The organism is Bradyrhizobium sp. Ses1 (assembly GCF_059512365.1).
This window is the reverse complement of sequence record NZ_JCAMOQ010000005.1, coordinates 170,793-282,087: the sequence shown is the minus strand read 5'-3', so window position 1 is coordinate 282,087 and position 111,295 is coordinate 170,793. Positions and strand designations below refer to the sequence as shown.

At 63.7% G+C, this 111,295-nt stretch carries 108 protein-coding genes (2 of these 108 only partly in view); 39 read left to right on the top strand and 69 right to left on the bottom strand.

What is annotated here, in order from left to right; translation table 11 throughout:
* Positions 1–685, bottom strand: the 5' portion of a protein-coding gene (gene cysK / locus AC5ZG5_RS09640; RefSeq protein ID WP_130226918.1) for a cysteine synthase A. It extends 293 nt beyond the left edge of the window; the window shows 685 of its 978 coding nt (coding positions 1–685); its start codon is at positions 683–685; its stop codon lies beyond the left edge, outside the window.
* 231 nt (positions 686–916) lie between these two features.
* Between cysK and AC5ZG5_RS09635 the strand changes: the two genes are divergently transcribed.
* Positions 917–1,132, top strand: coding sequence for a hypothetical protein (locus AC5ZG5_RS09635; RefSeq protein WP_028165546.1), 216 nt, complete (start codon positions 917–919; stop codon positions 1,130–1,132).
* A 3-nt stretch (positions 1,133–1,135) separates the two neighbouring features.
* Here AC5ZG5_RS09635 and tgt read toward each other — a convergent pair whose 3' ends face one another.
* Positions 1,136–2,269 (bottom strand): tRNA guanosine(34) transglycosylase Tgt, encoded by a 1,134-nt coding sequence (gene tgt, locus AC5ZG5_RS09630; protein WP_130226919.1) that lies wholly within the window; start codon positions 2,267–2,269, stop codon positions 1,136–1,138.
* A 307-nt stretch (positions 2,270–2,576) separates the two neighbouring features.
* On the opposite strand from tgt, the gene AC5ZG5_RS09625 reads away from it, so the two are divergent.
* The 4 genes from AC5ZG5_RS09625 to AC5ZG5_RS09610 all read left to right on the top strand — a co-directional run bounded on the left by AC5ZG5_RS09625 (position 2,577) and on the right by AC5ZG5_RS09610 (position 5,690).
* The gene (locus tag AC5ZG5_RS09625; protein WP_456644328.1) at positions 2,577–3,614 is read left to right on the top strand and encodes an aspartate-semialdehyde dehydrogenase; all 1,038 of its coding nucleotides are present in this window, start codon (positions 2,577–2,579) and stop codon (positions 3,612–3,614) included.
* A gap of 100 nt (positions 3,615–3,714) precedes the next feature.
* The gene (locus tag AC5ZG5_RS09620; RefSeq protein ID WP_456644397.1) at positions 3,715–4,428 is read left to right on the top strand and encodes a TetR/AcrR family transcriptional regulator; all 714 of its coding nucleotides are present in this window, start codon (positions 3,715–3,717) and stop codon (positions 4,426–4,428) included.
* A gap of 308 nt (positions 4,429–4,736) precedes the next feature.
* Positions 4,737–5,015: a hypothetical protein gene (locus AC5ZG5_RS09615; RefSeq protein ID WP_456644329.1), complete on the top strand. Its 279-nt coding sequence runs from the start codon at positions 4,737–4,739 to the stop codon at positions 5,013–5,015.
* A gap of 51 nt (positions 5,016–5,066) precedes the next feature.
* The gene (locus tag AC5ZG5_RS09610; RefSeq protein WP_456644330.1) at positions 5,067–5,690 is read left to right on the top strand and encodes a PepSY domain-containing protein; all 624 of its coding nucleotides are present in this window, start codon (positions 5,067–5,069) and stop codon (positions 5,688–5,690) included.
* Between the two features lie 186 nt (positions 5,691–5,876).
* On the opposite strand, the gene queA is transcribed toward AC5ZG5_RS09610, so the two are convergent.
* From queA to coaD, 5 genes are all read right to left on the bottom strand, one after another.
* Positions 5,877–6,968 (bottom strand): tRNA preQ1(34) S-adenosylmethionine ribosyltransferase-isomerase QueA, encoded by a 1,092-nt coding sequence (gene queA, locus AC5ZG5_RS09605; RefSeq protein WP_456644331.1) that lies wholly within the window; start codon positions 6,966–6,968, stop codon positions 5,877–5,879.
* 106 nt (positions 6,969–7,074) lie between these two features.
* Entirely contained in the window at positions 7,075–7,542 is a 468-nt protein-coding gene (locus tag AC5ZG5_RS09600) for a peptidylprolyl isomerase (protein WP_130226924.1), read from the bottom strand.
* Complete coding sequence (locus AC5ZG5_RS09595; RefSeq protein ID WP_130226925.1) at positions 7,518–7,952, bottom strand: UCP034077 family protein; 435 nt, start codon at positions 7,950–7,952, stop codon at positions 7,518–7,520. Before AC5ZG5_RS09595 ends, AC5ZG5_RS09600 begins: the two co-directional genes overlap by 25 nt.
* Positions 7,953–7,961: 9 nt before the next feature.
* Positions 7,962–8,525, bottom strand: a complete 564-nt coding sequence (locus tag AC5ZG5_RS09590; protein WP_456644332.1) for a peptidylprolyl isomerase — start codon at positions 8,523–8,525, stop codon at positions 7,962–7,964.
* Between the two features lie 38 nt (positions 8,526–8,563).
* Entirely contained in the window at positions 8,564–9,061 is a 498-nt protein-coding gene (gene coaD, locus AC5ZG5_RS09585; RefSeq protein ID WP_130226926.1) for a pantetheine-phosphate adenylyltransferase, read from the bottom strand.
* 215 nt (positions 9,062–9,276) lie between these two features.
* Between coaD and AC5ZG5_RS09580 the strand changes: the two genes are divergently transcribed.
* Together AC5ZG5_RS09580 and AC5ZG5_RS09575 are read left to right on the top strand one after the other, a co-directional pair.
* On the top strand, positions 9,277–9,537 hold the full coding sequence (locus tag AC5ZG5_RS09580; RefSeq protein ID WP_456644333.1) for a hypothetical protein: 261 nt from the start codon (positions 9,277–9,279) through the stop codon (positions 9,535–9,537).
* A 119-nt stretch (positions 9,538–9,656) separates the two neighbouring features.
* Positions 9,657–11,567, top strand: a complete 1,911-nt coding sequence (locus AC5ZG5_RS09575) for a potassium transporter Kup (RefSeq protein ID WP_456644334.1) — start codon at positions 9,657–9,659, stop codon at positions 11,565–11,567.
* 164 nt (positions 11,568–11,731) lie between these two features.
* On the opposite strand, the gene gyrA is transcribed toward AC5ZG5_RS09575, so the two are convergent.
* Positions 11,732–14,470: a DNA gyrase subunit A gene (gyrA, locus tag AC5ZG5_RS09570; protein ID WP_456644335.1), complete on the bottom strand. Its 2,739-nt coding sequence runs from the start codon at positions 14,468–14,470 to the stop codon at positions 11,732–11,734.
* Positions 14,471–14,884: 414 nt separating this feature from the next.
* Positions 14,885–15,382, bottom strand: coding sequence for a single-stranded DNA-binding protein (locus AC5ZG5_RS09565; protein ID WP_028165563.1), 498 nt, complete (start codon positions 15,380–15,382; stop codon positions 14,885–14,887).
* 451 nt (positions 15,383–15,833) lie between these two features.
* On the opposite strand from AC5ZG5_RS09565, the gene AC5ZG5_RS09560 reads away from it, so the two are divergent.
* The 4 genes from AC5ZG5_RS09560 (at position 15,834) to AC5ZG5_RS09545 (ending at position 21,322) form a co-directional block, all read left to right on the top strand.
* Positions 15,834–16,589: an outer membrane protein gene (locus AC5ZG5_RS09560; RefSeq protein WP_028165564.1), complete on the top strand. Its 756-nt coding sequence runs from the start codon at positions 15,834–15,836 to the stop codon at positions 16,587–16,589.
* A gap of 306 nt (positions 16,590–16,895) precedes the next feature.
* Positions 16,896–19,871, top strand: coding sequence for an excinuclease ABC subunit UvrA (gene uvrA / locus AC5ZG5_RS09555; RefSeq protein WP_130226931.1), 2,976 nt, complete (start codon positions 16,896–16,898; stop codon positions 19,869–19,871).
* 123 nt (positions 19,872–19,994) lie between these two features.
* On the top strand, positions 19,995–20,399 hold the full coding sequence (locus tag AC5ZG5_RS09550; protein ID WP_456644336.1) for a hemerythrin domain-containing protein: 405 nt from the start codon (positions 19,995–19,997) through the stop codon (positions 20,397–20,399).
* Positions 20,400–20,668: 269 nt separating this feature from the next.
* Positions 20,669–21,322, top strand: coding sequence for an HAD-IA family hydrolase (locus tag AC5ZG5_RS09545; protein ID WP_456644337.1), 654 nt, complete (start codon positions 20,669–20,671; stop codon positions 21,320–21,322).
* Positions 21,323–21,625: 303 nt separating this feature from the next.
* Here AC5ZG5_RS09545 and AC5ZG5_RS09540 read toward each other — a convergent pair whose 3' ends face one another.
* From AC5ZG5_RS09540 to AC5ZG5_RS09525, 4 genes are all read right to left on the bottom strand, one after another.
* A complete protein-coding gene (locus tag AC5ZG5_RS09540; protein ID WP_456644338.1) occupies positions 21,626–22,558 on the bottom strand; it encodes a YVTN family beta-propeller repeat protein in 933 nt (310 codons plus the stop codon).
* A 2-nt stretch (positions 22,559–22,560) separates the two neighbouring features.
* On the bottom strand, positions 22,561–23,103 hold the full coding sequence (locus AC5ZG5_RS09535) for an SRPBCC family protein (protein ID WP_456644339.1): 543 nt from the start codon (positions 23,101–23,103) through the stop codon (positions 22,561–22,563).
* Positions 23,104–23,258: 155 nt separating this feature from the next.
* Positions 23,259–24,050: an AAA family ATPase gene (locus AC5ZG5_RS09530; protein WP_456644340.1), complete on the bottom strand. Its 792-nt coding sequence runs from the start codon at positions 24,048–24,050 to the stop codon at positions 23,259–23,261.
* Between the two features lie 14 nt (positions 24,051–24,064).
* Positions 24,065–24,847, bottom strand: coding sequence for an AAA family ATPase (locus AC5ZG5_RS09525; RefSeq protein WP_456644341.1), 783 nt, complete (start codon positions 24,845–24,847; stop codon positions 24,065–24,067).
* Positions 24,848–24,939: 92 nt separating this feature from the next.
* Between AC5ZG5_RS09525 and AC5ZG5_RS09520 the strand changes: the two genes are divergently transcribed.
* On the top strand, positions 24,940–25,278 hold the full coding sequence (locus AC5ZG5_RS09520) for a hypothetical protein (RefSeq protein WP_456644342.1): 339 nt from the start codon (positions 24,940–24,942) through the stop codon (positions 25,276–25,278).
* Between the two features lie 945 nt (positions 25,279–26,223).
* On the opposite strand, the gene AC5ZG5_RS09515 is transcribed toward AC5ZG5_RS09520, so the two are convergent.
* From AC5ZG5_RS09515 to AC5ZG5_RS09505, 3 genes are all read right to left on the bottom strand, one after another.
* On the bottom strand, positions 26,224–27,090 hold the full coding sequence (locus tag AC5ZG5_RS09515) for a PCC domain-containing protein (protein ID WP_456644343.1): 867 nt from the start codon (positions 27,088–27,090) through the stop codon (positions 26,224–26,226).
* 2 nt (positions 27,091–27,092) lie between these two features.
* Positions 27,093–28,733, bottom strand: a complete 1,641-nt coding sequence (locus AC5ZG5_RS09510) for an acyl-CoA synthetase (RefSeq protein WP_456644344.1) — start codon at positions 28,731–28,733, stop codon at positions 27,093–27,095.
* 133 nt (positions 28,734–28,866) lie between these two features.
* Entirely contained in the window at positions 28,867–29,271 is a 405-nt protein-coding gene (locus AC5ZG5_RS09505; protein ID WP_028165573.1) for an SPW repeat protein, read from the bottom strand.
* A gap of 200 nt (positions 29,272–29,471) precedes the next feature.
* Here AC5ZG5_RS09505 and AC5ZG5_RS09500 point away from each other — a divergent pair, with 200 nt between their 5' ends.
* Both AC5ZG5_RS09500 and AC5ZG5_RS09495 read left to right on the top strand, forming a co-directional pair.
* The gene (locus AC5ZG5_RS09500) at positions 29,472–29,762 is read left to right on the top strand and encodes a GNAT family N-acetyltransferase (RefSeq protein WP_464348265.1); all 291 of its coding nucleotides are present in this window, start codon (positions 29,472–29,474) and stop codon (positions 29,760–29,762) included.
* A gap of 17 nt (positions 29,763–29,779) precedes the next feature.
* Positions 29,780–30,052: a GNAT family N-acetyltransferase gene (locus AC5ZG5_RS09495; RefSeq protein WP_028165575.1), complete on the top strand. Its 273-nt coding sequence runs from the start codon at positions 29,780–29,782 to the stop codon at positions 30,050–30,052.
* Positions 30,053–30,067: 15 nt separating this feature from the next.
* Here the strand turns inward: AC5ZG5_RS09495 and AC5ZG5_RS09490 are convergent, their stop codons facing one another.
* Both AC5ZG5_RS09490 and AC5ZG5_RS09485 read right to left on the bottom strand, forming a co-directional pair.
* Entirely contained in the window at positions 30,068–30,859 is a 792-nt protein-coding gene (locus tag AC5ZG5_RS09490) for a fumarylacetoacetate hydrolase family protein (protein ID WP_456644346.1), read from the bottom strand.
* Between the two features lie 88 nt (positions 30,860–30,947).
* Entirely contained in the window at positions 30,948–31,343 is a 396-nt protein-coding gene (locus AC5ZG5_RS09485; protein ID WP_456644347.1) for a DUF3597 domain-containing protein, read from the bottom strand.
* Positions 31,344–31,640: 297 nt separating this feature from the next.
* Here AC5ZG5_RS09485 and AC5ZG5_RS09480 point away from each other — a divergent pair, with 297 nt between their 5' ends.
* Both AC5ZG5_RS09480 and AC5ZG5_RS09475 read left to right on the top strand, forming a co-directional pair.
* Entirely contained in the window at positions 31,641–32,549 is a 909-nt protein-coding gene (locus tag AC5ZG5_RS09480; RefSeq protein ID WP_456644348.1) for a DUF2189 domain-containing protein, read from the top strand.
* Between the two features lie 215 nt (positions 32,550–32,764).
* Positions 32,765–33,577: a lytic murein transglycosylase gene (locus AC5ZG5_RS09475; RefSeq protein WP_028165579.1), complete on the top strand. Its 813-nt coding sequence runs from the start codon at positions 32,765–32,767 to the stop codon at positions 33,575–33,577.
* 152 nt (positions 33,578–33,729) lie between these two features.
* Here AC5ZG5_RS09475 and AC5ZG5_RS09470 read toward each other — a convergent pair whose 3' ends face one another.
* Entirely contained in the window at positions 33,730–33,993 is a 264-nt protein-coding gene (locus tag AC5ZG5_RS09470; protein WP_028165580.1) for a hypothetical protein, read from the bottom strand.
* An 833-nt stretch (positions 33,994–34,826) separates the two neighbouring features.
* Between AC5ZG5_RS09470 and AC5ZG5_RS09465 the strand changes: the two genes are divergently transcribed.
* The 4 genes from AC5ZG5_RS09465 (at position 34,827) to AC5ZG5_RS09450 (ending at position 37,997) form a co-directional block, all read left to right on the top strand.
* A complete protein-coding gene (locus AC5ZG5_RS09465; protein WP_080663824.1) occupies positions 34,827–34,979 on the top strand; it encodes a DUF1127 domain-containing protein in 153 nt (50 codons plus the stop codon).
* A gap of 126 nt (positions 34,980–35,105) precedes the next feature.
* A complete protein-coding gene (gene trmFO, locus AC5ZG5_RS09460) occupies positions 35,106–36,539 on the top strand; it encodes a methylenetetrahydrofolate--tRNA-(uracil(54)-C(5))-methyltransferase (FADH(2)-oxidizing) TrmFO (RefSeq protein ID WP_456644349.1) in 1,434 nt (477 codons plus the stop codon).
* A 3-nt stretch (positions 36,540–36,542) separates the two neighbouring features.
* Positions 36,543–37,646 carry a serine/threonine protein kinase gene (locus AC5ZG5_RS09455; protein WP_456644350.1) on the top strand — a complete coding sequence of 368 codons (1,104 nt, stop codon included), beginning with the start codon at positions 36,543–36,545 and terminating at the stop codon, positions 37,644–37,646.
* 75 nt (positions 37,647–37,721) lie between these two features.
* Positions 37,722–37,997, top strand: coding sequence for a DUF1488 family protein (locus AC5ZG5_RS09450; RefSeq protein WP_208822843.1), 276 nt, complete (start codon positions 37,722–37,724; stop codon positions 37,995–37,997).
* Positions 37,998–38,008: 11 nt separating this feature from the next.
* On the opposite strand, the gene AC5ZG5_RS09445 is transcribed toward AC5ZG5_RS09450, so the two are convergent.
* Genes AC5ZG5_RS09445 through yajC form a run of 5 tightly spaced genes read right to left on the bottom strand, consistent with a single transcriptional unit; the run spans position 38,009 to position 42,301 of the window.
* Entirely contained in the window at positions 38,009–38,875 is an 867-nt protein-coding gene (locus AC5ZG5_RS09445; RefSeq protein ID WP_456644351.1) for a phytoene/squalene synthase family protein, read from the bottom strand.
* Positions 38,872–39,255 carry an Mth938-like domain-containing protein gene (locus AC5ZG5_RS09440; protein ID WP_028165585.1) on the bottom strand — a complete coding sequence of 128 codons (384 nt, stop codon included), beginning with the start codon at positions 39,253–39,255 and terminating at the stop codon, positions 38,872–38,874. Before AC5ZG5_RS09440 ends, AC5ZG5_RS09445 begins: the two co-directional genes overlap by 4 nt.
* 4 nt (positions 39,256–39,259) lie before the next feature.
* The gene (gene secF / locus AC5ZG5_RS09435) at positions 39,260–40,285 is read right to left on the bottom strand and encodes a protein translocase subunit SecF (RefSeq protein ID WP_456644352.1); all 1,026 of its coding nucleotides are present in this window, start codon (positions 40,283–40,285) and stop codon (positions 39,260–39,262) included.
* A gap of 10 nt (positions 40,286–40,295) precedes the next feature.
* Positions 40,296–41,900 carry a protein translocase subunit SecD gene (gene secD / locus AC5ZG5_RS09430; protein ID WP_456644353.1) on the bottom strand — a complete coding sequence of 535 codons (1,605 nt, stop codon included), beginning with the start codon at positions 41,898–41,900 and terminating at the stop codon, positions 40,296–40,298.
* Positions 41,901–41,938: 38 nt separating this feature from the next.
* Positions 41,939–42,301 (bottom strand): preprotein translocase subunit YajC, encoded by a 363-nt coding sequence (gene yajC, locus AC5ZG5_RS09425; RefSeq protein WP_028165588.1) that lies wholly within the window; start codon positions 42,299–42,301, stop codon positions 41,939–41,941.
* 183 nt (positions 42,302–42,484) lie between these two features.
* Between yajC and AC5ZG5_RS09420 the strand changes: the two genes are divergently transcribed.
* Positions 42,485–43,456, top strand: a complete 972-nt coding sequence (locus AC5ZG5_RS09420) for an ATP-binding protein (RefSeq protein ID WP_456644354.1) — start codon at positions 42,485–42,487, stop codon at positions 43,454–43,456.
* 141 nt (positions 43,457–43,597) lie between these two features.
* Here AC5ZG5_RS09420 and AC5ZG5_RS09415 read toward each other — a convergent pair whose 3' ends face one another.
* Positions 43,598–44,992 carry a peptidoglycan DD-metalloendopeptidase family protein gene (locus AC5ZG5_RS09415; protein ID WP_456644355.1) on the bottom strand — a complete coding sequence of 465 codons (1,395 nt, stop codon included), beginning with the start codon at positions 44,990–44,992 and terminating at the stop codon, positions 43,598–43,600.
* Between the two features lie 110 nt (positions 44,993–45,102).
* Complete coding sequence (locus AC5ZG5_RS09410; RefSeq protein ID WP_456644356.1) at positions 45,103–45,753, bottom strand: protein-L-isoaspartate(D-aspartate) O-methyltransferase; 651 nt, start codon at positions 45,751–45,753, stop codon at positions 45,103–45,105.
* Positions 45,754–46,043: 290 nt separating this feature from the next.
* Between AC5ZG5_RS09410 and AC5ZG5_RS09405 the strand changes: the two genes are divergently transcribed.
* The gene (locus AC5ZG5_RS09405) at positions 46,044–46,421 is read left to right on the top strand and encodes a response regulator (RefSeq protein WP_028165592.1); all 378 of its coding nucleotides are present in this window, start codon (positions 46,044–46,046) and stop codon (positions 46,419–46,421) included.
* Between the two features lie 111 nt (positions 46,422–46,532).
* On the opposite strand, the gene surE is transcribed toward AC5ZG5_RS09405, so the two are convergent.
* The 12 genes from surE to AC5ZG5_RS09345 form a co-directional block, all read right to left on the bottom strand.
* Positions 46,533–47,300 (bottom strand): 5'/3'-nucleotidase SurE, encoded by a 768-nt coding sequence (gene surE, locus AC5ZG5_RS09400; RefSeq protein WP_028165593.1) that lies wholly within the window; start codon positions 47,298–47,300, stop codon positions 46,533–46,535.
* Between the two features lie 88 nt (positions 47,301–47,388).
* The gene (locus AC5ZG5_RS09395; RefSeq protein ID WP_130226375.1) at positions 47,389–47,778 is read right to left on the bottom strand and encodes a hypothetical protein; all 390 of its coding nucleotides are present in this window, start codon (positions 47,776–47,778) and stop codon (positions 47,389–47,391) included.
* A gap of 14 nt (positions 47,779–47,792) precedes the next feature.
* Positions 47,793–49,136 (bottom strand): serine--tRNA ligase, encoded by a 1,344-nt coding sequence (gene serS / locus AC5ZG5_RS09390; RefSeq protein ID WP_456644357.1) that lies wholly within the window; start codon positions 49,134–49,136, stop codon positions 47,793–47,795.
* A gap of 111 nt (positions 49,137–49,247) precedes the next feature.
* Positions 49,248–50,057: a twin-arginine translocase subunit TatC gene (gene tatC / locus AC5ZG5_RS09385; RefSeq protein ID WP_456644358.1), complete on the bottom strand. Its 810-nt coding sequence runs from the start codon at positions 50,055–50,057 to the stop codon at positions 49,248–49,250.
* Positions 50,054–50,584 (bottom strand): Sec-independent protein translocase protein TatB, encoded by a 531-nt coding sequence (gene tatB, locus AC5ZG5_RS09380; protein WP_456644359.1) that lies wholly within the window; start codon positions 50,582–50,584, stop codon positions 50,054–50,056. Before tatB ends, tatC begins: the two co-directional genes overlap by 4 nt.
* Positions 50,585–50,671: 87 nt before the next feature.
* Positions 50,672–50,908: a twin-arginine translocase TatA/TatE family subunit gene (locus AC5ZG5_RS09375; protein WP_028165598.1), complete on the bottom strand. Its 237-nt coding sequence runs from the start codon at positions 50,906–50,908 to the stop codon at positions 50,672–50,674.
* 157 nt (positions 50,909–51,065) lie between these two features.
* Complete coding sequence (gene scpB / locus AC5ZG5_RS09370) at positions 51,066–51,893, bottom strand: SMC-Scp complex subunit ScpB (RefSeq protein WP_456644360.1); 828 nt, start codon at positions 51,891–51,893, stop codon at positions 51,066–51,068.
* 21 nt (positions 51,894–51,914) lie between these two features.
* Positions 51,915–52,745 (bottom strand): segregation and condensation protein A, encoded by an 831-nt coding sequence (locus AC5ZG5_RS09365; protein WP_455997429.1) that lies wholly within the window; start codon positions 52,743–52,745, stop codon positions 51,915–51,917.
* Positions 52,742–53,764 carry a beta-N-acetylhexosaminidase gene (gene nagZ / locus AC5ZG5_RS09360; RefSeq protein ID WP_456644361.1) on the bottom strand — a complete coding sequence of 341 codons (1,023 nt, stop codon included), beginning with the start codon at positions 53,762–53,764 and terminating at the stop codon, positions 52,742–52,744. Before nagZ ends, AC5ZG5_RS09365 begins: the two co-directional genes overlap by 4 nt.
* A 46-nt stretch (positions 53,765–53,810) precedes the next feature.
* Positions 53,811–55,343 (bottom strand): SPOR domain-containing protein, encoded by a 1,533-nt coding sequence (locus AC5ZG5_RS09355; protein WP_456644362.1) that lies wholly within the window; start codon positions 55,341–55,343, stop codon positions 53,811–53,813.
* Positions 55,344–55,460: 117 nt separating this feature from the next.
* Positions 55,461–57,257, bottom strand: coding sequence for an arginine--tRNA ligase (gene argS / locus AC5ZG5_RS09350; protein WP_456644363.1), 1,797 nt, complete (start codon positions 57,255–57,257; stop codon positions 55,461–55,463).
* A 9-nt stretch (positions 57,258–57,266) separates the two neighbouring features.
* Positions 57,267–58,478 (bottom strand): deoxyguanosinetriphosphate triphosphohydrolase, encoded by a 1,212-nt coding sequence (locus AC5ZG5_RS09345; protein WP_456644364.1) that lies wholly within the window; start codon positions 58,476–58,478, stop codon positions 57,267–57,269.
* Positions 58,479–58,617: 139 nt separating this feature from the next.
* Between AC5ZG5_RS09345 and erpA the strand changes: the two genes are divergently transcribed.
* Positions 58,618–58,947, top strand: a complete 330-nt coding sequence (gene erpA, locus AC5ZG5_RS09340) for an iron-sulfur cluster insertion protein ErpA (protein ID WP_130226383.1) — start codon at positions 58,618–58,620, stop codon at positions 58,945–58,947.
* Positions 58,948–58,990: 43 nt separating this feature from the next.
* Here the strand turns inward: erpA and AC5ZG5_RS09335 are convergent, their stop codons facing one another.
* The gene (locus AC5ZG5_RS09335) at positions 58,991–62,113 is read right to left on the bottom strand and encodes an efflux RND transporter permease subunit (protein ID WP_456644365.1); all 3,123 of its coding nucleotides are present in this window, start codon (positions 62,111–62,113) and stop codon (positions 58,991–58,993) included.
* Positions 62,114–62,116: 3 nt separating this feature from the next.
* The gene (locus tag AC5ZG5_RS09330; protein WP_456644366.1) at positions 62,117–63,250 is read right to left on the bottom strand and encodes an efflux RND transporter periplasmic adaptor subunit; all 1,134 of its coding nucleotides are present in this window, start codon (positions 63,248–63,250) and stop codon (positions 62,117–62,119) included.
* A 203-nt stretch (positions 63,251–63,453) separates the two neighbouring features.
* Here AC5ZG5_RS09330 and AC5ZG5_RS09325 point away from each other — a divergent pair, with 203 nt between their 5' ends.
* Positions 63,454–63,960, top strand: a complete 507-nt coding sequence (locus AC5ZG5_RS09325; protein WP_456644367.1) for a GNAT family N-acetyltransferase — start codon at positions 63,454–63,456, stop codon at positions 63,958–63,960.
* 16 nt (positions 63,961–63,976) lie between these two features.
* Positions 63,977–64,774: an exodeoxyribonuclease III gene (gene xth, locus AC5ZG5_RS09320; RefSeq protein ID WP_130226386.1), complete on the top strand. Its 798-nt coding sequence runs from the start codon at positions 63,977–63,979 to the stop codon at positions 64,772–64,774.
* Positions 64,775–64,852: 78 nt separating this feature from the next.
* On the opposite strand, the gene AC5ZG5_RS09315 is transcribed toward xth, so the two are convergent.
* Together AC5ZG5_RS09315 and ilvD are read right to left on the bottom strand one after the other, a co-directional pair.
* The gene (locus tag AC5ZG5_RS09315) at positions 64,853–65,692 is read right to left on the bottom strand and encodes a tetratricopeptide repeat protein (protein ID WP_028165610.1); all 840 of its coding nucleotides are present in this window, start codon (positions 65,690–65,692) and stop codon (positions 64,853–64,855) included.
* On the bottom strand, positions 65,679–67,403 hold the full coding sequence (gene ilvD, locus AC5ZG5_RS09310; protein ID WP_456644398.1) for a dihydroxy-acid dehydratase: 1,725 nt from the start codon (positions 67,401–67,403) through the stop codon (positions 65,679–65,681). The genes AC5ZG5_RS09315 and ilvD overlap by 14 nt, the downstream gene beginning before the upstream one ends.
* Positions 67,404–68,225: 822 nt before the next feature.
* Between ilvD and AC5ZG5_RS09305 the strand changes: the two genes are divergently transcribed.
* Entirely contained in the window at positions 68,226–70,427 is a 2,202-nt protein-coding gene (locus AC5ZG5_RS09305) for a lytic transglycosylase domain-containing protein (RefSeq protein WP_456644368.1), read from the top strand.
* A gap of 261 nt (positions 70,428–70,688) precedes the next feature.
* Here the strand turns inward: AC5ZG5_RS09305 and AC5ZG5_RS09300 are convergent, their stop codons facing one another.
* The 10 genes from AC5ZG5_RS09300 to adh all read right to left on the bottom strand — a co-directional run bounded on the left by AC5ZG5_RS09300 (position 70,689) and on the right by adh (position 80,964).
* Positions 70,689–71,657, bottom strand: a complete 969-nt coding sequence (locus AC5ZG5_RS09300; protein ID WP_456644369.1) for a tripartite tricarboxylate transporter substrate binding protein BugD — start codon at positions 71,655–71,657, stop codon at positions 70,689–70,691.
* Between the two features lie 27 nt (positions 71,658–71,684).
* A complete protein-coding gene (locus tag AC5ZG5_RS09295) occupies positions 71,685–72,926 on the bottom strand; it encodes a threonine synthase (RefSeq protein ID WP_456644370.1) in 1,242 nt (413 codons plus the stop codon).
* 18 nt (positions 72,927–72,944) lie between these two features.
* A complete protein-coding gene (lpdA, locus tag AC5ZG5_RS09290; RefSeq protein WP_456644371.1) occupies positions 72,945–74,366 on the bottom strand; it encodes a dihydrolipoyl dehydrogenase in 1,422 nt (473 codons plus the stop codon).
* Positions 74,366–74,551: a hypothetical protein gene (locus AC5ZG5_RS09285; RefSeq protein WP_028167551.1), complete on the bottom strand. Its 186-nt coding sequence runs from the start codon at positions 74,549–74,551 to the stop codon at positions 74,366–74,368. The genes lpdA and AC5ZG5_RS09285 overlap by 1 nt, the downstream gene beginning before the upstream one ends.
* Positions 74,552–74,554: 3 nt before the next feature.
* Positions 74,555–75,925: a pyruvate dehydrogenase complex dihydrolipoamide acetyltransferase gene (locus AC5ZG5_RS09280; protein WP_456644372.1), complete on the bottom strand. Its 1,371-nt coding sequence runs from the start codon at positions 75,923–75,925 to the stop codon at positions 74,555–74,557.
* 96 nt (positions 75,926–76,021) lie between these two features.
* Positions 76,022–76,474 carry a nucleoside deaminase gene (locus AC5ZG5_RS09275; protein ID WP_028167549.1) on the bottom strand — a complete coding sequence of 151 codons (453 nt, stop codon included), beginning with the start codon at positions 76,472–76,474 and terminating at the stop codon, positions 76,022–76,024.
* A gap of 2 nt (positions 76,475–76,476) precedes the next feature.
* Positions 76,477–76,782, bottom strand: a complete 306-nt coding sequence (locus AC5ZG5_RS09270) for a DUF5076 domain-containing protein (protein ID WP_028167548.1) — start codon at positions 76,780–76,782, stop codon at positions 76,477–76,479.
* A gap of 3 nt (positions 76,783–76,785) precedes the next feature.
* Entirely contained in the window at positions 76,786–78,186 is a 1,401-nt protein-coding gene (locus AC5ZG5_RS09265) for a pyruvate dehydrogenase complex E1 component subunit beta (protein WP_456644373.1), read from the bottom strand.
* 38 nt (positions 78,187–78,224) lie between these two features.
* The gene (gene pdhA / locus AC5ZG5_RS09260) at positions 78,225–79,247 is read right to left on the bottom strand and encodes a pyruvate dehydrogenase (acetyl-transferring) E1 component subunit alpha (RefSeq protein ID WP_028167546.1); all 1,023 of its coding nucleotides are present in this window, start codon (positions 79,245–79,247) and stop codon (positions 78,225–78,227) included.
* Between the two features lie 199 nt (positions 79,248–79,446).
* Positions 79,447–80,964, bottom strand: coding sequence for an aldehyde dehydrogenase (gene adh, locus AC5ZG5_RS09255; RefSeq protein ID WP_130229882.1), 1,518 nt, complete (start codon positions 80,962–80,964; stop codon positions 79,447–79,449).
* Positions 80,965–81,283: 319 nt separating this feature from the next.
* Between adh and AC5ZG5_RS09250 the strand changes: the two genes are divergently transcribed.
* From AC5ZG5_RS09250 to AC5ZG5_RS09225, 6 genes are all read left to right on the top strand, one after another.
* Positions 81,284–81,874, top strand: a complete 591-nt coding sequence (locus tag AC5ZG5_RS09250) for a helix-turn-helix domain-containing protein (RefSeq protein WP_245475073.1) — start codon at positions 81,284–81,286, stop codon at positions 81,872–81,874.
* Between the two features lie 323 nt (positions 81,875–82,197).
* Positions 82,198–83,502 (top strand): MFS transporter, encoded by a 1,305-nt coding sequence (locus AC5ZG5_RS09245; protein ID WP_130229884.1) that lies wholly within the window; start codon positions 82,198–82,200, stop codon positions 83,500–83,502.
* 14 nt (positions 83,503–83,516) lie between these two features.
* Positions 83,517–84,137 carry a DJ-1/PfpI family protein gene (locus tag AC5ZG5_RS09240; protein ID WP_456644374.1) on the top strand — a complete coding sequence of 207 codons (621 nt, stop codon included), beginning with the start codon at positions 83,517–83,519 and terminating at the stop codon, positions 84,135–84,137.
* A 39-nt stretch (positions 84,138–84,176) separates the two neighbouring features.
* The gene (locus AC5ZG5_RS09235; RefSeq protein WP_456644375.1) at positions 84,177–84,566 is read left to right on the top strand and encodes a RidA family protein; all 390 of its coding nucleotides are present in this window, start codon (positions 84,177–84,179) and stop codon (positions 84,564–84,566) included.
* A 39-nt stretch (positions 84,567–84,605) separates the two neighbouring features.
* Positions 84,606–85,154, top strand: coding sequence for an MOSC domain-containing protein (locus AC5ZG5_RS09230; RefSeq protein WP_456644376.1), 549 nt, complete (start codon positions 84,606–84,608; stop codon positions 85,152–85,154).
* Positions 85,151–86,092, top strand: coding sequence for a PDR/VanB family oxidoreductase (locus AC5ZG5_RS09225; RefSeq protein ID WP_456644377.1), 942 nt, complete (start codon positions 85,151–85,153; stop codon positions 86,090–86,092). Before AC5ZG5_RS09230 ends, AC5ZG5_RS09225 begins: the two co-directional genes overlap by 4 nt.
* Before the next feature lie 159 nt (positions 86,093–86,251).
* On the opposite strand, the gene AC5ZG5_RS09220 is transcribed toward AC5ZG5_RS09225, so the two are convergent.
* The 10 genes from AC5ZG5_RS09220 to eno form a co-directional block, all read right to left on the bottom strand.
* Complete coding sequence (locus tag AC5ZG5_RS09220; RefSeq protein ID WP_456644378.1) at positions 86,252–86,650, bottom strand: VOC family protein; 399 nt, start codon at positions 86,648–86,650, stop codon at positions 86,252–86,254.
* On the bottom strand, positions 86,647–86,967 hold the full coding sequence (locus AC5ZG5_RS09215; protein WP_456644379.1) for an ArsR/SmtB family transcription factor: 321 nt from the start codon (positions 86,965–86,967) through the stop codon (positions 86,647–86,649). Before AC5ZG5_RS09215 ends, AC5ZG5_RS09220 begins: the two co-directional genes overlap by 4 nt.
* Before the next feature lie 124 nt (positions 86,968–87,091).
* Positions 87,092–87,586: a DUF2721 domain-containing protein gene (locus tag AC5ZG5_RS09210; protein ID WP_130229890.1), complete on the bottom strand. Its 495-nt coding sequence runs from the start codon at positions 87,584–87,586 to the stop codon at positions 87,092–87,094.
* Between the two features lie 291 nt (positions 87,587–87,877).
* Positions 87,878–89,389, bottom strand: a complete 1,512-nt coding sequence (locus tag AC5ZG5_RS09205; protein WP_456644380.1) for a helicase HerA domain-containing protein — start codon at positions 89,387–89,389, stop codon at positions 87,878–87,880.
* 129 nt (positions 89,390–89,518) lie between these two features.
* A complete protein-coding gene (locus tag AC5ZG5_RS09200) occupies positions 89,519–90,484 on the bottom strand; it encodes a GAF domain-containing protein (protein WP_028167536.1) in 966 nt (321 codons plus the stop codon).
* A 327-nt stretch (positions 90,485–90,811) separates the two neighbouring features.
* The gene (locus tag AC5ZG5_RS09195) at positions 90,812–91,129 is read right to left on the bottom strand and encodes an FtsB family cell division protein (protein WP_130230352.1); all 318 of its coding nucleotides are present in this window, start codon (positions 91,127–91,129) and stop codon (positions 90,812–90,814) included.
* A gap of 44 nt (positions 91,130–91,173) precedes the next feature.
* Positions 91,174–91,725: an NADPH-dependent FMN reductase gene (locus AC5ZG5_RS09190; protein ID WP_456644381.1), complete on the bottom strand. Its 552-nt coding sequence runs from the start codon at positions 91,723–91,725 to the stop codon at positions 91,174–91,176.
* Between the two features lie 228 nt (positions 91,726–91,953).
* Positions 91,954–93,090, bottom strand: coding sequence for a zinc-binding dehydrogenase (locus AC5ZG5_RS09185; protein WP_456644382.1), 1,137 nt, complete (start codon positions 93,088–93,090; stop codon positions 91,954–91,956).
* 83 nt (positions 93,091–93,173) lie between these two features.
* Positions 93,174–96,020: a glycoside hydrolase family 113 gene (locus AC5ZG5_RS09180; RefSeq protein ID WP_456644383.1), complete on the bottom strand. Its 2,847-nt coding sequence runs from the start codon at positions 96,018–96,020 to the stop codon at positions 93,174–93,176.
* 209 nt (positions 96,021–96,229) lie between these two features.
* On the bottom strand, positions 96,230–97,513 hold the full coding sequence (eno, locus tag AC5ZG5_RS09175) for a phosphopyruvate hydratase (protein WP_456644384.1): 1,284 nt from the start codon (positions 97,511–97,513) through the stop codon (positions 96,230–96,232).
* A gap of 167 nt (positions 97,514–97,680) precedes the next feature.
* On the opposite strand from eno, the gene AC5ZG5_RS09170 reads away from it, so the two are divergent.
* Positions 97,681–98,682 carry a Vgb family protein gene (locus AC5ZG5_RS09170; protein WP_456644385.1) on the top strand — a complete coding sequence of 334 codons (1,002 nt, stop codon included), beginning with the start codon at positions 97,681–97,683 and terminating at the stop codon, positions 98,680–98,682.
* Between the two features lie 113 nt (positions 98,683–98,795).
* Entirely contained in the window at positions 98,796–99,248 is a 453-nt protein-coding gene (gene queF / locus AC5ZG5_RS09165) for a preQ(1) synthase (RefSeq protein WP_027579121.1), read from the top strand.
* Between the two features lie 103 nt (positions 99,249–99,351).
* Here queF and AC5ZG5_RS09160 read toward each other — a convergent pair whose 3' ends face one another.
* From AC5ZG5_RS09160 to tpiA, 6 genes are all read right to left on the bottom strand, one after another.
* Positions 99,352–100,560 carry an MFS transporter gene (locus tag AC5ZG5_RS09160; protein WP_456644386.1) on the bottom strand — a complete coding sequence of 403 codons (1,209 nt, stop codon included), beginning with the start codon at positions 100,558–100,560 and terminating at the stop codon, positions 99,352–99,354.
* 19 nt (positions 100,561–100,579) lie between these two features.
* Complete coding sequence (gene kdsA, locus AC5ZG5_RS09155) at positions 100,580–101,431, bottom strand: 3-deoxy-8-phosphooctulonate synthase (RefSeq protein ID WP_456644387.1); 852 nt, start codon at positions 101,429–101,431, stop codon at positions 100,580–100,582.
* Between the two features lie 95 nt (positions 101,432–101,526).
* Positions 101,527–101,853 carry an NIPSNAP family protein gene (locus tag AC5ZG5_RS09150; protein WP_456644388.1) on the bottom strand — a complete coding sequence of 109 codons (327 nt, stop codon included), beginning with the start codon at positions 101,851–101,853 and terminating at the stop codon, positions 101,527–101,529.
* 229 nt (positions 101,854–102,082) lie between these two features.
* Positions 102,083–103,714 (bottom strand): CTP synthase, encoded by a 1,632-nt coding sequence (gene pyrG / locus AC5ZG5_RS09145; protein ID WP_130230370.1) that lies wholly within the window; start codon positions 103,712–103,714, stop codon positions 102,083–102,085.
* 168 nt (positions 103,715–103,882) lie between these two features.
* Positions 103,883–104,278, bottom strand: a complete 396-nt coding sequence (gene secG, locus AC5ZG5_RS09140; protein WP_456644389.1) for a preprotein translocase subunit SecG — start codon at positions 104,276–104,278, stop codon at positions 103,883–103,885.
* A 132-nt stretch (positions 104,279–104,410) separates the two neighbouring features.
* Complete coding sequence (gene tpiA / locus AC5ZG5_RS09135; protein WP_456644390.1) at positions 104,411–105,166, bottom strand: triose-phosphate isomerase; 756 nt, start codon at positions 105,164–105,166, stop codon at positions 104,411–104,413.
* A gap of 311 nt (positions 105,167–105,477) precedes the next feature.
* Here tpiA and AC5ZG5_RS09130 point away from each other — a divergent pair, with 311 nt between their 5' ends.
* From AC5ZG5_RS09130 to AC5ZG5_RS09110, 5 genes are all read left to right on the top strand, one after another.
* On the top strand, positions 105,478–107,379 hold the full coding sequence (locus AC5ZG5_RS09130) for a peptidylprolyl isomerase (RefSeq protein ID WP_456644391.1): 1,902 nt from the start codon (positions 105,478–105,480) through the stop codon (positions 107,377–107,379).
* Between the two features lie 133 nt (positions 107,380–107,512).
* The gene (trpD, locus tag AC5ZG5_RS09125) at positions 107,513–108,526 is read left to right on the top strand and encodes an anthranilate phosphoribosyltransferase (protein ID WP_456644392.1); all 1,014 of its coding nucleotides are present in this window, start codon (positions 107,513–107,515) and stop codon (positions 108,524–108,526) included.
* 68 nt (positions 108,527–108,594) lie between these two features.
* The gene (gene trpC, locus AC5ZG5_RS09120) at positions 108,595–109,416 is read left to right on the top strand and encodes an indole-3-glycerol phosphate synthase TrpC (RefSeq protein ID WP_456644393.1); all 822 of its coding nucleotides are present in this window, start codon (positions 108,595–108,597) and stop codon (positions 109,414–109,416) included.
* Between the two features lie 4 nt (positions 109,417–109,420).
* The gene (gene moaC / locus AC5ZG5_RS09115; protein ID WP_028167519.1) at positions 109,421–109,924 is read left to right on the top strand and encodes a cyclic pyranopterin monophosphate synthase MoaC; all 504 of its coding nucleotides are present in this window, start codon (positions 109,421–109,423) and stop codon (positions 109,922–109,924) included.
* 106 nt (positions 109,925–110,030) lie between these two features.
* The gene (locus AC5ZG5_RS09110) at positions 110,031–110,306 is read left to right on the top strand and encodes a hypothetical protein (protein WP_456644394.1); all 276 of its coding nucleotides are present in this window, start codon (positions 110,031–110,033) and stop codon (positions 110,304–110,306) included.
* A 196-nt stretch (positions 110,307–110,502) separates the two neighbouring features.
* On the opposite strand, the gene AC5ZG5_RS09105 is transcribed toward AC5ZG5_RS09110, so the two are convergent.
* Positions 110,503–111,295, bottom strand: partial view of a S41 family peptidase gene (locus AC5ZG5_RS09105; RefSeq protein WP_456644395.1) — the 3' portion only. The gene runs 542 nt beyond the window's last position; 793 of the gene's 1,335 nt are visible here — the last part of the coding sequence; the start codon falls outside the window, past its right edge; it ends in the stop codon at positions 110,503–110,505.

Sequence of the window (111,295 nt, the reverse complement as noted above, 5' to 3'; positions counted from 1 at the left end):
CTGACAGCACCGGGCTTTCTTCGGGCTCGACAGCGACGATGCGCAGCGAGGGCTTGCGCGGCTTCAGGACCTGCCCGACGCCGGTGATGGTCCCGCCGGTGCCGACTCCCGCAACGAAGTAGTCGATGTTCCCGCCGGTATCGTTCCAGATCTCCTCGGCGGTGGTGCGGCGATGGATCTCCGGATTGGCGAGGTTCTTGAACTGCTGCGGCATCACCGCATTCGGCGTCGTGCGCACCAGCTCTTCGGCGGCCGCGATCGAGCCTTTCATGCCCTGCGCTGCCGGCGTCAGCACGAGCTCGGCGCCAAGAAACGCCAGCATCTTGCGGCGCTCGATCGACATCGATTCCGGCATCACCAATTTCAGCCGATAGCCGCGCGAGGCCGCGACGAACGCCAGCGCGATGCCTGTATTGCCCGAGGTCGGCTCGATCAGCACGGTGTCGGCATTGATGATGCCGGCCTTCTCCATCGCGATGATCATCGCCGCGCCGATGCGATCCTTCACGCTCGCCGCCGGATTGAAATATTCCAGCTTGGCGAGGATCGTCGCGTGCGCGCCATGCGCCTGCGGCAACCGGCGCAGGCGGACGATCGGCGTGTTGCCGATCGCGTCCACAATGGAGTCATAGACCAGCCCTCGTCCCGGCCGTTGCACTGCACGCGTAGTTGAAGGCGCATCCATCACGGGGCTCCTTTGCAAAATGTGCCGCGAAAATCGCGGTTCTCGTTAGTTAGGAACAGGGCCCACCGCAGCGCAAGAAGGGAAACGATCGATTAACAAATCGCTGCATCGCAACAGCGAAATGTTTCTAAATAGCGATAAACCAACGCATTTGTGTTGCGACAACGTCAAATAAATCGGTGTATAAGTTACCTCCAAGTTAAGCTCCCCACAGATCGCCAGGAGGTCACGATGACAGCAATCGCTGAAATCCCGTCGACCATTGCGGTGCGTCCGAATCCGCGCGGCTGCGATCTGCCGACCTGCCCGGTGTGCGCAGACACCATGATAGCTGCGGAAGCGTCTGCCTATCTGTACGACAGCATCATCAGCTATCTCTGGACCTGCGACACCTGCGGTTACGGTTTCGTGACCAAGCACGCGGTCAAGCGCTTCGTCTGCAACTAAGCCCTATCTGGCGGCGATGTCACCGCGCGCCCAATCGGCGCGCGTTTGGTTTTGGAAGTCCTCAAAACTTCCGCCCGCGATCGCGGCGCGTATGTCCTGCATGAGCTGCTGGTAATAGGCGATGTTGATTTCCGATAGCAGCATCGCACCGAGCGTCTCACCCGATTTCACGAGGTGATGCAGATAGGCGCGCGAATAGCTGCGCGCGGAAGGCCACGCGCTCTCTTCGTCCAGCGGACGCGGATCGTCGGCGTGTCGTGCGTTGCGCAGGTTCACCGGCCCGAACCGGGTGAACGCCACGCCATGACGTCCGTTCCGCGTCGGCATCACGCAGTCGAACATGTCGATGCCGCGCGCCACCGCTTCGAGGATGTCCTCGGGCGTGCCGACGCCCATCAGATAGCGCGGACGATCCGCTGACAGCGCCGGCGCAGTCTCCTCGATCATCGCCAGCATAACGGCCTGCGGCTCGCCGACCGCGAGGCCGCCGATCGCGTAACCGTGAAAACCGATCTCGACCAGCGCCTCGGCGCTTTGCCGGCGCAGCTCGGGGAGATCGCCGCCCTGCACGATGCCGAACAGCATGTAGCCGGCGGGTGCAGTCTCGAAGGCGCGCTTGCTGCGCTCGGCCCAGCGCAGCGACAGCCGCATCGCGCGCTCGATATCGTCGCGCTCCGCCGGCAACCGCACGCATTCATCCATCTGCATCGCGATGTCGGAGCCAAGCAATCGCTGCACCTCGATCGAGCGCTCCGGCGACAGCTCGACCTTGGCGCCATCGATATGCGAGCGGAAGGTCACCGCGTTCTCGCTGACCTTGCGCAGCTCCGACAGCGACATCACCTGGAAGCCGCCGGAGTCCGTCAGCATCGGCCCGTTCCAGCCGGTGAACGTCTGCAGCCCGCCGAGGGCTGCGATGCGCTCGGCGCCGGGCCGCAGCATCAGATGATAGGTGTTGCCGAGCACGATGTCGGCGCCGGCGTCGCGCACCTCGCGCCAGTGCATGCCCTTCATCGCGCCGGCCGTGCCGACCGGCATGAATGCCGGCGTGCGCACCACGCCATGCGGCGTGGTCAGCCGGCCAGTACGGGCATTGCCGTCAGTTGCGAGCAATTCGAAATGATTGGGAAGGCTCATGCGGCCGCTTATGGCGCGCCAGCGTGGCTCGTTCAACCGCGCCGACGTCGTTTTTCTGCCCCAAAGCCGTTGACGGCGCAAAAACTCTCCCGCATAAGTTCCAACACCATGATGACCGCGACCAAACGCACCACCACGACCAAAAAGCTCTCCGGGGCCTTGGGAGGCGTGCGCGTGTAGTCGGACCGACCGCATCATCTCAAACCGAAGCCCCGCCTGATGAAGGTCCGGGGCTTTTTTTATCGCCCTACAGCATGATCCGGAAAAGTGGGCACCGGTTTTTCCGAAAAGATCACGCTTAAACAAGATGGAGACTTCCGTGAAGAACGATCCCGTAGTTGCCATTGCCGGCGTGACCGGCGCCGTCGGTGCCGAGTTCATCGCCACCATGGACCGGCGCGGCTTCCCCGTGCGCAAGCTGAAGCCGCTGGCGAGCAGCCGTTCGGCGGGCAAGACCATCGACTTCCGCGGCCAAAAGGTCGTCATCGAGGAGCTCAACGAGCGCTCTTTCGAGGGCGTCGACATCGCCCTGTTCTCGGCCGGCAGCGGCGTCTCGAAGAAGTTCGCACCGCTTGCGGTGAAGGCCGGCGCCGTTGTCGTCGACAATTCCTCCGCCTTCCGCATGGACCCGAACGTGCCGCTGGTGATCCCGGAGATCAACGCGTCCCGCATCCGCGAGCACAATGGCATCATCGCCGTCCCGAACTGCGCCGCGATCACCGCGCTCGTGCCGCTGTGGCCGATCCATCAGAAGAACCGGATCAAGCGCGTGATCATCTCGACCTATCAAGCCGCGAGCGGCGCCGGCGCCGCAGCCATGGAGGAGCTGGTGGAATCGACCCGCGCCAATCTGAACGGACAGATCTATACGCCGAAGGTGATGCCGCATCCTTATGCCTTCAACCTGTTCAACCACAACACCGCCGTCGATCCCGAGACCGGCTACAACGACGAGGAAACCAAGGTCATCAAGGAGACCCGCAAGATCTTCGAGGACGACCGCATCGCAGTCGGCGTCACCTGCGTCCGCGTGCCGGTGCTGCGCGCGCATTGCGAGGCCATCACCTTCGAATGCGAGAAGCCGATCAGCGAGGACCAGGTGCGCGCGCTTCTTGCGGCCGCGCCAGGCGTGCGGATCGTGGACGATCGCGCCGGGAATTACTTCCCGATGCCGATCGATGCCTCCGGCCAGGACGACGTACTGGTCGGCCGCATCCGCAAGGATCTGAGCGACCCGAGCGGCCATTCGATCTCGATCTTCGTGGCGGCCGACCAGCTCCTGAAGGGCGCAGCGCTGAACGCGGTCCAGATCGCGGAGCTGTTGCCCGAGCGCGCGCTGGCGTGAGACCGGCGTCGCCGGCAGATTGGCGATGACGGCTGCACGGAGGCGCGATATAGAGCTGAGGTACAGTAGCGCAGACAGGACGGAACCACTGACGAGGTTAATGGCACGGGCGGCACGGCAGAGCGTTGCGAAATCTCGCGGCGGCCGCCCGACAAAAAGCGCCGCCATCCAGCGCGACCTGCGGCTGATCGAGGTTGCCACCCGGCTTTTTCTGGAGCGCGGCTTCGAGGCGACGTCGATCGACGCCGTCGCTGAAACGGCGCGGGTCAGCAAGCCCACCGTCTACGCCCGCTATCGCGACAAGCGCGGCCTGTTCGAGGCCGTGCTGCGGCGCGAGATTGCGCGCTGGCTCTCTCCGCTCTCGACAGCGGCGGAAATGCAGTGCAGCGATGTTTCCGGCGTTTCCGTCGAGCAAGTTCTCCTCGATCTCGCGCGGCAGATGCTCGATTTGATCAGCGGGCCTGAGCCGGGGGCTCTGGGCCGCATTGTGGCGGCGCAGGCAACCAATTTTCCCGAGCTCGCAAGGCTCGCCGAGGAAGAAGGCTACCTGAAAGCCGTTTCGACGATGACCCGTCTGTTTGATCGCCTGGTCGCCGAGCGAGCGGTCCAAATTGAGGACACGACGATCGCCGCCGAAGTCTACCTCAACATCACCGTCGGCCACACCTTCCGGCAAGCGACCAACGGCATTCCAATTGACCGGAAGGCTGAGGAAAAACGCTTGCGGGCTTCCTTGCGCCTCTTGATGACCGGCATCGGCGGACCTGGCGGTCGGCCGCAGAAATCCGGCGCACGCACCCGCCCGCCCCGCTGACATCTCGATAAGCCATGCCTGACGCCGCGGGCAGCCCCGCGATTTGCGTGGCTCCCCGGCACCCGAGAGCTGTTGACGATAACTAAACGATACCGTACGGTTTCGTTAAGTGAGCCGACGATGTCCGCCGCACCGGACTCGCCCAGTGCTCACGCCGTCGCAGACTTCGATCGGCGCAACCTGTGTCTTCCTGGCCCCCAAGCCGGCTTGCGCTGCTCGGACGGCCGACCCGGACACGGGTCGGCCGTGTCCTTTCGGCGCACGAACGCGACGCGCGATAGTCGTCCGGACCAGCAAGGATCCTCTCATTGGCCCCCGCCCTGTTGCAAAGAAGCGTCCAGCTCATGGCCGTCGGTCTTGCGATCACGGCGCTGTCATGCGCATCGCGAGCCGATGCAGAAGATCGGGGAACGCCGGAACAGCGCGAGGCCTGCACGCCCGATGTCTTTCGATTCTGCTCCGGTTCCATCCCGAACACCGAAGAGATTGTTTCGTGCCTTCACGCAAATAAGCGGCGGTTGAGCGAAAAATGCCGCGATGTGATCTCGGTTCGGAACTCAAAAATGCCGGATCGAAGTCCCAAATGATGGGAGACGCATGGCTGCGAAACAGATGCTTCGCGCCACGGAGGAGGATCGATGGTGAATCCGCGCACGCTCGCCACGAGCACAGAGTCCAGAACGACACGGCACCTGCTCGTGATCGGTCTGCTGACGCTGCTCGCATCCGCGCCCTCCTTCACTGTCGCCGCACCTTCTGCTCCTGAGGCTTCCTCCGGCCAGGAGCAGGCAACGGAGTCTGACGACAAGGCGGTCGCCCATCAAATTGAGCTGTTCCGGACCGCCCAGGTGTCGCTCAGCCGGGCCATCGAGATCGCCGAGCGGGCGCACGCCGGCGCGAGGACCTCCGATGTCAGCTTCGATGGGGGATCAGGTGCGCCGGTGTACCGGGTCAGGACGTTTCATGACGGCCAGCTCTGGGAACATGCCATCGATGCTGCCACCGGCGAGATCTCGACGGATCGGCTGGTGTCGTCCCTGAAAGAACTCAATGCCGAGGACCGCACCAACATCGCTTCGCTGTCGGGTGTTGACCAGCAGTTATCGGATGCGGTGCGCGTGGCGGAACGGGCCGCCTCGGGCAAGGCGATCAGCGGAGGTCTGACACGCGAACGCGGCAAGCTGAGCTTCGTGGTCATCATCGTCAGCGGACTGGATCTGAAACAGGTGATCCTCGAACCGCCCCGCCGCAAGAGCCGTTGACGCTCATTCCCTTCTCCCCTTTGTGGGAGAAGGTGGCGCGAAGCGCCGGATGAGGGGTTGTCTCCACGGGCGACCGTGCCCGCGGAGACAACCCCTCACCCGAATGAGTCTAATGGGAAGCAGCGGAGCAGCCCTCTCCCACAAGGGGCGAGGGCACATCAACTGGCAGCGCGAGCGCGCAGCACCCTACAGAAACTCGCGTCCCTCGTGCGCCCGAAACAGCAGGCAGGCGTCGCCGTACGAATAGAAGCGATAGCCCGCTGCGATCGCATGTGCATAGGCCCGCTTCATCGTCTCGAGGCCGGAGAAGGCCGACACCAGCATGAACAGGGTCGAGCGTGGCAGATGGAAATTGGTCAGCAGGATATCGACTGCGCGAAAGCGGTGGCCGGGCGTGATGAAGATCGCGGTGTCGCCGGTGAATGGCTGGATCGTGCCATCCTCCCTCGCAGCGCTTTCGAGCAGTCGCAATGAGGTCGTGCCGACCGCGATGATGCGCCCGCCTTTGGCGCGCGCCGCGTTCAGCGCTGCGGCGGTCTCTGCGGAGACGCAGCCCCATTCGGAATGCATCCTGTGCTCGGAGGTGTCGTCCACCTTCACCGGCAGGAATGTCCCTGCCCCGACATGCAGGGTCAGCCTGACAATATCGACGCCGTGGCCACGTAGTGCAGCTTCCAGCGCCGGCGTGAAATGCAGGCCCGCGGTCGGGGCTGCGACCGCGCCCTCATTGGCCGCGAACATGGTCTGGTAGTCGGCGGCGTCCTGATCGTCTGGCGTGCGCTTCGAGGCGATGTAAGGCGGCAGCGGCGGGCTACCGAGATCGGCGATGGCCTGGTCGAGCGCGGGCCCGTGGAAGGAGAATGACAGCGTCACCTCGCCTTCCTGCCCCTTGGCTTCGACCTGCGCATCGAGATGTCCAAGCAGGCAGACCCTGCCCTCATTGCCGAAGCGGACAGTGTCGCCTTCCGCCAATTTCTTCGCCGGCTTCACCAGCGCCTGCCAGCGCGAACCGTCGAGCCGCTTGATCAGCGTCGCCTCGATCTTCGGTTCGGTCTCGCGGCCGATGCGGCGGCCCTTCAATTGCGCCGCGATCACCTTGGTGTCGTTGACCACGAGCTGGTCGCCCGGCTCGAGCCATTGCGGCAGCTCGGCCACGGTGCGGTCGCGCAGCACGCCGTCCCCCTGCACCACCAGCATCCGCGCGGCGTCGCGCGGACTCGCGGGCCGCAGCGCGATCCGTTCAGGCGGGAGGTCGAAGTCAAAGAGGTCGGTGCGCATTTTCTAGCCGTCATTGCCGGGCTTGACCCGGCAATCCATCTCTTAGGAAAAACTCTTTTGAAGAGCGATGGATACCCGGGTCAAGCCCGGGTATGACGATTGAGTGTCAGGCTGTCGCGTCGGCAGCCATCCTTGCCTTGACGATCTTGTCCGGGTTCTGCACCGGCTCGCCGCGCTTGATCTTGTCGACGTTCTCCATGCCCTCGGTGACCTTGCCCCAGACCGTGTACTGGCCGTTGAGGAAGGCGGCGTCGTCGAAGCAGATGAAGAACTGGCTGTCGCCGGAATCCGGGTTGGCGGCGCGCGCCATCGAGGCGGTGCCGCGGACATGCGGCTCCTTGTTGAACTCGGCCTTCAGCTTCTTTCCGGAGCCGCCCGTGCCGGTGCCATGGGGGCAACCGGTCTGGGCCATGAAGCCCTCGATCACGCGGTGGAACACGATGCCGTCGTAAAAGCCCTCGCGCACCAATTCCTTGATGCGGGCGACGTGGTTCGGCGCGAGATCAGGGCGCATCTCGATGGTGACGGGACCCTGGGTGGTCTCGAGGATCAAAGTATTTTCGGTAACAGCCATGCTCGCCTCTCTTTGGCTTCGGGTTGACGTTTGCGGGTTCGGAAAGGGATCGCCATCGGCCGGCCGGCAACCGCGCCGCCCAGTGCATCGGTAAATGGCAACGGCGTGCAACGTTCCAAGGCCTGCATCACGGCGATGCGGTATTGCAACCGGTCATTCTCGCTGGCCTCCGCCGTCTCATAGGTGATCCTGGGACGGCCGAGGATCGCGCCCTGGCGGGTGAAGCTGACGATCACGGTGATGTCGATCGGGTTGGCCTGCGACAGCGGCGGCGGCTTGAAGCAACTGTGCAGCTTTATGAAAAGGTCCTTCAGCGTATCAAGCTTCTCGGGCGCCGGCTGCGCCCGCGCCGTGCAGGCAAGCAGCATCAGCGGCGCTGCAAACCAGAGAAATGGTTTGCCGCGCAGCATCGGCAAGCCTCACTTGACGTCGGATGCGACTTGCACCTTCACCATCTTGTCGGGATCGGTTACCGCACCGCTCGGGGAGCCTGCGGGGGCCTTCTTCAACTTGTCGACCACGTCCATGCCGGACACCACTTCGCCGATTACGGTGTATTGGTTGTTCAGGCTCGGGCCGTCCGCGAACATGATGAAGAACTGCGAGTTGGCGCTGTCGACGCTGTCACCCCGCCGAGCCATGCCGACGATGCCGCGCTTGAACGGCACGTTCGAGAATTCCTGCTTCAGGTTCGGGTATTTCGAGCCGCCGGTGCCGTCGAATTTCTGGCCGTCGCCGGTCTGCGCCATGAAGCCGTCGATCACGCGGTGGAACGGCACGTTGTTGTAATAGCCCTCGCGCGCGAGCTGCTTGATGCGCTCGGCATGCTGCGGCGCGATGTCCGTCCTGAGCTTGACGACAATGCGGCCCTTGTTGGTGTCGATCACGATCGCATTGGCCTTGTCCAGATTGGCCGGCAAGGGCTGCGCGACCGCGGGAGCCACACAGAGGAGCGCGGCGAGAACGGCGAGGATTCGGATCATGAAAACTCCGGAACGGATGTCTGAGAAGAGCGCGAGAACTAGCTGGCGAATTTGGCCTTGAGGCGGGCGGCAACGGCTTTGGGCACGAAATTGGAGACATCGCCGCCCATGCCGGCGATCTGGCGCACCAGGGTCGCCGTAATCGGCCGGACGGCCGGCGAGGCCGGCAGGAAAACGGTATGCACCTCGGGCGCCATGGCTTCGTTCATGCCGGCCATCTGCATCTCGTAGTCCAGGTCGGTGCCGTCCCGCAGGCCCCGGATCAGAATCGTAGCACCGGCGCGTTGCGCCGCGGTGACGACCAGGTCATCGAATGTGATGCAATCGAAGCCGCAGCCGGCTTTGGCGGCGACGGGGCCGAATACCTCCTGCAGCATCACCAGGCGCTCCTCGACCGAAAACAGCGGCTTCTTCCCCGGATGGACGCCGATGGCGACGATCAGGCGGTCGCAGAGGACGACGGCGTGCTTGACCACGTCGAGATGGCCGTTGGTGACCGGGTCAAAGGAGCCGGGATAAAGCGCGGTGCGAGGCATATCCCCCTCTAGCCTGCCCGGGGCTGGCCGGCAAGCCAGCCGGGTTCCCAGGCGGCCCTGAACCCCAATGTTTCATCCATCTGGCGCGGACGAAACAAAATCCCGAGGCAACGAAATCATTTTCGCCCCCGGCGAAGACAGCGGGAAACGGGCGGCCTCTATCACTCGCGCCAACGAAACGACGGGCCACCAAGGCCCACTGACAGGGAACCGTCATGATCAAGGCACTTTCCGCCGTCGCCGTTGCCGCCTTCATTGCCGCCGCTCTCACCGTTCTTCCAGGCTTTGCACCCCAGGTCGAAGCCAGCGTGCCCCGCGCCCTTGCCAAGGCTGACCGGCTGGACATCCGCCCCGCCGCCAAGGACACCTGCGCGCAGCAGAATTGGCCGAATTTTGATGCCTCCTGCCTCCGCAAGGCCGGCGGCAATGCCGCGGTCCGCGAAGCCCGCCTCGTCACCGCCGATCGCACCCCGTAACCCCGGCCTCCTCCTCCGTAGGAACATAGTGGTAATTTGCGACGTCTCGTCGCAGACTGCCGTTTGGTCGCGCCCTTGAGGATGATCCGGTCGGCGCGGTGCAATCGGGGGTCTCGCTGATGTCAAGCACGCCCGCCATCGCCTCAGGCCATCCGCCGAGCCCCCTTCCTCTTGCAACAACCATCGGCGCCCTTGGCGTCGTTTATGGCGATATCGGGACCAGTCCCCTTTATGCATTGAAGGAGGCTGCCAGGGCGGCCGCCCATGGCGGCACGATCGCGCCGAACGCCGTCCTGGGCGTGGTATCGCTGATCCTTTGGGCGCTGATCCTGATCATTTCGATCAAATACGCGCTCCTGATCCTGCGTGCAGACAACCGCGGCGAAGGCGGGATCGTGGCGATATTGGCGCTGTTGCACGCTCGCCATGCCCAGCCGGGCACCTGGCGTGCGCAGCTTCTGGTCGTCGGCCTCATCGGCGCCGCCCTGCTCTATGGCGACGGCGCAATCACCCCGGCGATCTCGGTCTTGAGCGCGATCGAGGGATTAAAGGTGGACGCGCCATCGCTGGCGCCGGCGGTGGTGCCGATCACCATCGTGATTCTGGTTGGCCTGTTTGCGATGCAGAAGCAGGGCACCGGCTTCATCGGCCGGATTTTCGGACCGGTCATGCTCGGCTGGTTCTTTGTTCTCGCGGCGCTCGGCATCCACGGCATCGTCCAGGCGCCGGCGGTGCTCGCCGCACTCAGCCCGTTCTATGCCTTCAATTTCCTCATCCACCAGAATTTCCACATCAGCTTCGCCATCCTCGGCGCAGCCTTTCTCGCGGTCACGGGCGGTGAGGCGATGTACGCCGACATGGGGCACTTTGGGCGGTTTCCGATCCGGCTCGCCTGGTTTGCCGTCTGCCTGCCCGCGCTGGTGCTCAATTATTTCGGGCAGGCCGCGCTGTTGATCACCGATCCGGGCGCGCTGGACCATCCGTTCTTCCAGCTCTCGCCCGACTGGCTGCACTACCCGCTGGTCGCCTTCTCCGCGATCGCCACCGTGATCGCCTCCCAGGCGATCATCTCGGGCGTGTTCTCGCTGACCCAGCAATCGATCCAGCTCGGCTTCCTGCCGCGGATGCACATCCTGCACACCACCAGCGACGCGATCGGCCAGATCTATGTGCCGCTGGTGAACTGGCTGCTCGCCGCCGCGACGCTTGGCGCGGTACTGGGCTTTGGCACTTCGGACGCCCTCGCCGGCGCCTATGGCATCGCGGTGTCCTTGTTGATGGCGATCACCACGCTGCTGGCGGCGCTGGTTGCGATCCAGTGGGGCTACTCGCCGCTGATCGTGCTCGCCGTCAACGGTTTCTTCCTTGTCATCGACCTCATCTTCTTCGCGGCCAACTCGACCAAGCTGCACGAAGGCGGCTGGTTTCCGCTGCTGCTTGCAGGCTTGATCGCGTTCCTGATGCTCACCTGGCGCGGCGGTGTAAAACTGGTCGAGCGCGCCCGCGCAAGACTGCGCCAGCCGGAAGAGGATTTGATCGAGACCGCGATCACCAAGTGCCGCGCCAGGCTGCCGGGCACTGCCGTGTTCCTCGCAGCCGCGCCGAGCGGCGTGCCGCTCGCACTGACGCAATTCGTCAAGCACAACCACGTCCTGCACGAACGCGTTCTTTTGGTCACCGTGCAGATCGAGGAATCCCCGCGCATTTCCGAGGACGACCGCGCCGAGATCATCGACATCATCCCGGGCATCACGCGGGTGATCCTGCACTACGGCTTCATGCAATACCCGACCATCTATGAGGGCCTGCAACTCGCCTGCCGGCAGGGCAAGCTGCCCGGCATCGATCTTTCCGACGTCACCTACTATATCGGCCGCGAGACCATCATCCCGCGCGAGGACGTTCCGGGCATGTGGGTTTGGCGGGAATCAATCTTCGCATTCCTGCAACGCAACGCCGAACGCACCGCGGCGTTCTTCGGCGTGCCGACCGGACAGGTGGTGGAATTCGGGACGGAAATCGAGATCTGACCACCTGACAACAGCCGCCCTGACGTCGCGCGTCGCGACATTGGCTTTCGCTGGAGTTGGTGAAGTCCGTAGCTGTAGCCCGGGTGGAGCGAAGCGCAACCCGGGGATTCCATCCTTACCCACGAAGGTCCCGGGCTACGCTTGCGCTTCACCCGGGCTACGGGTCATTGGCCGCCGTTTCCGTTGCCGTTCTCGCCATTCTCGCTGTCGTCGCCGATATGCTCGACCGAGACGACATGCTCGTCGTCCGCGGTGTCGAATACGATGACGCCCTGGGTCGAGCGGCCGGCGATGCGGATGTCGCCGACGGGGCAGCGGATGAGTTGCCCCTTGTCGGTCACCAGCATGATCTGGTCGGCCTCCTCGACCGGGAACGAGGCCACCAGCTTGCCGTTGCGGCTGTTGACACTCATGGCGACGATACCTTTGCCGCCGCGGCCGGTCGTGCGGTACTCGTAGGACGACGTCCGCTTGCCGTAGCCGTTTTCGGACACCGTCAGCACCACCTGCTCCTGCGCCGACATATCGACATAGCGCTCCTGCGAGAGCTGGATCGCGCCTGTGGCCTCCTCGGCCTCGGTCTCGACCGGCTCCTCGGTGGTCGCTTCGCCTGCGACCGCGCGGCGCATCTTCAAGTAGGCCGAGCGCTCGTCCGAGGTCGTCTCGACATGGCGCAGGATCGCGAGCGAGATCAGCTTGTCGCCTTCGGCCAGCGAAATGCCGCGCACGCCCATCGAGGTGCGGCCGGTGAAGACGCGCACATCGGTGACGGGGAAACGGATGCACTGGCCGCCGGCGGCGGTCAGCAGCACGTCGTCATGCTCGGTGCAGATCTGCACGTCGACGATCGCCTCGCCCTCCTCCAGCTTCATGGCGATGATGCCGGAACGGCGGACGTCGACGAAGTCGGACAGCTTGTTGCGACGGACGTTGCCGCCGGTGGTGGCGAACATCACGTCGAGATTCTTCCAGGAGGATTCATCCTCCGGCAGCGGCATGATGGTGGTGATCCGCTCGCCCTGCTCCAGCGGCAGGATGTTGATCAGCGCCTTGCCGCGCGCATTCGGCGCGGCCATCGGCAATCGCCACACCTTTTCCTTGTAGACCTGGCCGCGCGAGGAGAAGAACAGGACCGGCGTGTGGGTGGAGGCCACGAACACGCGGCTGACGAAATCCTCGTCGCGGGTCTGCATGCCGGCCCGGCCCTTGCCGCCGCGGCGCTGGGCGCGATAGGTCGACAGCGGCACGCGCTTGACGTAGCCGGCGTGCGACACGGTCACCACCATGTCTTCGCGCTGGATCAGATCCTCGTCCTCGACCTCGCCTTCCTGCTCGACGATAACAGTCCTGCGCGGGGTGGCGAACTCGGCCTTCACCTCGGCAAGCTCGGTCTTGACGATCGCCTGCACCCGGGCGCGCGAGCGCAGGATGTCGAGATAGTCGGAGATCTCGGCGGCGAGCTTGGTGAGTTCCTCGCCGATCTCGTCGCGGCCGAGCGCGGTGAGGCGCTGCAGCCGGAGGTCGAGGATTTCCCTCGCCTGCTCCAGCGAAAGGCGGATGGTGCCGTCCGGATTGATGCGGTGGCGCGGATCGTCGATCAGCGTGATCATGTCTTCGACGTCCCGCGCCGGCCAATCGCGCGACATCAGGGTTTCGCGCGCGGCCGCCGGATTCGGCGAAGAGCGGATGACGCGGATGACCTCGTCGATATTGGCAACCGCGATGGCCAGGCCCACCTGGAGGTGTGCGCGGTCGCGCGCCTTGCCGAGCAGGTATTTGGTTCGCCGGGTCACCACCTGTTCGCGGAAGTTGACGAAGATCGTCAGCAGATCTTTCAGGTTCATCGTCTGCGGACGGCCGGAATCGAGTGCCAGGATGTTGGCCGGGAAGTTGGTCTGCAGCGGCGTGAAGCGGTAGAGCTGATTCAGCACCACGTCCGGCATCGCCTCGCGCTTCAGTTCGATCACGACGCGGAAACCTTCGCGGTCGGATTCGTCGCGCAGGTCGGAAATACCCTCGATCTTCTTCTCGCGGATCAGCTCGCCGATCCGCTCGACCATGTTCGCCTTGTTAACCTGGTACGGGATCTCCGTGATGATGATCGCCTCGCGATCCTTTCGCAGGGTATCGATCGTGACCTTGCCGCGCATCACGATCGAGCCGCGGCCGAGATGATAGGATGCTCGGATGCCCGCTCGACCGAGGATGATGCCGCCGGTGGGGAAATCCGGCCCCGGAATGATGTTGATGAGGTCGTCGATGGTGAGCGCCGGGTTGTCGATCAGCGCCACACAGGCGTCGACGACCTCGCCGAGATTGTGCGGCGGGATGTTGGTGGCCATACCGACGGCGATGCCGCCCGCGCCATTGACCAGGAGGTTCGGAAACCGCGTCGGCAATACCGACGGCTCTTGCTCGCTGTTGTCGTAGTTGGGCTGGAAGTCGACCGTGTCCTTCTCGATGTCCGCCAGCACAGCCTCTGCCGCCCGCGTCAGGCGTGCTTCGGTGTATCGATAGGCCGCCGGCGGATCACCGTCGACCGAGCCGAAATTGCCTTGGCCGTCGATGAGCGGCACGCGCATCGAAAAATCCTGCGCCATGCGCACCATGGCGTCGTAAATCGACTGGTCGCCGTGCGGGTGATACTTACCGATGACGTCGCCGACCACGCGCGCGGACTTGACGTACTTCTTGTCCGGCGTATGCCCCTGGTCGTACATCGAATACAGGATGCGGCGGTGGACCGGCTTGAGCCCGTCACGCGCATCGGGGAGCGCCCGCGCCACGATCACGCTCATGGCGTAGTCGAGGTAGGACTTCTTCATCTCGTCGAGGATGGAAACGGGACGAATGTCGGAGGGCCCCGACGGCTCGCCGGGCTTGTCGTCTTCAGGTTCTGACAAAGGGGGAATCCGGGTCGGTTCTACTGCAGAATCATATAGCGTATCGGGGGCCCGACCACCACCCCGGAACGGCCTCGGCGACCGGTTTTTCCCTTCGTTTTTTCATAGACTTACGGGGTCGACCGGCGCGCCGCGGGAACACCCCAGCGGCGTGCGGCAAGGCGCCCTCCGAGGTCAGGAAACCGCCCGCGGGCCGTTGGCGGCGCCCGCATCGCCCCGCCCTGTCGGTTAGATCGATTTCCTCACAATTCACATTAACCGGAGCCACAAGCAACCCGGCCGCGGCATATCAAGCAATATCAATCGCTTGACGCTGATACCTGCAGTCATTGAAGAGGACAAGTTCGACGCGAGCTGTATCGCGCGAGGGAGATTTTCATCCTCACGCGATCTTTCCGGCAGCGTGCAGCTCGATCAGAACGGGATATCGTCGTCCATGTCGTTGTTGTTGCGGGCGCCGGCCGGCACGGCGCGGCGTGGCGCGGAACTCGAGGGGCCGCTGACGCCGAAATCGCCGCCACCGCCACCCATGTCGTCGGAGAAGCTGCCGCCACCGCCGCCCCTGCCGTCCAGCATCGTGAGGTTGGAGTTGAAGCCCTGCAGCACCACTTCGGTCGAATATTTCTCGACCCCGCTCTGATCGGTCCATTTCCGGGTCTGGAGCTGGCCCTCGACGTAAACCTTGGCGCCCTTCTTCAGATATTGCTCGGCGACCTTGGCGAGCCCTTCATTGAAGATGACGACACGGTGCCACTCGGTCTTTTCCTTGCGCTCGCCGGTGGCCCGGTCGCGCCAGGTCTCGGAGGTCGCGACGCTCAGATTGGCGATCGGACGGCCGTCCTGGGTCCGCCGGATTTCCGGGTCCTTGCCGAGATTGCCCACCAGAATGACCTTATTTACGCTTCCCGCCATCGCCGCTCTCCACTCAATCGCTGGGCCGGCCGGTTACACGGCGGCCACATTCAGTCTTCGCTAACCACATCTTACATTGCTGACGGACCTATACGCTCGCCGACACCGTCGGGCGCAGCCATTCCCCGTCCATTACGCGGTTATCCACATATAGCACCAGCCGCGCCATTGTTCCAGTTTTGTTCCATGCAACTTGACGTAATCGTGGTGACATTGTGGCCCAAATTTGGTGCAGACAGGATGGAACCCGAAATCGACTCTCGGGTTCCATAAAACATCAAGAGAATCATTAGCTTGTGTTCCCGGTACTTCGCCGTGAAGTGTTGCGTTTCGGCGACGGTATTTCCGGTTGAATCGGAGTATATGCCTAAAACGACGGCGCGGCGCTCGCGTCTTTAATACCGTAACGCTTCGGGACCAAATTGAAGCGAACAAAGGCTGGAGAGCTACGATGAAGAAGTTTTTGCTTGGAACGGTTGCCTTGGTTGCGCTGGCTGCGCCCGCCTCGGCTGCCGATCTTGCCGCGCGCCCTTATGTCAAGGCGCCGCCGGCGCCCGTCGCCGTCGTCTACGACTGGACCGGGTTCTATATCGGCGGCAACGGCGGCTGGGGAACGAGCCGCAACCGCTGGGACGTCCTTGGTTTCAGTGACGGCTCCCATAACGCCGACGGCGGCACTGCTGGTGGTCAGATCGGCTATCGCTGGCAGACCGGAACCTGGGTGTTCGGTGTCGAAGGCCAGGGCAACTGGGCTGACTTCAAGGGCAGCAACGTCAGCCTGCTGACGGGCATCGACACCAACGAGACCAGGGTCGACGCCTTCGGCCTGATCACCGGCCAGATCGGCTATGCTGCCAACAATGTGCTGTTCTACGTCAAGGGCGGCGCGGCCGTGGTCGCCGATCGCTACCGCGTGCGTGACGCCTTCACCGGTTTCCCGATCACCAACGACATCAACGACACCCGCTGGGGAGCCTCGGTTGGCGCTGGCATCGAGTACGGCTTTGCGCCGAACTGGTCGGTCGGCGCCGAGTACAATCACATCTTCCTGGGCAATCGCTCCTACGATTTCATCAACAATGGCTTCGCCGGCCCGGCCGGCAGCCTCTTCGCCACCGAGAATATCAAGCAGGACATCGACCTCGTCACCGTCCGCGTGAACTACAAGTTCGGCCTCGGCGGCGCTCCGATCATCGGGCGGTACTGATCTCGCGATCGGATATCAATCTTAAGAAAAGGCCGGCCTTGTGCCGGCCTTTTTGTTTGCGTGTCGTTAGTTCCGAGCCGCTCATCTGCGAAGCTCCGCTTGCGCGAGCCCCTCTTGCTGCCAGCTACTGCCAAAGCTGCACGCAGGAAATGCGATCAAACAAATCGTTGATGATTCGCGCTGAGCACTGGAAATCGTCGCCCGTTCTTCCTATGTTCCGGCATCACCCCATCGGCGCCGTGGTAGGGATTTCCGACGACGCGCGCCCATAACGTGGCGCGCTTACAAGCGCCTGGAAATGCCGATATGGATGAAGTGCTCAGGGCGAAGCGCCAACCGACCGCCGGCTCCTCAACGCGTGCCATCACGATCCGCGGCGCGCGGGAGCACAATCTCAAGAACATCGACGTCGAGATTCCCCGCGACAAGCTCGTCGTTTTCACCGGCCTGTCCGGCTCCGGCAAGTCCTCGCTTGCCTTCGACACCATCTATGCCGAGGGCCAGCGCCGCTATGTCGAATCGCTGTCGGCCTATGCCCGCCAGTTCCTGGAGATGATGCAGAAGCCTGATGTCGACCAGATCGACGGCCTCTCGCCCGCCATTTCGATCGAGCAGAAAACCACCTCGAAGAACCCGCGCTCCACCGTCGGCACTGTCACCGAGATCTACGACTACATGCGCCTGCTCTGGGCCCGCGTCGGCGTGCCCTATTCGCCGGCCACGGGATTGCCGATCGAGAGCCAGACCGTCTCGCAGATGGTCGATCGCGTGCTCGCCTTGCCTGAGGGCACTCGCCTCTATCTGCTTGCGCCGGTCGTGCGCGGCCGCAAGGGCGAGTACCGGAAGGAGCTCGCCGAATATCTCAAGAAGGGTTTTCAGCGCGTCAAGATCGACGGCACCTTCCATGAGCTCGCCGAAGCGCCGAGCCTCGACAAGAAGTTTCCGCACGACATCGACGTCGTCGTCGACCGCATCGTGGTGCGCCCCGACATCGGTCAGCGTCTCGCGGAGAGCTTTGAGACCGCGCTCAAGCTTGCCGAGGGCCTTGCGGTGATCGAATTCGCCGACGCCCCGGCGGCAGCTCCCGCGGAAGAAAAGAAGAAGACCGCAAAGATCCACGACAAGAGCGGACCGGAACGCATCCTGTTCTCGGAAAAGTTCGCCTGCCCGGTCTCCGGCTTCACCATCCCCGAGATCGAGCCGCGGCTGTTCTCGTTCAACAATCCCTATGGCGCCTGCCCCGCCTGCGGCGGCCTCGGCATCGAGCAGCATGTCGACGAGGACCTCGTCATTCCCGACAAGGATCTGTCCCTGCGCAAGGGCGCGATCGCGCCGTGGGCCAAGTCCTCCTCGCCCTATTACCTGCAGACGCTGACCGCGCTCGGCAAGCACTACAAGTTCACGCTCGACACCAAGTGGAAGGACCTGGCGAAGAAGACGCAGAACGCCATCCTGCACGGCTCCGGCGACGACGAGATCAAGTTCTCCTATGAGGACGGCGTCCGCTCCTACGACACCAAGAAGCCGTTCGAGGGCGTCATCACAAACATCAACCGTCGCTACCGCGAGACCGAGAGCGAGTGGGCGCGCGAGGAGCTGGCGAAATATTTCACCGACATTCCTTGCGCCGCCTGCAGTGGCTATCGCCTCAAGCCGGAAGCGCTGTGCGTCAAGATCGGCGGCAAGCACATCGGTGAGATCGCCGACCTCTCGGTGAAGCGCGCCGGCGAGTGGTTCGAGACCGTGCCGGAAGCGCTGAACACGCAGCAGAACGAGATCGCCGCGCGCGTGCTGAAGGAGATCCGCGAGCGGCTCACCTTCCTGCTCGACGTCGGCCTCAACTATCTCACGCTGTCCCGCTCCTCCGGCACATTGTCCGGCGGCGAAAGCCAGCGCATCCGACTCGCGTCCCAGATCGGCTCGGGGCTGACAGGCGTGCTCTATGTGCTGGACGAGCCCTCGATCGGCCTGCACCAGCGCGACAATGCGCGGCTCCTGGATACGCTGAAGCGGCTGCGCGACCTCGGCAACACCGTGGTCGTGGTCGAACATGACGAGGACGCGATTCGACTGGCCGACTACGTCCTCGACATCGGCCCGGGCGCCGGCATGCATGGCGGCCACATCGTCGCCCAGGGGACGCCCGCCGAGATCATGCGCAATCCGAAATCGCTGACCGGCAAATATCTCACCGGCGAGCTTTCGGTGCCGATCTCCGACCGGCGGCCGCCAAACCATCGCCGCACCATCAAGGTCGTCAACGCCCGCGGCAACAACCTGAAGAACGTCACGGCGGAGATTCCGCTAGGGCTGTTCACCTGCATCACCGGCGTCTCCGGCGGCGGCAAGTCGACGCTCCTGATCGACACGCTCTACAAGGCGATCGCGCGCAAGCTCAACAATGCCAGCGAAGCCGCCGCGCCGCACGACCGCATCGAGGGCCTGGAGCATATCGACAAGATCATCGACATCGACCAGTCGCCGATCGGCCGTACCCCGCGCTCGAACCCTGCGACCTATACCGGCGCCTTCACGCCGATCCGCGAATGGTTCGCCGGCCTGCCCGAGGCCAAGGCACGCGGCTACGAGCCCGGGCGCTTCTCCTTCAACGTCAAGGGCGGCCGCTGCGAGGCCTGCCAGGGCGACGGTGTCATCAAGATCGAGATGCACTTTTTGCCCGACGTCTACGTCACCTGCGACGTCTGCAAGGGCAAGCGCTACAACCGCGAGACGCTGGAGGTGCTGTTCAAGGGCAAGTCGATCGCCGACGTGCTCGACATGACCGTGGAAGAAGCCGCCGATTTCTTCAAGGCGGTGCCGCGCGTCCGCGAAACCTTCCAGACCCTGCACCGCGTCGGTCTCGACTACATCCATGTCGGCCAGCAGGCGACCACGCTATCGGGCGGTGAAGCCCAGCGCGTCAAACTGGCAAAGGAGCTGTCAAAGCGCGCCACCGGCCGCACGCTCTACATCCTGGACGAGCCGACCACCGGCCTGCACTTCCACGATGTGGCAAAACTGCTGGAGGTGCTGCACGAGCTGGTCGCCCAGGGCAACACGGTCGTCGTCATCGAGCACAACCTCGAAGTCATCAAGACCGCCGACTGGGTGATCGACCTCGGCCCCGAAGGTGGCGACGGCGGCGGCGAAATCGTCGCCTGGGGTCCGCCGGAGGACATCGCCAAAGCGCCGCGCAGCTACACCGGCAAATTCCTGGCGCCGGTGCTGAAGAAGGCGAACAGTAAGCCACGCAAGAGCAGCGCGAGCGAAGCAGCGGAGTGAGGGTTTTCCGACGCTTCGGACGCGTTCCGGTGCAAATCGGTTCCGACCTTGATCTAACGCAATACCACGATGATTTGAGCGTCTACTTTTCTGCGATGATTCACCCCCTTGTGGATCACCGCAATGATCATCGAGCTGCTAAGCCAAGAGCACCGCAACATTGAACGGCTGCTTGCCGTCCTCGAGCACGAGCTGGATATTTTCGATCGCTCGGGCCGACCGGACTACGAGGTCATCCGCGCCATCATCGCCTATTTCGAAGTCTATACTGAGATGTACCACCACGCTCAGGAAGACCGCGTCTTCGCCAAGCTGAAAATTCGCGATCCCGCTGCCGTGGAGAAGATCGGCGATCTCGCGCATGAGCACCGGGAAGGCGCCAAGCCCGCGTCGCCAAAGCCGTCGACGGCGTGCTTGCCGATCGCGAGTTCCTTCGTCAGGACGTGGACCGCATCGTTCGCGATTTCCTGGAGCATGAGCGGCGTCATATCAGGATGGAAGATCGTGATTTCTTTCCGGCCGCGCTGAAGGCATTGCAGTCCGAGGATTGGACCGAAATCGCGTCAGCCTTGTCCCCCCACAAGGATCCGCTATTCAGCGACGCCACGGAAGCCAGGTTCGATGCGCTGCGGGCCCATATCCTGCAACTCGAACAGGAGGCCGAAGCCGAGCGACGTTAGTGCAACTGCCATCTGGCGGCATGCGGCAACAGCCAATGCCGATCGCAGCTTTGCGACTGCTTTTCCATTTGTTAATTTCGCAATTGTCTCGGCGCGTGCTATCTCTTCTCCCGCCGAATGCCCTACTCCCTTGTCATCTTCGACCTCGACGGCACGCTTGCAGACAGCTTTCCCTGGTTCCTGCGCAACGTAAACGATGTTGCCGACCGCTTCGGTTTCCGCCGCGTCGCGGACGAGGACGTCGAAGAGCTGCGGCATGCCGGCTCGCGCGAGATCGTCGCGCGGCTTGAAGTGCCGATGTGGAAGATACCCATCATCGCCCGGCATATGCGCCGGCTGAAAGCGGAGCACCTGGCCGATATCGAACTGTTTCCGGGTACCGAAACCATGCTGCGCACACTCAAGGACGGCGGCCTGCAACTGGCGCTGGTCAGTTCGGACAACGAGGCGAACGCACGCCGGCTGCTCGGCGAGACTACGGCGCTGTTCTCCTCGTTCGATTGCGGCGCGTCGATCTTTGGCAAGGCCGCTAAATTCAGCCGCGTCCTCAAGCGCGCCGACCTAGCGCCGTCACAGGTGATTTCGATCGGCGACGAAACCCGCGACATCGAAGCCGCGCGCGCCGTCGGCATCGCCTGCGGCGCCGTGTCGTGGGGCTATGCGGCGCCCGCCAAGCTGCGGGCGCTCGGGCCCGACCTGATGTTCGAGCGAATGGAGGATATTGCTTCGTCCCTTTGCGGCGGCGCCGAAGGGCGGGTTACGCTTCGCTAATACGGGCCTAGGCACGAACCTCCATCCGCGCGTTAGAGCATGATGAGATCAGGTCGAGTTGGCGCCACGTCGGAGGTGCCTTACCTCTCCCCGTCGGGGAGAGGTCGGATCGCATCGTGAGATGCGATCCGGGTGAGGGGGATGAGCTCGATCGAGAACCATAACCCCTCACCCGGCGCTGCGCCGTAGCCGAAGCTATGCTTCGGCGTGTCTTATGACGGCCGCCGAAGGCGGCCTATGCCTCTCCCTATGGGAGAGGTGGACAACCGCGGTCACGCCGATTCGAAGACAAGTCATCCCGCTCTAGTGCCGCAGAAAAGCACCGAACGCGCGCGGACCGTCGCCGACCTTGGTCTCGCCGATCACCTTAAGCTCGGCCGCATCGATGACGCTGAGCGTGTTGCTCTCCCAGTTTGCCACGACGACGCGACGCGCATCCGCCGTCGCGGCGATCCCTTCCGGATAGTCACCGACGCTGATGCGCTTGATCGGCGCCAGCGTCGCGAGATCGAACACGCTGACGGTGCCGTCATATTGGTCGGTAACGAAGCCCCGGCCTTGCGCTAGCGCAACCGCATAGGGGCGCAGGCCGGCCTTCACACGAGCGATCTCACGGCCCTCTGCGAGATCGATGACCGACACGTCGTTCGATTCGACATTGGCGGTGTAGGCGCGCCGGCCTTCCGCATCGATGGTGACTCCGAACGGGTGCATCCCGACCTTGATGACCGCCCGCCGGTCGCGCGTTGCGGTATCGATGACGGACACAGTGTTGTCGTCGCGGTCCGCCGAGAGCAAGAGCCGGCCGTCGGGCGTCACCGCGAGGCCCGAGGGCGATGCGCCGACCGCGATATCAGCGACAACGCGCAGCGCCAGCGGATCGATCACCCGCACCGCTGCGGCATGCCAGTCAGCAACATAGACCGCCGCGCCATCCGGCGATACCGCGACACCGAGCGGACCGCCGCCGACTATGACCTGCCCGACGACCTGGCGCGCGGCGGCATCCACCACCGTGAGCGCCTTGGCCTCGGGGCTCGTCACATAGGCGAAGCGTCCATCCAGCGTGACGGCAACGCCGGCAGGCTTGCCGCCAATCGCGATGGTCGCGACCGGCTGCACCGTTGCGAGGTCCACGACCGTCAGGTTTTCGCTGAGCTGATTGGTGACGAACGCCTCCTCGGCGGAGGCCGAGCCGATGCTGGCGACCACAGCCGCCAGAACGATGGCCCGCACGATCAGCTTCCGCTCTCGACCTTCTTCTTCAGCGCCTCAAGCCCCGAACGATAAAGCCCGCTCACCGCCTTCACCGCGGCCTCATCGTTCAGCTCGGGCGGCGGGTCGTTGTTGGGATAGCCGCGATAAAAGGCGCCGGCCCATTCCAGGACGCTGCCCTTGCCGTCGGCGCCTGGCGATATCGTCAAGGTCGAGGAATAGTTGGTGACCGGCAGCACCTTCACGTCGACCGCCGTAATCCGGTACGAATAGCTCAACTTCTCGGCGTCGTATTTGTAGAGCTCCTCGTCCATCGTGCCGCCGCTCGCAAGCGTCAGCCGCCGGGTGGCGCCGATCTCGTTGCCCTTCTCACCTTCGGTCTTGCTGACCGGCTGCAACCAGCTCATGTCCTGAAAATTCCCGATCACCGCCCACACCTTTGCAGGCGGCGCGCTGATCTCGATCGATTCCCGCACCTTTTGCCGGGTCGGTCCATGGGCCCAAGCTACCCCTACCACAGCCAGCGCCGCCACCACGGCTCCCACCTTCGCGATCGTCACTCTCATGTCGTTTCCCCATTTATCTTATCTGGCGGCCCGCAGGCGCGCGGGCTGCCATATCGTAAGGCATTTTCAAACCAAACGCGGCTGGTTTGTGGCGCGGGCGGGAGCGGTGCTGGACCAGAAAGACGAGCGCCCCGCGGGTCAGCGCCCTGCTCGCCTCACTCCTCGATCGCCGCCTCGACGAACCCATGGGGATCATCGCAGAACTCGCGCATGACCCTGTAATAATCCGTGTCCTTCACGTTCACCGGCTCGAGTCCGTATTTCGACAATCGCAACAGCGTCGCATTTGGATAGGCCATCAGGATCGGCGAATGCGTGGCCATGATGATCTGGCATTGGCCGCTCTCGTCCATCCGGCGCATCAGCTTCAGGAATTCGATCTGGCGCGAAGGCGACAGCGCGGATTCCGGTTCATCGAAGATGAAGATGCCCTGCCGCTGGCAGCGTTCTTCGAAGAAATAGAGGAAGCCCTCCGCGTGGGAATAGGAGAGATAGTCGGGTGCCGATTGCCTGGCCTGCCCGCCAAGCAGTTGTTCAGCTTCCTGCGCGGCGCGATCCAGGTGTCTTGCGACCGAAAAGAACGTCTCTGCCCTGAAAAACCAGCCGTAGTTGACCTTGGGTAACCAGCCGGCATGCAGGGCAACCGAAAGATCTTCGCCGGTCACTTCGATGGCGTCGGAATGATCGACCAACCTGTGTCCCTTGCCGCCCCCACCGCTGTCGAATCCGGCAAGCGCTGCGATGCCTTCGAGGATGGTCGATTTGCCGGTCCCGTTCTCGCCGGCGATGATGGTGATGGCGGACTCGAAACTCAGATCGAACTCGTCCCTGAAAATGGGAAGGCAGAATGGATAGGCGTCCCAATCCGGAACGAGGGAGCGATCGAGCCAGACCCGCTTCAGATAAGGCGCAGGAAGATTGATCGTGCGGTTTCGCTTTCGGCCCATGTCGCCGCCCCCCTCTATTCCGCGATTGCCGCGTTCACGAAGCCCTTCGGATCCGCGTAGAACTCGCGCATCACCTTGTAGTGGTCGGTCTGCTCGACGGTAACAGGCTCGAGCCCGTATTTCGTCAGCCGGAGCAGCGTTGCGTTGGGATAGGCCATCAGCACCGGCGAATGCGTGGCCATCAGCACTTGGCAATGTCCTGTTACGTCCATGCGGCGCAGCAGTTTCAGGAATTCGATCTGGCGCGCAGGCGACAGCGCCGATTCCGGCTCGTCGAAGATGAAGATGCCCTGACGCTGGCACTGCTCGTTAAAGAAACGCAAAAAGCCTTCGCCGTGAGAATGGGAGAGGAAGTCTGGAGGGATGCCGCGACCCACTCCCGGAATAAATTCGTTGTTGACCTCGTCCAGATATCTCGCAACCGAAAAGAAGCTTTCCGCCCGGAAGAACCAGCCATTGGTGATTTTCGGCAACCAGCTTGCGCGAAGCGCGGTCGACAATTGCCCGCCCATCTTCTCGATCGCCTTCGAGTGATCGACCGGCATGTAGCCATTTCTGCCGCCGGCCTCGTCGAAGCCGGCCAGCACCGCTATACCTTCCAAGAGCGTCGACTTGCCGGTGCCGTTCTCGCCCACGATGATGGTGATCGCACGATCGAAGCTCAGCTCGAAGTCATCCCGCAGTAATGGCAGGCAGAACGGATAAGCCTCCCGGTCCGTGATGCGGGACGGATCGAGCCAGACGCGCCTGAGGTAGGGCGCCGGCAGATTGATCGTTCGGCTTCTTCGCGAGGCCATGGGCGCACCTAACAACCGACGCAGTTCAGAGCTTCAATCCCGGGATGATTATCTGGCACAGATCACGGAACACAACAAGAACGATCCTGCCGATGAGCGTCCGCCGCGCGCCGAGCGCCACCTACGCTCTTTTCCGCAAAGCCATTCTCGGCGAGCAGCAGGTCGTCTGCACTTACGAGGGCCGGCCGCGCGAGCTTTGCCCGCACATCATCGGCACCAACAAATCAGGCGAAGAAGTCGTGCTGGCCTGGCAGTTCGCCGGCGAGAGTTCAGGCATGCTCCCGCAATGGCGCTGCCTGCGGCTCGCCAATGTGCGCGATGCCCGCCTGCCCAAAGGCCGCTGGCACGAAGGCGGCTCGCACCGCACCGAGCAGAGGTGCGTCAGCAACATCGATCTCGACATCAACATCCACGTCCGCGGGCGGCGGTGACGATGCTTGCGTCCTAGCCGCCCGCGCAATGCCAGACCCTCATGGTGAGGAGCGCGTAGCGCGTCTCGAACCATGAGGCTCCGATCTCGCCCGCGGCCATCCTTTGAGACGCCGCGCGAGGTGCGGCTCCTCAGGATGAGGACTGAGCACGTGGTCTCGTATGTCGCCCGAGCGAAAATTCTCCTGCGATATCAATATGATTTTCCTCGTCCAGTCGCCCGACGAAAAACATTCCGCTTCGTTCTCACCGCAAATCACCTTAGAAACCGCACCGTCCCGCCTCCACTTGGAGGGGCGTATCGCGATCGTCACGGACGTTGGAAGCGGGATGCGATGGACGTGGCTGTGTCAGGCGCGCAAAGCGCCGGACGAATGGCGTAGCTGCGTACGGCGAAGTCGTGTGGTCCTGGCGCCCCGACGCTGGCGCTAAGCGCGCGAGCAGCAAGAGCTGCCGCGGGCGACGGTGGCAAGAAAGCCCGGTCACCGGGGAGAGTACGAAGTAAGCCGTAAAGCCGTCGCGCAGGGAAAGCCGGTGTGATCCCGGTTGAACCTGTGGTCCTACCCCCGTGCTTTTTGTTGCACGGGACCCATGGGTGCAATCGGCGCCCGGCTTTCCCTGCGCCCTCTGATCTCGAGGAGGGTGGAAAGTGAAGCAAACCTCGGACGCAATGCGCCGCGAGAACGCGGACGCACACCCTCTCTCAAACTCCAGCGTCATGCCCGCGAAGGCGGGCATCCAGTAACCCGCGGCCTCTCGGCTCAAGCACGATGGCCTCTGGAATACTGGATCGTCCAGTCAAGCCGGACGATGACAGCGGAGAGCTGTTTGAAATTTGAATCGGAATCGTAGGGTGGGTAGAGCGAAGCGAACCCGCCATGCGGCCGCTTGCTATGAAGTCGATGGATTTCGCTTCGCTCTACCCATCCTACAACGTCGGAGAGAGCCTACTCCTCGTCCAGCACTTCGAGCACGAGCTCCATCGTCATCAGCATTGGATTGTCGCCGCGCACCAATTTCCCTTCGGCGATGCCCCCGAGATAGTCGACCAGCGCGATCTCGAGCTCGGCTTCAAGTTGGCCATCGGCATCGGGAGCGATCGTGCCGGCTCGGACCGCGAGCTCGGTCGCGAACGGCACCACTGTGCGGCCATCGGTGAAGCAGGCACCGATGGTCGAACCGACGCCGCCATGCAGGCGCGCGTGCAGGATGCCATGCTGGCGGCAAAACTTCTCCAGCGCGCAGGCAAAATCCTGGTTCGGGCGCAGCCGCAGCGCAAAGGCGCGGCTGGCGGTCTCAGCACTGGTCGCCTGGCGCGGCACCGGGCCGAACAGTTTGAAATTGGTCTCGGCATCAGGCTCGGCGACAAACATCGCGCCATTGAGACCGAAGGCCTGCACCTCGAAAGGTTCGGCGACCACCGTCTCCTCCGGCAGCATATGGCCGCCGTTGAAGCGGCCGTCAGCCTCGGTCCACAATCCGTGGCAGTGGAAGAACGGCGCACCGTCGCGCTCGCCCAGCGTCATCGTGGCGAACTTGAGCCGGGTGATGCCATCAGGGCGAAATGTCTCGCTGTAGAATGCGGCGTTGGCGCCGGTCTTCGACAGTGCCGGCATCACGTAGGCGAACGGGCCGAGCGCGCCGCCGCTTGCGCTCAACACGCCGCCGGAAAACCCTTCCGCCGCGAAGCCGCGGCGCGCAGCTTCAAGCAGCGGAATGCCGGCCTGCAGCGTAAACGAAAACGCGCGCCCTCGCGCTTCGACCCATTGAATGCGCTCGCGCGCGATGGGACCCGGTTGGGCGATGCTGTGCATCGTCAGGTCTGCTTGGTGGAGATGTCGAGCAGCCCGCGCGCTTCCAGCTCATCGCGGATCAGGCGCTTGGGTATCTTGCCGTAGCCCGACTTCGGCAGCGCATCCCAGAAGAAGAAGCGCTTCGGCATCTTGTAGCGCGGCACCTTCGGCGCAAGATACGCGGCAAGCTCCGCCTCGCCGACCGCGCTGGCGCCCTCGCGCGCGACGCAGACGGCAACCCCGACCTCGCCCCAGAAGGGATCGGGCACGCCGAGCACCGCGACCTCGCCGACAGCCGGATGCGTCAGGATCTTCTCCTCGATCTCGCGCGGATAGATGTTGGAGCCGCCGGAGATGTACATGTCGGACGCGCGGCCGGTGATGTAGACAAACCCTTCCTCGTCCATGTGGCCGAGATCGCCGGTGCGAAACCAGCCGTCGCGAAACGCCTTCGCATTGGCTTCGGGGTTGTCGTAGTAGCCCGCGAACACTGCCGGGCCGATCACGCAGATCTCCCCGGTCTCGAACGGCTTCAATTCGTGTCCCTGGTCGTCCTGGATCGAGACCTGCATGCCGACGCGCTCAAAGCCGCAGGTGCCGATCCGCGCATGCGGGCCGTCCTCGGGATCGTGCAGCGCCGGCGGCAGCACGGTGATGTTGCCGGTGACCTCGCCAAGGCCGAAATACTGCACCAGCACAGCGCCGAGCTTCCGCATCGCCAGCTTCTGGTCCTCGCGATACATCGGCGCCCCCGCATAGATCACGTGACGCAGCGAGGAATGGTCGAACTGGTCGACGGCGGGATGCTCGACCATCATCTTCAGGATCGTCGGCACGGTGAAGAGATTGCTGACGCGATGCTGCTCGATCAGCCGGAATGTCTCGGCGATATCGAATTTCTCCGATGGCAGCAGGATGGTCGGCACGCCGCGCGCGGCCTGCATAAGCTGATGGATGCCGGCGCCATGCGACAGCGGCGCGACCACGATCGAGGCATCCTGCTCGCTCACGCCGGGCGTCAGGTCGGCGAGATGGTTTGTCACCACGAAGGCCATCTGACCATGGGTCAGCACGGCGGCCTTGGAGCGGCCGGTGGTGCCGGAGGTGAAGAAGAACCAGCAGGGATCGTCATGCTCGACCGCGACATTATCGACCTTCGCGCCGGCATGCGCCGCGATCGCGTCGCTGACGGTCCGCTCGCCAAAGCTCCCCTCCTCGCCGATCCGCCAGGTGAATTGCAGCGCCGGATTGGCGACGGCCGCGGCGTGCTCGGGAAAGTCGCCGTGGCAGAGGAAAGCCTTGGCGCCGGAGGCTGCGGCCAGATAGGCGACCTCGTCGGGCATCAGGCGGAAATTGGTCGGGACCCAGACCGCGCCGAGGCGGAAGGCGGCGAACATCGACCAGAACATCTCGTCGCAGTTCTTGGAGTGGACCAGGATGCGGTCACCCTTGCCGATGCCCCGCGCCGCCAGCTCAGCGGCAAGTACTGAGACGAGGCCATCGATCTCGCGCCACGTCCAGCTTCGGTCCTGCCAAATGAACCCTGCGCGATCGCCATGCCGGCGCGCATTCTGGGTCACGATATGCGCCAGGTTCATGACCCGGCGCGACATCCGCAACTGGCCGCCGCGCGGCGTGGCCGCGCTACCCGTCTCTCCGCTCATTTCCGTCCCATCGGGAATTTCATCACGCGGGGCTTCTCGCCACCCCTCTGCGGTTTATCGCCTCCGCACGGTGTTCGGCAAGGGCGGACCCGGCGCCTCCGGCTGCCCAGCCACCGCTCCGCGACGAGGGCGCTCACTGCGGATGGTCGGCGAGTTCCTGGTCGCTCCTGCCCCAGTCCTGCCAAAGCTGCAGCGCACCCAGCAGAACCACCAGCGCGCCGAGGATGCCGTGCCACACCTGCAGCAGGGTGTCGCCGGAATAGCCGAACAGGAACGGCGAAGCGATCAGCCAGCAGCCGAGCACGATGGCTGCCACCTCCTCCCAGCGCTGCAGGGCGACATATTCGAGCTGGGCCAGGCCGAACACCAGCATGCCAATCACGAAGGTGTTGAGGATCATGATGCTGCGGTCGGCGTCGACGACGTCGCGGCCGGCCTGCATCGGAAACCACGGCGAGACCACGATCAGCACGCCGAGCAGCATGCCGAACCAGTCCTCCCAAGGTCTATGGGTGCTAAAGAAACGCTTATCCGACATGGTAGACCTCCCTGGAAAAGAGGCATACGTCAGCAGCCAGCGATTATGACATTGCAGGACCAAACGACCATCTGGCCGCTTCGGGGCGTATGTCTTGAAAAAAACCTAGGCCGGTTATGATCGGCTTGCAAGGCGGGCGATTGCCATTTCGCGGGACAACCACGGGGCGATGCCGCGATGCAAACAACGGGAATGAGATAATGGATGGACGTGTGAACGAAGCCGTAGTCAACAACCCCGGGCGCAAGCGCTACGAGCTCGCGGCCGACGGACATATTGCCGCGACCTACTACGAGAAAGCGGATGGTGTGATCACCTTTATCCACACCGAAGTGCCGCCGGCGCTCGGCGGCAAGGGTATCGGCTCAAAGCTGATCCGCGGCGCGCTGGACCAGGTGCGCGCCGAGGGCTTGAAGGTGATCGCGCAATGCCCGTTCGTGAAGGCCTTCATCGAGAAACACGCGGATTACCAGGATCTGCTGAAACACTGAAAGCGTAGACATCAGACATGACATCGGTCCGCAATAACAGCGCACAAAGCCGCTTCGAACTCGACGTCGAAGGCGGCGTCGCCTTCGCAAACTACCGCGCGACGCCGTCGGCCATCATCATCACCCACACCGAGACGCCGCGTGCGCTGCGCGGCCGCGGCATCGCCTCCGAACTCGTCAAGGGCGCGCTGGAATTGATCCGCGCCGACGGCCACAAGGTGATCGCCGGCTGCGGCTTTGTCGTCGACTATCTCAGCAAGCACCCCGAATATCGGGATCTCGTGGCGTGAGAGTCGGGCGGCCTGCTACACGATCCGGATTGACACGTCCGGCAGGCCCTCGAGCTTGCACAGCAGCACGTCGCCCTTGACCACCGGGCCGACATTTTCCGGCGTGCCGGAATAGATGATGTCGCCAGCCTTCAGCTCGAAGGCTTCCGACAGTTTTGCGATCTGCTCGGCGACGCTCCAGATCATGTTCCGCAGGTCCGAGTTCTGCCTGACGGTGCCGTTGACCGCGAGCGAGATTGCGCCTTTGGTGAAATGTCCGGTCTTGGAAGCCGGATGGATCGGGCCGATCACGGCAGCGTGGTCAAAGCTCTTGCCGATCTCCCACGGCTTCTTTTCCGCGGCCATGCCGTTCTGCAGGTCGCGGCGGGTCATGTCGAGACCGAGCGCATAGCCGTAGACGTGATCCAGCGCGTTGTCGGCGGCAATGTTGGTGCCGCCGGATTTCAGCGCGGCGACGAGTTCGACCTCGTGATGATAGTTTTTCGTCAGCGACGGATAGGAATGATCGGCAACTGTCCCGATCGCAACATTCTGGATCGCATCGGTCGGCTTCTGGAAGAAGAACGGCGGCTCGCGCGTCGGATCGGAGCCGCGCTCGATCGCATGCGCGGCATAGTTGCGGCCGATGCAATAGATGCGGCGGACCTGGAATACCTCGGTCTCGCCGACAATCGGGATCGTCGTCGCCGTCACCGGAAACATCGCCTTCGGCCCAGCCTGCGCCTCAGCGGACGTAGCCTGCGCAGCCGTTCCCGCCAGCGCGAGCGCGCCGGTGGCCAGCATGGTCCTGCGATTGATCGTAGTCATGGGCGTTTCTCCTTCGTTGTTGTTAGCTGGGGTCAAAAAAAGGCCCGCGACGATCGCGGGCCTTCGAATCCTAAGTACGAGCGTCGCCTTAGTGCTTGATTTCCGGCGGCAGCTTGCCGCCATTGGCGGCAAGCTTGGTCATCACCTGCTTGTGCAGCCAGATGTTCATGCTCGCGGAATCATTGGTGTCGCCGGTGTAGCCAAGCTCCTTGGCAAGCTCCTTGCGCGCGGACAGGCTCGAATCGATGTCGAGCGCCTTCATCAAGTCGACGATCGATGTGCGCCACTCGAGCTTCTCCTTCTTCGCGGCGACGGCCGCATCCAAAATCGGAGCGACGTCGACGCTCTGCGCAGGCGCTGCAGCCGTGGCAGTCGGCGAGGCCCCGGCGGCGGGCGCGCTCCCCGTAGGCGCACCGCTAGCCGGCGCCGCAGTCGCTGTGCTGCTGCCGAAGATCGAGCTCATGATCTTTCCGAAAATGCTCATCGTTCACTCCAAAAAACTTGAGATGTGGTGTCAGGTGGTTCTCTCGGGGCTCTTTTCGACCGGCAGCACCCGCCGGGGTCGCAAAATGATTTTACCCGGACCAGCCAAGGTTGCCAATGCGACATTCACCGAAGCGTGAGCGCGTCTGTCCCGGTTTGGGAGTACCGTGGGATCTCAGTTCGCGACATGGCCGGTTGGGTGTCTTCGCGTCTGGCCTGTTCGTGATCGCTTAGGAGACGGCACGTCGTGCCCTCGCTGGCGGGCACAGAAATGCGGCCGCGCAGGGAGACAATGACTATGGCGACCTATCACGACAATGTCACATCATTGACGCAGAACGGACAGGAAGTCGCGATTGCGCCCGAGATTCGCATCATCGGTCTTGGCGATCTGCATCGCGCCCTGCAGCTCGGCTGGGAGGATTTCAAGGCCGTGCCAAGCCACGCCGTCATCTTGTGCGTGGTCTATCCGGTGTTGGGCCTGGTGCTTGCCCGCGTCGTGCACGGCTATTCCGTGCTGCCGCTATTGTTCCCGTTGGCCGCGGGCTTCGCCATGCTCGGCCCATTCGCGGCGATCGGTCTCTATGAACTCAGTCGCCGTCGTGAAAATGGCGAAGAACCTTCTGCATGGGACGCGATCGAGATCGTCCGCTCGCCGTCATTCGGCGCCATGCTTGGATTAGGCACGCTGCTGTTCGCACTGTTCGTGACCTGGATCGCCACGGCGCAGGCCATCTACGTCTCGGCATTCGGTTATGCGACGGCTGCGGGGATTCCCGACTTCTTCACGCAGGTGCTGACGACAACGCAAGGCTGGTGGTTGATCCTGGTCGGCTGCGGCGTCGGCTTCCTCTTCGCCCTGCTTGCGCTTTGCATCAGCGTGGTGTCGTTCCCGATGATGCTCGACCGTCACGCCACGACCGGTGAAGCCATAGTCACCTCGCTGCGCGCGGTCGCGCGCAATCCGCTACCAATGGCCGCCTGGGGCCTGATCGTTGCGGCATTGCTGGTGCTGGGAACGCTGCCTTTCTTCCTCGGCCTCGCCGTTGTCATTCCCCTGCTCGGCCATGCCACCTGGCATCTCTACCGGCAGGTGATCGTTCCCGATCCCAATGTGCGACCGCTCCCGCCGCGCCCGCGCGAGCGCAAGCCTGCCGCCGACTTCCCCGCCAACCTATTCCCATGGCGGCGGAAGGACAGCGCGTAGATCTTCGGCAAATCCATTCATCTCCGGCCTGGTGCGCGAGCACCGGATCGGAGATGCGCAGGGGCCAGCTCCAAAATATGTTATCGCCCCGGCATGATGGATTGACTTGCTCGCGTAACGCCCAGAAGCCTTGTTTTGGCCGCTGTTGCCGCAAACATTTTGGTAGCGTTTCGAGATTAGTGTCGATGGTGCGTCGACATGGAGTGAATGATTTCATGAGCTTTCGCTTTTCCCTCCGGACTGCGCTGGGAGCCCTGCTCCTGACCCTCAGCACGCCTTCGTTCGCTGCGACCTGCGGCAGCGGCTCGTTCGATACGTGGCTGGACGACTTCAAGAAGGAGGCGGCATCGAAGGGGATTTCGCAGTCCGCGATCCAGGTCGGCCTGAACGGCGTCACCCTCGACAAGAACGTGCTCACGCGCGACCAGTCGCAGAAGGTGTTCAGTCAGACTTTCGAGGAATTCTCGGGACGCATGGTGCCGCCCCGCCTCACCCGTGGCGCCAACATGATGAAGCAGTACGGCTCGGTGCTGTCCCGCATCGAGGAGGCGTATGGCGTGCCAGGCGAAGTACTGGTGGCGATCTGGGGACTGGAGACCGATTTCGGCGTCAACATCGGCAAATTCCCGACGATGCGGGCGCTGGCGACGCTCGCCTATGATTGCCGCCGCTCCGATATGTTCAGGGCCGAGCTTCTGGATGCGCTCCGCATCATCGAGCGCGGCGATGTCCCTGCGCAGGAACTGCGCGGCGCATGGGCCGGCGAGATCGGCCAGACCCAGTTCATGCCGTCGAACTACATCAAATTCGCAGTCGATTTCGACGGCAATGGCCGCCGCGATCTCCTGCACAGCGCGCCCGATGTGCTGGCTTCGACCGCGAATTTCTTCGCCAACCATGGCTGGCAACGCGGCAAGAATTGGGAGCCAGGCAATCCGAACTTCGCGGTAATCCAGCAATGGAACAAGAGCGAGGTCTACGCCCGGACCGTCGCCTATTTTGCCACCCAGCTTACCCGAGCGCCCTAAAGCGTTTGCGAGCGAAGCATGCCCTCGGACTTGATCCGAGGGTGGACGCCGGTTCGCGTCAAGCAAACGCGTCAAAAAGAAATCTAACGCCTCTCTGTCTTTAAGGAGCCGATCGCCGCAGGACGATCGGCACCTTCGAGAAGCCTTGCCTCCTACTTCGCCTCGCCGGCGTGCATGGCCTTGTTCAGATGCGCCGCGCACACGCCCATCTTGCCACCGAGCAGAGCGTCCTGGGCTTGGGCAATCTCCTTTTGCGCCACGATTTTGCCTGGACCGTCCGCCATGTTCTCGACCATAGATTCAGTCTTGGTGAGATTGTCGCCGCTGCAGCCGGCGCTCACCTTGGCGGCGTGGGCAGGAATGGCCGCGTAAGCAATGGCAGCCATCGCAGTCGCTGCAATCAGTTTGTTGCGCATTGGTACTTTCCCCATTTTCCGTATTATTTGAACGGAAGCCGACGTCATTGCCGGAATCCGTGACAACGATTGTTCGCCCATCATCGAAAAGTTCAGAATGAATTCCGCGCGATAGAGATGTGATCGACGCTGCGAGCAAAGCACGCATGCGTTGCATCGACTTTTCATTACAGCTTGGTAAGGAAACGCCGCGTAAGAGATCGTTGCCGCTAGCCCGGTGCGACGTGCCGTCTCCTCTCCTCACGAAACCGAATTCCCGCGGACCGGGAACTGCGGGTTCAGCGTCGGCGACGAGCCCTTCGGGTTGCGAACATCCTTGGGTGACTACGCTGAGGGGTGGACGGTCTGCCAGACGATGATCGTGCGCCTGGCTTCGGGCGCGCGGTCCGACGCCAACTCCTAATGGCGAAGGAATGTTCTTCTAAATCTGCGTCAGAAGAAATGATTTTCCTTTCATTTCTAAGCGACGCATGCGAATCACGCATGAGAAGCGAGCCCTTGCGAGTTGACCTCCGGATGACGCCCATCGGGTTTCAACGTTTGATTTCGGCACTGATAGCAACGATATGCTTTAGGGGCGACAGAGACGCTATTCTTGTAACAAGCTAGTGATTTTACGGGCCTTTTCTGATCTTCGACAGGCCTCACACCGGGGGCGCTCGCGCCTTCTCGGGCAGCCCCATGAAGGGTTAATCGACCCTTACTTTGTCATGCATTTTTCACTTAGCTGCATCGCAACATAAGCGCTACCGCACCGCATCAACTCAACTTATGTTCACTTCATCAACGATGACGCTGCCGAAACGCTGAATCGTAATTTCTAGGAGACTACCATGTTACTCTCGCTCATCCGCATGATCCGGGCTTTCCGGGATTATCAGCGTAATGTTGCCGAGCTGTCGCAGCTTAGCGATCGCGAGCTGGCGGACATCGGCCTCGATCGCTCCGATATCCCGCGCGTCGCCTCTGGGCACTACAACGGCTGATCGTTCGTCAGCCCATCAATGAACGGATAACGCCCGCTGCTTTACGCGGGCGTTCTCGTATTCTCTCCCCAGTTTCTCTGCCCGGTTTCAGATGCGCTCGCGGAAAAAACGCGCTAACCCTGCGCGATGACTGCGACCAAACCTTTTCCAGATCCTGTCCACATCATCGGCGCCGGCCTTGCCGGTTCCGAAGCCGCTTGGCAGGTGGCGAGCGCCGGCGGGCGCGTGGTGCTGCACGAGATGCGCCCGCAACGGATGACCGAGGCCCATCGCACCGATGGCCTTGCCGAGCTCGTCTGCTCCAATTCCTTCCGCTCCGATGACGCCGCCAACAACGCGGTCGGCCTGCTGCATGCCGAGATGCGCCGGCTCGGCTCGCTGATCATGCGCGCCGCCGATACCAACCAGGTGCCCGCCGGCGGGGCACTGGCGGTCGATCGCGAGGGGTTCTCCACGGCGGTCACCAAGGCCCTCAACGACCATCCCCTGATCGAGATTCGCCGCGAGGAGATCGCGGGCCTACCGCCCGCCGAATGGCGCAATGTGATCGTTGCGACAGGCCCCCTCACCTCGGCCCCGCTGGCGGGCGCCATCCGCGAGCTCACCGACGAAAGCGCGCTCGCCTTCTTCGATGCCATTGCGCCGATCGTGCACAAGGACTCCATCGACATGAACGTGGCGTGGTTCCAGTCGCGCTACGACAAGGTCGGCCCAGGCGGAACCGGCGCCGACTACATCAACTGCCCGATGACGAAGGAGCAGTATGACGCGTTCGTCGACGCGCTGCTGGCCGGCGAGAAGGTGGACTTCAAGGACTGGGAGACCAACACCCCCTATTTCGACGGCTGCCTGCCGGTCGAGGTGATGGCCGAGCGCGGGCGCGAGACGCTGCGGCACGGTCCGATGAAGCCGGTTGGCCTCACCAATCCTCACGATCCCACAACAAAGCCTTACGCGATCGTACAGCTTCGCCAGGACAACAAGCTCGGCACGCTCTACAACATGGTCGGCTTCCAGACCAAGCTGAAGCACGGCGCCCAGCAGCGCGTGTTCCGCACCATTCCGGGTCTCGAGCACGCCGAATTCGCCAGGCTCGGCGGATTGCACCGCAACACCTTCCTGAACTCGCCCAAGCTTCTGGATTCACAACTACGGCTGCGCGCCGAGCCGCGATTGCGCTTCGCCGGCCAGATGACCGGCTGCGAAGGTTATGTGGAGTCCGCCAGCATCGGCCTGCTCACCGGCCTCTATGCCGCAGCGAACGCTGGCGGCCATTCGCTGGCGCCGCCGCCTTCGACCACGGCGCTGGGCGCGCTGCTCGGCCACATCACCGGCGGCCATATCGAGACCATCGACACGGGTCCGCGCTCGTTCCAGCCGATGAACATCAATTTCGGCTTGTTCCCGCCTCTGGCCAGCCCGCCAACGAAGAAACCCGACGGCACGCGGCTCCGCGGCAACGAGAAGACGGTAGCGAAGAAGCAGGCGATGTCCGCCCGCGCGCTTGCCGATCTCGACCGCTGGATATCGGAGCATTTGCACGTCGCGGCGGCGGCTTGAGCCATGAGCTTGCCGAAACACGACGCCGCCACCCTGTCGGCGCGATGGCGCGAAGGAGTCCTGCTCAAGCGCGACGTGTTCTCGACCGTCGAGCGCGGCCGTTTCCGCATCGAGACCAGCGAAACCGATGCGGTGCTGCGCCGACTCGACCTGGTGCCGTTCTGGTCGTTTCCACTGGCGCTGCACCTGTTTTCGCGCGAGCGGCGCGCGCTATCGCTGGCGCGCGACCTCGACGTCGGACCGAAACTGCTGTGGGCGGGACAACGCGCGCTGGTACGCGGGTTCATCGACGGCGTGGCGCTGCACTTGGCCAAGCCACATGGCGATGTCGCCTATTTCCGCTCGGCCAAGGATGCGCTGCGCAGACTGCATCGCGCCGGCATCTGCCACAACGATCTCGCCAAGGAGCAGAACTGGCTGGTCGGCCGCAACGGCCGCGCCTATCTCACCGATTTCCAGCTCGCCGCCTGCTTCAAGCGCCGCAGCCGTCTGTTCCGCATCGCGGCCTATGAGGACTTGCGGCACCTGCTGAAGCACAAGCGCAGCTATGCGCCGGAGGCGCTGACCCCGAAGGAACGCAAGATCCTCGCACGCAAGTCCGTCGTCGCCAGCGTCTGGCTCAAGACCGGCAAGAAGGTCTACCAGGCGATCACCCGCGGACTCTTCAATTTCACCGATCGCGAAGGCGGCGGCCGGCGGCTGGTCAATGACGCGCCAGTCCTGATTGATCTGATCCGGAAGAACCCTGAAGTGCGCGACACCGCGATCGTCGCTTTCGCCGACCGCCGCGTCGGCGTCGGGCTCTATGCCTTTGTGGAAGCCGACGAGGCCGCGCTGGAGAAGAAGCTGCGCAACACGCTCGCCTCAGTCAAGGGTGTCAAGCCGCCCGAGCATATCCAGGTCGTCCATGCGCTGCCGCGCGATGCCGCGGGCAAGCCGCGCACCGAGATATTGCAGCTCGTGGCGATGAACCAGATCGACCTGATCGAGCCGATGATGCAGAACGAGACCGACCGCGCCTTCCTCAAGGACATCCTTGAGCAGCGCAAGAATCTTCGCGACCGATTCAATTTTGAGGTCGCGGAAATGGATCGGCTGACGCGGTAACCGTTCGGCATCGCCACCTCGACAATGCCATCCTTGCGAAGCACCTTTGGAATCGATCCCAAGGAGAGTGCTTCAATGCCGCTGACGCGTGGCAAGATTGGCGGACATGATTCCGAACGGCTCGCATTCACGTTCACGATGTTGAACGACGGCGAAGCCGTGGATTGTCAGATCAGCGACGCCGCGATGGACGAGCTTGCGGGGACGCGCGGCACGCCGAGCATCGCGCGGCAGGGGCAGTTTGTGTCGCTGCGCGACGAGATCGAGAAGATCGCGTCCGGCCTGTTCGATGCCGGCCCGGTCGTGAAAGGCCGCACGATCAGGATCTTCACCAAGCACATCGGCAAGTAATGCGCGCGGTGTTAGCCGCCGAACTCCCGTCGCCGCGACGCCCGCCACGTGGTCCACAGGACCCGCAGCCGTGATGTGACCTGCAGGGCGAAGGGATTGCTGCCGGCCCGCGATATCCGCGCGAGATCGCGCTCGGCCAGTGCCAATGGCAGGAAGATCGGCCGCGTCGCCGGCGGGACCGTCGGCAGCAGCGAGAACGCGGTCTTCAGATGACTGCTCGCCTCACTGATGAGCTGGTCGATCGCCGCGCGCAGTTGGGGCGTCTGTTTGCCGGAGAACACGTCTTCGATTCCGCCGCCGTGCTGCTCAAGGAACTGCAGTGGCAGGAATAATTGCCGCCGCGAAGCATCGCGCGGCAATGCGGCGATCACTTGCGCGATACCTTGCGCGAGCCCGGCGTGCTGTGCGAGGTGATCGATCTCCTCGGAGGGTTGTGCCGTCACGCGCGCAGCGAGCGAGAACAGCGCCGAGGCGGTCTCGTTGAGATAGCCCTCGAGCGCCGCCATCGACGGCATCGGATCGTTGTAGAGATCGAACTGGTGCTCCTCGACCAGCCGCGACAGCGGCTCAACGGGCAGCCGGAAACTCCTGATCGCGAGCAGCAGTTCCGCAGCCACCGGGTTGCCTTCGACGCTGCCATGGCCGCTGCCTGCGAGCATGTCGGTCCACCATTGCAGGCGTATCTCGCCGGGCAAGGGTTGGCTGACCAGCTCATGAACGCGGGAAATTTCGGTGTTGAAGGCGTAGATCGCGAGCAGCGCGCGGCGTTCGCGCGCCGGCACGAACAGCGTGGAGGCATAGCGCGCGAAATCATGCGTGCGCACCAGGTCGGCGCAGAATGCCGCGGCGTCCGTGCGGCCGGACCCGGACTCGGTCATGGCACCGCAATCAGCGCCGCCGCCACCCGCCGACGCTCGCCCAACATGATGTTGTAGGTGCGGATCGCAGGCCCCGTCTGCATCGTATCCAACACCACATGCACCGCGCGCAAGGCATCCCGCAGCGCCTTGGGCGCTATCCATACTTCGGTGCCGGTGCCGACGATCAGCGTGTCGATGATGTTGGCCTTCGCGAACACACGTTCGAGCGAGTATCGGTCGATCTGCTGCGGCGTCGTCACCGGCCAGGCCCAGATGCCATCGGGCAGGCAGAGCAGCGAGCCCCGATGCGACATGTCGGCAAAGGCGAAGCCGCCCTTGCCGTAGGCCTCGATCGGCGCCGACCTCGGAAGATGTGGAGCGTCCGAGGATTGAGCCATGGAGCTACTTCTTGACCGCTGCTTCCGGCTTCCTGGCCGGCGTTTCCGTCGCGTCGCCGCGTACGGTGCCCACGCCGAGATAGATCAGGATCGGCGCCGCGATGAAGATCGAGGTGTAGGTGCCGACCAGCACCACGCCGAACATCATCACCGCAGTGAAGCTGTGGATGGCGTTGCCACCAAACAGCAGCAGCGCCAGCAGCGCGAGCGTCACGGTGACGTGAGTGATGATCGAGCGCGACAGCGTCGAGTTGATCGATTCGTTGAGGAGCTGCGGCATCGGCATCTTCTTGTAACGCCGCAGCATCTCGCGGATCCGGTCGTAGATCACGACCGTATCATTGAGCGAATACCCGAGAATCGTCAGCAGCGCGGCGATACTGGTGAGGTCGAAATCGACCTGCGAGACCGACATGAAGCCGATCGTCAGCACGATATCGTGGACGTTGGCGATCATGGCGCCGAGCGCGAACTGCCATTCGAAGCGGAACCAGAGATAGATCAGGATGCCGACGATCGCGACCATCAGGCCGAGCATGCCGTAAGCCAGCAGTTCGCCGGAGACGCGCGGGCCCACCACCTCGACGCGGCGATATTCGACGGAATCGCCGAGCGCGCCGCGGACCTTCTGCACGGCCTCCTGCTGGGCGCTGTCGCCGCCGGGCTGCTCCGCGACGCGGATCAAGACGTTGGCCGGCCCGCCGAACTGCTGCAACTGGACCTCACCGAGGTTCAAGGTACTGAGCGTGGCGCGCATCGCGGCGATATCGGCGTTGCCGGATTTGGCCTGCACTTCCAGCAGCGTGCCGCCCCGGAAGTCGATGCCGAAATTCAGGCCGTGGGTGAAGAACAGCGTGATCGCGATGATCGAGAGCACCGCCGAGATCGGGAAGCTGATGCGGCGGAAGCGCGTGAAATCGAAATGCGTGTTGTCCGGGACGATGCGCAGCGGCGGCAGGAGGCCGAGCGCGGCGACGACGGTCAGCACGGCGATCAGGATGCCAAGGCCAATGAGAACGTAATGAGTCACAACAGGCCTCTCAGATCGGCACGGTCTTTTGCGGCCGCTTCCACCACACCCACCACGCGACGATCAGCCGCGTGAGCGTAAACGCGGTGAAGACCGTGGTAATGATGCCGATCCCGAGCGTGACGGCAAAGCCGCGCACCGGGCCGGTACCGATGTAGAACAGCACCGCAGCGGCGATGAAGGTGGTGATGTTGGAGTCGAGAATGGTCGCAAGCGCACGCTTGAAGCCGGCATCGATCGCCGAGATCGCGTTGCGCCCGCCCCGCAATTCCTCGCGGATACGCTCATAGATCAGCACGTTGGAGTCCACCGCGATGCCGACCGTGAGCACGATGCCGGCGATGCCGGGCAGCGTCAGCGTGGCGTTCAAAAGCGACAACAGGCCAAAGATCATCGCGACGTTGACGGCCACGGCGACGTTGGCGAACACGCCGAACAGCCGATACGTCAGAAGCATGAACACGATGACCAGGATCGAGCCGACATAGGCCGCCAGTTCGCCCTTCTCGATGGAATCCTGGCCGAGCCCCGGCCCGACCGTGCGCTCCTCGATCACGGTCAGCGGCGCCGGCAGCGCGCCGGCGCGCAAGAGGATCGCGAGATCGTTGGCGGACTGGACCGTAAAGCTGCCGGAGATCTGGCCCTGGCCGCCGGTGATCGGCTCACGGATCACGGGCGCGGAGATCACCTCATTGTCGAGGATGATGGCGAAGGGCTGGCCGACATTCTCGGTCGTGGCCTGGGCAAATTTCCGTGCGCCGGAGGTGTTGAATCGGAAACTGACGATCGGCTCGCCGGTGCGCTGGTCGAATCCCGGCTGCGCGTCGGTCAGGTCGCCGCCGGAGACCAGCACCTGTTTCTTGACGACGTACGGGATCTTCGGCGTCGACGCGCTCATCAGCAGTTCGGAATCAGGCGGAACCCTGCCCTGCTGGGCCTGGTCGGGCGGCACCGAGGTGTCGACCATCCGGAATTCCATCTTCGCGGTCTTGCCGAGCAGTTCCTTCAGACGTGTCGGGTCCTGCAGACCCGGCACCTGCACCAGGATGCGGTCGGTGCCCTGGCGCTGGATCACCGGCTCGACGGTGCCAAGCTGGTTGACGCGGCGTTCGACGATCTGGATCGACTGCTCGATCGTCTGGCGGATGCGCTCGGTGATGGCAGCCTGCGGCACGGTCAGGCGGATCAGCCCGCCGCCCGCATCGGACACTTCGAGGCTGCGCTGGCCGCTGGAACCAAGCAAGCCGCCGAGCGGCTGCGAGAGCTCACGCAACTTGGAGAGCGCGGTCGGCAGGTCGGTATCGCGGCTGATCCGTACCTCCACGGCATCGTTGCGCGCGTTGAGACCGGTGTAGCCGATCTTGGCGTCGCGCAGCACGCGCCGCGCGTCGTCGCGGATCTGGTCGAGCTTCTCTTTCTTCACATAGTTGGAATCGACCTCGAGCAGCAGATAGGAGCCGCCCTGCAGGTCGAGGCCGAGCACCAGGCGCCGCTGCGCCCACCCCGGCCAGGTCTTGACCTGCGATTCCGGGAAAAAGTTCGGCACGGCGCAAAGGCACACCACGAGCGCCGTGAGGATGATCCCCAGCGCCTTCCACCGCGTGAAATACAACATCGCCTTGACCTGTCAGATCGAAAATTGCGGCGCGACGATCACTTCGCGGATGTCTCGTCCTTGGCCTCGGCTTTTTCCTTCGCCGGCTCGCCCTTGGTGCGCACGCCCGAGATCATCTGCCGCATCTGCCGCACGCGGACGCCATCGGAGATTTCGAACTCGATCTGGTCGTCGTCGACCACCTTGGTCACCTTGCCGACGAGGCCACCCGAGGTCACGATGGTGTCGCCGCGGCGAATGTTTTTGACGAGCTCGGCATGGTCTTTCACCTTCTTCTGCTGCGGGCGCAGAATCAGGAAGTACATGATCACGAAGATCAGGGCGAACGGCAGAAGCGACATCAACATGCTGTTGGCATCGCCGCCGGCTCCGGCCTGGGCAAACGCAGGAGTAATCAGCATTCGGACAATCCTCGTGAGACGGGAAAAGGACCGGCGACGCCTGGCGCGTCAAGCCCGGTCCGGGCAAATTCGCGCGGACTATAGCGGCGGCCGGCCCAATTGCAACGTTAACAGCCCCTCATTTAGGCCGCTTGCGGCAACCGCCAAGGCCCGTTAAAGGCTGCCCCCTCAGGAACTGCGCAAATGTCGAAAAAAGCCAAAAAATCAGCGCCTCGCGCCATGCCCAAACTGGCCTCCAAAGGCCCCCGCAAAACCGCGACAAAAGGTCCGGCAAGCGCGCCCAACGGCGACACCGCGGAGCGGATCGCGAACGCCCTGGAAGCGATCGCGCGCCACCTCTCCGCCGCCGCCCCGGCCTCCGATGCAAGCGAGCAGCTTGGTGCGGCCGATGCTTTCGTCTGGCATCCGGACGGACGGCTCTCGAACGTCGCCCGCGTCAGCCGCGTCGAGATCTTCCTGCTCAAGGGGATCGACCGGATGCGCGACATCCTGATCGAAAATACCGAGCGCTTTGCCAACGGGCTGCCCGCCAACAACGCGCTGCTCTGGGGCGCGCGCGGCATGGGGAAATCCTCGCTGGTGAAGGCCGCACATGCCAGCATCAATCTCGACCGCAAGCCCGCGGACCGGTTGAAGCTGATCGAGATCCATCGCGAGGATATCGAGAGCCTGCCGATGCTGATGGAAGTGCTGCGCGCCTCCGATTTCCGCTTCATCGTGTTCTGCGACGACCTCTCCTTCGACGGCAACGACGCCTCGTACAAGTCGCTGAAGGCGGTGCTGGAAGGTGGCATCGAGGGACGTCCCGAGAACGTCATCCTCTATGCCACGTCCAACCGCAGGCATTTGCTCGCGCGCGAGATGATCGAGAACGAGCGCTCCACTGCGATCAATCCCGGCGAAGCGGTCGAAGAGAAGGTCTCATTGTCCGACCGCTTCGGCCTGTGGCTCGGCTTCCACCGCTGCAGCCAGGATGAATACCTCGCCATGGTCAGAGGCTATTGCGACCATTTCGGCATCAAGGTCGATGGCGAGGAATTGGAGCGCGAGGCGCTGGAATGGTCGACCACCCGCGGCTCCCGCTCCGGCCGCGTCGCCTGGCAGTTCACGCAGGAATTGGCCGGCCGGCTTGGCGTGAGGCTAGCGGGCAAGTAAGGCGCCCAGCATGGCGCGCAGAGCAGGCCAAGATTTCGATCGTCCTACGCGGGGTTTCACCCGCGTATCCATCGATCTTCACAAAAGCGCTTTGTTCAAAGATGGATTGCCGGGTCAGGCCCGGCAATGACGAAGACGGCCTCACGCGCCGTTGAGGAATTGCAGCGGATCGACCGGCGATGATCCCTTGCGGATCTCGAAGTGAAGCTGCGGCGAGCTCACCTCTCCCGACTGGCCCGACTTGGCGATCACCTGGCCGCGCTTGATCGTATCGCCGCGCTTCACCAGCAGCTCACTGGCATGGGCATAAGCGGTGACGTAGCCGTTCGAGTGCCGCACCAGGACCAGGTTGCCATAGCCCTTCAATTCGTTGCCGGAATAGGCGACCACGCCATCCTCGGCGGCCTTCACCGGCGTGCCCTCGGGCACCGCGAGGTTGATGCCGTCATTGGATTTGCCGTTGGTCTTGGCGCCATAGCCGGTGATCACCTTGCCGCGGGCCGGCCAGCGAAAGGTCGGCAACGAGCTCGTGGTCTCGCTGGGCTTGACCGCCACCGGTTCCGCGGCCTGAGCAGGCGCTTCGACATTCGCCGCGGGCTGAACCAGCCGGGCGCTTTGCGGCTGGGCGGTCGCAACCACCTTCGATGCCGGAGCGGCTGGCGCGGCAGCGGGAGCCGGCGCAACTGCCGGCGCCGTGGGCGCGGCCGCAGCGGTCTTGGCGCCCGGGACGGTCAGCTTCATGCCTAGGCTGAGCCTGGCCGACTGATCGAGATGGTTGGCCTTGGCAAGCTCGGCCGGCGAGACGTGATGCTGGCGCGCGATGCTGTGCAGCGTGTCGCCCTTGTTGACGTAATGGACGCCTCCGACCGTGGCTGCGACCGCGACCGGCTTGCTTGCCGGCGGCGCCACGGCAGGTGCCGGCGCCGCCACAACGGCAGCCGGACGCGGGATGACAAGCTGCTGGCCGGGCGACAGCGCGCGCGGCCCTTTGTAGCCGTTGGCGCGCAGGATCTCGGCTGTCGAGACGTTGTAGCGCTTCGACAGCACTTCCAGCGTATCGCTGGTGCCGACGATGATGGTAGTGCCGCCATGGCCTGCGGGCGCGCGCGCCACCGACTGCGGCACGGCGGCAGTCGTCTCAAGACGCTGCTGCTGGGGCGCCTCAAGGCGCGGCGGTTGTTGTGGCGGCGCATAGGATGCCACGCCCCGCCCGCCCCCTGATACGCCGGAGTTCGAGACCGGATAGGATTGCGGCGCAGCAACCGGCGGCGGCAGCGGCTGGGACTGATAGGGCTGGGACTGCGAATAGGGCGATTGCGGCCGCGCATATTGCGGCAACTCACGCCGCTCGACCGGCTGCTGCGGCACAGAGCCGGTCGCCTGGGGCTCGAAGGCGAAAGGATTGCTGGAATAGGAGTTTTGCGAGAAGCGCGTCGACATGTCGCCGCTGCACCCGGCAAAACCAACCGACATCAGCGCCAGCACCGTCACCTGCGGGACGCGGCGCGAGCGAAGCAACTCGACAAGAGCGGACATGGTTACTCACTCGTACGCAACAAAATACTGTTTTGAGTAAACACGTACCGAGTAAATAACCGCTTAACCTTCGGAATAAGGTATTGGCGCGAGGCAGCAATCCCCAGACTCTACAGTTCCCGCGCCACCCCCGGCAGGGCCGGCACGAAGCGCACGTCGACCAGTTCCTTGCGCTCGAAGCCGGTCTCGGTCCTGGTCACCCGCACCAAGGTCTGGGTACCATGGTGTGGGCCGACCGGCGCGATCAGGATGCCGCCGACCTCGAGCCGCTGCAAAAGCTTCTCCGGAATTTGCTCCATCGCGGCGGTGACGATGATGCGGTCGAAATCGCCGCCCCCGGCAGGCACGTCGAAGCCGTCGCCAAGCATGACCTCGATATTGTGGTAGCCAAGCTTCTCCAGCCGCTGGCGGGCCGTATCGGCCAATGTCCGATAGCGCTCGATGGTCAGCACATGCTTGCACAGCCGTGAGAGGACCGCGGCATGGTAGCCGGAGCCGGTGCCGATCTCGAGCACCCGGTGCTCCCGGTTGAGTTGGAGCTGTTCGGTCATGTAGGCGACCACGAAGGGCTGGCTGATGGTCTGCCCGCAGGCAATGCCGAGCGCGCTGTCGCGGTAAGCATGGTCGCGGTCATTGGCCGCGACAAACCGCTCACGCGGCACCTCCTCCATCGCACGAAGCACCGACTGGTCGCTGATGCCGCGCCGCCTCAGCGCGAGCTGAAACATCATTTTCTCGGGCGGCTCAGATGTGCTGGCCATAGCGGGTCTCGTAAGCTTGCTGCGCGGCGCGGTTGCCGAGCACGATCCTAACCGATTAATGCCACACCAACTCGAAATCCCGCGTTGAGGAAAATTTCCCTCACGATCGCGTTCCCTCCCCGGAACCATAGCCATGGCGCGGCGTTGGCGAGCAAGTATTTTTATTACCCATATGATCGGCAACGACGCATGATCGAGGCTCTGTGAGGGCGAGCATGAGCGCGAACGTTTACGTTGCGCCTGCGGGAGATATTTGCGAACGTGGCGCAGGGACAGGCAAGGATTCCGACATGACTACCGCACGGCCTGAGGGCTGTTCTGTGTTTCTCGTCGAGGACGAGGTCATGATCCGGATGATGGTCGCCGACATGCTGGAAGAGCTGGGTCACAGCGTTGCGGCCGAGGCCGGGGAAATTTCAGAAGCGGTCAAGCTCGCGCAATCGACTGAGTTCGACCTCGCGATCCTCGACGTTAATGTCAACGGCAAGGTAATCACGCCCGTCGCCGAATTGATCAACGCGCGCAACCGCCCCTTCATTTTCGCGACCGGATATGGCTCGTCAGGCCTGCCGGAGGAATACCGCGATCGGCCCGCGCTGCAGAAGCCATTCCAGCTTGAAACGCTCGCCCAACTGATCGACAGCACGCTGAAGAGCGCGCCGGTTTAGCATCGAATCCGTAGCCCGGATGAAGCGAAGCGTAATCCGGGAATCCCTCGCGCAGGGATACGCCGGCCCCGGATTGCGCTTCGCTTCATCCGGGCTACAAAGCTACGAACCCTATTTCAGCGTCGACGTCAGCGTTTCCGAAAACGCTTCATCGGTGCGGTCAAGCCGTAGCGGTGTCACCGACACGTAGTGCGCCCTGAGCGCCGCGAGATCGGTGCCTTCCGCGGGCGTATCCATCATCGCCGTGCGCTCAAAGCCGATCCAGAAATATGGATTGCCGCGGCCGTCGCGGCGCTCGTCGATCTTCAGGAAACCGAGATTGCGCTTGCCCTGCCGGGTGACGCGGATGCCCTTGACGTCGTCAGGCACGCAGGCCGGAAAATTGACATTGATCACCGTGTTCTTGGGGATGCCGGCATCCATCACCCTGCGCACGATGTCGGGGCCGAATTGCAGCGCCGTGTCCCAGAGCGGCTTTTCACGGGTCTCGATGCTGAATTCCTGCGACAGCGCGAACGACGGCAAGCCCAGAATGGTGCCCTCGAGCGCGCCGGCGATGGTGCCGGAATAGACCACGTCCTCGGCGACGTTGCGGCCCTTGTTGACGCCCGACAACACGAGATCCGGCAGTTTGGCCCCGAGGATATGGCGTGCGCCCATGATCACGCAGTCCGTCGGCGTACCCCTGACGGCGAAGTGCCGCGGGCCGATCTCGCGCAGCCGCAAGGGATCGTTCAGCGACAGCGAATGCGATACGCCGGACTGGTCGAGCTCGGGCGCCACGACCCAGACATCGTCGGACAAAGCGCGCGCGATCTGCTCGACGACCTTCAACCCGGGCGCGTGGATGCCGTCATCATTGGTGCAGAGAATTCGCATCCGTCAAAATGCCCTGTTCGATCGCCTGTCTTGCCAAAGGTCTTAACCGGCAAACGCCGCAGAGGCAAACCCGGTAACTTGCGGGTTGTTACTGCTTCATCCGGACTCGCCAGGGACGCAGGAATTTGGCGCTGCCGGCGATCCGAAGCTGAGATCCAGTGGTTTTCCGCGGTGGCGGCTCAACGGCACCAGCCGTTGCAACCTCCGCTTTCCCGGCGACCGACGCGTCGGGCGCCACGTCGACCTGAGCGGGTGCCGGCGGTTTCGTGTGGCGCTGCCGCGCGACCCAAAGCCCTTTGCCGAAATCGACCGGATCGAACCATTTCTGCGCGCCCAGATCGCCCGCGAGCCCCTCGTCCCAGAGCCTCGCGATCTCGATATCGAACTTTCCCTCGTGCCTTTGATCGATGAGCTGCATCCCGAAACCGGTGACGGCCCATTGCCGTCCGATCCAGTAGATGTCGCGATGCAGCGCCATCTTGCAGATTCACTTCACTTGTCGTGCTCGATCACTTTCAAGCCGCCCATATAGGGCTGCAGCACGTCGGGAACGGCAATCGAGCCGTCCTGCTGCTGATAGTTTTCCATCACGGCGATCAGCGCTCGGCCGACCGCGGTGCCGGAGCCGTTCAGCGTATGCACGAAGCGCGGCTTGCCATCGCCGGCGCGATAGCGCGCAGCCATTCGCCGGGCCTGGAAATCGCCGCAGACCGAACAGCTCGAGATTTCACGATAGGCGCCACCATCGCCCTGACCTGAAAATTGTCCCGGCATCCAGACTTCGATGTCGTAGGTCTTCTGCGCGGAAAAGCCCATATCGCCGGCGCACAGCGTCATCACGCGATAATGCAGATCGAGCTGACGCAGCACTTCCTCGGCGCAGGCCAGCATGCGCTCATGTTCGTCGCGGCTGGTCTCCGGCGTCGTGATCGAGACCAGCTCGACCTTCGTGAACTGGTGCTGGCGGATCATGCCGCGCGTGTCGCGGCCGGCGGCGCCCGCTTCGGCGCGGAAGCAGGGCGTGAGCGCGGTCAGCCGCATCGGCAACTCTTTTTCGTCGACGATGGATTCGCGGACCAAGTTGGTCAGCGAGACTTCGGCGGTCGGGATCAATCCGAGACGTTCGCTCTTCAGCCGCTCTTCACCGGCCGTCAGCAGTTCGCCCTTGATCGCCCAGAACTGATCGTCTTCAAATTTCGGCAATTGCCCGGTGCCGAACATCACCTCATTGCGCACCAGCAGCGGCGGATTGATTTCGGTGTAGCCGTGCTCATTGGTGTGCAGGTCGAGCATGAATTGCCCGATCGCCCGCTCCAACCGCGCCAATCCCTTCTTCAGCACGACGAAGCGTGCGCCCGACAATTTCGCGGCCGCCTCGAAATCCATGTAGCCGAGAGCGCCGCCGAGATCGTCATGCGGCTTCGGCGCGAAGCCGTACTGCCGCGGTGCGCCGAATACGTGGTGCTGCACGTTGCCGTGCTCGTCGACGCCATCAGGCACATCCTGTGCCGGCAGGTTCGGAAGCGCGGCGAGTTGCGTGTTCAGCTCCTCATCGGCAACTTTTGCGGCGGCCTCGAGCTCCGGCAGCGAGGTCTTGAGGTCGGCGACTTCAGCCATCAGCTTGGCAGCGCGCGCCTCGTCCTTCGCCTTCTTGGCTTCGCCAATCTCCTTGGACGCCGCATTGCGCCGCGCCTGCGCCTGCTCGGACGCCAGAATTGCCGCGCGGCGCCTCTCGTCGATTGCCAGCAGCGACGGCGACAGGGGCGCAAAGCCGCGCCGGCTCATTGCGGCGTCGAAAGCTTCGGGGTTGTCGCGGATCGCTTTGATGTCGTGCATGACCACATTCCTACGTCATGGCCGGGCTTGTCCCGGCCATCCACGCCTCGATTGCACGGTCTGTAAAAGACGTGGATGCCCGGGACAAGCCCGGGCATGACGAATAACGCCCTACTCCGCCGGATTGGCGGCGTTGGGTGCGCCGCCGGTCGAGGCTTGGGAGGCGGCTGCCTTCTTTTCCACCATGCGCACGGCGATGATCGCGCCCTCATAGAGCGCCAGCAATGGGATCGCGAGCGAGGCCTGGCTCAGCACGTCCGGCGGGGTCAGGACCGCGGCAATGATGAAAGCGATGACGATGAAATAGCGCCGCTTCTCGCGCAGCATCTTCGACGTCACGATGCCGATGCGGCCGAGCAGCGTCAGGATCACCGGAAGCTGGAACGCGATGCCGAAGGCGAAGATCAGCGACATCATCAGCGACAGATACTCGCCGACCTTCGGCAGGAGCTGGATCTGCGCCGTCTCCGCGCCGCCCATCTGCTGCATGCCGAGCGAGAACCGCACCAGCATCGGCAACACCACGAAATAGACCAGCATCGCACCAGCCACGAAGAACACGGGGGTCGCGATCAGGTATGGCAGAAACGCGTTGCGCTCGTGCCGATAGAGGCCGGGCGCGACGAACTTGTAGATCTGGGTGGCGACGATCGGGAACGAGATGAAGCCGGCGCCAAACAGCGCAAGCTTGAGCTGGGTGATGAAATATTCCAGCAGCGCGGTGTAGATGAACTTCGAATTCTCAGGCCCTGCGACCCAGACGAACGGCCACACCAGCACGTTGTAGATCTGCTTGGCGAAGAAGAAGCAGAAGATGAACGCCACGCCGAATCCGAGCAGCGCCTTGATCAGCCGCGAGCGCAGCTCGATCAAGTGGTCCATCAACGGCGCCTTGCTGGCTTCGATGTCTTCGGCGCTCATGACGCTTTCGCGCTCTTTTGCATGTCGGGCACCTCAGGCGTGTCCTGCGGCGCTGCCGGCTCAGCTTCTTTGACGATCGCGAGCGGCTCGTTTGCCGCCGCGTGCGCCTCGGCTTCAACAAAGGTCTCCGGCGTGGGCGCTGCCGGCGTCGTTGGAATGACCGGCGTATCACTTTCCGATGCCGGCGGCAGAGCGGCCGGCGCATCCGCAGCCTTGACCTCCGGGGGCTTCTCGATGTCGCCGATCTGCATGGCGTCGTTGACGTCCTTCTGCAGCGACGTCATGACGTTATTGCTGGTAAAGCCCGTGGCGGCTTCCTTGACTTCGTCGAAGCTCTTCTTGAGATCGGCCATCTCGGCCTCGCGCATGGCCTCCTGGAACTGGCCCTGGAATTCGGCGGCCATCCGGCGCGCCTTGCCCATCCACTGGCCCACCATCCGCAGCACACCGGGGAGCTCTTTCGGGCCGATGGCGATCAGCGCGACGACCGCGATGACGAGCAGTTCACTCCACCCGATATCGAACATGAAAGATTCCGCTCACGCGCAAATGGCCCCCCGCCCTTCTAACAGGATTTGGGGGCGCGCGCGGTTTTTCTCAACGGGACGTCTAACTTAGACGGCCTTGCTGCCGACGTCCGACCGCGCTGCCGACGGCGCCGCGTTGTGATCGATGGTCTTCACCGGCTCGGCGGGCTTTTCTGCAGTCTTGTCATCGTCCTGCATGCCCTTCTTGAAGGCCTTGATCCCCTGCGCGACATCGCCCATCAGGTCGGAAATCTTGCCGCGACCAAACAGCAGCAGGACCACTGCGATCACCACGATCCAGTGCCAAATGCTAAGCGAACCCATCCTGCAAACCCTCCAAAGACGACCGGCGCACCGGCCTAAGCTTCGAGCGGAAAGTAGGCCCGCGGGGCGTCAAAAACAAGGACTCAAGCCGCGGCAAATCGCTGTCGCGGCTACGCAATATTGCTACCGTTAACCTACGGCGTTCCGGCTGCGGAGGTTAGGCTGAATCCTTGCCATCATCCTCTGAAGCGCCACCGCCCTCTGAATCCGTATCCTTGGCGGCGCCCTCCGAGTCCGAATCCTTGCTGGCGCCCTCTGAGTCCGAATCCTTGCCACTGCCCTCCTCGGGCTCGGCAACCGGCGCCAGGAACAGTTCCAGATTGTCGCCGGGCTCGAGTGGATCCTCGTCCTCACGAAGCGTCGGATCGTCCGATGGCGTCGGAACATTGAAGCCGGAGGGCAGGCGCGAATCCAAGAGACCGGTTCCCTTCAGTTCGTCGAGACCCGGCAGGTCGCCGAGCGCCTCCAGGCTGAACTGCGAGAGGAACGCTTCCGTCGTGCCGAAGGTGAGCGGCCGTCCCGGCGTCTTGCGGCGCCCGCGGGGGCGGATCCAACCGGTTTCCAGGAGCACGTCGAGCGTGCCCTTGGAGGTGACCACGCCGCGGATCTCCTCGATCTCGGCGCGGGTCACCGGCTGGTGATAGGCGACGATCGCCAGCACCTCGATCGCCGCGCGCGACAGTTTTTTCGTCTCTGTGGTCTCGCGCGTCATCAGCCAGGCGAGATCGCCTGCAGTGCGGAAGGTCCATTTGTTGGCAACGCGCACCAGATTGACCCCGCGCGGGGCGTATTCCGCCTGCAGTTGCGCCAGCGCAGCCTTGAGGTCGACGCCCTCGGGCATGCGCTTGGCTAAGGTGGCCTGGTCGATCGGCTCGGCGGAGGCAAACAGCAGGGCTTCCAGAACCCGCAATTCCTCGGGCCGCGCCTGCGGATCGGTGACGTGCTCCTCGGCATCTTCCATGCGCTTTTCCGCCAGGCTTGCCATGGCTCGGTCTCCTTCTTCCACTTACTCGGCCGTAAGGTCCGGCGCGGTGGCACCGGGCACTTGCGGCAAACGCTTACGAAAATAGAGCGGCGCAAACGCTCGGCTCTGGTTCAGTTCCATCTCGCCTTCCCGCACCAATTCCAGCGCGGCAGCGAAACTCGACGCGAACACGGTCGCCCGCTGCGACGGTTCGACGACGTAGTTCATCAGGTACTCGTCGAGGCAGCTCCAGTTCTCGCTATCGGCCGCACCAACCAGCCGTTCCAGCGAGGCACGCGCCTCGGAGAGCGACCACACCGTGCGCTTGGCCAGATGTACGCTGGCCAATACCCGCTGCTGGCGCTGCGTGGCGTAGGCCGTGAGCAGGTCGTAGAGCGTCGCTGTGAACTTGGGATGCTTGATCTCGGCGATCGACTCCGGATTGCCGCGCGGGAAGATATCGCGCTGGAACTGCGGCCGGTTCATCAGCCGGTTCGCCGCTTCCCGAATCGCCTCAAGCCGCCGCAGCCGGTTGGCGAGCGCGGTCGCCATCTCCTCGGCGCTCGGCCCTTCCGCCGCCGGCGGCTCCGGCAACAGCAGTCGTGATTTCAAGTAGGCGAGCCAGGCCGCCATGACCAGATAATCGGCGGCAAGCTCCAGCCGGATCTTCCGCGCCGCCTCGATGAACTGCAGGTACTGGTCGGCGAGCGCCAGGATCGAGATCTTGGCCAGGTCGACCTTTTGCTGCCGCGCGAGCGTCAGCAGGAGGTCGAGCGGGCCCTCATAGCCACCGACGTCGACCACCAGGGCCGGCTCGTCCTCGCTGACTTCAGCCGGCCGGCCGGTCTCAAACGACAGAATTTCTGCGGTCATGCCGTACCTACTTGTCCTATCAAGGCATCCAGTTCGGCCCGTGCCGCCAGCCGGTCGAACGGAAGCGGCGGTTTCCGTGCTGCCAGCGCGCGCTTAGCGCGCTCGAGCGCTTCGCCGGTCAGTTCCGGCGCCTCGCGCGCAACTTCGCGCATCTCGTCGAGCTTGCCGTTGCAGTGCAGGACCATGTCGCAGCCTGCGCTGATGATCGCCCGGGTCCGCTCTGCGATCGATCCCGAGAGCGCGTTCATCGACACGTCATCACTCATTAACAAACCCTGGAACCCGATACCGTCGCGAATCACCTGTTGGATGATTGTCGCAGAAGTCGTCGCCGGTTGGGCGGGGTCCAGCGCGCTAAACACAACATGTGCAGTCATCGCCATCGGCAGGTCCGCAAGCGGCCGGAACGCCGCAAAGTCGGTCCGTTCCAGCTCGGACCTCACCGTATCAACGGTCGGCAGCCGGAAATGAGTGTCCGCCGTGGCCCGTCCATGACCTGGTATATGTTTCAGTACCGGTAAAATACCACCCTGCTCCAGTCCGTCGGTAACGGCGCGGGCGATGGCGGCGACCTTGGCCGGATCAGTTCCATAGGCGCGGTTGCCGATCACGGCGTCGGCGCCCTCAACCGGCACATCCGCCAGCGGCAGGCAGTCGACGGTGATCCCGAGAGCACCCAAATCGGCGGCAATCAGCCTCGCGCTGAGCCGCGCCGCGGCAAGCCCGAGCTGCGAATCGCGATCGTACAGCGCTCCAAACGCCGCTCCAGCGGGATAAACGGGCCAATGGGGCGGTCCAAGCCGCTGCACTCGGCCGCCCTCCTGGTCGATCAGGACCGGCGCGTCGGCTCGACCTGCGACGGAGCGGCATTCACGAACAAGTGCAGATACTTGATCGGGAGTTTCGACGTTCCGTTTGAATAAGATGAAGCCCCATGGCCGCTCGGCGCGAATGAACTCGCGCTCGGCATCGGTCAGCTCAAACCCGGATACGCCGGTGATGAATGCTCGGTTTACCATGCGGCCGATTAGGCCGCATGTATCCTGAGCGTCAAGGAAACCGCCGTTAATTCCTTTGGATGAGGCACTGCGGCCCGCCGGCGGCCTTCAAGCTGCTGCAAACCTGCGTCGCCTGATCCAGTGAGCTGAACGGACCGGCAAACGCCCGGTAGTACACACCCTTCTCGCCGAGATCGACGCGCTTCACGACCAGCGACTGCGAGCCGAGCACGCTTGGATACTTGCCCTGCAGCGCCTTGTAGGAGGACTGCGCATCCGCCTCGTTTCGTTGCGAGGAGACCTGAACGACGTACCCTCCGCTGCTTACGGTGGCCGTCGGATTGGTCGAAGCGACCCGGGTCGGCGCCGGATCGGGCTGGGGTGCGCCGGGCGCCAGCGACATCGGCGTGTTGGCGCTCGCATTGGCGGAGACCGGATTGCCGTGTGACGGGTTCGCAGACGCCGTCCGCGTGACAGGCGCGGGCTTGGCCGGCGGAGGCGGGGCCGATCCCGGTACGCCGGCATCTGTCGCGTCGCCCTTGACCGAAAGCGTCCGGATCCGTCGCGGCTCATTGTTCGGCAGCGTGCCGCTCGTGGTCATCGGTGAAGCTGCCGACGGAGCGACGCTCGCCACCGGCGGCGGGTTGGCATTTTGGTTCAACGGCGGAAACACCACGCGGGGACCGGTATTGGAGGTGACGTCGACCGGCGTCTCCTCGCGCGAGATGAGCTTTTCCGTGCCGTCGCCGGACGCGATGCGGTCTGGCGCCTTGCCGGCACCGTCAGGCTGCGACATGATCTTGGTCGGACTGTTGTCGGCCTTGATGATCGGCGGCTCGCCGCTGCGGGGCGAGCCGACATAGGTCCGGTAGGCAAAGGCTGCGCCCGTGCCCACCACCGCGAGCGCGAGCACGGCTCCTACCGTCATCAGTCCGCTGGAGCGCTTGCGCGGCGGAGGCTCCTCGTCCTCGTAAGCGTCGTTCTGATATGCGTAGGGGTCGTCGGGATACGCCGCTTCGCGCTGAAAATCCTGCCCGCCGGCTTCGATCTGGCCATAGAGTGCATCGTCGTAGCGCGACGGATCAAGCTGCTGCGCGGGCTCATCGAGCGGCAACTCCTCGCGATATTCCGGCACTGGCGTGCGATATTCCGGCGTCGGCACGGGCGCCGCGGCGTGCTGCGCGGTGTAGCGGTGCAGCGGGTGCACGGCGCTCGGGTGAAGATCCGGCTCTTCGTAGTCCTCCGACGGCCCAGCATAGTCCTGCGACGGCGCAGCATATTGCTGCGGTGGCGCGGCCTCATGGCGAGCGCGCTGCATCCAGGGCGGTGGGCTGGCCGGCAGGTCCACCTCCTCATCCTCAGCCTGCGGCTGATAGGTCTGCGGGCGAACATTGGCCCGCGACTGCAGCGGACGCGACGCTGGCTGCAGAGGATGCGGCGCCGGCTGCGGCTTGGGCGGATTGGCGGCAAACGGATCGGCCTGCCCGATCAGCCGCGCCAGTTCGGCCAACGGGTCGCTTTCGGCCCGACCCGCGGCATTGCTGCCGCGATCATAGTCGAGGTCGGCGGGAAAAGTTCGGTTTTGATATCGATCAGCCATCGTGATCTTGCATCCCCTTCGGGACAGCGCCAAGTCGCCTGCAACTTCCTGGTGCGAACGAGTTGGTCCTGCCAAGTACCCCCACGATCCCCATCGCGAGAGGCTTCGCCCCTGCTGCTACCGCATCTCGGTTGGGGCGTGGACGCCTAGAACAGCTAGACCCGATGCCAGAACCGAGACGACGCCCTGAACCATTGCCAGTCGCGCCCTTGTGATCTCTGCATCATTATTCATAATGAAGCGTAAATAGGGCAGATCGCCCCCTTTGTTCCAAAGCGCGTGGAACTCGCTGGCCAGGTCATACAGATAAAAAGCGATCCGATGCGGCTCATGTGCGACGGCCGCTGCCTCGATCATGCGTGGATAGAGCGCCAACTGCTTGAGAAGGCTGAGTTCCGCCGGATCGGACAGCCGCTCCAGCGCCGCCCCTGCAAGATAGTCCCGCCGCGCGCCGTCCTCGTCCGGGAGGTCGGGTAATACCTCCTGCCGCGCGTTACGGAAAACCGAGTGGCCGCGAGCGTGTCCGTACTGGACGTAGAACACGGCATTGTCCTTGGTCTGCTCGATCACCTTGGCGAGATCGAAATCGAGCACTGCATCGTTCTTGCGGAACAGCATCATGAAACGCACCGCGTCCGAGCCGACCTCGTCGACGACTTCGCGAAGCGTGACGAACTCGCCGGCGCGCTTCGACATCTTCGCCGGCTCGCCGTCACGCAGCAGCCGGACGAGCTGCACGATCTTCACGTCGAGTTCCGCCTTGCCCGCGCTCACGGCCTTCACCGCCGCCTGCATGCGCTTGACGTAGCCGCCATGATCGGCACCGAACACATCGATCAGATTGTGAAAGCCGCGCTCGAACTTGTTGCGATGATTGGCGATGTCGGACGCGAAATAGGTATAGGAGCCGTCCGACTTGATCAGCGGCCGGTCGACATCGTCGCCATAGGCGGTGGCGCGAAACAGCGTCTGCTCGCGGTCCTCGTAGTCCTCGACCGGCTTGCCTTTCGGCGGCGGCAGACGCCCCTCGTAGATGTCGCCTTTGTCGCGCAGGAAATCGATGGTCTCGGCGACCTTGTTGTTGCCGGTGTCGATCAGCGAGCGCTCGGAGAAGAACACGTCATGCTTGATGTTGAGCGCGGCGAGATCGTCCTTGATCTCGGCCATCATCATCGCGATCGCCTTGTCGCGCACGACCGGCAGCCAGGCGGCCTCGCGCATCGAAAGCAGCTTGTCGCCGTATTCCTTGGCAAGCGCCTGCCCGACCGGCTTCAAATAGTCGCCAGGATAAAGCCCTTCCGGGATCGCGCCGATGTCCTCGCCGAGCGCCTCGCGGCAGCGCAGATAGGCCGAGCGTGCGAGCACGTCGACCTGAGCACCGGCGTCATTGATGTAATATTCACGCGTGACGTCGAACCCTGCGAACTGCAGCAGACTGCAAAGCGCGTCGCCGAACACCGCGCCACGGCAATGGCCGACATGCATCGGTCCGGTGGGGTTGGCCGAGACGTACTCGACATTGACCTTTTCTTTGGCCCCGATCGCGCTTTGCCCGTAGCCGGCGCCCTCGCGCAGCACGGCGCGCAGGGCATCAGTCCAGACGTTTGGCTTGAGGGTCAGGTTGATGAAGCCGGGGCCGGCGACCTCGACGGACGCCACAAGCTCGTCGGCGCGCAATTTGGCTGCGATCTTCTCGGCGAGATCGCGCGGCTTGGCCTTGGCTTCCTTGGCGAGCACCATTGCGGCGTTGGTCGCCATGTCGCCATGGCTGGCCTCGCGCGGCGGCTCGACCACAACGCGCGAGAAATCGATGCCTTCGGGCCATTGGTCCTCAGCCGCGAGCGCGGCACAGATCGCGTGCACGCGCGCGAGCACATCGGCAAAAAGGTGCGGAGAAGCAGGTTTGTCGGCCATGGGCGCCGCCTAACGCAAATCCGGGGTCGAGTCAAAAAGCCTGTTATGCTCGATCAGGGCGTAGCGGTCGGTCATCCCGGCAATGAAATTACCGATCCGCCTGGCGCGTTCCGCCTCGGTCTCCGCCTCCCTGCCCTCCACCCACTCGGGCGGCAGGTCGTCCGGGGATTGCCGGTAGCGCGCGAACAGGTCGAACACGATCTGTTCGGCCTCGTCCATCACCCGCATCACCCGCTGGTGGCGGTACATCCGCTGCCAGAGGAAGGCCTTGATCTCCGCCTCCTCCTGGGCAATGGCCGGAGGAAACGCGATCAGCGGCCCGTTATGACGCCGCACATCTTGGGCGGATTGCGGCTGCGCGGCGTCCAGGCGCCGGCTCGCCTCCGCGAAGACCGCGCTGATGAAATGCGAGATCAGTTCGCGCACCAGTTCCGCGCCGCGCCGGACTTCATCCAGGCCCGGATAGTGCCGGTCGATTGCCGCAATGATTTCCGCAGTCAGCGGCATCACCTTGAGTTCGTCGACACTGAACAGCCCCGCGCGCAGGCCGTCGTCGATGTCGTGGGCGTCATAGGCGATGTCGTCGGCAAAGGCCGCGACCTGGGCTTCGAGCGAAGCAAAACTCCATAGCTCCAGATCGTAGGTCTTGTTGTACTCGGAAATACCGATGGGGATTCCGCCGGTTTCGAGGTAGCGACCGGCCGGCGCGCCGCTACGCTCGATCAGCGGCCCGTTATGCTTGACGATGCCCTCGAGCGATTCCCAGGTGAGATTGAGCCCGTCGAATTCGGGATAGCGGTGCTCCAGCGTGGTGACCACGCGCAGCGCCTGTGCGTTGTGATCGAAGCCGCCATGAGGTTTCAGGCACGTGTCCAATGCCCGCTCGCCGGCATGGCCGAACGGCGGGTGTCCGAGGTCGTGCGCAAGCGCCAGAGTCTCCGTCAGGTCCTCGTCCAGCCCGAGCTGGCGCGCCAGCGCACGGGCGATCTGCGCGACTTCCAGCGAATGGGTCAGCCGCGTACGGTAGTGGTCGCCCTCGTGGAACACGAAGACCTGGGTCTTGTACTTCAGCCGCCGGAACGCGGTGGAATGGATCACGCGGTCGCAATCCCGGCGGAAGGCGCTGCGGGTCTTGCTCGGGGCCTCCGCGAACAGCCGCCCGCGGCTGCGATCGGGGTCGCAGGCATAGGGCGCGCGGGGGGCAGCCATTCCGACCGACACGGTTTTTTAGTCCTTATCCATTTGATTCCGCTTCCTTCCGCACTTAACTATGGTGAGCGCGGGATACCAAATGAAATGGGTATGACGTTGCGAACATGGTCCGCAAAGATCATGCTCAAACAAGGCTTCGGAGCTTGCCATGACTGATTCCGTCACCATCACCGAGCGGGCCGCCCATCGGATCGGTCAAATCCTCAAGAGCGAGGGTGACGGTGCGATGCTGCGCATTTCGGTCGAAGGCGGCGGCTGCTCCGGCTTCCAGTACAAGTTCGACGTCGACCGCGCCAAGGCGGAAGACGATCTCGTGATCTCCCGTGAAGAGGCGGTGGTGCTGGTCGATTCGGCGTCCGCGCCGTTCCTGGCAGGGTCCGAGGTCGATTTTGTCGACGATCTGATCGGCGCGTCCTTCCGCGTCGTCAACCCCAATGCGACCGCCTCCTGCGGCTGCGGCACCAGCTTCTCGATCTGATTTTCGTCTGTAAGCAGGTCGCAAACAGCGCCTGCGTGCATCGTCACTCCGCCGCCACCACGTGCGGCCGATCCTCGCCACCTTCCTCCTGCGGCTCGAGCTTGCGGCGCAGCCGACGGTCGATGCGGTCGAGATAGATATAGATCACCGGCGTGATGAACAGCGTCAGCAGCTGCGAGACGCAGAGTCCGCCGACCACGGCCACGCCGAGCGGCTGGCGCAGTTCGGCGCCGGCGCCCGCGCCGAGTGCGATCGGCAGCGTGCCGAAGATCGCGGCAAACGTCGTCATCATGATCGGGCGAAAGCGCAAGAGCGCGGCTTCACGGATCGCGTGTTCGGCGCTCAGGCCGACGCGACGACGCTCGAGCGCGAAATCGACCATCATGATCGCATTCTTCTTGACGATGCCGACCAGCATCACGATGCCGATCATCGCGATGACCGACAGCTCCATGTTGAACAGCATCAAGGTGAGGATCGCGCCGATGCCGGCCGACGGCAGGCCGGAGATGATCGTGATCGGATGGATGAAGCTCTCGTAGAGAATCCCGAGGATCACGAAAGCCGCGAACACCGCGGCGAGGATCAAGACGCCCTGCCCGCGCAGCGAATCCTGGAACACCTGCGCAGTGCCGGAGAAGCCGGTCGCGATCGTGGCCGGCAGGTTCGAGCTCTGCTCCAGCGCCGTGATCTGGTCGACCGCATAGCCCAGCGAAGTGCCGGGCGCGAGGTTGAACGAGATCGTCACCGCCGGCTGCTGGCCCTGGTGGTTGATCTGCAACGGCCCGACCGATGGCACCAGCCTTGCGACCGCATCCAGCGGAATGGTTTGGCCGCTCCCGGTCTTCATGTAGAGCTTGGACAGATTGGACGGATCGACCCGGAACTCCGGCTGCACCTCCAGGATGATCTGGTAGTCATTGGAGGGCATGTAGATGGTGCCGACCTGGCGCGCGCCGTAGGCGTTGTAGAGCTGGTTGCGCACCTGATCGACGGTGACGCCGTAGACCGCGGCCTTCTCGCGGTCGATGTCGACCGTCATCTGCGGGTTCTTGATGTAGAGATCGGTGGTGACGTCGAGCAGGCCCGGGATCTTCTCGATCTTGTCGCGCATGTCGGGCGCGATCCGGTACAGCGACTCGGTATCGCCGCTCTGCAGCACATATTGATACTGGCTCTTGGAGACGCGGCCGCCGATGTTGAGATTCTGGACGCTCTGGAAGAACGCCTGCATGCCCGGGATGGCGCGGGCCTTCTGGCGCAGCCGCCCGATCACGACGCTAGCGTTGTCGCGTTCCTTCTGCGGCTTCAGCGCGATGAACAGGCGGCCGTAATTCGCGGTCGGGTTGGGCCCGCCGGAACCGACGGTCGAGTTGACGTAGTCGACCGCAGGGTCAGTGCGAAGCACGTCGACCAGCGCCTGCTGGCGCACCTTCATCGCTTCGAACGAGGTGTCGGTTGCGGCCTCGGTCACGCCGATCAGGAAGCCGGTGTCCTCCTGCGGGAAGAAGCCCTTCGGCACGATCATGTAGAGATAGAAGGTGCCCGCGAGCGTCGCCAGGGTGACGGCGAGCATCAGCGCCTTTTTCGCCAGCACCCAGTCGAGCGCCCATTCGTAGGCCCGCAGCAAGGCATCGAACATCGCCTCGAACGCCCGCAGCACGACATTCGGGCGCTTGGTCTCGTCATGAGCCCGCAGCACGCGCGCGCACAGCATCGGCGTCAAGGTCAGCGAGACGAACCCGGACACGATGATCGCGACCGAGATCGTCACCGCGAATTCGCGGAATACGCGGCCGACGATGCCGCCCATCAGGAGCACCGGGATGAACACGGCGATCAGCGAGAAGGTGATCGAGATGATGGTAAAGCCGATCTCGCGTGCGCCCTTCAGTGCCGCCTCGAACGGCCGCATGCCGCGCTCGATGTGGCGGACGATGTTTTCCAACATGACGATGGCGTCGTCGACCACAAAGCCGACCGATAATGTCAGCGCCAGCAGCGTCATGTTGTTGACGGAGTAGTCCAGCGCATACATCGCCGCGAAGGTGCCGAGCAGCGAGATCGGGACCGCGAGCGCCGGAATGAAGGTGGCCCACAGCGACCGCAGGAACAGGAAGATCACCAGGATGACCAGCCCGATCGCGATCAGCAGGGTTTCCTCGACGTCGCTGACCGCCTGCCGGATCGAGACCGAGCGGTCCATCATCACCTGCATGGTCACGGAAGGCGGGATCGAGGCCCGCAGTGCCGGCAGCTTCGCCAGCACGGAATCGACCACCGCGACCGTATTGGCGTCGGGCTGCTTCTGGATCGCGAGCACGATCGCGCGCTCGTCGTTCAGCCAGGTCGCGACCTTGTCGTTCTCGACGCTGTCATAGACCTTCGCGATCTCGTCGAGTCTGACCGGCGAACCGTTGCGCCAGGCGACATAGATCTGGCGGTAGTCAGCCGCCTTGTCCATCTGGCCGGAGGCCTGCAGCGCGACGTCCTGCTTCGGCCCGTTCAGCGTTCCGACGGGGGTCGAGGAATTGGCGCGCGACACCGCGGACCTGATGTCCTCGAGCGACACCCCGCGCGCCGCCGCGGCCACGGGGTCGGCCTGGACCCGGATCGCGAATTTCTGCGCGCCATAGATCAGGACCTGGGCGATGCCCGGAAGCTGCGACAGTGCCTGGCCGATGGTGATGTCGCCATACTCGTTGACGGTCGAGAGTGGCAGTGTCGCCGAATTCAGCGAGATGAAGAGAACCGGGAAGTCCGCCGGGTTCACCTTGCGGAAGCTGGGTGGTGTCGTCATCTCGATCGGCAACCGGCGCTGGGCGATCGTCAGCGCGGTCTGCACGTCGAGCGCCGCGGCGTCGATGTTGCGGTTGAGGTCGAACTGGATGGTGATGACGCTCGTGCCCTGAGAGGAGTTCGAGGACATCGAGGAAATGCCCGCGATCGTCGAGAGCTGCCGCTCGATGATGCCGGCGACCGAGGCCGCCATGGTGTCGGCGCTCGCGCCCGGCAGCGTCGCGGTCACGGCAATGGTCGGGAAATCCACTTTCGGCAACGCCGAGACCGGCAACAGGCGGAAGCCGAAAATGCCAAAGGCGATGATCGCCGCGGTGATCAGCGTCGTCATCACCGGTCGCCGGATGCAAAGTTCGGGCAGTGACATCGCTCACGCCCCGGCCTTGCGGGCGCGCGGCTCGGCCCGCGTGCCGTCCGACAACAGAAGCTGGCCGTCGACGACGACATCTTCGCCGCCGGAGAGCCCCTCGGCGATGACAGAGAAACCGCCGAAGGTGCGGTCGACCTTGACCGGCATGACCTTGGCCACGCCGTCCTTCACGGCGAAGACATAGTTGCCGTTCTGGCTGCGCTGGACCGCGACTGTCGGAACCACCACGGCATCCTCGTTACGGATGATCAGCTTGGTCTGCACCAGAATGCCCGGCCACAGGGTCTCATTTCCATTGTCCATGATGCCGCGGACGGTCACCATGCCCGTGGTCGAGTCCACGGTGTTCTCGACCATCGCGACCTTGCCATCTTCCGAGCGCTTGTGCCCGGGAACGGTCGCGATCACCTTGGAATCGCCTTTCGCCATCGCGTCGCGGAGGTCGACCAGCACGCGCTGCGGGATCGCGAAAGTGACGTAGACCGGCGCCATCTGGTTGATGGTGGCGAGCGGCTGGGTGTCGGCGGGGCGCACGAAATTGCCGACCTTCACATTGGCAGCGCTGATGCGGCCCGCGAACGGCGCGCGGATGACAGTGTAGCTTTTCTGGACCCGCAAATTTTCCAGTGCCGACTGGTCGGCCTTGATGGTGCCGATCAGGATGTCGGACTGGGTCTTGGCATTGTCGACATTGACCTGGGTGGTCGCGCCCTTCGCGACGAGATCGTTGTAGCGGCGCAGATCGCGCTGCGCGCCCTCGAACTGAGCCTGGTCCCTGGCCAGCACGCCCTCCGCCTGCTCGATCTGGGCGTCGATTTGCCGCGCGTCGAGCGTGAACAGCAGGTCGCCCTCATTGATCTTGGCGCCGTCCTCGAAATGCACGCCAATGATCGTGGTCTCGAGCCGTGACTTCAGCGCCACGCTGGCAATCGGCGTCACGGTTCCGATGGCGTCGACATCGACGGGCACCGACCGACGCTCCGCCTTGGCGAGTTCGACCGAAACCGCGCGCGGCCGCTGCGGCGCCTGCGCGTTTGCACCGCCACCGGCGAGCCACGAAGAGCGGGTGGCGTAGGCGGCCACGGCAGCGATGCCGATGACGCCTGCAACGAGAATCAAATTACGTTTCTTCATGCCTTTTGCTCGTCCGCCGGCCCACAACGGCCGTGACGACCCAATCCTGCCCCTGCCTGCCCCTCGACAGCGCATTTTGCGCCATTAATTCTTAAACGGTTATCACAGCCGAGCGGCTGATGGTATGCCAACGGCCGAAATTGCGACTATTAGGTGATACGGCACGCGCCAACCGCCCCGTCGCGATTCGACAATGTGCCAGAATGGCGACCGCGACACCGCTGGCGGCAAACGGGCCGTATCATTTCACCTCTTCAATGAGCTTTCCGTATCGCTGCCTCATGTCCGCCTCCGTCCTTGTCTGCACCTGGGAAGAAGTGCGCGAACGCGCCCGTGCCATCCGCTACGGCGTCTTTGTCGAAGAGCAAGGCGTGCCGGAGGCACTGGAGTGGGACGATATGGACGCGCCGAGCTGGCACGCGCTGGCGTTTGCCGAGGACGGCACACCCGTGGCCACGGGCCGGCTGCTGCCCGACGGCCATATCGGCCGCATGGCCGTGCTCAAGGCGGCGCGCGGCACGGGCATGGGCGCCCGAGTGCTGGACGCGCTGATAGCCAAGGCGGTCGAACTCGGCTATCCCGAACTGATCCTTAACGCGCAAACGCACGCCGAGCCGTTCTACGCGCGCGTCGGGTTCGAGCGGGTCGGCGAGGAATTCGAGGAGGCCGGCATCCCGCACATCGAGATGCGGAAACGCTTGGTCTCGTAAAAATAGAGGACTTCGAATGGGACTTCGCATCGCGACGTGGAACGTCAATTCGATCCGGCAGCGGCTCGAGCTTCTCCTCACCTGGCTGAAGGAGTGCTCCCCTGACATCGTCTGCCTGCAGGAAATCAAATGCACCGACGAAGCGTTTCCGCGGCTGGAGATTGAATCGCTCGGCTATAACGTCGTCACGCATGGGCAGAAGACCTTCAACGGCGTCGCCTTGCTCTCCAAGTTGCCGTTCGACGAGACCAAGTCGGGCCTCGCCGGCGATGACGAAGACGCGCACGCCCGCTTCCTCGAAGGGGTGGTCACGCACAAGCATGGCGTGCTCAGGATCGCCTGCCTCTATCTGCCCAATGGCAACCCGGCCAACAGTGACAAATATCCCTACAAGCTCAAATGGATGTCGCGACTTCTTGAGTACTCGCGGGAGCGACTTAAAGCGGAAGAGCCGCTGATCCTTGCCGGCGACTTCAACGTGATCCCGGCAGCCTCGGACGTCTACAACCCGCCGGCCTGGGTGGAAGACGCGCTATTCCGTCCGACCACCCGCGAAGCGTTCCAGTCCCTGCTCGGTCTCGGCCTGACCGATGCGCTGCGCGCCGTGACCGACGCGCCCGGCCAGTACACGTTCTGGGATTACCAGGCCGGGGCCTGGCAGAAGAACTGGGGCCTGCGGATCGACCACCTCTTGATGTCGCCCCAGGCCAGCGACCGGCTGACCCATGTCGGGGTCGACAGCTACGTCCGCGCCTGGGAAAAACCGTCAGACCACGTGCCGGTGTGGGCCGATCTCGATTTCGAGGCTGCGTAAAAGCGGCGGCTTCGCCCTTCCCGCTAACGGACGAGGAAGTGCGGCCTCCAGTCGAGGATGCAGGCGACCCAATCTTGGCTAGTCGCGGCGGCCCTGCACCCAGTGCTCGAGCATCTGCAGCGCCATCGCGCGGTCGTCGTCGGAGGCCTTGGCGAACGCGCGGTTATAGCTTTCCTTGATCCACATCTCGTCGGGAGCGGCGCTGTCGCGGGCGAGCGTCAGCCACATCAGGCCGCGGGCCCGCTGCGGCGGCAGCCGGTCGCCGTTGAACAGCATCTGTCCGAGCAGCGCTTGGGCCTGGTGCTGGCCCTTCTGGGCGGCAAGCCCGAGCCAGCGCGCGCCATAGCGGAAATCTTCCCGCGAGGCGTCCGGCGTCTTCAGATAGAGCCGGGCGAGGTCATACTGGGCGTCGGCATTGCCGAAATAGGAGGCGGCATAAGAGAACATCTCCCGCGCCCGATCGGTGTCCGCCTTGATCTTCGAGTTCGGGATGCCGTTGAGGTAGTACCGCCCCAGCGCCACGAAGGCCTGGGCCACGATCGTCGCCTGCGGCGCCGAGGGACTATCTTCGGCATGCGCATTGGCGATGCGGCTGAAATATTCGAAGGCGCGCAGGTCATCTTGGGCGACACCGTCGCCCTCGGCGTACATCCGCCCGAGCTTCCACTGGGCGACGGGATGGCCGCCCTCTGCGGCAAATTGCAGCGACGAGAAGGAACTCGTGGAATTGGCGGCATTCGCCGTGGGCGGCGGAACCGCGATCCGCTTCAATCCGCCCCCAGCGCTGGGCTGAGGGGAAACCATCGGCAGCGTGGCGTCCGATGGATTGACCGGGGCGCCGTCGAACGCAAATCCAGGGCCCGCCACCGGAATGGCCCCTAAAATCAACGCAATAATCGTACGCTCAAATGTCCGCATAACACTGTTTCTCGTGCGCGCCACCTGGATGGGTGACCGCGCCATCCACCGCAGGCCCGACCTGCTGGGCATACTTCCACAGCGCACCAGATGTGTGGTTAGTCGCGCGAGGGGCCCATTTGGTCTTGCGTTCGGCGAGTTCGGCGTTGCTCAACTTTACGTTAAGAGTCCCGGCCACCGCGTCGATCTCGATGATGTCGCCGTCCTGCAACAGCGCGATCGGTCCGCCGATGGCGGCTTCCGGTCCGACATGACCGATGCAGAAGCCTCTTGTGGCGCCCGAGAACCGGCCGTCGGTGATCAGCGCGATCTTGCCGCCCATGCCCTGCCCGGTCAGCGCTGCTGTCGTTGCCAGCATTTCCCGCATGCCGGGACCGCCCTTCGGTCCCTCATAGCGGATGACGATGACCTCGCCTTCCTTATAGGTCCGCTTCTGGACCGCCTCGAAGGCGTCCTCCTCGCGGTCGAAGCAACGGGCAGGCCCGGTAAACTTCAAGTTCGACATGCCCGCGACCTTCACGATCGCTCCTTCCGGCGCAAGATTACCCTTCAAGCCGACGACACCGCCGGTGACGGTGATCGGCTTGTCCGCCGGACGAACCACGTCCTGATGCGGATTCCATTTCACGCTTTTGAGGTTTTCGGCGATCGTTCGGCCCGTCACGGTCAGGCAATCGCCGTGCAGGTATCCGTTATCGAGCAGCGTCTTCATCAGCAGCGGAATGCCGCCAGCTTCAAACATGTCTTTGGCAACATAACGGCCGCCCGGCTTCAAATCCGCGACGTACGGAGTCTTTTTGAAGATTTCCGCCACGTCGAACAGATCGAACTTGATGCCGCATTCATTGGCGATCGCCGGCAGATGCAGGCCGGCATTGGTCGAGCCACCGGAGGCGGCGACCACGGCCGCAGCATTCTCCAGGGATTTACGGGTGATGATGTCGCGCGGCCGGATGTTCTTGGCGACCAGCTCCATGATCTTCTCGCCGGCGGCGGCGCAGAACGCGTCGCGGATCTCGTAAGGCGCCGGCGCCCCGGCAGAATACGGGAGTGCGAGCCCGATCGCTTCCGACACGGTCGCCATGGTGTTGGCGGTAAACTGGGCGCCGCAGGCACCGGCCGACGGACAGGCCACACGCTCGATCTCGTCGAGATCGGCATCCGACATGGCGCCGACCGAGTGCTTGCCGACGGCTTCGAACATGTCCTGGACGGTGACCTGCTGGCCGCGGAAGTTGCCTGGAAGGATCGAGCCGCCATAGATGAAGATCGAGGGCACGTTGAGGCGGACCATCGCCATCATCATACCCGGCAACGACTTGTCGCAGCCGGCGAGGCCAACCAAGGCGTCGTAGGAGTGACCGCGCACGGTCAGTTCAACCGAGTCGGCGATGCATTCCCTAGATGGCAGCGACGAGCGCATGCCGTCATGGCCCATGGCGATGCCGTCGGTGACGGTGATGGTGCAGAATTCGCGCGGGGTGCCGCCGGCGGAGGCCACGCCCTTCTTCACCGCCTGGGCCTGGCGCATCAGCGAGATGTTGCACGGCGCGGCTTCGTTCCAGCAGGTGGCCACGCCGACGAACGGCTGGTGGACCTGCTCGGTGGTGAGCCCCATGGCATAGAGATACGAACGATGCGGGGCGCGCTCGGGACCCTCCGTCACGTGGCGGCTTGGCAGTCTGTTCTTGAGCTTGGTCTTGGCGTCCATCGCGAACCCAGTTTCCCTAGCCATCTCTGCCTTGACCCGGGAAATGGTGATCATCCCATCGCTTCGCGAGTGCCGTGGCTTTAGCCTTACAGAGCATCATTTCATGCAGGGGTGTGGCTAAAAAGCGGCGGGTGCAAGACCCGGCCAATTAAACGGTTAAATCTTAGAGAACTGTTGCCTCATCGCAACAAACGTTGCCCCTTAGCAACCATTTGGACGGGTTCCGGGCGCTTAGCAGGCATTTTTAGGGCGCGCGAAAACCCAACACGGAAGACCGTCATAGCGAAGGCCGGGTTTCGCTCGGCTCGACTCACGCTGCGATTCTCGCTTCGTGGTCACTCTCGGAAAGCGGCTGTTCATAGCTACCAGAGGTTGACGTGACGCTATCCAGCCGCCGCCGCTTTCCAGATCAGCAAGCCCGGTGATTATCAGTCTCTGGTCAAGCGGGCGGACGACGAGAGGCCGGCTCAGATTGAAATTTCGAATAGCGAAGAGGATGCGAGTTCCCGTTCTCGCGCGGCGATGTGCCCGAGGTTACACCTCGCTTCACCTCTCTTTGGCCAAGATTGTCGGCTGAGTTCGCGCCGTTCGCGTCCGTTCGGTGGGAAACATCATACGACAAACGCGACCATTGGCAGATGCGAAGTTCCATCTCGATCAATCCGCAATTCAACCGCGGTTAGAGTTCCATTCACTTCAGCGTTTTTTGCGCTCTGTGGCCTGAGCGCGACAGTTGTGAATCGACGCTGTGATAACCTTAGGTCACTCAAGCCGCACGGTTTGCGACTTGGTTTGTCTAATGGTTCGCAGGGGGACCATGGAATGAACCAGTGCTTACGTTCGCTGTCTTGTCTCCTCACGGTGGCTGTGCTCGCGCTATTCTCGACGGATGCGACGGCACGCTCGGGCCACAAGCAAGCGCACATCAAGAAGACGAGCGACGCGAAGGCGTCGAAGGCGCGCAACCAGCGTGACGCCGCAGGCGGAAAACGCGGACGTGGCAAGCACGCCGATGCGCGCCGCAAGTCGAAGCAATCGACGGATGCATCCGCGAAGGAAGCTGCTGCGCCGACGCCGGCACTGTCGGGCGATCTCGCGCTGGTGAAAGACGGGATCGATCTGGCGCGCAAGGCGAAGACGGAGGAGGCGACCGCCACCAGAGACAAGATCACCGACCCGGCGGGCCAGAAGCTGGTCGAATGGTACATCCTGCGCCACACGGAGACGACGGCGAATTTCAGCCGGTATGCGGCGTTCATGGCCGCCAATCCGGATTGGCCGAGCATGGCGCTATTGCGCCGCAAGGCCGAGGGGCGGCTGTGGCAGGAGCGCAGCGATGCGGCCACGGTTCATCGCTTCACCCGCGATCGGCCCACCAGCTCCAAGGGCAAATTCGCGCTGGCGCGTGTGCTCCTGACCGAAGGCGACCGCGATGGTGCTGCGCGTCTGGTGAGCGACGCCTGGCGCTCGGAGGAATTGTCGGATCGGCTGGAAGGCGACGCGTACGAGGTGTTCAGTGATCTCCTCACCCGCGAGGATCACCGCGCGCGCATGGACAAGCGGATCGGCGCCAAGGATCTTGCCGGCGCCAAGCGTGCGGCACAACGGCTCGGCAGCGACGAGCTTGCGATCGTGAAGGCGTGCGGCGCGGTGGCCGCGAAATCGAGCAAGGCGCTCGACCAGCTCAATGATGTCGCAACCGAGGCCCGCAAGGATCTCGGCTACACGCTTTGCCGCCTGCAGTGGCTGCTCGGCGAGAACCGCGTTGATGACGCGGCGGACCTGGTGCTATCGGCCGCGCCCGAGGCCATGGCGCTGCAGGACACCGATCAATGGTGGCGCGAGCGGCGCTCGCTGGCCCGCAAGCTGCTCGATCAGGGCAAGTTCCAGACCGCATACCAGGTTGTCGCCGCCGCCGCGCTGCCGGCCAACGAATATTACCGCGCTGATTTCCACTCCACGTGCGGCTGGATCGCCTTGCGCTATCTCAACGATCCCGTGACGGCGGCGACGCACTTCGCGCGCATCGACGAAGGCGCGGCCAATCCGATCGTGCTGGCGCGCGCCAACTACTGGCGCGGACGCGCCGCCGAAGCGCTTGGAGAAAAGGACGCGATGCGCGCCAGCTTTGAGGCCGCCGCGCGCTACCCGACCGCCTATTACGGACAGCTCGCGCGCGCCAGGCTGGGCCTTGATGCAATCGAGCTGCGGACGCCCTCGCCGGCCCCTGCCTCCGACGATATGGCGGCCGCAGACGAGCGCGTACGGGCCGCCGATATGCTCTACCAGATTGGCGAACGCGACGTGGCGCTGTATTTCGCCACCGATCTCGGCGAGCAGAGCACCGACGTCGCCACGCTTAACGCGCTCGGCGAGCTTACGGCCCGTCGCAACGACGCGGCCGCCATGCTGCAACTCGGCAAATCGGCGCTCGGGCGCGGCCTTGCGCTCGAGCGCTATGCCTTCCCAACCATCGGGATCCCCAACCACACTCAGGTTGCACCCGAGATCGAGCGCAGCATGATCTATTCGGTGGCGCGCACCGAGAGCGCGTTCGACCAGCGCGACAAATCGCCGGCCAATGCGGTCGGACTGATGCAGGTGACGCCGGAAGCCGGCCGTGACACCGCCAAGCGCTTCGGCGTGACCTATGACTGGGACCGGATGGTTTCCGATCCCGTCTACAACACCCAGATGGGTGCGGCCGAACTCAGCGCCCTGCTCGCGGATTACAAGGGTTGTCACATCATGACCTTCGCCGGCTACAACGCCGGCCGCGGCCGCGTGCGCGACTGGGTGAAGGCCTATGGCGACCCACGCGATCCGAATGTGGATCCGGTCGATTGGGTCGAGCGCATTCCGATCTCCGAGACGCGCAATTATGTGCAGCGCGTGATGGAGAATTTGCTGGTCTACCGCGCGCGTTTTGGCAGCGGCACGGCGGTGGCAACGAAGACCGATCAGCGCGTGGTTACGCAGGAGACGAACGCCGCAGCGACCGCGCCGGCAGGCGCGGCGCAGTGATTCCCTTGCGGGGCTCGCACTGTACCAGCCCCTGATGGTGAGGAGCGCGCAGCGCGTCTCGAACCATGAGGCCCCGATCTCGCCCGCGGCCATCCTTCGAGACGCCTGCTTCGCAGGCTCCTCAGGATGAGGATCTCACATGCGGCAGGGCGCGAGCTTCGTAGCCCGGGTGGAGCGTCAGCGTAACCCGGGGCCGCTCGTACACGTGGATAGAGCTGTCCCGGGTTGCGCTTCGCTTCACCCGGGCTACCGACTACAACCTCAATCCACCTTGACGTCGGCGTCCTTGATCATCGGCCACCATTTTGCGATCTCGGCCTTCTGCCAGGCGCCGAGGGCTTCGGGCGTGAGCTGATTCTTCGGCGGCATGCGCAGGCCGAGGTTTTCGAGCTGTTTTATGACCACGGGATCGTTCAGCGCCTCCACCGCGGCAGCATTCAGCTTGGCGACAATCTCCTTCGGCGTGCCTTTGGGCACCCAAAGGCCGGACCACAGCGTCATGTGGAAGCCCGGCAGACCGGCTTCATCGGTGGTTGGGACCTCGGCCGCAGAGTCGACGCGCCTGTCGTCGGTGACGGCATAGGCGCGGATGGTGCCGGCGCGAACCTGGTTGATCGAGTTGGAGGTCTGATCGATCATGATGTCGATCTGCCCCGCAACGAGATCGTTCAACGCCGGCGCGGTGCCGCGATACGGCACATATTGCAATTTGATGCCGGAGACGGTCTCGAAATAGAGCCCGGCGATGTGGCTGCCGGAGCCGGCGCCCGCAGTGCCGGCGGTCGGCGGCGACGGTCGCGACTTCAGCCAGGCCAAGAGTTCGCTTAGCGATTTGGCGGGGATCGCGTTCTTGCTGACGATGATCATCGGATTGCTCGGCAACAGCACCACCGGTTCGAGATCGGCGACGAGGTCATAGCCGAGCTTGTAGACGGCGCCGTTGGCGACATGCGTGCCGAGATGGCCGAACGAGATCGTGTAGCCGTCCGCCGGCGAGCGTACTGCGCGGCCGACGCCGATCGAGCCGCCCGCTCCCGTGACGTTCTCGATCAGGAGCGTCTCTCCTAGCGAGGCCTTCATCCGCTCGGCGAGGATACGCGCCATCGCATCCGACGGCCCGCCGGCGGAGAACGGCACGATGATAGTGATCGGATGCGAAGGATAGTTCTGGGCGACGGCGGCGCCGCACCATGTCAACACCGCAAGGAACGCCAAGACTACCTTTCGCATCGCCTACTCCATTCGAAAATGTCCGGCTTAGAATTGCGCGAAGTCGATCGGCTTGAAACGATCGAGCGTGCGTGTGACCGGCGGCAGCGGATATTTAAGGCCCGTGGCGCAATTGAACAGCATCACGCGATCGTTTTTCATGACGCGTCCGTCGGCGAGGCTCTGCTTGTAGGCGGCATAAGTGGCCGCGCCCTCGGGGCACAGCAACAGCCCCTCCTCGCGCGCAACTTCGCTCAGCGCAGCAGAAATCTTCTCGTCTTCGACCGCAATGGCGAAACCTTTGCTCTCGCGGACCGCACGCAGGATTAAAAAATCTCCGATCGCCTGCGGCACGCGGATGCCGGAAGCGATGGTGTGCGCGTCTTCCCAGCGCGTCGCATGCTCGGTGCCTGCTTCAAAAGCACGCACCATCGGGGCGCAGCCGGAAGCCTGCACCGCGACCATGCGCGGGCGCTTGCTACCGATGAAGCCGATCGCCTCCAGTTCGGCAAAGGCCTTCCACATGCCGATCAGGCCGGTGCCGCCGCCAGTCGGATAGAAGATCACGTCGGGCACGTCCCAGCCGAGTTGTTCGGCGAGTTCGAGCCCCATCGTCTTCTTGCCCTCGATCCGGTACGGCTCCTTCAAGGTCGACGTGTCGAACCAGCCGACCTTGGCCTTGCCCTCGCCGACGATCTTGCCGCAATCATCGATCAGGCCGTTGACGCGGTAAACGGTCGCGCCCTGCAACTCGATCTCGCTGACATTCACTTCCGGCGTGTCGGCCGGGCAGAAGATCGTGGTCTTGATGCCGCAGGCGGTGGCGTAAGCGGCGAGCGCGGCACCGGCATTGCCGTTGGTCGGCATCGCCATGTGCTTGATGCCGAGCGCCTTGCCCATCGACACCGCCATGACGAGGCCGCGCGCCTTGAACGAGCCGGTCGGCAGCCGCCCCTCGTCCTTGACGATGATCTCGCCGCCGCCGAGCCTGGCGCCGAGTTTCGGCAGCCGGATCAACGGCGTCGTCACCTCGCCGAGGCTGACGATGTCCTTGCATTGGCGCACCGGCAACAATTCGCGATAGCGCCACATGTCGGCGGGACGCTGCTTCAGCGCATCCTTGCTCAGCGCCTTCTTCACGCCCTCGAGGGCATAGCGCACCAAGAGCGGCTTGCCGGCCTTGGAGAGGTTGTGCACCTGGTCGGCGGGATAGTGATCCCCCTCCATCGCGCATTCGAGATGGGTGACGAAGGTCGGGCGTTCGATGGTGAGATTGTCGTTGTCTTTCACGGTTCGCCGTCCCTCTCGTTACATGTTGAGGACGCGCCCGTAGGCGTCCAGCACCGCTTCCTTCATCATCTCCGACAGTGTCGGATGCGGGAAGATGGTGTGCATCAGCTCTTCTTCTGTCGTCTCGAGGTTCATCGCGATCACATAGCCCTGGATCAGCTCGGTGACCTCAGCGCCGACCATGTGCGCGCCGAGGAGCTGGCCGGTCTTCTTGTCGAAGATCACCTTGACCATACCCTGGTCCTCGCCGAGCGCGATCGCCTTGCCGTTGCCGACGAACGGGAAGCGGCCGACACGAATGTCGCGTCCGGCTTCCTTGGCCTTGGCCTCGGTCATGCCGACGGACGCCACCTGCGGATAGCAATAGGTGCAGCCCGGGATCATGTTCTTGTCCATCGGATGCGGATGCAGGCCCTTGATCGCCTCGACGCAGACGATGCCTTCATGCTCGGCCTTGTGCGCGAGCATCGGGGGACCAGCGACGTCGCCGATCGCATAGATGCCGGGGACGTTGGTCCGGCAGAAGCCATCGATCGCGATGATGCCGCGCTCGGCCTTCACGCCGAGCTTCTCCAGCCCGATGCCTTCGACATTGCCGACCACGCCGACGGCGGAGATCACGCGGTCAAACTCCATGGTCCGCGGCTTGCCCTTGCCGTCGTCGATGGTCGCGACCACGCTGTCGCTCTTCTTGTCGAGCTTTGTCACCTTTGTGTTGGTGAACATCTTGATGCCCTGCTTCTCGAACGCCTTGTGCGCGAATTTCGCGATTTCGGTATCCTCGACCGGCAGGATCTGCGGCAGCACTTCGACGACCGTCACCTCCGCGCCGAGGGTGCGGTAGAACGAGGCGAACTCGATGCCGATCGCGCCGGAGCCTATCACAAGCAGTGATTTCGGCATCTTGTCGGGGATCATCGCTTCGAAATAGGTCCAGACCAGCTTCTTGTCGGGCTCGAGTCCCGGCAGTACGCGCGGCCGCGCGCCGGTCGCGATGATGATGTGTTTTGCCTGGTAGGTGCCCTCGCCGAGCGCGCCCTTCGGCGCCTCGACGGAAGACTTCTTGACCGTCAGCTTGCCTGGCGCATCGATCGTCGCTTCGCCCCAGATCGTCGTGACCTTGTTCTTGCGGAACAGGAAGCCGACGCCATCGTTCAGCCGCTTCACCACGTTGCGCGAGCGCTGCACCACCGCCTTGGGATCGAACGAGATGTTCTCCGCCGACAGGCCGTAATCCTTGGCGTGCTGCATCAGATGATAGACTTCCGCCGAGCGCAGCAGCGCCTTGGTCGGGATGCAGCCCCAATTGTTGCAGATGCCGCCGAGATAGGCCTTCTCCACCACAGCGGTCTTGAAGCCGAGCTGCGCGGCGCGTATCGCGGTGACGTAGCCGCCGGGGCCGGCGCCGATGATGATAACGTCGAAGGAAGTGTCAGCCATCACAAATCCGATCTAGCCAGAGCAACCAGGAATCCGGTCCATCCAAGCGCAAGCAGCCCGGCGCCGCCCAGCATGATCCGGAACTGGGTGGTCGATGCCAGATCACGCGCACGGACGATCAGCGCAGCAATCGCCAGCGCTATTGCGAGAACATAGGGACCATAGAGCAATGCGTTGGACGTCACGCATCACACCATCATCATGACGGGGTTTTCGATGAGCTGCTTGAAGGCACCGATCAGCTCGGCGCCGAGCGCGCCGTCGATCGCGCGATGGTCGCAGGACAGCGTCACGCTCATGATGCTGGCGATCTCGATCTTGCCGTTCCGCACCACGGGGCGCTCCTCGCTGGCGCCGACGGCCAGGATCGTCGCATGCGGCGGGTTGATCACGGCGGTGAAGTGGTTGATGCCGTACATGCCGAGGTTGGAGACTGCCGTGGTGCCGCCCTGATATTCCTCCGGCTTCAATTTCCGCGAGCGGGCTCGGGCGGCGAAGTCCTTCATCTCGCCGGAGATGACCGACAGCGTCTTGGTCTCCGCTCTCCGGATGATCGGCGTGATCAGGCCGCCCGGCATCGCTACCGCAACGCCGACGTCGGAATGCTTGTGCTTGACCATGCCGCCTTCGGTCCAGCTCACATTGCAGTTCGGTATCTTCTGCAGCGCGACCGCCATCGCCTTGATGACGAAGTCATTGACCGAGAGCTTGTAGAGCGGCTTCTTGTCGGCGTCCTTCGGCGCGGCGGCGTTGATCTCCTCGCGCGCGACGAGCAGCTTGCCGATGTCGCAGTCGATCGTCAGATAGAAATGCGGGATCTGCTGGATCGACGCGGTGAGGCGCTGCGCGATGGTGCGGCGCATGCCGTCATGCGGCACGATCTCATACGAACCCGGCTCGAACAGCGCGAGGATCTGCTGGTCCGACATCGACGGCGCGATGGACGGCGTCGTGCTGGGCGCGGCCGGCGGCGCCTTCAGGCCCTTGCCGGACCTCGCCTCCTCGACGTCGCGCGCGACGATGCGGCCGTGCGGGCCGCTGCCGTTGATGCGCCCGAGCTCGATGCCGGCTTCCTTGGCAAGGCGTCGTGCCAGCGGTGACGAGAAGATGCGGGCGTGACCGTTGCCCCGGGGCGCCGGCGCTGCGGCTTGCGGCGCTGGTGCCGGTGCTGCCGCAGGCGCAGCAGCTTTCAGTGCCGGCGCTGATTGGGCGGGAGCCGGCGCTGGCGCCGGTGCCGGAGCGGGCTTTGCGGCAGGCGCCTCAGCGGCTTTCGGCGGCGCAGCTCCGGCGCCGCTCGCGGCCGCCTTCACGTCCTCGCCGTCGCCGGCCAGCACCGCGATCACGTCGTTGACCGGAACGTCCTGCGTGCCTTCAGGCACCAGGATCTTGGCGATGGTGCCCTCGTCGACCGCCTCGACTTCCATCGTCGCCTTGTCGGTCTCGATCTCCGCGATCACGTCGCCGGACTTGACCTTGTCGCCCTCCTTCTTGAGCCATTTGGCCAGATTGCCCTTCTCCATGGTTGGCGACAGCGCGGGCATCAGGATGTTGATGGGCATGGTGACCTCACAAAGCTAACTTTTGCATGGCGGCTTCCGTCGCGTGAGGAAACCAGCCGGAATCGTTTGGGCGGTTCGGTATGGGCAGAGGACGCCTCAATTGCCGATATCGCCCTGCCAGGTGCGCTCGTTGGCGGGATCCGAGCGCCAGTTCTTCATCATGTCGATCGACCTCGTGTCGGCGAGATCGATGAAAGGGATACCGAATTGCGTCAGGATGTCCTTGCTGCCCGGGAACGTCACGGACTCCCCGATGACCAGCAGCTTCAGCTTGAACAATCCGATCGCACCGGCGCACATCGAGCATGGCGACAGCGTCGTGTACATGACCGTATCATGGAACGAGATCAGGCCGGCGTCGCGCAGGCACGACATCTCGCCGTGCAGGATGACGTTCTTCTCCTGCATCCGCCGGTTATGGCCGCGCGCGACGATCTTGTTGTCGCGCGTCAGCACCGCGCCGATCGGCAATCCGCCCTCGGAAATGCCGATCTCCGCCTCGCGGATCGCCTCCGCCATGAAGTCGTAGTGGTATTGCTCGACGGTCACGATCAATGCCCCTGTTTCGATCGCGGCGTGGTGCTGCCCGGATCGGTCGGCCGCGCGACCTCAGCCTGGAACATGTCGATGATGCGAGCGAGCGCCTCTTCCTCGGTGTACTCGCTCTCGCGCGCATAGGCGCGTGCGGCATGACGGGCGATGTCGACCAGCATCAGGCCCCACATATCCGGCTCCTCGAAGGCGCGCTGGAAGGCGATCGAAAGCCCGCCGTCGACGACAAAGGCGCGCAGCACCTCGATCGCGTCGTCGCGACCCATCACGTCAGGCGGTAGCGGCTGTTCCTGCGGGCCCGTCATGCGTCACCGGTAACAAACGGCTTTGGCGGCTTCCACCACCTCGGCGACCGAAGGCAAGGCCATCTTCTCCAGATTGGCTGCGTAGGGCATCGGCACGTCCTTGCCGGATACGCGCGTAACCGGCGCATCCAGATAATCGAAAGCATGCTCCATGATGCGGGCGGCAACCTCGGCGCCGACGCCGCTTTGCTGCCAGCCCTCCTCGACCGTCACCGCACGGCCGGTCTTCTTCACGGACTCGACGATGGTCTCGGTGTCCATCGGCCGCAGCGTGCGCAGGTCGACCACCTCGGCCTCGATGCCTTCCTTGGCGAGCTCGTCGGCGGCCTTCAGCGAATAGGTCATGCCGTTGGACCAGGAGATGATGGTGACGTGCTGGCCCTTCCGCGCGACCCGCGCCTTGCCGATCGGCACGATATAGTCGTCGAGCTTCGGCACCTCGCCGGAATGGCCGTACAGCACCTCGTTCTCGAGGAAGATCACCGGATTGGGATCGCGGATAGCGGCCTTGAGCAGGCCCTTGTAGTCGGCGGCCGAGAACGGCGCGACCACCTTGAGGCCCGGAATGTGCGAGTACCAGGACGAATAGTCCTGGCTGTGCTGCGCGGCGACGCGGGCGGCGGCGCCGTTCGGCCCGCGGAACACGATCGAGCAGCCCATCTGGCCACCGGACATATAGAGCGTCTTGGCGGCGGAGTTGATGAGCTGATCCATCGCCTGCATGGCAAAGTTGAAGGTCATGAACTCGACGATAGGCTTCAGGCCGGCCATCGCCGCGCCGATGCCGATGCCGGCAAAGCCATGCTCGGTGATCGGCGTATCGATCACGCGCCGCGCGCCGAACTCCTGCAGCAGTCCTTGGCTCACCTTGTAGGCGCCCTGATATTCGGCGACCTCTTCGCCGATCAGGAAGACATCAGGATCGCGCCGCATCTCCTCCGCCATGGCGTCGCGTAGCGCTTCGCGGATGGTCTGGGTGATCATCTCGGTGCCGGCGGGCACCTCCGCCTCGGGCTCGCTGACCGCCTTCGGTGCGGCCGGCACTTTCTCTTCTGCCTTGGGCGCAGGCGCTTCGGCCTTGGCCTGCGCCGGGGGCGCCGACTCGGCGGCCTTCTCCTGCTTGGCAGGGCTGGCGGCCTTGGCGAGATCGGCGGCGCTTTCGCCGTCGGCCAGGATGGTCGCGATCGGCGTGTTGACGGCGACGTCGGCGGTGCCTTCCGGGATCAGGATCTTGCCGAGCGTGCCCTCATCGGTGGCCTCGACCTCCATGGTGGCTTTGTCGGTCTCGATCTCGGCGATGACGTCACCCGACTTGATCGGCTCGCCTTCCTTTTTCAGCCATTTGGCGAGGTTGCCCTTCTCCATCGTGGGCGACAGCGCAGGCATGAGAACTTGAATGGGCATATCTGCTCCCGGATAACTCTTTCGTTTTCAGTCTGCGCTTAGCGGTAGACGTCGGTGTAGAGCTCGGACGGATCGGGCTCGGGATCGTGCTGGGCGAAGTCGGCGGCGGCATTGACGATATCGCGCACCTCGGCATCGATCGACTTCAAGTCCTGCTCGCTGACATCGGCAGCGAGCAGACGGTTGCGGACCTGCTCGATCGGGTCTTGGTCATGGCGGACCTTCTCCACCTCCTCGCGGGTCCGGTACTTGGCCGGATCGGACATCGAGTGGCCGCGATAGCGGTAGGTCTGCATTTCCAGGATATAGGGGCCCTTGCCGGCGCGGCACCAGGCGACCGCCTCCTCGCCTGCCGCCTTCACCGCGCGCACGTCCATGCCGTCGACCTGCCGGCCCGGGATGTTGAAGGAGATGCCGCGCTTGGAGAAATCGGTCTGCGCCGAGGAGCGCGTCACCGAGGTGCCCATGGCATAGCGATTGTTCTCGATGATGTAGACTACCGGCAGCTTCCACAGCTCAGCCATGTTGAAGCTTTCATAGACCTGGCCCTGGTTGGCGGCGCCGTCGCCGAAATAGGCCAGGCTCACGAAATCGTTTTCCCGGTAACGGTTGGCGAAGGCGAGCCCGGTGCCGAGCGAGACCTGCGCGCCGACGATGCCGTGGCCGCCGTAGAAATGCTCGGCCACGCTGAACATGTGCATGGAGCCGCCCTTGCCCTTGGAATAGCCGCCGCGGCGTCCGGTCAGCTCGGCCATCACGCCCTTGGCATCCATGCCGCAGGCCAGCATGTGCCCATGGTCCCGGTAGCCCGTTATGACCTGGTCACCCTTCTTCAGGGTCATCTGCATGCCGACGACGACGGCCTCCTGGCCGATATAGAGATGGCAGAAGCCGCCGATCGCGCCCATGCCATAGAGCTGACCGGCCTTCTCCTCGAAGCGCCGAATCAGCAGCATGTCGCGCAGCGCCTTGAGTTCCTGCTCCTTGGTGAATTCCGGCGGGGAGCCGTCCCCCTTCTCCTGCCCTGAGTCCTTCGTGACGCTTTTCTTGGGTGCGGCCATGGCATTTCCGGATGAGAGGGATGATTTGGCCCTCTCTATCCCAACTCAAACGGCCGTGGAAGGATTGCGTGATGTCGCACAGCAATTGCTATGCCGCAGTGCAGCGTGAATCAAAATATTGCTAGCGATTGCGTTTGTTCGGAATTTCATTGCGTGATGACGGCGCGGGCGGACCTCGCGCCGTCATCACGCCGCGGAATTAGAAGAAGCCGAGCTTCTTGGGGCTGTAGCTGACCAGGAGATTCTTCGTCTGCTGGTAGTGGTCGAGCATCATCTTGTGGGTCTCGCGGCCGATGCCCGACTGCTTGTAGCCGCCGAACGCCGCGTGCGCCGGATAGGCGTGGTAGCAGTTGGTCCAGACGCGGCCGGCCTGGATCGCCCGCCCGAAGCGGTAGCAGCGATTGGCATCGCGGCTCCAGACGCCGGCGCCGAGGCCGTAGAGCGTGTCGTTGGCGATGGCGAGCGCCTCCTCATCGGTCTTGAACGTGGTGACCGACACGACCGGTCCAAAAATCTCCTCCTGGAAGATCCGCATCCGGTTGTTGCCCTCGAACACGGTGGGCTGGACGTAGAAGCCGCCTTCGAGATCGCCGCCAAGCATGGCCCGCGCACCGCCGGTCAGGAGCTTGGCCCCTTCCTTGTTGCCGATATCGATGTAGGAAAGAATCTTCTCGAGCTGCTCGTTCGAGGCCTGGGCGCCGATCATGGTGGCGGGATTGCGCGGGTCGCCCTGCTCGATCGCCGCAACGCGCTTCAGCGCCTTCTCCATGAAGCGCTCATAGATATCTTCCTGCACCAACGCGCGGCTCGGGCAGGTGCAGACCTCGCCCTGGTTCAGCGCGAACATCACAAAGCCCTCGATCGCCTTGTCGAGGAAATCGTCATCTTCCGCCGCCACGTCCTTGAAGAAGATGTTCGGTGACTTGCCGCCGAGCTCAAGCGTGACCGGGATCAGGTTCTGGCTGGCATACTGCATGATCAGCCGGCCTGTCGTGGTTTCGCCCGTGAAGGCGATCTTGGCGATCCGCGGGCTCGACGCCAGCGGCTTGCCAGCCTCTAACCCGAAGCCGTTGACGATGTTGAGCACGCCGGCAGGCAGCAGGTCGGCAATGAGCTCGATCCACACCATGATTGAGGCCGGGGTCTGCTCGGCGGGCTTCAACACCACGCAATTGCCGGCGGCCAGCGCAGGCGCCAGCTTCCAGCACGCCATCAGAAGCGGGAAGTTCCACGGGATGATCTGGCCGACCACACCAAGCGGCTCGTGAAAGTGATAGGCCACCGTGTCGTGGTCGATCTCGGCGAGGCTCCCCTCCTGCCCGCGCACGACGCCGGCGAAGTAGCGGAAATGATCGATCGCGAGCGGCACGTCGGCAGCGCGGGTCTCGCGGATCGGCTTGCCGTTGTCCCAGGTCTCGGCGATCGCGAGCCGCTCCAGGTTCTCCTCCATGCGGTCGGCGATCCGGTTGAGGATGTTGGCCCGCTCCGCGACGCTGGAGCGTCCCCAGGCGTCCTTGGCAGCATGTGCGGCATCGAGCGCGAGCTCGATGTCCTGCGCATCCGAGCGCGCGATCTTGCAGACCACCTTGCCGGTCACCGGCGAGGCGTTGTCGAAATACTTGCCCGCGCGCGGCGCGACCCATTTGCCGCCGATGAAATTGTCGTACCGCTCCGCGAACGGGTTCGTCGATGTCGTGAGGAATTCAGGCTTGTTCATGCTTCACTCCCGCTATTGTTTGATTGCTGACCATCGCCGGCTCATGCCGCGCGACGGCAGGAAAAACATGTCGGGCGGAAGCAAGGATGTCAGCGGGGTGACATCAGAACACGGCACCGACCTGTCGCAGATTTGCGACACTCGCAGCGGAGGGACCGCCGCGTTTCATTCTGGAGGACGACAGGGCTGCGTGAGCTTCCAGAAACTTCTCTCGAAGCGCAGATAAACCACAAGGACAGCGACTGCCCCCATCCAACCTCCAGATTGCCCTTACCACTCTGAATCCGTAAGAGTAGTGCTCATCAAAAGGATTACCGGTTTGAGCACTTTAGATCCCAGTGACAGTTCTCAGCTTTCGGTTCTCGCCGAAGAGATTCGTCATTTCCGGAAGAAGAACAACTTCTCGCTCGAACAGCTCGCCGAGGCATCCGGTGTCAGCCGCTCCATGATCTCCAAGATCGAGCGCTGCGAGACGGTTCCCTCCACCGTGATCCTGTCCAAGCTGGCGGAAGCGCTGGGCGTCACGTTCTCGCAACTGATGGCGCCCGCGGTCGAACGCGAAATCGTTTATATCCCGGCCGCCCGCCAGCCGATCCTGAGGGACGAGGAATCCGGCTTCCTGCGGCGGTGTATTTCTCCCGTGCTTCCCGGGCGCGGGATCGACTGGGTGCTCAACACGCTACCGCCGGAAGCGGACACCGGAAACTTCGTGGCCCATCGTCGGGGCGTGGAGGAGTACATCTTCGTGCTGCGCGGACGGATGCGGGTCTCGATCGGCGATCAGCGCGTCAATCTCAATCAGGGGGATTCGCTTTATTTCCAGGCGGATGCCGACCATTCATTCCTCAATCTCGGCAAGACGCCGTGCGAGTATTTCCTCGTGATCGACACCGCGAAGGTACGATCGTGATCCACTGAAGTGGAAACTAATCTTCTAACCGCGACGTGATCCGCCGTGACCGATGCTGCGGCCAGAGCCGCTTTTTCAGTCACTTCGGTCAATTGATGGGCGTCGGCGCGCGGTCGCGGGCGCCTTGCCGCAATCGCATGCAGCGCCGAATTTGCGGGCTTTTTTGAGCGCCAGCAGCTTCCAAATTCATCAAAGCATTCGAGCTTGCGAAAAAGCTCAGCGTTTTCGGCGGAAGAATTCCGGCACACCGCTTGCATCCACTACTTTGGAAAAACCTCTCATAAACGGGAAATGTGTTCCCGGGGTTTTTTGAGGAGTTGGAAATGAGCATTGCTGCGACCATATCTGACACCCGAACGGCTGGCTCCAAGATGCGATCGATCGTGATTGCGAGCAGCGTCGGCACCATCATTGAGTGGTATGACTTCCTGATCTATGCGACCGCTGCGGCGCTCGTGTTCAATAAGGCGTTCTTTCCGACCATTGATCCGCTGACGGGAACGCTTGCCGCGCTCGGCACTTACGCCGTCGGCTTTGTGGCCCGCCCGCTAGGCGGCGCGCTGTTCGGGCACTTTGGCGACCGGATGGGACGCAAGTCGATGCTCGTGCTCACGATGTTCATCATGGGCCTCAGCACGTTCTGCATCGGATTGCTGCCGAACTACGCCTCCATCGGTGTGCTCGCCCCCATCCTCCTGATCCTGCTGCGCATCATTCAAGGCATCGGCCTTGGCGGCGAGTGGGGCGGCGCCTCGCTGATGGTCATCGAGCATTCGCCCGCCGACAAGCGCGGCTTCTACGGCAGCTTCGTGCAGATCGGTTTTCCCATCGGCCTGGTGCTGGCGACGCTGGTGTTTGCGCTAGCGACGAAGCTTCCCGAGGCGGACTTCCAGGCGTGGGGCTGGCGCATTCCGTTTCTGGCCAGCGTCCTGCTGCTCGCGCTAGGTACGTTCATCCGCTCGCGGGTTCCGGAGACGCCGGTCTTCGAGAAGATGAAGGCCACCGACTCGTTCTCGAAGAACCCGTTCGGCGAGGCTCTCGGCAAAAACTTCAAGACATTCCTCATCGCCGTCGGCCTGAAGCTGTCCGAAGTGTCCTGGGTCTATATGCTCACGGTGTTCGTGGTCGTGTACGCCACAACGACACTGGCGCTGCCCAAGCAGATGATGCTCGATGCGGTGATGTATGCCGCATTGTTCGAGCTGATCACGCTGCCTCTGTTCGGCTGGCTGTCGGACAAGATCGGTCGCCGCGTGTTCTTCATGCTCGGCGCAGTGTTCACCATCGCTTTCGCGTTTCCCCTGTTCTGGATGCTGGAAACCAAGAGCGTCGCCACGGTGACGCTGGCCATCATCATCGCCATGAATTTCGGGCACGGCATGATGTTCGGACTGGAATCCAGCTACTTTCCCGAACTGTTCGGGCCGCGGGTTCGCTACAGCGGCGCTTCGTTCGGATTCCAGGCGGCGGCCGCCATCGGCGGCGGATTCTCGCCGATCATCGCTACGGCGCTGGTCGGTTACTTCGGCGGCACCACGGGCGTCTCGGTGATGATGATCGGCATCGCCATCCTGACGCTGTGGGCGGCCTTTGCCGCGCGGGAAACCAAGGATGAAACTATCGGCTGAAGCGGAAAAGCTCCATGCTGTTTGGCATCTTCATCTACGACGGCGTCGAGCCGATTGATCTCGCAACCTTCGGCGTGCTGTCCATGGCACGCCGGATCGCTCCTCGCATCCGCATCTGCACCATCGCACCGAAGGCGGGCATCATCCGCCTGTCCAATGGTCTCGACGTCATCGCGCAGTTCGGCATCGACAATGCTCCGGTGTGCGATGTCGTCATCGTGACCGGCGGTCCGGGGTGGGAGCAGCAGGCCGCGTCGGAGGCAACGCTCGACTATGTCAGGCGCGTCCATGCCTCGACGCAGGTGGCCTCCGTGTGCACGGGCGGCATGATCCTCGCGGCCAGCGGCGTGCTCGACGGCATCGCCGCCACCACGAAACGCGCGGTCGTGCCGCCGGAAGTGTCGCCGCTCGGGCGGATGCGCGGCGCGTATCCGCAGATCGACGTGCAGGAGGCTCCCATCGTCGACAGCGGTGCGGTGGTGACGGGCGGAGGCGTATCGCTCTGCATCGACACCACGCTGCACATCATCCAGCGCATGCTGGGTGAAGCCGTCGCCAGCGAAACCGCGCGCATCATCGAGTATCAGCGCGCACGCAAAGCCAACATGAACCGCGAGGAATTTCTCGCGGGATAGACCCCGACTCGAACGTCAGACAAAGAAAGCGAAGACCACATGACTACCAAATTCCTCGTCAGCACCGACAAGGCCGCGCCCGCGGCGGGTCCGTACTCGCAGGCCATGCGCACCGACCAGCTCGTGTTTGCGTCCGGGCAGCTTCCGATCGATCCTGTAAGCGGGACGATTCCGGAGGGCATCGAACAGCAGACACGCCAGTCGCTGGCCAATTTGTCCGCGGTGCTGGAAGCAGGCGGCGCTTCCTTCGAGAGCGTCGTCAAGACCACGGTGTTCCTGAAGAACATGGACGACTTCGCCGTGATGAACGGGATCTACGCCGAGTTCTTCAGCAATGCGCCTCCGGCGCGCTCGACCATCGAGGTCGCGCGGCTTCCGAAGGATGCGCTGGTGGAAGTCGAAGCCATTGCGCTACGCACGAAAGGATGAGCCGTGAACATGCATTCGCCAGAGCGGCCGCCGCCGAAAATGATCGAGGCGTTCGCGCATCCCGCAGGTTCGGTCGCCATCACCAAAGACGGGGGCGCCACGCAGTGGCGCGGCGTCCTGCTGCACATCCACGTCGCGCCAAGCGCCAGCTACGAGATGGAAGAGCTTGCCGAAGGGGAATGCGTGGCCGGGCGGGGAATCGTCGGCGACCGTTACTATAACGGTCTCGGCACCTATTCGCCGAAGCCCGACGTGCGCGAGGTCACGCTGATTGAGCAGGAAGCGCTGGATGCGCTCTCCCGCAACGATCCTCCGTTGCAGCAGGGGCCGATCGCGCTGGAGCCGCGCGACCACCGCCGCAATCTGACAGTGAAGGGCGTGCCGCTGAACCATCTCGTCGGGAGGCGCTTTCGCGTCGGCGACGTGATCCTGCGCGGCGGGCGGCTGAACTTTCCGTGCAAGTACCTGGAAGAGCTTTTGGGTCTGCCGGTCTTCCTCCCGCTCTACAATCGCTCCGGACTGAACTGTGGCATCGAGCGAGGCGGCATCATCCGCCCAGGCGACGAGATCGAGTTGTTAAGCCCATGACAGCACGTTTGATCATGAAGCTGCGTGTCGAGAAGCTGAGCTTCTCGACACCGGACGTTGTTCACCTGAAGCTCGTTCATCCCCTGCGGCCCGCTCTGCCTGAATGGAGCGCGGGTGCCCATGTGGATATGCGCCTGCCCGACGGGCGCGTGCGGCAATACTCCCTGTGTGGCGATCCAGCCGACACCGCGCGCTACGAGATCGCCATCAAACGGGAGGCGAACGGCCGTGGCGGCTCGGTGTGGGCGCACCAGACACTGAAGGAGGGCTGCGAGGTCCACATCTCCGCGCCGCGCAACAATCTTCCTCTAACGCCTGACGGCGAACGCTATGTCCTGATCGCGGGCGGGATCGGCATCACGCCGTTGCTAGCGATGGCGCGCAGCCTGAAGCAGTGGGGCAAGGCATTTACGCTCCACTATTGTGCGAGGTCGCCGTCCGAGGCGCCGCTGCTCGCTGAACTGGTGCAGGTCTGCGGCGATGATCTGCAATGCTGGTTCTCTAAACACGGCGAACGGTTCGATCCGGCGGTGATCGGTCCGCACAGTCCCAGCACCCACGTCTACATCTGTGGACCGCAACGGCTGCTTGATGCTGTGCAGTCGTCGCTGTCGGAATGGTCCGAGGAGCAGATTCACTGCGAACATTTTCAGATGACGGTGGATGAGAACTTCAAGCCCGAGCCGTTCGAAGCCACCGTGGCGTCCACCGGGCAGCGGATTCTGGTGCCTGCGGACAAGTCGTTGCTCGATGTGCTGCGCGAGCATGATTTCCCGCTGCCGTCGTCCTGCGAGATGGGCGTCTGCGGCTCCTGCGAATGTGGCTATCGCGACGGTATTGTCCTGCATCGCGACAAGGTGTTGCCGACGTCGAAGCGGCAGGACCGGCTGATGCTATGCGTCTCGCGCGCTCGGGTGAGTGTAACATTGGAGCTGTAGTGAAGGGTTCCTTGATTTCACGCGCGTCAAAGGAGCCCGACGCCGCCAGAACCGGCTCGAACACCTGCCGCCGACGACAGATCGGGTACGACATGCGCTAGGCTTCGGCGCTTCCGACCCGTAGACGATATGTGAGGCCGCGCCTTGACGTTGCCGCCCTCACCTTCCGTCGACCATTTCGACGAGCTGAATGAGATTGCCACATGTATCATCGAAGACAGCCATTCTGACGGGGCCAGCATCCATCGGCTGTACCGTGAATTCGACACCAAGCTGGCGCAACCGCTCGAATTCCTTTTCGAGATCATCCACCTTGAACGACGCTGCAGGAATCCCATCGTTCACGAGCGCAGATTTGTATGGCCCGACGGCAGGGTGCTCACTCGGCTCAAGCAGGAGTTCGGTTCCTTCCGGCGCCTCCTTCGACACAACAGTCAACCAGCGATGATCGCCGCCGAGCGGGATGTCGTGCTTGACGATGAAGCCCAGCTTCTCCGTGTAGAAATCCAGGGCTTTGGCCTGATCGTCAACGAAGACGCTCATGACATAGATCCTCATGTTCCACTCCCTTTTTTCAGATGCTTGTTGAGCCAGGCATCGGCTGCTTTCCGCAGAGGCGCAGTGTCGAAGCTATGCATCTTGGTGCGCCCGCTCCAATGCGTCTGGACCAGCCCAGCCCGCTCCAGCATGTCGAGGTGCTGCGAGATCGTTTGTCGCGACAGGCTTCTGCCATCCTCTGCGACCGACGAAGCGCAGATCTCAAACAAGGACTGCCCGGGACGCTTCGCCAGGCGATCAAGGATGCGGCGACGCACGGGATCGCCGAGCGCCTTGAAGACATTGTCGAGTTGGCCGTCGTCCACCGAGATCAACATGCAGTAATTTTACTGCATGTCAAGCTGCGCGTCGCAAGGGAGCAGCGACCATATGTCTCCGAGTGATGCGATGACGGCGCAGCCCACGATTACGCAAACGCCGTTGACGGGATGGCCTTTGGGCCTACCCGCGCAGATCGTTGTCATGAAGGGAAATTCGCGTCTCGCGCGCCAAGTCGATCAGAGACAGGCAAAACAGGACGAGCGCGCCGATGAACAACAGCGCGACCCCGTACTCGTGCGCCAGATCGAACATCGCGCTGACGAAAGCGACAATGATGATGAGCGCCGTGAGAATTCCCGAGACAACAGCGCAGAACAGCGCCCTGTTCAGAAGCGCGGCCCGCCGTTTGAGGCGAGGCAAATCAGCCTTGAGGAATGATTTGGAGGAATCATCGTCAGGAATGCCGTGAATAAACTGCGCGCGATCGATGATCCGGTTGATCCGGGAAACGAGCACAGAGATAAAGGCGGCGACGGCTCCAAGAAGGAACGCCGGAGCTGCGACAGTGGCGATGATACGACCGAGTTGGTCGACCGAAGGCATGACTGGCATCAAATCCGCTACACCTTGCATCGTTCGACAGGCAGTAAGGAGAGCGCGTAAGGATGCTTCCATTCATCAATTGTCTGTCCCCATCCGGAATGTGCCGCCTGGAATCCAGGTCATGCCCGGATGGTGGAAATCATGCGATAACGGTACGCGTGTCGCAAACCCGACGTTGCCCATAGGTTACTCGCAGCGAACGAGTTTCACCGTTTCAATCGATACTGCCGATTCCGGGTACGACGGTTAGGCCCAACCGCAATCAACAGCGTATCCCGCCTTCAAAGGCAGTCGCCAATCGAGCCTCATAGCTTCACACTATCAGGTAGGGGGCCGACAAGAAAGCCCTGCCCGACCGTCGCATCACAGCGACGCAGTGCTGCAGCTTTGCTCCGCCGGCAGTTCCTCGGCATTCGGGTCGCCTGGGGCGGTCGCCCAGGCCAGTTCGACGAGCGTCACGATCCGCCGACCTGCACCGTCAAGCTGGCAGACGATCAGGCCCTGATCCTCGATATAGGTCAGCAGACGCTGGGCGCGGCGGAGCGAGTGTGAGCCATAGGCGCGCGCGATCGCTGCATCGCTGGGGCACGGCCAGCCCTCCTTCGCCGCGCGAGCGATCATCATGAAGACGCCCTGCATGTCCTCCGGCAAAATGGAGGCGCGAAGCGAGACATCCTGCCATGCGTCATCCTCGACCAGATCGGAGCCGAGCCCGGCGCGGGCGCGCGTCAGCATGCGGCGGAAGTCATTCAGGTCCGGCACGGCCGAACCGAGACCCTCGATCCGGCAGCGGACCACGAACTCCTGATAGAGCACGCCGATGGCGCGGAAGCCCGCATCGGGCTCTGCCAGGACCGCGCTCAGGATCCGGTCCATCTGCTCGCGCCGCTCGGCCAGCTCCTCGTCGCTGATTGGCAGCTCGATCGCCTCGGGGCTGATATCCGGGACCGCGGACTTCGCCGCCCTGAGTTGCTCGAGAAGATCCGGCGCCGGCCGGCGCTGCGGCCGGCCAGCCTCGGGCGGCGGCGCTGCGAGGATCACGGCGCGCGCATCTTCCAGCGTCGCTTCCGGCAGCGGCAGCAGGCGCGGCGTCGCATTGCGCGCGTGGGTATCCGTCGCGCCAATGCGCAGCCCTAGCGGACGGCGGGACAGTGCCGGACCCAGCGCCATGAATTGTCCGCGCTCCAGGTCCCGGAAGGCCTCCGCCTGCCGCCGCTCCATGCCGAGAAGATCGGCGGCACGCGCCATGTCGATATCAAGGAAAGTCCGGCCCATGAGGAAATTGGAGGCCTCGGCCGCGACGTTCTTGGCGAGCTTCGCAAGTCGCTGGGTCGCGATGATCCCCGCAAGCCCACGTTTGCGGCCACGGCACATGAGGTTGGTCATGGCGCCGAGCGAGAGCTTGCGCGCTTCGTCCGACACTTCCCCGGCGATCGCCGGCGCGAAGAGCTGCGCCTCATCCACCACCACAAGCATCGGGTACCAATGGTCGCGCTCGACGTCGAACAGTCCGCCGAGGAAGGCGGCGGCGCGGCGCATCTGGTTCTCTGCGTCCAGTCCCTCCAGATTGAGTACCGTGGAGACGCGATGGATGCGCGCCCGCTCGCCGGCAACCTGCAGGCCGCGCTCGGTATGGTCCTCGGCATCGATCACGAGGTGACCGAAACGATCGGCCAGCGTCACGAAGTCGCCTTCGGGGTCGATGATGGCCTGCTGCACCCAGGCGGCACTCTGTTCGAGCAGCCGACGCAGCAGATGGGATTTGCCGGAGCCTGAATTGCCCTGCACCAAGAGGCGGGTCGCCAGCAATTCCTCGAGATCCAGAACAGCCGGGGCGCCGGCTGTCGTGTGCCCCATCTCGATTGCAACGGTCATGTCCCGACTCAAACTCTCCTTGCGGAGAGGGGCTTATCAACCTGATCACAGCCCGTCGAGCGCCACACGGCCAATCATCCCGTGTTCCACACAGCGTCCGCCGCCAGCGCCGAATCGCGCGGTTCCGCCTTAATGCCCCTTGAGGTCGAAGCGCTTCAGCTTGCGGTGCAAGGTGGCGCGGCTGACGCCGAGCGCCTTCGCCGCGGCCGAGACATTGCCCTGTGCCCGCGCCAGCGCCCGCTGCAGGGCCGCACGCTGCGCGTCGCCGAGGTGCTCGCAGCGCCCTGCCCGGCCATCGAGCAGGTCGGCGGCCGGAACCGGCCGGAGGGCGCGGTCGGGCGGGATACCCAGGGCGAGCCGCGCCGAACGCGTGGCGCCGATCACGAGGTCGTCGCTGTCGATCGCGAGCAAGCCGCCGCCATGGGCCTCGGTCGGCGGCGTCAGCACGATCCGGGCATTCGCAAAGGCGTTGCGGAACAGCTCGGCCTCGATCCGCCGCGCCGCTTCGCCCGCCGCGAGCGCGATCAGGCTGGCAAAGGCATCAGTGCGGTCGGCACGGCACGAGGACACATCGAGCACGCCGACGAGCCTTGCATGCTCGTCATAGATCGGGGCTGCGGTGCAGCTCAGCAGCGTGTTGCGGGTGAAGAAATGCTGTTCGCGGTCAATGGTCAGGACGCGCTGCTCGATCAGGCAGGTGCCGATCCCATTGGTACCCTCATGCTCCTCGTTCCAGATCGCCCCCGTCCACAAGCCCCACTCCTCGAAGGTGGAATCATCAGCCGCATGCCCGCGCCGTTCCAGCGGAATACCATCGTGATTGGCGAGCAGCACGCAACAGCCGGCGGCGCCCACCGCCTGGTACAGCCGATCCATGCTGGCTTGCGCCGCGCGCAATAGCGGCGCGATGCGCTCCCGCGCCTGTTGGAACTCAGCCTCGGTCAGCCGTTGCGGCGGCCGTGTGCCGGCGGGATCAAGCTGATGCAATCGGGAAGACCGTCGCCATGACGCCACCAGCGCGGATCGCGCGGCCTGGCCGGATTCGATCGCGGCCTCGACACGGGCCGCATGATGAGCGAGCTTGAGCTCCTTCATCCCGCTGATACTCCTCCCTTAACCCAATAATATAGGGCCTGCGGACCATGGCTTGCTTGACCTTCGTCAAAGTCAGTCACGGTAGGAGCTGGACCGCCATCGCGGGGCTCGCCGGCGTTTGATGCGTTCTTTTTGCCCCAACGGGGGCTACTGCGCTCGAAACGCTTTCACCTTACGGCAGTTGGGACGACTCGACAATTAGAGCGTTTTCAAGCGAAGCATGCCCTCGGACTTGATCCGAGGGTCGACGCCGGTTCGCGTAAAGAAAACGCGTCAAAACAAGAATCTAGAGCTTCGGTTCTGATTCAATCAGAACCGAAAAATGACCTAGTTCGGCCTGCCGATCCGCACCAGGTCGCGCGGGCTGGCGTAATCGAGCTGGTAGCGGGCGCGCTCATCCAGCATGTCGGGGTCGAGGCTCTCGGACCGGAGCAACGCGACACGCTTCTCGCCCTCAGCGCGCTCCTTCTTCAGCCGCTGCAACTCGGAGGTCAGCGCGATGATCTCCTGGTCGAGCTCCTGCCGCGCGTTCAGGCCGTATTTGCCGGTATAGGCATTGACGCCGAAATAGCCGATCATCAGGGCCGCCATCGTGTAGAGGGCGAGCCCGGTCAGGATCGACTTGAGGCGCGTGCGGGAGACCATGCCGCAGCTTGGGACGCCGCGGTTAATGGAGTCCTAAAACGAAATCACTTGTTGTGCTTTTCAACGTGGGCCGCGAACGCGTCGATGTACTGCTGCAGCACCTGCCGCAGCGCGTCCTTGGTGACCTCGCCATTGGCGTCGAAGGCGTCGCCGATCGCATTCAGATAGATCTCCGGCTGCTGCAGGATCGGCCCCGTAATCCCCGGAAGAATGTTCTGCAGGTGCTTGGCGGCCAACACGCCGCCGAGCGGCCCCGGCGAATTGCTGACGATGCCGACCGGCTTGCCGTTGAACGAGCTCTTGCCATAGGGGCGCGAGCCGACATCAATGGCGTTCTTCAGCACGCCCGGGATCGAGCGATTGTATTCCGGCGTCACGAACAGGATGCCGTTCGACTGCTGCAGCTTCTCCCGGAACGCCAGCCAGTCGGCCGGAGGGTTGGCCTCCAGGTCCTGGTTGAAGAAGGAAATGCCGGCTGGCGTGATGACGTCGAGCTTCAGCGAGGACGGCGCAAGCTTGGCAAGCGCGCGAGCGATCTTCAGCGAGAAGCTCTCCTTGCGCAGGCTGCCTGCGATGGTGACGACGGTGTAGGCCATTTGGTTTTCCTTTGATCGAGGAGTTCGACGGGGGACTTAAGCCGCCACGCCGAAAAGAATGCAAGTGCATGGAACATGCAATTGCAGAAACACAGCGTTCGCGGAAATGAGCCTGGCGGGAAATGTGGCGCCCGTAGCCCGGGTGGAGCGGAACCCGCAACCCGGGGCATCTGCATCAACGTCTAGGAAGGTCCCGGGTTACGCTGGCGCTTCACCCGGGCTACGACGCTACTTATTCGGATTGATCAGGAATTTCTCGCCGGTTGCGCGCTTGGCATAGATGGCGATGTTGGAAAGCGACAGCGCTTCCGGCAGCGACACCACCTGCGTGTAGTGGCTTGCAAAGGTCGTTTTGAGTTCGTCGACCACACGCTGACGCAACCTTGCGAATTCCGCCGGCGGCAGCTTCTGCAGGAAATAGGTCAGGAGCCAGCCACCGACGCCCCACGCCATGCCGAAGCCGCGCGGCAATTCGACCGGTCCGGTGTCGAGGCTGCCATAGACATAGACCTGCTTGTGCACGGCCGAGCCGTAGCGGCTGTATTCCTTGGCGGTCTTGTTGATCGCGACTTCCATCGCATTGAGGATCTGGCCGGCGAGCTTGCCGCCGCCGATCGCATCGAAGGCGATGGTGGCGCCGGTCTCGACCAGCGCATTGGTGAGATCGTCGATAAATGTCGGCGCGGAGGAATCGACGACGTACTTGGCGCCGATCTTGTGCAGGATGTCGGCCTGCGCCTTGTTGCGCACGATGTTGACCAGGGGAATGCCGTCCTTGAGGCAGATCTTGTTCAGCATCTGGCCGAGATTGGAGGCGGCCGCGGTATGCACCAGCGCCTTGTGGCCCTCGCGCCGCATGGTCTCGGTCATGCCGAGCGCCGTCAGCGGATTGACGAAGCAGGAGGCGCCTTCCGCAGCCGTGGTGCCCTCGGGCAGCACCAGCACGTCCTTCGCCCGCGCCAGCCGATATTGCGCATACATCGCGCCGCCGAGCAGCGCGACCGTCTTGCCGAGCAGCGCCTTCGCCGCGTCAGACGATCCGGTCTTCACGACGACGCCGGCGCCTTCGTTGCCGACCGGCATCGACTGGTCGAGCCGCGCCGCAAGCCCGCCAAGCGCCGCTTGCGGCACCTTGGCGGAGATAACCGGAAATTCCTTGGTACCGGAAGCCTTGGCGGTCGAGGGGTCGGCAGGGCCGATCAGGAGCCCGAGGTCGGACGGATTGATCGGCGCGGCCTCGACGCGGACCACGATCTCGTCCGGGCCGGGTTCGGGGATTGGCACCTCTACAAGCGAAATTTCCAGCTCGCCGCTCTTCTTGATCAACGAACGAAGCTGAAGCCCAGTCTTGCCGTCGGATGCCATCGTAGCCCTCCCTTGCCTGTTGTCCGGCCGCCTTCAGTTAGGCGGGGCGGCCGCAACAAACAAGGGCCCGAAAGAGGCGTCTGTCAGACGATCAGGAGATCATGCTGCGTGAGCGGTGCCGTGACGCCGGTCAGCGTGATCGAGGCGTCATGGCCGAGATCGATGACGGTGTCGTGCCCAACAAGGTGGACTGCGAGGTGCGAGACGTCGCTGGCGACCGAGGAATCGATCTGCAGGACATCGTGGCCGGGCCCCTCGCCCGCTCTGAAATGGTTGATGACGTCGTGACCCGAGGCTTCCTTGAAGACGAAGGTGTCGCCACCGGCGCTGTTCATGATATCCTTGCCGGCGGTCGAGGCCAGGGTGACGCCTGGCACGGCAGCGGACATCGTGTGCGAGCCGTCGTTGTTGTCGTAGGTGGTCGCGAGCCGGTGCCCCGCGGTGTCGAGAAGGTCATGCTTGGCCGAATAAGCCTGGCTCTGGATTTGGTAGGTATCGACCTCGCGGGTGCCGTCGGCGTGCCGCGTGGTCTGCACCGTCAGCCCGCCGTCGGGGTCATAGTTCGACTGGACGTAGCTGCCGTCGGTCTGAGTCACCGTTTGCAGGGTCACGTGCCCGGCAGTGTCATAGAGATCGAGCGTCTTGACGCCCGCGGCATCCACCATCTGCTTCAGCCAAAGCGAGCCGTCGTCACGGAACTGTTCCACCAAAAGGCTGTGGCCGGCGGCGTCACTAAGAACATGCTGCGACGCATAGGGCTTGTCGACGAAATTGAAATTGAAGACATCACGTGAGCCGTCGGCATGACGCAAGATCTCCGCGGCCAGGCTGCCGTCCGCCGCGTAGGTCGACTGTTGGTAGGCCCCATCGGTCTGCGTCACCGTCTCCTCGACAAGGTGCATGCTGGCATCGTACCGATCCAGCGTCCTGACGCCGTTCATGTCGATGCTTTGTGTCAAGAGCAGCGATCCATCAGTGCGGAACTGCTCGATCAGGATGCTGTGGCCCGACGTGTCGGTCACGACATGCTGCGAGGCGTAGTCCTTGTCGGCAACGCCCGAAATAAAGATATCGCGCGAACCGTCGGTGTGACGGATGGTCTCGGTGGTCTGCGACCCCGTGACATCGAGCGTCCGCGTTTCCTGCACGCCGGCCAGGGCTGCCAGCATCGTGCTGGTGACGACCGTGGTGTCGGCAAATTTCAGGTACTCGACGTTGGTCAGACGATCGGCGCCGTCGCGGTCGGCGACATGGTCGTTGACCGTGATCGTGTTGCCGGAGACGGCGATGTCGTAGTCCGACCTCTTGCCGGAGAACAGCGCGGTATCCAGGCCCTCACCACCGTCGACGACGTCGTTGCCAGCGCCCCCGCTGATGTAATCATTGCCGGCGCCCCCATCGATCACATCGTTATCGGTGGTGCCGCCGAGGAACCAGTCCTGGTGGTTGGTGGTATCGAAGTGGATCATGCGTACGTAGAGATCGAACGTTCCCGGCGCGCTGGCATTGGTGGCATCGCTCGGGCTGACGGCGATGCCGTTGATCGAGACGTTCTTCAGGTGCAGGGCTCGCCCCGGCGTCGAATTCACGAGTTCGATGTCGAGGCTGTGGACGGTGCCCGGATTGTTGAAGGTGACGGAAAAAGTCTGGTAGCCGGATGCGTCCGCCGCCGGCTTGAACTCGAAAATGCCGGACACGAGTTGGCCATTGACCCAGACCCGCACCTGCGCGCCGACACCCGCCACCATCGAGCCATAACCCGTCATGGTAAGCGTCGTGGTCTGCGACGGCGCAATCGTGGTCGGACCGCCGACAATAATGTCGTTCCCTGCCCCACCATGGATCACGTCATTGCCGAGTGCGGCATTGATGTTGTCGCTGCCGCGACCGAGGTCGATAATGTCGGCGGCAGGCGTTCCGGTGACGGTGAGATCGGGAATAAAACCCTGGTCATGAAAATATTGCGAGACGATGGAAGCCGAGGGCTTCCCCATCACGGAATAGCCCGCGGCCGAATATTGATTGCTGAGGTCCCACTGCCAGAGCTCGACACCCTTGAGCCAGCTTCCGCCTTGTGAGGCCCAGACCTGGAAGAACGCGTTGTAGGCGTCGGCCTGCGCGGCCGGATCCGGATCCCCGCCGGAGGCCCAGGACCCCGGAGCGATCGCGGTGCCCTCGATGCTGCGATAGCCGGCTTCGGTCATCAGAACCGGCTTGTCATATTGCAGCGCGAGCGAATGGAGGAAATCGACCGGTGATTTGTAGTCGAACGCGGCGGCGAAATACGGATTGGTCGGCACCTCGTTCCAAGCGTGAACGAGATCGTCCACTGTCGGCGTCGTGCTCGACGTCAGCGGCGGATAGGTGTTGACACCGATGACGTCGAGTTGGTCCCAGAAGCTGACATGCGATGCTTCGTCGGTCGCGGCCGCGTAGGTTATCTCGCCGTGAAACACCAGGCGAACGGCGGAGATGATGTCGACCCAATAGGCGCGGTATTGCGGGCCCGTGAGGCTACTCATCTCGTTGCCAATCACAAATGTATCGACCCCGCCAGCTTGCGCGATGGTCGCGAGGTGGACGACCTCCGCCTTGTAGGAAGCGAAGAAGGCACCGACGTCGCTCGGCGCAAGGCTCGATACACGAGTTCCATCAAGGGGGGAAAGCGAGGGCCGGAACACGATGGAGAGTCCCGCGTCACGCGCTGCCTGAAAGCCCGCGAGCAGACTCTGATCGCCTTCCGTCTTGCCGGATACCGGGAAAACCGAACTGCTGGCCCCGTTGTCAGTCCAGATCCGCGTCGAGAGCAAAATGGAGTTTGAGCCAATCGACGCGATGGATTGAAACGCCTGCCTTGCCGATGCGGCCGAGAGCTGTCCACCCCACTCGGAGAGCGCACCGAAACCTTGGATGTCGAACAAAGTCGCCACGCGAAAACTCCATCGTTGCTCGGATGGGTTTGCCGCGAAGCAATTACGTTCGTCTTAAACAGCTTGAGCGCTTTCGTAGGAAACGCCTGCAAAATTCGAATTCGGCTCGCGCGACGGTGATTTCGTCGCGCGAGGAGTTCCGATATTGGAACAGACTCGCGGGAACAGACCCGCGTCCGTGATCGGGCGCGTATTCGACGCGACGAGCGCTATGCCAACGCCTTGAAGGCCGCCCTGCCCGCGTACTTCGCCTGCTTGCCGAGCTGCTGCTCGATGCGCAAGAGCTGATTGTACTTCGCGGTCCGGTCGGAGCGCGCCAGCGAGCCGGTCTTGATCTGTCCGCAATTTGTAGCGACCGCGAGATCGGCGATGGTGGAGTCTTCCGTCTCGCCGGAACGGTGCGACATCACCGAGGTGTACGCGGCCTTGTTCGCCATCTCGATCGCGGCAAGCGTCTCCGTGAGCGTGCCGATCTGGTTCACCTTGATCAGGATCGAGTTGGCGCGACCATTCTTGATGCCGTCGGCAAGCCGCGTCACATTGGTGACGAAGAGATCGTCGCCGACGAGCTGGCACTTGCCGCCGATCAGATCGGTCAGCTCCTTCCAGCCCTCCATGTCGTCTTCGGACATGCCGTCCTCGATGGTGACGATCGGATAGCGCGAAACCAGATCGGCGAGATATTTCGCCTGCTCGGAGCGCGAGCGCGTCTTGTTCTCGCCGCCATAGACGTACTTGCCGTCCTTGAAGAATTCGGTGGAGGCGCAGTCGAGCCCGAGCATGACGTCATCGCCGGCCTTGTAGCCGGCCTTGCCGATCGCATTGACGATGAAATCCAGCGCAGCGTCCGCGGTCGGCAGGTTCGGCGCGAAGCCGCCCTCGTCGCCGACATTGGTGTTGTGGCCGGCCTTCTTCAATTCGCCGCGCAGCGTGTGGAAGATTTCCGAGCCGCAGCGCAGCGCGTCGGCGAAGGTTTCCACGCCGACCGGCAGGATCATGAATTCCTGGAAGTCGATCGGGTTGTCGGCATGCACGCCGCCATTGATGATGTTCATCATCGGCACTGGCAAGGTCCGCGCCGAGGTGCCGCCGACATAACGATAGAGCGGCATGTCGAAGGATTCGGCGGCCGCCTTGGCGCAGGCGAGCGAGACGCCGAGGATGGCGTTGGCACCAAGCCGGCTCTTGTTCGGCGTGCCGTCGAGCTCGATCATGATCTGGTCGATCCGGACCTGGTCCTCGACCGCGTGGTCGCTGAGCGCCTCGAATATCTCGCCGTTGACGGCGCCGATCGCCTTCTGCACGCCCTTGCCGAGATAGCGCGCCTTGTCGCCGTCGCGCAGCTCGACGGCCTCATGCGCCCCGGTGGAGGCGCCCGACGGCACCGCGGCGCGGCCCACCGCACCGTCTTCCAGCACCACATCGACCTCGACCGTGGGATTGCCGCGGCTGTCGAGAATTTCGCGGCCGATGATGTCGACGATAGCGGTCATGATGTGCACTTCCTCAGGTGTGGTTCTGGTCGGATGCGCTGCGTCATACACGGCAAGCAGGCAAATGTGAACGCTCACGCTTTGGCACGCATCTGACGCGGCAATGTGGTAGGTTTATGCTGATCTTCGCGTTTCAACCCATTGTTTCACAAAGCCGGGGTAACGCAATGAATCGTCGCAAGTTTCTCGCTTCGAGCGCCGCCGCAATCTTGGCCACGCCCACAGTATTGCGCGGGGCCCGCGCCCAAGAGCCTCAGGCGGGCGCGTTCCCCGTGAAATATTTCCCGGTAGCCCGCGGGATGGGTTCGCGCGACGTCACGCCCGCCCCTGACGGCACGATCTGGTTCTGCGGACAACGCAATGGGAAGCTCGGCCGACTCGATCCGCGGAACGGCGCCTACAAGCTGATCGATCTCGGACAGGGCGCCGCACCTCACGGGGTCATCCTCGGCCCGGATGGCGCGCCATGGATCACCGAAGGTGGACAGAATGCGATCGCCCGTGTCGACCCCGACGATCACAAAGTGAGGCTGTTTCCGCTGCCCGAAAAATTCGCCTATGCCAACCTCAATACCGGCGTGTTCGATAAAAGCGGAATCTACTGGTTCACCGGTCAGTCCGGCTACTATGGCCGGCTCGATCCCGAATCCGGTGAGATGAAGGTATTCGAGGCGCCGAGAGGCGTCGGCCCCTACGGCATCACGGTCACGCCGAAGGGCGATGTCTGGTACGCCTCGCTCGCAGGGAGCCACATCGCCCGGATCGATCTCGCCACAGGGCGAGCGAGCGTGGTCGAGCCGCCGACGCCCAAGCAAGGCGCGCGGCGGATCTGGTCGGATTCACGGAGCCGCCTGTGGATCAGCGAATGGAACAGCGGCCAGGTGTCGATGCACGATCCCGCCGACGGCGCCTGGAAGGCCTGGAAACTGCCGGGCGAGAATCCGCGCACCTATGCGGTCTATGTCGATGACAAGGACAAGGTCTGGCTCACCGATTTCTCCGCGAACGCGATCGTGCGCTTCGATCCGGTGACGGAGACGTTTCGCTCGTTCCCGAACGACAAGCCCGGCGCGAATGTGCGGCAGCTCGACGGCCGGCCGGGCGAGACGTGGGGCGGCGAATCCGGCAACGACCGTCTCGTCATGATTCAAACGACGGCGCCGGCATAGGACGCAAACCTGCCGGTGCTCGTCGGCGATCTGACGCGCTTGCGCCCTCCCCTTGACGGTTGACGAACAACCCCGCTTGCGTCCATGTCAGCGCTCCCCGAAGGACAGATTTCATGGCGCAACGACCCCTGCAGCTCGGCCGTGCCGTCAAATGGCCCGACACTCCGGACAAGGCCGTGCTCGACCGCGTTCCCAATCCGCAGGCAGGCACCGATTACCTGGTGCGGTTCGCCGTGCCGGAATTCACCTCGATCTGCCCGGTGACGGGCCAGCCGGATTTCGCGCATCTGGTGATCGACTACGTGCCGGGCCGCTGGCTGCTCGAGTCCAAATCGCTGAAGCTCTACGCCGCGAGCTTCCGCAATCACGGCGCCTTCCATGAGGACTGCACGGTGATGATCGGCAAGCGGATCGCAAGCGAGATCAAGCCGAAATGGCTCCGCATCGGCGGCTACTGGTATCCGCGCGGCGGCATTCCGATCGACGTATTCTTCCAGACCGGCCGTCTGCCCAAAGGCGTGTGGGTCCCCGACCAGGGCGTCGCGCCCTATCGCGGGCGGGGCTGAATCGGGACTGTCTCCGCGCAATAGCTCGGACTCCCTCTGCCGCTTGTGGGAGAGGGAGCGCAGCATCCATCGCCGATGCAATTCGACCTGATCTCATCATGCTCTACGCCGCGACGTCAGGGCGCCCCGCGGCGTCCGCCGGAATCCTCTGCTTCAGCAATTTGGCGCAGGCCAGTCCCAGCGCGATCATGATTGCCGCTGATGTGAGCAAGGTCGGCACCTTGCCGGCATGCGCGAGGCCGAAGCCATAGGCGATTGGGCCCACGGTCTGGCCCATGAAGAAAAAGAACGAATGCAGGGACATCGCGGTCGCGCGCGCCTCCACCGACAGCTCGCTGGCGAATACCTGCAGGCAGCCATGGATCATGTAGAAGCCCCAGCCCATCGCTAGCAGGCTCAGCGCCTGCATCTTCCAGCCGGGACTGAACGCGACGGCCACTAGCTGGACGGCGACCAGCGTCGCGCCTGCGATCATCATGCCGTTGACGCCGAGCCGTGGCAGAAAGCGCGACACAGTCATGGTGTAGAACAGGCCGCCCACCGCAAACCCCGCGATGACGATGCCTGCGATCGACAGCGAGGTTTCACCGAGATCGAACAGGAACGACGCCACAAACGGAAAAAGGCCGAGCACGCAGCAGCCCTCGATGAACACAGCCGAATAGCAGATGGGCGCGTTCGGATTGGTGAAGATGGTGCGGTAGCCCTGCTTCAAAGCGGAAAAGCTCGTCTTGGGCGGATGCGCGAGCTTCGCGCCACGGAAGCCGGCGAGCACCGCAAGCGAAGCTAGAACGACGAGGGCGCCGAGCACGGCGAGCACGCCGCGCCAGCCGAGAAAATCGCCGATCAGGCCGGAGGCCGAAGCGCCCAGCAGGTTGCCGGTCATGGCGCCCGCAAGCGTCCGCCCGATTGCGACCTGCCGCTTGTCGGGCGCCACGAGATCGCTGGTCAGGCCGAGCGCGACCGGAAACACGCCGCCGGAGCCGATGCCGGCGAGGATGCGAGTGGCGAACAGCATCGAGAAGGATGTCGACAGCGCGCCGAGAATGTTGGCGAGCCCGAGCAGCACGAGACAGATGATCATCAGCCGCGCCTTGCCGAACAGGTCGGCGGCGGCGCCCAGCAGCGGTTGGACGATGGCGAAGGTGAAGGCGAACACCGCGGCAAAACTTGCGGCGGTGGCGATGCTGACGCTGAAGTCGTCGGCGACATGCGGAAGCACCGGATCGAGCGCACGCGCCGAAAGACTCGCGGCAAAGGTCGCGATCGCAATGATGTTGAGCGCCGGCGGCAGGCGGCCAGTTGCGGTCACGCGTTTCGCACCCGCCCGCTCAACGCGCCGCCTCCTTGGCCAGCGCGTCGAATTGCATCAGCGTCCTGACCAGCCCCTCGAACTCGCGGAGCGGCACCATGTTTGGCCCGTCGGATGGGGCGCGATCGGGATCGGGATGGGTCTCGATGAAGACGCCGGCAACGCCGACCGCAACGGCCGCGCGCGCCAGCACGGGCACGAATTCGCGCTCGCCGCCCGAGGATGCCCCCTTCCCGCCCGGTTGCTGCACCGAATGGGTGGCGTCAAAGATAACAGGCGCGCCGGTGGTGCGCGCGAGGATCGGCAGCGCGCGCATGTCGGAGACCAGCGTGTTGTAGCCAAAGGACGCGCCGCGCTCGGTCACCAGCACGTTCGGGTTGTCGGCGCTAGTGAGTTTTGCAACCACATTGGCCATGTCCCACGGCGCGAGGAACTGGCCTTTCTTGACGTTGACGACCTTTCCGGTTGCGGCGGCCGCAAGCAGCAGATCGGTCTGCCGGCAGAGGAAGGCCGGAATCTGCAGCACGTCGACCGCCGGCGCAACCTCCGCGCATTGCGCGGGCTCGTGCACGTCGGTCAGGACAGGCAGGCCGAGCGAGGAGCGGATCTCGGCAAAGATCGGCAGCGCCTGCGCCAGCCCGATGCCGCGCGCGGCGGATGCGCTGGTGCGGTTGGCCTTGTCGAAAGACGTCTTGTAGACGAGCCCAACTTTCAGCCGACCTGCAATCTCCTTCAGCGCGCTGGCTACCTCCAGCGCATGCGCCCGGCTCTCGAGCTGGCACGGCCCGGCGATGATTGAGATCGGCAGATCGTTGCCGAACTTGACCGGGCCGACATTGACGATCGGGGCCGCCGAGGTCTTGGCGTTCAACGGTGTGTCCTTTCAATTTCGCGCGGACCATGCCGATCCGCGACACCAGGATCAACCCCGTATTGCCCCCGGGAATATCAGGGTTGCACTGAGCCTCACTTCAGCGCGGAGAATGTGGTCGGCACCAGCAACTGGTTGACGATATTGCCGACGATCTGACCATCCTCTTCGGTCTTGGCCCGCGCCGAAATCCATTCCGGATCGCTCTGGAACGCGGTCCATTTCTTCTCGCGATCGGCAAGCGATTCCCAAGCCAGCAGATAGGTCAGTTCCTGGTTGGATTCGCCGACCAGCGTGGTGAAGAACCCGACCTGCTTGATGCCATGCTTCTCCCACAGCTTGAGCGTGATGGTATCGAAGCGCTTGAGCAGCGCCGGCAGCCGGCCCGGCAGGCAGCGATAGACGCGGGTCTCATAGATCATTCGGCAGTCCTCCCTATTCTTGTGTGCTTGGCGTGGCAGTTATAGCCGCTACCAGGAAGACTGTCTTGATCGGGCCATGCACGCCCCGCAGCGGCGCGCGCATAACTATGCCACCCTACGCCTGTCATTCGGGGGCGCGCGCTGCGCGAGCCCGGAATCCATTTGTCCATGTAATCTGAGGCCCGATAGATTCCGGGCCTGCGCCTTCGGCGCATCCCGGAATGACGGCCTAGACCAGCCGCGATTGCGCCATCGCCGCCTGGATGAACGAGGCAAAGAGCGGGTGCGGCTCGAACGGGCGCGACTTCAATTCGGGGTGGAATTGCACACCGATGAACCAGGGATGGTCCTCGTATTCGACGATCTCAGGCAGCACGCCGTCGGGTGACAGGCCCGAGAAGCGCAGGCCGTGCTGCTCGAGCCGGTCCTTGTAAGCGGTATTGACCTCGTAGCGGTGGCGATGGCGCTCGGAAATTTCGGTGGCGCCGCCATAGACTTCGGAGACGCGGCTGCCGCGCTTGAGGACCGCCGGGTACGCGCCAAGCCGCATGGTGCCGCCGAGATCGCCAGCCTGCGACCGCCTCTCCAGTTCGTTGCCGCGCAGCCATTCCGTCATCAGGCCGACGAGCGGTTCGGGCGTCGGGCCGAATTCGGTGGAATTGGCCTGCTCGATGCCGACCAGATTGCGCGCGGCCTCGATCACCGCCATCTGCATGCCGAAGCAGATGCCGAAATACGGCACGTCGCGCTCGCGGGCGAATTGCGCCGCCCGGATCTTGCCTTCCGCGCCGCGCTGGCCGAAGCCGCCGGGCACCAGGATGCCGTTGACGTGCTCGAGGAACGGCGCGGGGTCCTCGTTCTCGAACACCTCGCTCTCGATCCAGTCGAGATTGACCTTGACCTTGTTGGCGATGCCGCCGTGGGAGAGCGCCTCGATCAGCGACTTATAGGCATCCTTCATCCCGGTATATTTGCCGACGATCGCGATCGTCACGGCGCCCTCGGGATTGCGGACGCGCTCGTTGATGACGTGCCAGCTCTGCAGCGCCGGTGGAATCTTCGGCGCGATCCCGAACGCGGCCAGCACCTCGTCGTCGAGGCCGGCGGCGTGATAGGCCTCAGGCACGGCATAGATGTTGTCGACGTCGCGCGCCTCGATCACGGCACTTTCGCGCACGTTGCAGAACAGCCCGAGCTTGCGCCGCTCCTCCTTCGGAATCTCGCGGTCGGTGCGGCAGAGCAGGATATCCGGCTGGATGCCGATCGAGCGCAATTCCTTCACCGAATGCTGGGTCGGCTTTGTCTTGAGCTCGCCTGCACTTGGGATGTACGGCAAAAGCGTCAGATGAATGTAGACCGCATGATCGCGCGGCAATTCATTCTTGAGCTGACGGATCGCCTCGAAGAACGGCAGGCCCTCAATGTCGCCCACCGTGCCGCCGATCTCGACCAGGACGAAATCATAGGCGTCGTTGCCGTCGAGCACGAATTCCTTGATCGCGTTGGTGACGTGCGGGACCACCTGGATGGTGGCGCCGAGATAATCGCCGCGCCGTTCCTTCGATATGATGTCCTGGTAGATGCGTCCCGTGGTGATGTTGTCGGCCTTGGTCGCCGGCCGTCCGGTGAAGCGCTCGTAATGGCCGAGATCGAGATCGGTCTCGGCGCCGTCGTCGGTCACGAACACTTCGCCGTGCTGGTACGGCGACATCGTTCCGGGATCGAGGTTGAGATAAGGATCGAGCTTGCGGAGGCGGACCTTGTACCCGCGTGCCTGCAGCAGGGCACCTAGTGCCGCTGAAGCCAGACCCTTGCCGAGTGAGGAGACCACGCCGCCGGTGATGAATATGTACCGCGCCATGGGGCCTAACCTCTATCTCGACGAGGGCGATTCGCCAAAATGATTCGTGTCCTCCCGGCAAACTTGTTGCCGGGCTGTGAGTGACGTGAATTTTACTGCTTAGTCAGACCGTTAATGGCGATTCCTGACGCAGGACGCCAGTCCTGCACCCTGCATAGCCACCCCGCATTATTGCGAGCGCGGCGCCTGCGGGCCGCCGGCGGGGGCCTGCTGGCCCTGCTGTTCGTCGGCCTTCTTCAGCGAATCCAGGATGCCGCCCGAGGTCGGCGGCGTGATCGGCGCGCCGCCAGCGGGCTGCTGCGTCGGCGCCGGGGCGCCAGTGCCGAGGACCGAGGCCGGCTGGCGGCTGAGGCCGGCATGCCAGGACAGAAACAGGCTGGTCGCGAAGAACAATACCGCCAGGACCGCGGTGGTCCGCGTCAGCAGGTTCGCGGTGCCGCGGCTCGACATGAAGCCCGCGCCCCCACCCATGCCAAGGCCGCCGCCCTCGGATTTCTGCAGCAGCACGGCCCCGATCATCACGGCGACGATCATGAGGTGGATGACGATGACGACAGTCTGCATTGTGACCTTCCGTCGCAAGCCTAGAAGCGCCGGGTTCCGGCGGCTCACACGCTATCAGCGGGTTTTCCTGAAGTTGCGCGGTGTTACACGATCGGGACCGGCAACGCCACCCCAATAACCGCCGCAATCTAGCTAGGGAGCGCCCGCCGCGATCGCAAGGAAATCGGCTGCCTTCAGGCTGGCACCGCCGACCAGCGCGCCGTTGACATTGGCAACGCCCAGTAGCTCGGCCGCATTCGAGGGTTTTACGGAGCCGCCATAGAGAATCCGGACATTTACGCCCTCTCCTTTGAAGCGTTCCGTCAAGAACCGCCGGATAAACTTATGAACTTGCTCGACATCCTGCACCGTCGGGGTCAGCCCGGTACCGATCGCCCAGACCGGCTCGTAGGCGACCACCAAATTGGCCGCAGTCGAACCGTCCGGCAGCGAGCCCTTGAGCTGGGTGCCGCAGACATCCAGCGCCCGCCCGGCATCGCGCTGCTCGCGGGTCTCGCCGATGCAGACGATCGCGGTGAGGCCTGCGCGCCAGGCAGCTTCGGCCTTCTGGCGGACCAGCGCATCGGTCTCGCCATGGTCGGCGCGGCGCTCGGAATGGCCGACGATGATGGCGCTGGCGCCGGCATCCGCCAGCATTTCCGCCGAGATGTCCCCGGTATGGGCTCCGGAGGCCTTGGGATGGCAATCCTGGGCCCCGACGGCGACCTTCGAGCCGCGCGCCTTGTCGGCAAAGGCGGCAATCAAGGTCGCCGGCGGGCAGACAAGAAGATCGGCCTTGCCGGCCAGCGCGCCGGCCCCCGCCAGCATGGCGTCGAATTCGCCGATGGAGGCTTTCAGGCCGTTCATTTTCCAATTGCCGGCGATCAGCGGCCGGATGGCGTCGGTCATGGCAGGATTCCCGAGAGATGGTGGTCGACATGCGCTAGCAGAGCCCGGCTCTCACTTCCAGACCCGGCGGTCCACCGCTACAAATCGCCGCCATAGCGGGACGGCATCCGCCGTCCCGCGTTAGCTTCTTGTTTGAGCATGATCTTTCCGGAAAACCGAGGTCCACTTTTCCGGATCATGCTCTAGGTTGCGACGGCGCAGTTGCCACTTTATGATACGTTCCCAACTCGGTGACGCGCTTTAAGGAATCCGCTTATCGGATTATCCCGGGGCGCGACCCGGTTCCCCTCCTTTTCAAACAAGTTGGACCCATGCTTCGAGGAATTCGGACAGCCTCATCAAACTGGCTCGGCAAGATCGTCATGGCCGTGGTGATGGGCGTTTTGATTGTCAGTTTCGGAATCTGGGGCATCGCCGACATCTTCAAGGGGTTCGGCCAGTCGACGCTCGCCAAGGTTGGCAGCACCGAAATCTCGACCGAGCAATTCCGCCAGATCTACACCGACCGGCTGCAGCAGGTCGGCCGCCAGTTCGGCCGTCCGTTGACGCCGGACCAGGCGCGCGCCTTCGGCTTTGACCGGCAAGTGCTGCAGCAGACGATCGCGGAAGCGGCTCTTGACGAGGAGGCCCGGCGGCTTCGGCTCGGCCAGTCTCAGGAAGAGACGATGCGCTCGATCTACAATGATCCGAACTTCAAGGGGCTGAACGGCCAGTTCGAGCCGCAGCGCTTCCAGTCCGTGATCCGCCAGTTCGGCTACACCGAGCAGCGCTATCTCGCCGAGCAGCGCCGCGTCGGTCTCCGCCGCCAGATCGCCGGCACGATCGGCGCCGGCATCGAGCCGCCAAAGACCTTGATCGAGGCCTTGGTCCGCTACCAGAACGAGCAGCGCTCGATCGAGTACATCAGGCTCGACGCGGCGCAGGCCGGCACCATCGACCCGCCCTCGCCCGAGGCGCTCGCCGCCTATTTCGAGGATCACAAGGCCCAGTTCCGCGCGCCCGAATTCCGCAAGATCGCGTTCGTCGTCGTGACGCCCGAGGAGATCGGCAAGTGGACCGAGGTCTCCGACGAGGATGCCAAGAAGATATTTGAACAGCGCCGCAACCAGCTTGGCACGCCGGAGAAGCGCGAGGTATCACAGATCGTGTTTCCGAACGTGGAGGAAGCCACCGCCGCACGTGCGCGGCTGACCTCGAACACCTCGTTCGACGACCTCGCCAAGGAACGCAACCTCAATCTGTCCGACGTCGATCTCGGCATGGTCGCGAAGTCGGCGATCCTCGATCCGGCGGTTGCGGATGCGGCGTTCTCCCTGCCCTCGGGCGAAGTCAGTCAGCCGGTGCAGGGCCGCTTCGGCGTGGCGCTGGTCAAGGTCGGCAAGATCGAGCCGGGCACGACGCCGACCTATGAGAGCATGGCCGGCGAGATCAAGAAGCAGATCGCAGCCGAGCGCGCCCGCGAGAAGGTCGCCGATCTCCACAACAAGATGGAAGACGAGCGCGGCGGCGGCGCCAACCTCGTCGAGGCGGCGCAGAAGCTTGGGCTCGCGGCCGTCACCATCGACGCCGTCGACCGCTCGGGGCGCATGCCGAACGGCCAGCCCGTAGCGAACATTCCGACCGGCCTCGATGTCGTCTCGCAGGCCTTCGGCAGCGATGTCGGCGTCGACAACGAGCCGATCCAGTTCCGCGGCGGCTACGTCTGGTACGACGTGCTCGGCGTGACGCCGTCGCGCGAGCGCAGCCTCGACGAGGTGCGCGCCCAGGTCGAGGCGAAATGGCGCGAGGACCAGATCGCGACCAGGCTGCGCGAAAAGGCAACCGAGATCGTCAAGAAGGTCGAGGCCGGCGGCAAGCTCGCCGACGAAGCCTCCGCACTCGGCGTGAAGGTCGAGACTGCGGATAAATTCCGCCGCGATGCCTCGCTACCGGCCGTGCCTGAGAGCGTGGTCGCGGCTGCGTTCCGCACCGCCAAGGATGGCGTCGGTCAGGCCACGGGTACCGGTGGCGAGCGCGTCGTCTTCCGCGTCACCGACATCATCGTGCCGCCGGTCGATCTTTCCTCCGAGGAGGTGAAGAAGTTGAAAGAGGCGCTGCAGCGCGGATTGACCGACGAGCAGGTCGCGCAATACGTCAACAAGATCGAAAAAGACATCGGAACCACAATCAATCAGGCCGCCTTCGCACAGGTGACGGGCGCGAATAACAACTGAGCATGATCCGATTAGATCATTGCTCTCATCTTTTGTTTGAGCATGATCTCCGCGCAAACGCTTCGCGTTTGTCGCGAGGGAAAACCGGTTTCCACTTTTCCGGATCATGCTCTAAAATCTTCACGGGCGGGCGATGGACGACCTGAAATCGATAATTGCGAAAGTCGCCACCGGCGCAACCTTGTCACGCGACGAAGCCGCAAGCGCCTTCGACAGCATGATGTCGGGCGAAGCCACGCCCTCGCAGATGGGCGGCCTCCTGATGGCCCTGCGCGTGCGCGGCGAGACCGTCGACGAGATCACCGGCGCGGTGTCGGCAATGCGCAGCAAGATGCTGCGGGTGACCGCGCCGCCTGATGCGGTCGACGTGGTCGGCACCGGCGGCGACGGCTCCGGCTCCGTGAACGTGTCGACCTGCGCCTCGTTCATCGTGGCCGGCACGGGCGTGCCGGTCGCAAAACACGGCAACCGCGCGCTGTCGTCGCGCTCGGGCGCCGCAGACGTGCTGGCCTCGCTCGGCGTCAAGATCGATCTTACGCCGGCCCAGGTCGGCCAGTGCGTCCAGGAAGCCGGGATCGGCTTCATGTTCGCCCCCGCCCATCACCCGGCCATGAAGAATGTCGGCCCGACCCGGGTCGAGCTTGCGACCCGCACCATCTTCAACCTGCTCGGCCCGCTCTCCAATCCCGCCGGCGTCAAGAGGCAGATGGTCGGGGTGTTCTCGCGGCAATGGGTGCAGCCCTTGGCGCAGGTCCTGAAGAACCTCGGCTCGGAAGCGGCCTGGGTGGTGCACGGCTCCGACGGGCTCGACGAAATCACCCTCACCGGCCCGACCTTCGTCGCGGCGCTGGAGCGCGGCGAGATCAGAACCTTCGAAGTTTCCCCTGACGATGCTGGCTTTGGCCGCGTCGGCAGCGAGGCCTTGAAGGGCGGCGATGCCGATGCCAACGCGGTGGCGCTGCTCAGCGTGCTCAATGGCGAGCCGAGCGCCTATCGAGACGTCGCGCTGCTCAACGCCGCCGCGGCGCTGATCGTCGCCGGCCGTGCCAAAGATTTGAAGGAAGGCGTCGCGCTCGGGACCAATTCGTTGGATAGCGGTGCCGCTGCCGCGAAGCTCAAACATTTGATCGCGGTTTCCAACAGCTAGAGCATGATCCGGAAAAGTGGGAACCGGTTTTCCGAAAAGATCATGCTCATAGAGACATAGGGTCCGCGATGTCCGACATCCTGAAGAAGATCGAAGCCTATAAGCGCGAGGAGATCGCCGCAGCCAAACGCGCGCATCCGCTGCCCGAGATCGAGGCGCGCGCCAAGGCCGCATCGCCGCCGCGCGGTTTCGTGCGCGCTATCCGCGACAAGCATGCTCGCGGCGATTACGCGCTGATTTCCGAGATCAAGAAGGCCTCGCCATCGAAGGGCCTGATCCGCGTCGATTTCGATCCGCCTGTCCTGGCCAAGGCCTATGAGGCCGGCGGCGCGGCCTGCCTTTCGGTGCTGACGGATACCCCCTCGTTCCAGGGCCATCTCGACTTCATGGTCGCGGCGCGCGCGGCAACCAATCTGCCGGTGCTGCGCAAGGATTTCATGTTCGACACCTATCAGGTGGTCGAGGCCCGCGCCCACGGCGCCGACTGCATCCTGATCATCATGGCCGCGCTGGACGACGCCGCCGCCAAGGACATCGAGGACGCAGCGCTCGCGCTTCAGATGGACGTGCTGGTCGAAATCCACGACCGGGCCGAGCTCGACCGCGCGCTGAAGCTCCGCTCGCCGATGATCGGCGTCAACAACCGCAATCTCCGCACCTTCGAGACCACGCTCGCGACCAGCGAGGCCTTGGCACCGCTGATCCCGAAGGAGCGGCTGATGGTCGGCGAAAGCGGCATCTTCACGCCGGACGATCTGTCCAGGCTGGAACGCGTGGGCATGTCGACCTTCCTGGTCGGCGAGAGCCTGATGCGTCAGGCCGATGTAACAGCGGCAACCCGCGCGCTGCTCGCACGCAAAAGCGCGCCACGCGCCACCGGAACCCGTTAGAGCGATGGCGGAGAAGTCAAAGGGCGGTCCCGCCCTCACCCATATCGATGCCAGCGGTGAGGCACGCATGGTCGACGTCTCCGCCAAGCCCGCGACCGAACGCACAGCCGTCGCCGAAGGCCGCGTCATCATGAGCAAGGCGACGCTCGAGCTGATCGTCTCAGGCAATGCCAAGAAGGGCGACGTGCTCGGCACCGCGCGCATTGCCGGCATCATGGCGGCGAAACGAACCTCGGAACTGATCCCGCTCTGCCATCCGCTCGCGCTGTCGAAGGTCACGGTCGATATCGAGCCGGACGAGAAACTGCCGGGCTGCATCGTGCAGGCGACCGTCAAGGTCACCGGCCCGACTGGCGTCGAGATGGAGGCGCTGACCGCGGTCTCGGTCGCCTGCCTTACCATTTACGACATGATCAAGGCGGTGGAACGCGGCGTCCGCATCGAAGGGATCCACCTCGTCGAGAAGCAGGGCGGCAAGTCCGGCCACTATCGCGCCGCGGATCGCTGACGCGTTACGTCACGACTGCGCTGTCACGCGGCTGTGACCGGGTCACCCGGACTGCGCCATCGCGTGCGGTGTTACATTTGGCGTAGCCCTTTGAAGGAGCAACGCTATGTGGGCCTTCAAGCTTCTTGGTGCGGCCGCGGCACTCTGCGTCCTCAGTGCGCCGGCGATGGCACAGCAGGTGATTTCCGAGCCCGGCTATTGCGCGCAATTCTACCCGAACGCCAATTGCCAGAACAAAGGTCCGGGCAACCCCTATACAGGCGGCTATCAGCGCTACATCGACCAGGGTTACGGGATGTGGGCTCAGGATCCGCCGATCAGACGGCCCGGCAAGCGATCGCGGAGCCACCGCTCGGATTCATCCGCCATCCGCGCGCGCTGATAGAGGGCATGCTGTCTGGTCGGCAAAGCGTTAGCATGCCCACCATTACGACTCGTACCTGAGGCCCGTCATGGCCGGGCTCGTCCCGGCCATCCACGAAGAGGATTGCATTGCAGCAACAACGTGGATGCCCGGGACAAGCCCGGGCATGACGAACCGGGGGTGTTTCGAGACGCCTTCCACGTCAGCGTGATGTTCAGTTCGGGATCGTCCGCTTCGGCGCGCCCTTGGCGTCGGCGTTGACGGTGACGCCACGCAACAGGTTGTAAGCAGCGTTCAGCGCCTTGTCGTTCTTCTCGTCAGGCGGGACGAAGGATTGCGAGCCGGTCTGCTCGGTGCCTTCGGCCGCCAGATGCCCGCGCATCGAGGCCTCGCCCTTGATCTCGGCACGCGTCTTCAATTCGTCCGGCACATCCTGCAGGATCTCGATATCGGGCGCGATGCCCTGCGCCTGGATCGAGCGGCCCGACGGCGTGAAATAGCGCGCGGTGGTCAGCGCCAGCGCGCCATTGCCAGCCCCGAGCGGAATGATGGTTTGCACTGAGCCCTTGCCGAAGGTGCGGGTGCCGATCAGCGTCGCGCGCTTGTGGTCGTGCAGCGCACCGGCCACGATCTCGGAGGCAGAGGCCGAGCCGCCGTTGATCAGGACCACAAGCGGCTTGCCCTTGGTCATGTCGCCGCCGCGAGCGGTGAAGCGCTGAGTTTCCTCCGGCAACCGGCCGCGGGTCGAGACCACCTCGCCGCGCGCCATCAGCGAGCTCACCACCGACACCGCCTGGTCGAGCAAGCCGCCGGGATTGTTGCGCAGGTCGATCACATAACCGGCAAGCTTGTCCTGCGGGATCTCCTTGGAGATATCGGCGATCGCCTTGTGCAGACCCTCGGTGGTCTGCTCGTTGAACGAGTTGATCCTGATATAGCCGATATTGCCGCCATCGGTGTGGAAGCGCACCGGGCGCACACGGATGATCTCTCGGGTGATGGCGACG

What these genes read in the sequence shown, in the direction of transcription:
- coaD (WP_130226926.1), bottom strand. Translation starts at nt 9,061, where the DNA reads ATGCCTCGCACCGCGCTTTATCCCGGCTCCTTTGACCCGGTCACCAAC.
- AC5ZG5_RS09215 (WP_456644379.1), bottom strand. Translation starts at nt 86,967, where the DNA reads ATGTTGATCTCGGTGGACGACGGCCAACTCGACAATGTCTTCAAGGCG.
- AC5ZG5_RS09365 (WP_455997429.1), bottom strand. Translation starts at nt 52,745, where the DNA reads ATGACCGCAGAAATTCTGTCGTTTGAGACCGGCCGGCCGGCTGAAGTC.
- AC5ZG5_RS09210 (WP_130229890.1), bottom strand. Translation starts at nt 87,586, where the DNA reads ATGGAAGCATCCTTACGCGCTCTCCTTACTGCCTGTCGAACGATGCAA.
- AC5ZG5_RS09200 (WP_028167536.1), bottom strand. Translation starts at nt 90,484, where the DNA reads ATGAAGGAGCTCAAGCTCGCTCATCATGCGGCCCGTGTCGAGGCCGCG.
- tatB (WP_456644359.1), bottom strand. Translation starts at nt 50,584, where the DNA reads ATGTTCGATATCGGGTGGAGTGAACTGCTCGTCATCGCGGTCGTCGCG.
- AC5ZG5_RS09475 (WP_028165579.1), top strand. Translation starts at nt 32,765, where the DNA reads ATGAGCTTTCGCTTTTCCCTCCGGACTGCGCTGGGAGCCCTGCTCCTG.
- AC5ZG5_RS09510 (WP_456644344.1), bottom strand. Translation starts at nt 28,733, where the DNA reads ATGAGCGGAGAGACGGGTAGCGCGGCCACGCCGCGCGGCGGCCAGTTG.
- AC5ZG5_RS09485 (WP_456644347.1), bottom strand. Translation starts at nt 31,343, where the DNA reads ATGAGCATTTTCGGAAAGATCATGAGCTCGATCTTCGGCAGCAGCACA.
- AC5ZG5_RS09520 (WP_456644342.1), top strand. Translation starts at nt 24,940, where the DNA reads ATGAGCGTCCGCCGCGCGCCGAGCGCCACCTACGCTCTTTTCCGCAAA.
- adh (WP_130229882.1), bottom strand. Translation starts at nt 80,964, where the DNA reads ATGAACAAGCCTGAATTCCTCACGACATCGACGAACCCGTTCGCGGAG.
- AC5ZG5_RS09110 (WP_456644394.1), top strand. Translation starts at nt 110,031, where the DNA reads ATGTGGGCCTTCAAGCTTCTTGGTGCGGCCGCGGCACTCTGCGTCCTC.
- AC5ZG5_RS09480 (WP_456644348.1), top strand. Translation starts at nt 31,641, where the DNA reads ATGGCGACCTATCACGACAATGTCACATCATTGACGCAGAACGGACAG.
- AC5ZG5_RS09490 (WP_456644346.1), bottom strand. Translation starts at nt 30,859, where the DNA reads ATGACTACGATCAATCGCAGGACCATGCTGGCCACCGGCGCGCTCGCG.
- erpA (WP_130226383.1), top strand. Translation starts at nt 58,618, where the DNA reads ATGACTGATTCCGTCACCATCACCGAGCGGGCCGCCCATCGGATCGGT.
- AC5ZG5_RS09420 (WP_456644354.1), top strand. Translation starts at nt 42,485, where the DNA reads ATGTCGAAAAAAGCCAAAAAATCAGCGCCTCGCGCCATGCCCAAACTG.
- trpD (WP_456644392.1), top strand. Translation starts at nt 107,513, where the DNA reads ATGGACGACCTGAAATCGATAATTGCGAAAGTCGCCACCGGCGCAACC.
- scpB (WP_456644360.1), bottom strand. Translation starts at nt 51,893, where the DNA reads ATGGCAAGCCTGGCGGAAAAGCGCATGGAAGATGCCGAGGAGCACGTC.
- queA (WP_456644331.1), bottom strand. Translation starts at nt 6,968, where the DNA reads ATGCGCACCGACCTCTTTGACTTCGACCTCCCGCCTGAACGGATCGCG.
- AC5ZG5_RS09610 (WP_456644330.1), top strand. Translation starts at nt 5,067, where the DNA reads ATGGTGAATCCGCGCACGCTCGCCACGAGCACAGAGTCCAGAACGACA.
- AC5ZG5_RS09595 (WP_130226925.1), bottom strand. Translation starts at nt 7,952, where the DNA reads ATGCTGCGCGGCAAACCATTTCTCTGGTTTGCAGCGCCGCTGATGCTG.
- AC5ZG5_RS09395 (WP_130226375.1), bottom strand. Translation starts at nt 47,778, where the DNA reads ATGGCGCTGCATCGCGACATCTACTGGATCGGACGGCAATGGGCCGTC.
- AC5ZG5_RS09465 (WP_080663824.1), top strand. Translation starts at nt 34,827, where the DNA reads ATGTTACTCTCGCTCATCCGCATGATCCGGGCTTTCCGGGATTATCAG.
- AC5ZG5_RS09235 (WP_456644375.1), top strand. Translation starts at nt 84,177, where the DNA reads ATGACTACCAAATTCCTCGTCAGCACCGACAAGGCCGCGCCCGCGGCG.
- trmFO (WP_456644349.1), top strand. Translation starts at nt 35,106, where the DNA reads ATGACTGCGACCAAACCTTTTCCAGATCCTGTCCACATCATCGGCGCC.
- tgt (WP_130226919.1), bottom strand. Translation starts at nt 2,269, where the DNA reads ATGAGCCTTCCCAATCATTTCGAATTGCTCGCAACTGACGGCAATGCC.
- AC5ZG5_RS09355 (WP_456644362.1), bottom strand. Translation starts at nt 55,343, where the DNA reads ATGGCTGATCGATATCAAAACCGAACTTTTCCCGCCGACCTCGACTAT.
- AC5ZG5_RS09230 (WP_456644376.1), top strand. Translation starts at nt 84,606, where the DNA reads ATGATCGAGGCGTTCGCGCATCCCGCAGGTTCGGTCGCCATCACCAAA.
- AC5ZG5_RS09440 (WP_028165585.1), bottom strand. Translation starts at nt 39,255, where the DNA reads ATGGCTCAATCCTCGGACGCTCCACATCTTCCGAGGTCGGCGCCGATC.
- pyrG (WP_130230370.1), bottom strand. Translation starts at nt 103,714, where the DNA reads ATGGCGCGGTACATATTCATCACCGGCGGCGTGGTCTCCTCACTCGGC.
- AC5ZG5_RS09565 (WP_028165563.1), bottom strand. Translation starts at nt 15,382, where the DNA reads ATGGCGGGAAGCGTAAATAAGGTCATTCTGGTGGGCAATCTCGGCAAG.
- AC5ZG5_RS09495 (WP_028165575.1), top strand. Translation starts at nt 29,780, where the DNA reads ATGACATCGGTCCGCAATAACAGCGCACAAAGCCGCTTCGAACTCGAC.
- AC5ZG5_RS09530 (WP_456644340.1), bottom strand. Translation starts at nt 24,050, where the DNA reads ATGGGCCGAAAGCGAAACCGCACGATCAATCTTCCTGCGCCTTATCTG.
- tpiA (WP_456644390.1), bottom strand. Translation starts at nt 105,166, where the DNA reads ATGACCGACGCCATCCGGCCGCTGATCGCCGGCAATTGGAAAATGAAC.
- surE (WP_028165593.1), bottom strand. Translation starts at nt 47,300, where the DNA reads ATGCGAATTCTCTGCACCAATGATGACGGCATCCACGCGCCCGGGTTG.
- AC5ZG5_RS09375 (WP_028165598.1), bottom strand. Translation starts at nt 50,908, where the DNA reads ATGGGTTCGCTTAGCATTTGGCACTGGATCGTGGTGATCGCAGTGGTC.
- AC5ZG5_RS09280 (WP_456644372.1), bottom strand. Translation starts at nt 75,925, where the DNA reads ATGCCCATCAACATCCTGATGCCCGCGCTGTCGCCAACCATGGAGAAG.
- AC5ZG5_RS09635 (WP_028165546.1), top strand. Translation starts at nt 917, where the DNA reads ATGACAGCAATCGCTGAAATCCCGTCGACCATTGCGGTGCGTCCGAAT.
- secG (WP_456644389.1), bottom strand. Translation starts at nt 104,278, where the DNA reads ATGCAGACTGTCGTCATCGTCATCCACCTCATGATCGTCGCCGTGATG.
- AC5ZG5_RS09335 (WP_456644365.1), bottom strand. Translation starts at nt 62,113, where the DNA reads ATGTCACTGCCCGAACTTTGCATCCGGCGACCGGTGATGACGACGCTG.
- ilvD (WP_456644398.1), bottom strand. Translation starts at nt 67,403, where the DNA reads ATGGACGCCAAGACCAAGCTCAAGAACAGACTGCCAAGCCGCCACGTG.
- AC5ZG5_RS09500 (WP_464348265.1), top strand. Translation starts at nt 29,472, where the DNA reads ATGGATGGACGTGTGAACGAAGCCGTAGTCAACAACCCCGGGCGCAAG.
- AC5ZG5_RS09535 (WP_456644339.1), bottom strand. Translation starts at nt 23,103, where the DNA reads ATGAGAGTGACGATCGCGAAGGTGGGAGCCGTGGTGGCGGCGCTGGCT.
- AC5ZG5_RS09505 (WP_028165573.1), bottom strand. Translation starts at nt 29,271, where the DNA reads ATGTCGGATAAGCGTTTCTTTAGCACCCATAGACCTTGGGAGGACTGG.
- serS (WP_456644357.1), bottom strand. Translation starts at nt 49,136, where the DNA reads ATGCACGACATCAAAGCGATCCGCGACAACCCCGAAGCTTTCGACGCC.
- tatC (WP_456644358.1), bottom strand. Translation starts at nt 50,057, where the DNA reads ATGAGCGCCGAAGACATCGAAGCCAGCAAGGCGCCGTTGATGGACCAC.
- AC5ZG5_RS09410 (WP_456644356.1), bottom strand. Translation starts at nt 45,753, where the DNA reads ATGGCCAGCACATCTGAGCCGCCCGAGAAAATGATGTTTCAGCTCGCG.
- AC5ZG5_RS09225 (WP_456644377.1), top strand. Translation starts at nt 85,151, where the DNA reads ATGACAGCACGTTTGATCATGAAGCTGCGTGTCGAGAAGCTGAGCTTC.
- AC5ZG5_RS09455 (WP_456644350.1), top strand. Translation starts at nt 36,543, where the DNA reads ATGAGCTTGCCGAAACACGACGCCGCCACCCTGTCGGCGCGATGGCGC.
- AC5ZG5_RS09445 (WP_456644351.1), bottom strand. Translation starts at nt 38,875, where the DNA reads ATGACCGAGTCCGGGTCCGGCCGCACGGACGCCGCGGCATTCTGCGCC.
- AC5ZG5_RS09575 (WP_456644334.1), top strand. Translation starts at nt 9,657, where the DNA reads ATGTCAAGCACGCCCGCCATCGCCTCAGGCCATCCGCCGAGCCCCCTT.
- AC5ZG5_RS09620 (WP_456644397.1), top strand. Translation starts at nt 3,715, where the DNA reads ATGGCACGGGCGGCACGGCAGAGCGTTGCGAAATCTCGCGGCGGCCGC.
- AC5ZG5_RS09325 (WP_456644367.1), top strand. Translation starts at nt 63,454, where the DNA reads ATGGCGACCGCGACACCGCTGGCGGCAAACGGGCCGTATCATTTCACC.
- AC5ZG5_RS09245 (WP_130229884.1), top strand. Translation starts at nt 82,198, where the DNA reads ATGAGCATTGCTGCGACCATATCTGACACCCGAACGGCTGGCTCCAAG.
- secD (WP_456644353.1), bottom strand. Translation starts at nt 41,900, where the DNA reads ATGTTGTATTTCACGCGGTGGAAGGCGCTGGGGATCATCCTCACGGCG.
- AC5ZG5_RS09130 (WP_456644391.1), top strand. Translation starts at nt 105,478, where the DNA reads ATGCTTCGAGGAATTCGGACAGCCTCATCAAACTGGCTCGGCAAGATC.
- AC5ZG5_RS09220 (WP_456644378.1), bottom strand. Translation starts at nt 86,650, where the DNA reads ATGAGGATCTATGTCATGAGCGTCTTCGTTGACGATCAGGCCAAAGCC.
- AC5ZG5_RS09625 (WP_456644328.1), top strand. Translation starts at nt 2,577, where the DNA reads ATGGAGACTTCCGTGAAGAACGATCCCGTAGTTGCCATTGCCGGCGTG.
- AC5ZG5_RS09305 (WP_456644368.1), top strand. Translation starts at nt 68,226, where the DNA reads ATGAACCAGTGCTTACGTTCGCTGTCTTGTCTCCTCACGGTGGCTGTG.
- AC5ZG5_RS09170 (WP_456644385.1), top strand. Translation starts at nt 97,681, where the DNA reads ATGAATCGTCGCAAGTTTCTCGCTTCGAGCGCCGCCGCAATCTTGGCC.
- AC5ZG5_RS09205 (WP_456644380.1), bottom strand. Translation starts at nt 89,389, where the DNA reads ATGACCGTTGCAATCGAGATGGGGCACACGACAGCCGGCGCCCCGGCT.
- moaC (WP_028167519.1), top strand. Translation starts at nt 109,421, where the DNA reads ATGGCGGAGAAGTCAAAGGGCGGTCCCGCCCTCACCCATATCGATGCC.
- AC5ZG5_RS09270 (WP_028167548.1), bottom strand. Translation starts at nt 76,782, where the DNA reads ATGACGGGCCCGCAGGAACAGCCGCTACCGCCTGACGTGATGGGTCGC.
- uvrA (WP_130226931.1), top strand. Translation starts at nt 16,896, where the DNA reads ATGGATGAAGTGCTCAGGGCGAAGCGCCAACCGACCGCCGGCTCCTCA.
- AC5ZG5_RS09265 (WP_456644373.1), bottom strand. Translation starts at nt 78,186, where the DNA reads ATGCCCATTCAAGTTCTCATGCCTGCGCTGTCGCCCACGATGGAGAAG.
- AC5ZG5_RS09560 (WP_028165564.1), top strand. Translation starts at nt 15,834, where the DNA reads ATGAAGAAGTTTTTGCTTGGAACGGTTGCCTTGGTTGCGCTGGCTGCG.
- pdhA (WP_028167546.1), bottom strand. Translation starts at nt 79,247, where the DNA reads ATGGCCGCACCCAAGAAAAGCGTCACGAAGGACTCAGGGCAGGAGAAG.
- AC5ZG5_RS09580 (WP_456644333.1), top strand. Translation starts at nt 9,277, where the DNA reads ATGATCAAGGCACTTTCCGCCGTCGCCGTTGCCGCCTTCATTGCCGCC.
- yajC (WP_028165588.1), bottom strand. Translation starts at nt 42,301, where the DNA reads ATGCTGATTACTCCTGCGTTTGCCCAGGCCGGAGCCGGCGGCGATGCC.
- argS (WP_456644363.1), bottom strand. Translation starts at nt 57,257, where the DNA reads ATGGCCGACAAACCTGCTTCTCCGCACCTTTTTGCCGATGTGCTCGCG.
- AC5ZG5_RS09330 (WP_456644366.1), bottom strand. Translation starts at nt 63,250, where the DNA reads ATGAAGAAACGTAATTTGATTCTCGTTGCAGGCGTCATCGGCATCGCT.
- AC5ZG5_RS09150 (WP_456644388.1), bottom strand. Translation starts at nt 101,853, where the DNA reads ATGATCTATGAGACCCGCGTCTATCGCTGCCTGCCGGGCCGGCTGCCG.
- nagZ (WP_456644361.1), bottom strand. Translation starts at nt 53,764, where the DNA reads ATGGTAAACCGAGCATTCATCACCGGCGTATCCGGGTTTGAGCTGACC.
- AC5ZG5_RS09600 (WP_130226924.1), bottom strand. Translation starts at nt 7,542, where the DNA reads ATGGCTGTTACCGAAAATACTTTGATCCTCGAGACCACCCAGGGTCCC.
- AC5ZG5_RS09550 (WP_456644336.1), top strand. Translation starts at nt 19,995, where the DNA reads ATGATCATCGAGCTGCTAAGCCAAGAGCACCGCAACATTGAACGGCTG.
- AC5ZG5_RS09315 (WP_028165610.1), bottom strand. Translation starts at nt 65,692, where the DNA reads ATGCGGACATTTGAGCGTACGATTATTGCGTTGATTTTAGGGGCCATT.
- AC5ZG5_RS09450 (WP_208822843.1), top strand. Translation starts at nt 37,722, where the DNA reads ATGCCGCTGACGCGTGGCAAGATTGGCGGACATGATTCCGAACGGCTC.
- queF (WP_027579121.1), top strand. Translation starts at nt 98,796, where the DNA reads ATGGCGCAACGACCCCTGCAGCTCGGCCGTGCCGTCAAATGGCCCGAC.
- AC5ZG5_RS09415 (WP_456644355.1), bottom strand. Translation starts at nt 44,992, where the DNA reads ATGTCCGCTCTTGTCGAGTTGCTTCGCTCGCGCCGCGTCCCGCAGGTG.
- AC5ZG5_RS09515 (WP_456644343.1), bottom strand. Translation starts at nt 27,090, where the DNA reads ATGCACAGCATCGCCCAACCGGGTCCCATCGCGCGCGAGCGCATTCAA.
- AC5ZG5_RS09405 (WP_028165592.1), top strand. Translation starts at nt 46,044, where the DNA reads ATGACTACCGCACGGCCTGAGGGCTGTTCTGTGTTTCTCGTCGAGGAC.
- AC5ZG5_RS09525 (WP_456644341.1), bottom strand. Translation starts at nt 24,847, where the DNA reads ATGGCCTCGCGAAGAAGCCGAACGATCAATCTGCCGGCGCCCTACCTC.
- AC5ZG5_RS09185 (WP_456644382.1), bottom strand. Translation starts at nt 93,090, where the DNA reads ATGGCATCCGACGGCAAGACTGGGCTTCAGCTTCGTTCGTTGATCAAG.
- AC5ZG5_RS09190 (WP_456644381.1), bottom strand. Translation starts at nt 91,725, where the DNA reads ATGGCCTACACCGTCGTCACCATCGCAGGCAGCCTGCGCAAGGAGAGC.
- AC5ZG5_RS09300 (WP_456644369.1), bottom strand. Translation starts at nt 71,657, where the DNA reads ATGCGAAAGGTAGTCTTGGCGTTCCTTGCGGTGTTGACATGGTGCGGC.
- trpC (WP_456644393.1), top strand. Translation starts at nt 108,595, where the DNA reads ATGTCCGACATCCTGAAGAAGATCGAAGCCTATAAGCGCGAGGAGATC.
- AC5ZG5_RS09545 (WP_456644337.1), top strand. Translation starts at nt 20,669, where the DNA reads ATGCCCTACTCCCTTGTCATCTTCGACCTCGACGGCACGCTTGCAGAC.
- AC5ZG5_RS09240 (WP_456644374.1), top strand. Translation starts at nt 83,517, where the DNA reads ATGCTGTTTGGCATCTTCATCTACGACGGCGTCGAGCCGATTGATCTC.
- AC5ZG5_RS09195 (WP_130230352.1), bottom strand. Translation starts at nt 91,129, where the DNA reads ATGGTCTCCCGCACGCGCCTCAAGTCGATCCTGACCGGGCTCGCCCTC.
- AC5ZG5_RS09590 (WP_456644332.1), bottom strand. Translation starts at nt 8,525, where the DNA reads ATGATCCGAATCCTCGCCGTTCTCGCCGCGCTCCTCTGTGTGGCTCCC.
- eno (WP_456644384.1), bottom strand. Translation starts at nt 97,513, where the DNA reads ATGACCGCTATCGTCGACATCATCGGCCGCGAAATTCTCGACAGCCGC.
- lpdA (WP_456644371.1), bottom strand. Translation starts at nt 74,366, where the DNA reads ATGGCTGACACTTCCTTCGACGTTATCATCATCGGCGCCGGCCCCGGC.
- xth (WP_130226386.1), top strand. Translation starts at nt 63,977, where the DNA reads ATGGGACTTCGCATCGCGACGTGGAACGTCAATTCGATCCGGCAGCGG.
- AC5ZG5_RS09470 (WP_028165580.1), bottom strand. Translation starts at nt 33,993, where the DNA reads ATGCGCAACAAACTGATTGCAGCGACTGCGATGGCTGCCATTGCTTAC.